Source organism: Reichenbachiella sp. (assembly GCF_965223055.1).
Taxonomy (GTDB): domain Bacteria; phylum Bacteroidota; class Bacteroidia; order Cytophagales; family Cyclobacteriaceae; genus Reichenbachiella.
In genome coordinates, this window is sequence record NZ_CBDCVM010000011.1 from 397,661 (window position 1) to 513,003 (window position 115,343).

Here is a 115,343-nt window from a genome sequence, read left to right on the forward strand (position 1 = left end):
TGTATTTCCTAATTCATATACTGCAAACTGTCCATCGATTACACTTTCTTTCAATACATCCTCTAAATGGGACTTATCCAACTGATAAAACTGGCTTGCAGGTAGCACAGGGCAATCGCCCAATGGAGAGGTAATACCTCCTTCAAAGTAAATTGGAATATCAAATTCGTTTTTTCCAAACCCTTGTAAGAACAAATAGATCAATACTGGAAAGATCAGGGTCAGAAAAAGTATGATGGATTTAGTTTTGTTCATTTATAGCAAAAAAAAAATGCCGTCTCTCAACGGCATTTTAATCTAGTTCTTTTCGAATTATCCGCCGTAGATAGCGGCAAAGATGGCATCTCCTTGAATCAATAAAGCAGCAATTAGCCAAACCACAAAGGCCAATGGTGCAATTATGCTCCACTTCAATCCTTTGGTTTCATGACCCAAGTGCATAAACTCAGACATAATATAATATGCCTTAACAATTGTCATCACGATAAAGATCACAGTTTTGATAGGGCTTGCAGGCAGGTTGAATGCTACCACAAATTCTGCCGCTGTTATCAAAAACAGGTACAAAGTCACCATCCAAATGTGCTTGATCTTCGCTTTATCTGCTGGAATTACTTCCATTCCTTTATTTTCTATTTCCATTGTATGAAATGTTTTAAAATCTTATATCAAGTAGAAGAAGGTGAATACGAATACCCAAACTAAATCTACAAAGTGCCAGTACAATCCTACTTTCTCTACCATTTCGTAGTGTCCTCTTTTTTCCAATTTACCTACTACTGTTTGGTAGAAGATAATGAAGTTGATCACTACTCCACTGAATACGTGAAATCCGTGGAATCCAGTGATGAAGAAGAATAAAGCTGCAAAATTTGGAGGTCCATATTGGTTCATCGAAAGGTTAGCTCCATAGAAGATTGATCCATCTAGTAGCTTTCCACCTTCGTCAGTACCAACAATGAAATGCGTCCATTCCCAAGCCTGACAGCCCAAGAAAGTCAAACCACCAACAATGGTCCAAAGCATCCATTTTTCTACTGCCTGTCTATCATTTCTTTGTCCAGCTTCTACTGCCAATACCATGGTCACAGAACTCATAATGAGTATGAATGTCATGATACCTACAAATACTAAAGGCAAATGAATACCATGTAGCAATGGCATACCATTGAATACCATATCAGGTACTGGCCAATATTCTTGTGAAAAAGCAAAGTTTTCGATAGCTCCTTCGTATGCCGGATGACTATATCTAATCAATCCATACGCCACCAAAAGAGAGGAAAACGTAAATGCATCTGAAAGAAGGAAAAACCACATCATCAGTTTTCCATAACTGGCTTTCATCGGCTCAACACCGCCCCGCCATAATTTCTCGTTATTTTCTTCTACTACAACTGCTGAACCAGCCATGATCTGAAATTTTAATTTTAATGATTAAGTGTCAAAAATAAGTATAAATACAACCAAAGTCCACCCAAAAAATGCCAATATGTGGCACACATTTCGAGCTGATCTAAACTTTTGGAATGTACTTTATACTTGAAAGCGGCCACAGCCACTACTGCAATAAATATCAATGCACTAATGAGGTGAAAGCCGTGTACTCCCGTGAGTACATACAAGAAAGATCCTGCAGGATTACCTACAAAATACACGCCTTGTTCCACCAGGGCTTGCCAGCCCAAATATTGTCCAACTAAGAATCCTATGCCTGTTGCTGCAGTGAGCAACAACATCACTCTCATTTTTGCAATTTCATCCTTTTTAGCAAAGTAATAAGCCAATTGCATCACTACGCTGCTAATCACAATGATGATACTAGTCATATCAAATACCATCGGCAAATCGAAATCTAACCAGACTCCATCCGATTGCTTCACCACATACGCACTGGTCAATGCGGCGAACAGCATCACCACCGATACCATAAACAACCAAAGTGCAAACTTTTTAGGATGCATTTTGAACTGGGTACCTTTATCTTTTTTAAGCATCATTGCTGCGTTCATATCAAATTTTATCTAACATATATGCAATCTGTACGATGGGCAAGTACAGAAATGAACCAAACATAATTTTTAAAGCGGCTCGATCAGAATTGTCTCTCATCAAACTAAAAGTCTGTGCTAGAAATCCACAACCACAAATGGTGACAACCACAGCCGAATTCAATCCTGTCACACCAAAATAAGTAGGCAACAAACCAAGCGGCAGCAAGAATAAAGTGTAGATCATAATATTGATTGCCGTATTCAAATCCTTGCGTCCGTTGTTGGGTAATAATTTAAATCCAGCTTTTTTATAATCTTCATCTCCTACCCAGGCAATCGCCCAGAAGTGTGGAAACTGCCAGATGAACTGAATACCAAAAATAATGAGTGCTTCAAACGAGATAACCCCGGTAGCCGCTACCCATCCCAACAATGGAGGCAATGCACCAGGAATGGCACCTATGAATACTGCAATTGGCCCAACCCTTTTCATCGGCGTATACACAAAACTGTAAAGTAGCAATGAAACGAATGACAATACTACAGTTAAAAGATTAGTAGACAGAAACAAGATGTACAATCCTGCTATGGCTACCAAAACACTGAAAATTCCTGCCTCTTGTTTTGATATTTTTCCTGTAGGTAAGGGCCTGTTCTGAGTACGCTTCATCAACGCATCATATTCAATTTCTATAATTTGATTGATCGTCACGGACGCTCCAGACACGAGCATACCTCCTAGTGAAAGCAGCAATAAATTGCCCCAATTCAATTGCCCATTGGATGCGAGTATGTATCCAAAACCTGAAGAAAAAGCCACCAAAAATGAAAGCCTTGGCTTCAGTAATTCTATATAGGCACCAACTTTGGCTCCTGTACTCAAAGTTCTTGCGATATGATTCTCTCCCTTACCCATTTGTCAACTCCACAGTTGTAGATTCCTTTTCCTTTATTATCAAATACAAGAAGTATTGTATGCCAAATATCATTAATGCTAATAGCAGATGAATTGGCTGTAATACATACGGCAGAGCAAAATTAGCTAAAATAGCCCCAGTAAAGATCTCTGCCACTACAAGTATCAACAGACCCCAAACTAAATATTTAGAGGTTTTAAAGTCCTTTATGCTTTTGGATAATCTATAAATCAAATACGCATGAAGTACTAATAGTAGCAACGAATATGAACGATGCATATAGAATATGATCCCCAAATTCTCTATCCAACTAAATCGCTGATCTTCACCCAATGTAATCGCTAATGAATCAATCGCTTCACGAACTTGAGTTCCCATTAAAATCTGAGCAAAAAATAGCATCATGCAAACGACCAGTAATCTTCTCACTTTATAAGGTTTATAGGACATTAATCCTTCGAGTCTATCCTTCGTAGTAATCACTCTCACTTTTAAAAGCAATGCAATCAAACCAATGGCCAAAATCATATGAAAAGTAATCATACCCGGCAGCAGGTTAGTCGATACTACCAATGAGCCAATCCATCCTTGAAAAATCACCAATAGCAAAGCCGCCACCGAAAGGAAGAATACTCTCTTTTTAGTATGTAGGTAACTATAAGACAATACTGTACAAATGATAATTAAAATTCCTACTGCCACGCCAACCAAACGATTTACATACTCCGTCCAGGTTCTGGCAAAATTGAAGCCGTGAGTTTCCTCTACGTTCTTTCCTTTTTGGATATCTCTGGCCAATCCAGGGAAACCCAAACCTGCTACTAGCCCAGCCAACCTGTCATTTTTTTGCATTCGCTTCTCAGCGTATCGCTCTTTATAATCCTCTGGCAATTCACTTTCCGATGTTGGAGGAATATAAGAACCAAAGCACTTTGGCCAGTCTGGACATCCCATACCTGACCCTGTACTACGAACAATGCCGCCTACTAATATTAAAAAGTAAACGGCAATGATCGTTAGGGTATTAAATTTTATAAATAAACCTGATTTAGGCTCTTTAGTCATTTCTATTTCCTCAATCTACTTTCTCCTCTTTTGCTTCTTCAGCTTCATGAGGCAGGTTAGATTCAGGTGTTTGAGACAACGGCACAGTTTGAGGAATAAAATCTCCTTCAGCTCCTGGCTTACTGTAATCGTATGGCCATCTGTATACTGCTGGGATTTTACCAGGCCAGTTTCCATGTCCAGGTTCTCTCGGTGTAGTCCATTCCAAAGTATTTGAACCCCATGGATTCAACGGCGCCTTCTTGCCTCTCCACATAGAATAGAAGAAGTTGAAAACAAAGATGAATTGTGCACCGAAAGTGATTATAGCTGCTACGGTCACAAACATGTTCAAGTCACCGAATGAGCTAAATGCGTCGAAGTTGGTAAATGAATAATATCTTCTAGGAAAACCAGCAATACCGATGTAGTGCATTGGGAAGAATACCATGTATACTCCAACAAACGTCAACCAGAAGTGAACGTATCCTAATTTTTCATCCAACATTCTGCCGAACATCTTAGGATACCAATGGTAGATACCTGCCACCATTCCGAAGAATGCCGAGCTACCCATTACCAAGTGGAAGTGTGCCACTACGAAATAAGTATCATGCAAGAATATATCTAGTGCTGAGTTTCCTAGGAAAATACCAGTCACACCACCCGAGATAAACAAGGATACCAAACCAATAGAGAACATCATCGCAGTAGTGAATCGAATATTACCCTTCCACAACGTAGTGATATAGTTAAATGCTTTAATTGCTGATGGCACTGCAATGACCAAAGTCAAAATCATAAAGATTGAACCTAAGAAAGGACTCATACCTGTTACGAACATGTGGTGTGCCCATACTACGAAAGACAACACGCCAATTCCCATCATTGAACCAATCATCGCTTTGTATCCAAAAATTGGTTTACGTGAGTTGGTTGAAATAATTTCTGAAGTAATTCCTAAAGCAGGGAGGATAATAATATACACCTCAGGGTGACCCAGGAACCAGAACAAATGCTGGAACAAGACAGGGCTACCTCCTGTGTTAGGCAATGCCTCTCCTCCGATATAAATATCAGACAAGTAGAAACTTGTACCGAATGATCTATCAAATACTAATAATAAAGCAGCTGCTACCAAAACCGGGAAAGACAAAAGTCCCAAAATAGCAGTCAAGAAGAACGCCCATATTGTCAATGGTAGTCTAGTGAAAGACATACCTTCTGTTCTCAAGTTGATGATGGTCGTGATATAATTGATACCACCTAGCAAAGTAGATGCGATAAAAAACACCATAGAAACCAACCATAGCGTCATTCCCAATCCTGATCCTGAAATCGCTTGAGGCAATGCACTCAAAGGAGGATAGATAGTCCATCCACCACCAGCAGGTCCCGTCTCAATAAACAAAGAGATGAACATGATTACACTAGACAAGAAGAAGAACCAGTAAGACAACATGTTCATAAAACCTGATGCCATATCTCGTGCTCCAATCTGCAGTGGAATCAAGAAATTACTAAACGTTCCACTCAAACCTGCAGTCAAAACAAAGAATACCATGATGGTACCGTGCATGGTCACCAGGGCGAGATAAAATTCTGTATCCAACTGTCCAGACTCAGTAATCCAGTTACCAAGCAATGGTCTCAACCACTCTAATTCAATGCCTGGAAATCCCAATTGCAATCTAAAAATGATAGATAGTCCACCACCAATGATCGCCCAAAAGATACCTGTGATTAGGAACTGCTTTCCAATCACTTTGTGGTCTTGTGAGAAAATATAATTTGTTACAAAATTGCCATGATGCTCGTGATCGTGATCATCGTGACCTGCATGTTGTTCGTCTATTTGTACTTCAGTAACTGCCATGATTTCTTATAATTATAATGAAGTATTTACTTCCTCACCACTTACTTTTTCTTCTACAGCCACTTGTACCGGGCTGGTTGCTTCTATATTAGCTAGATAATCAGGGTTTTTAGACAACCATGACTTCTGCTCTGCTTTCCACTTTTCGTAGTCTTCCTTTTCGTCTACAACTACAATCGCTCTCATTGAGAAGTGAGCCTTTCCACAAATCTTGTTACAAACTAATTCGTATTGAAAATCAGGATTACCGGTCTCAGCAGCCATATCAGCAGTAGATTTTGTTGGTATAAACCAAAACTGTGTTGGTAATCCAGGTACAGCATTCATCTGCAATCTGAAATGAGGCATATATACCGAATGAATCACATCTCTAGCTCTGATTTTTAATAGGACAGGCTCTCCTTTTGGAATGTGAATTTCTCTTGGCAAGAAATCGTCCTTTGCATTAGGGTTGGAAAAGTCAACGCCCAACCTATTATCAGAATCAATTAATTTATAGTCAGATGGTCCCAATTTTCCGTCGGGTCCAGGATATCTCGATGCCCAGGCATACTGATAACCAAAGATCTCTATGACCTCAGCATTAGCTGGAGCTTTACTTGTGATATCCTGCCATGCAAACAAACCAGACAATACCAAACCAGTCAAAACAACTGCTGGAATAAATGTCCAGATCATTTCTAAGGTATTGTTGTGAGAATAGAAGTGAGCCTTTTGATCGGCTTTATATCTATATCTCCATGCGAAGTAGAAAAGTACCGCATTGGTTATAATAAATACAGCTGTTGTAATTGCCGTAGTGATCCAGAATAACTTAAAAGTTACTTCACCATGTTCAGAGGCTACAGGCACAGTATATCGATCGAACTCTGTGTAAGAATATCCAAAGAACCACGCAGTTCCTAGAATCATAAAGACCATAAATAAAGCACCATTCACTTTATTGCTGGTACCCATTGGATCGCCTTCTTTTCCTCTTACGACTTGTACCAGGGTATGTGCTCTGAAGATAGTGACCAAGATGGCTACTATCAATACCACGGCTAACAAGATTACAATATTCATCATGTCTTTAAATGTCTATTTTGTAATTAATTTCTTAAATATGATGATGCAATGTTTCTTCCATCATTGGGTGATTCTTAGCCACTAGCGGATGCTTAGCTAAAGAATGCAATACCGTGTAAACGAAAGCCGATGCATATACCATGATCAATCCTACTTCTAGCAATCCAAATCCACCGTTTTCTTTCAACGTACCTGGAGTTACCATCAAATAGAAATCTATCCAGTGTCCAAATAAAATGATTGGAGGAACAACCTTCAAGAATCTTGTATGTCTCTTTGCCTCTCTTGGTAATAACAACAAAAATGGCAAGAAGAAGTTCAAGATCAGATTCAAGAAGAAGTAAACCGAATACTGGTCGCTCTTCCATCGTTCAACAAAGTAGATCGTTTCCTCAGGAATATTCGCATAGTAAATCAATAAGAACTGAGAGAACCAGATGTAAGTCCAGAAAATACTAAAACCCCAGATGAATTTACCTATATCGTGTAAATGGTTAGCATTTACAATTTTCAAGTAGCCTTTGTCCTTCAACAAAACAGCGATGAAAGCAATCAAAGCCAAACCTGATACCCACCAGCTCGCGAATACATACCAACCGAACATAGTAGAGAACCAGTGTGGATCAATTGACATCACCCAATCCCAAGCTGCGATACTTGAAGAGTATCCGAAGAATACCAAGAAGATCGCTGAAAGAGTTACGTTCTTTTTCCAATGGTTGACTCCACCATCGATATCTTCAGCTAACATTTGCTTTCTGATCAATCTGAATAGGATATACCATACAGCAAAAAAGCCTACCATTCTAGCCATATAAAAGCCAAAATTCAAGTACCCTTTTTTACCATCTAAAATGGAATCGTATCTTTCGTCCGCCTTGTCATATAGGTATTCGTGTGTCCAGTGAAACAAGTCGTGATTTGCCACCAAAAACACAATGATCATCAAGATCGCTCCAATTGGCAACCAACTAGCCATGGCCATAGGAATTCTTTTCAATCCTACAGACCATCCGGCCTGTGCTACATACTGAATAGCAATAAAGAATATACCTATTGCTGAAAGCCCTGTAAAGAATAAATTGTTGATCCAAAGGTTGGCATATAGACGTTTGGTCCAGTGGAAGCCGTGATGTCCTGCGTCTGCAGCTGCTTCAGCTCCATGAGCATCGTGTCCACCCATGTTCATCATCACTACGCCGATAGCAGCCAATACCAAACCTGACACTAAAGTGATCAAGATGTTTCTTTTGGCTCCTGCTGAGAATATAAATTTTTCGTCGCTCATAATAAGATCTCCTTAAGAATTATTGGTTTTGAAGGGTTTGAACAAATCGAACTATTTTCCATCGGTCAATCACGCTCACCTGTGAAGCATGCGCTCCCATTCTTCCCTTACCAGCGGTAATTACGTGGAAGATGTGGCCTTCTGGCTTGTCTTTTACTGCTCTTGAATTGTAAGGAGTCACTCCTTTGAACACTTGTCCTACGAGTCCATCACCCAATCCAGTTTCACCATGACAGTGCAAACAGTATCTTCCGAATAGGACTTTACCTTCTTTGACAATTGCTGCTGTAGAATCCAATGGATTTTTCAACGTTCTTGCAGCTAGCTCTAAAGAATCTTTAGGAATTCTGTAAGGCAGAGCTTCTCCTCTTCTCACTGTGTTAGGCACAGCCTCCCTCATGTTCATTTCATTCGGGTTGTTAGGATTCGAAGTATAGAATTCTGCGTCGCCGCCTTCTTGAGAAGTCAACCATCGACCAGCTTCTTTATCTTTTATTTGAGAAAGTCCTTCGTAAGGTACTGAGTGATACATCTGTGGTGCATACTCTACACCTGTATCATTGCCTCTGGAAGCGCAAGATGCTACAACAAATCCTGCTGCAACTATGACGATCCCGTTGATGTATTTATTAAAATTCATTTTAATATTTTTTCCTAATTAGAATCCTAAGATTTTAGTCGAACTGCTTGTTATTCACTTCCTGAGCACCTGCATCACTCAAAGCTTTTTTGATGTCCGCTTCGCTCATTTTGTTTTTATCTATATCAACAGCCACAATGTGCTTGTCGTCTGTAATTCTTAAGTCGAATATTCTTGGCTTTGCCCATGGCTTTAGATCACTCACTACAAAGAAAGTACCCACCATACCAAATGCGCCAAGCAATACTGTCAATTCGAATGTTACCGGAATGAATGTTGGAAAAGGCAAGAAATCTTTACCTCCTACGATCATTGGCCAATCCACGGTCATCATACCGATCTGCATGGTCAAAGCCAAGGTAGTTCCTAACAAACCGAACAAGAAAGCTGCGATAGATAGTCTAGATCCCTTATATCCTAATACATCATCAATACCATGTACTGGAAATGGAGAGAATACTTCGTGAATCTTCACACCGCCCTGACGAACCTGAGCAATTGCTTTAAGCAATACATCCTCGTCGTCGAATACGCCTAATACAAAGTTTTTATTACCGTCGCTCATCTTATTTCTTTTTTTCTCCGGTTGCTTTAATAATACTTTTCACTTCGGCCATGTTAATCACTGGGAAGAATTTCGCAAAAGCGAAGAAACAAGTGAAGAACAATCCGAATGTAAAGATGTAAACCCCTATATCAACCCAAGTAGGGTAGAACATCGCCCAAGAAGAAGGCAAGAAGTCTCTGTGTAAGGAAGTTACAATAATTACAAATCGCTCGAACCACATACCGATGTTTACAATAATTGAAATCACGAATGTAGCAGCGATACTAGTTCTAATCTTTTTAAACCAGAATAACTGCGGAGAAATTACATTACAAGTCATCATCGAAGCGTACGCCCACCAGTATGGCCCTAGCGCTCTGTTGAAGAATGCGTATTGCTCACCTTCAACTCCTGAATACCATGCAATGAAAAGCTCTGTGATATATGCCACACCTACGATAGAACCTGTCACCATAATAATGATGTTCATCAGTGAGATGTGCTCAATAGTGATATAGTCTTGAAGTTTGTAAACGTGTCTCGTTACAATCATTAAGGTTAATACCATCGCAAATCCAGAGAAGATCGCTCCAGCCACAAAGTATGGAGGGAAGATCGTGGTATGCCATCCTGGAATTACAGAGGTAGCAAAGTCAAAAGATACAATGGTGTGTACTGAAAGTACCAGTGGAGTTGCCAATCCGGCAAGTACCAAAGCTACAGTCTCATAACGAGACCAAGTTTTAGCCGCTCCATCCCATCCAAGAGAGAGTGCGCCATATATTTTTTTGCTGATGCCAGTCGCTCTGTCTCTAATGGTAGCAAAATCAGGAACCAAACCGATGTACCAGAAAACAAGAGAAACTGAGAAGTAAGTCGAGATCGCAAATACATCCCATAGCAGTGGTGAGTTGAAGTTTACCCAAAGTGAGCCGTAAGTGTTCGGAAGTGGTAAAGCCCAAATTGCTCCGATCCATGGACGACCCATGTGAAGAAGTGGGAACTGCAATGCACAGATAACCGCAAAAATGGTCATCGCCTCTGCAGCTCGGTTGATTGACATTCTCCATCGCTGTCTGAATAGCAATAAGATGGCCGAGATCAATGTACCTGCGTGACCTATACCTACCCACCATACGAAGTTGGTAATATCCCAAGCCCAACCTACGGTTTTGTTTAGACCCCACATACCAATGCCTTCCCAAACTAGAGTGAAGACACAGTAGGCGCCATAGCCTAAGAGTACCAAAGAGATGGCCATGGCCAACATCCAAGACTTGGCTGGTTTCTCCTCTACTCTTTTACAAATGTCCTCAGTGACGTCGTGTACCGTTTTGCCTCCTGTGACGAGAGGTTTACGAACTACTGCTTCTGCGTGCATATTGATTTTAATTTATAAATTAAGCGTTAGCTTCTTTTTCTTCTTTATTTCTAATCTTAGTGAAGTACCACACATTAGGCTTCACCGAAAGCTCTTCCAACACATGGTAAGCTCTTTCTTCTTTTACTTCTGGTCCGTTTTCTCCATTCTCCAATTTCAACATTTGTGAAATTCTAGACTTTGGATCTTTCAAGTCACCGAATACGATCGCCTCCGATGGACAAGCTGAAGCACAAGCCGAAGTAATCTCACCATCTACTGGTCTTCTTCCTTCTTTCTTAGCTTCCAATTTGCCATACTGAATTCTCTGAACACAGAATGAACATTTTTCCATAACTCCTCTAGATCGAACAGTTACGTCTGGGTTCAATACCATTTTACCCAAGTCGTTGTTCATAGAAGTGTTTTCAGGGAACTGATCATTGTCGTGATACTTGAACCAGTTGAATCTTCTTACTTTATATGGACAGTTGTTTGCACAATATCTAGTACCTATACATCTGTTGTAAGCCATTTGGTTCAACCCTTCCGTAGAGTGGTTGGTAGCAGCTACAGGACAAACCGTCTCACATGGTGCGTTGTTACACTGCTGACACATCATTGGTTGGAAAGTAACTTCTGGATTATCCGCTGAAGGAATTTCCATCTCTCTCAAATCACCTTCTGGTGCGTCACTGCTATAATATCTATCAATTCTCAACCAAGTCATTTCTCTTCGGTTGAGCACTTCTTCTTTTCCTACTACAGGTACGTTGTTTTCTGCCTGACAAGAAACGGTACATGCGCCACATCCGGTACATGAGTTCAAGTCGATGGTCATACCCCAGTGGTGGTTTGGATACTCATGTCCAGACCAAAGAGATACGTTACCTGGTTTCGTTTTTCCAGAGTAAGTAGTGATCATAGGGAAATCTCTACCTGCACTTGGATCTTTTTGATATTTTGAAAGAATAGACTCTTGAATCACATTTTCTCTACCCATATAAGTATGGTGAGTTTGTGTCTGAGCTACCTTGTACTCTTCTCCACTTAGCGAAACAGAAACTCCAGAAGTTACTGATTTGCTTTGAGCTCCAGTTTTGTAGTCCATCAATGGGTAAGCGTTAACTCCTACTCCGTTGGCTACTTTACCAGCGCTAGTTCTTCCGTATCCTACTGCCAATCCTACAGTACCGTTCGCTTGTCCAGGCTGAACCATAGCAGGAACTTTTACTGTTTGGTTTCCTACTGTCAACGTCACCAACTGCGTAGTCATGTCTCCTAATTTCAACCCTAGCTCTTCAGCCATTTTAGGGGAAATGGTCAAGTAATTGTCCCAAACAGCTTTAGTAATCGGATCAGGCATTTCTTGCAACCAAGGGTTGTTGGCTTGAGAACCGTTGCCAATGGCTGACTTTTCGTACATTACTAGTTCTACACCAGATGCTGTTGATTTCAATCCAGAAGCAGCTGCCGCTACATCACCGGCGAAAGAAACCTCTTCAGCTTCAACCGAAGATTCGAGTATACCGGCTTGAACTGTTTTGTCCCAATAGGTTTGTTTGTCGCCTGTTGCATTTGCTGTCCATCTTGCTTTCACAAAATCAAAGTAAGATTCGCTACTACCAGACCATACCAAGAATGATTGTCCGGCTTGGCGCGTATTGAACAGGTTAGAAATGGTAGGCTGTGACAAACTCAATTTGCCAGTTACTGGCTCAAAATCATTCCAAGACTCCAAAAAGTGATTATCTGGAGCGATGGCGCTAGTCAAGCTTGCAGTCTCGTCTTTTCTATCTGAAGTAGAAAGTGAGAATTTAGCTTTTTTCAAACCTGCGGCGATCTGTGCGCCCATGGCGTGATCATAAACAGGGTTGCTATTAAAAAACAAAACTCCATCAATGTTACCTGCATTCAGGTCTTTGATGAAGTTTACCATTGCTTTGTCGTCTCCTTTTCTGGTGTTGACTGCAGATGCTAAGTCGATTGTGGTTCCGTAACATCCTAATAAGTTGTTGATCGCATTGACTAGCACTTGCACGTTTTCGTCATTTGATCCGGATACAACCACTGATTTCGCCTTGCTAGACCAAAGGTCATTTGCTGCTTTAGTCAATACTGCTGTATCGCCCACTTTAGGAGCATTTACAGTAGGAGCGCCAGCTTTAGCTGCTAGCATATTGTATAAGTTAGCCACGTAAGCACCTTGCTGAGAAGGCTTGATCGCATTTCTATAGTCTGCGTTAGAACCAGTCAATGAAAGATTTGACTCAAAAGAGTACAATCTCGACATGGTTTTCTTTTTATCATTCAATCTTCTCGTTTGAGCGAATTGCTTGCTGTGAAGCGTTCCATTTAACCAGTTACCTAAGAAGTCAGCATCGAATGAAACGATGGTGTCTGCTTTGCTGAAGTCGTAAGAAGGTATGGCTCTCTTACCGAAAGACTTTTCGTTCGCTGCCAAAGCACCACTGAAAGATACCTGATCGTATTCGATCAACTCAAGGCCAGTATATTTTGCTTTCAAAGCATCGATAGTGGCCAAGGTAGATGGACTAAAAACAGAAGCACTTACCAAGGCGATTCTATTGGCAGCAGCCAATTGCTTCGCAACTTCAGCATCCAAATCATCCCATGAAACAGATTGACCACCTAGTTCAGGTCCTTGCAACCTTTCTTTGTCATAAAGAGAAAGCACAGAAGCCTGCGCCTGAGAAGAAGTACCACCACCACTTACAGTAGACAATTTGTTGCCATCGATTTTGATCGGACGACCTTCTCTAGTCTTTACTACTACAGAACAGTATTCGTTACCATTCACATAAGACGAAGCATAATAATTTGGAACACCAGGGTCAACATCCACTGGTTTGTTCAAATAAGGAATTGCTTTTCTGACAGGCGTTTCACAAGCGGCCAATGAAGCTGCTGCTACACCAAATCCCATCAATTTCAAGAAATCCCTTCTGCTGGCACCTGTTCCTTCTTCGTTCTCACCGCTGATCGGCAAGTACTCTGGAAACTCTTTGTCAGCATGCTTTTCGAATTCAGGGTTTTTGGTCAATTCCTCTAACCCTTTCCAATATTGCTTTTTGGTCTCTTTCATGTGTTAATTGACTTTCTTAGTCGTTTGAAGTGATTTCCACCTCAATAAAAGTGTCTTAATATTCTTTATATAATTAATAGTGACATTTAGAACACTCAAGTCCTCCAATATCTTCTACTTTCATTGGCTCTTTGCTATGCTCATTGTGCATCTCGACCAACTTATTATAATAATCGTTTCCTTTGGTATTCACGTCTGTCTCTCTGTGACAGTTGATACACCAGCCCATGGTCAATGGTGCATACTGTGAAACTTTGTCCATTTCTTCTATAGGACCGTGACAAGTTTGGCATTCTACGCCACCCACTTGCACGTGTTGCGAGTGATTGAAGTATGCCAAATCCGGCAAGTTGTGAATTCTTACCCACTCGATAGGCTCGTTGTTCTCAATCGCCGCATAGATCTTCTGAATCTCTGGTGATTCTGTCTTGATCGATGAGTGACAGTTCATACAAATGTTTGGAGAAGGAATGTTAGCATTCTTACTCTTTCTTACACCAGTATGACAGTAGTTACAATCGATTTTGTAATCTCCAGCGTGAATCTTGTGAGAAAATGCAATTGGTTGATCTGGCTGGTAGCCTTGCTGTACGCCAATTGTGAAGATTCCGTCAATAGCAGCCTTCATAATGATTGCTGTAAAGATAAAGGCAGTCAAACCGAGGAAGGCATTGCTTTTCACTAAAGCACCTATGTCGAAAGTTTGCTCAGCGATTTCTCTATCCTCTTCAGAGAGGCTATCTTTCTGAGACAAGTATTTTTTCAACATGGTGATGATCATACCTAGAACTGCAAGAATGAGTACAAGTACAACCAACAACACAATCATTACCGTATTTACAAATTGAGATGGTTCTTGCGAAACAGCTTCTCCACCTCCACTTGTTGTGGTTTCCTCAGCAGCAACAACAATTTCTTTAGCCGATTCTGCTTTTAGATATCCAACGATAGCAGCAATTTCCGCATCTTCGAAGTCGAAGGCGGTCATTTCCGTTTTATTGTATTCGTTGTAAAGGTTTACTGCATATTCGTCTCCACTCTGAATTACCTTCTGAGAGTTTTTAACAAATGCTTTGATCCAATCTAAGTTTCTTCTTTTATGTATATCTCTCAGTGCAGGCCCGATTACCTTATCATTCACTGCGTGACAAACCGTACAATTAGCCTTAAATAATTTTTCTCCAGCTGAAATGGTCGCCTCGTCTGTAGGGATGGCATCATCCTGAGCTACAGCGGTATTTTGAGTGAACAAAACTGAAAAAATCAAGGAGAGGAATAGAACGGTTTTAGTGCTTAAAAATCCCGCTCTGGAGTGTAAACTATATTTTTTTGACATCAGTTTTAGCTTTCCTTTTTTTAAAGTGGTGCAAATGTAACATCGGGTTGCTGTATTTCAAAAACATAATAATAGCATCTACGTAGTACATAGCCACTACCCCTCCCACCTTCTATTCATTGAACTGATTATCAAAAAGTTACATTTCTATACTCAGTCATTTTTGACGCTATTTAGAATAAATTTAAATAAGGGTTTCTAGTAGGTTTAAATTCACTTCGACATTTATTTATATAGTAACTATTCTCATTGAACAACGCTATCAAGCTCAAAGAAATACTAGAATTTTTTGATACATAATTTTCTTATGTATATTTGCCTTATGTATTCAAAAGAACTGCTCAAAGGCACCCTAAAGACAATTATACTCAAACTTCTATCCTCAAACGATAGAATGTATGGCTATGAAATCACTCAAAAAGTAAAAATTTTAACCCATGAGAAAATTCAATTGACAGAAGGCGCGCTTTATCCTACGCTGCACAAATTAGAAGCAGATGGTATGGTGACCACAGAAATTGAAAACATCAATGGTAGAAAAAGAAAGTACTACAAAGTCACTTCTGCTGGCAGCCTGGAAGCAACTCAACGATCAAATGAATTTACTGAGTTTGTCCAAACCATGCTATTGTTATTAAATCCTCAGTTGACAAAATAAGTTTTGAAATGAAAATCATGAAATCACTTACACGAACACAATACCTGTATATCACTAATGACCTTAAAGCAAAAGGGTTGTCCAAAGGGTTTAGGACAGAACTCCTAGACCATGTGTGCTGCCTGGTGGAAATTCAGTTAGCCGAAGGTGAAACCTTTGCCAGTGCCTACAAGGAGGTTCTTCACTCGTTTGGTCATGAGGGGTTCGAAGAACTCAAGCAGACTTCACCTGTCGTAAAAAAACAAAGGCGTAATACCATCAGCCAAATTCTCGCTTCGGGAATTGCAGCATCGGTTTTTATGTTGGTATTTGGTGCAGACGCTCAAGAGCCTCCGACCATTTCCCCATTAGATCACTACAAACGAATTACTTCCAATTTTGGAGAGCGATACAATCCTCTGAAGAAGAAACAGGATTTTCATAGGGGAATTGATTTTGCTGCTGAGGTCGGGACTCCTGTACAATCGACAGCAGCTGGCACGGTAATTTCAGTAACAAACAGCCTTGGAGGATATGGTAAGAAAATTGAAATAGAACATAGTGAAGGCTTTATCACGAAGTATGCGCACTTATCGGAAATCAAAGTAAAAGAAGGTGATCTCGTAATTCTCGGTCAAGAAATTGGACTCTCCGGGAATACAGGAGCCTCTACAGCGCCACACCTTCACTATGAGGTTGTAAAAGATGGCAAATATGTCGATCCATTAAATTACTTCACCGCACAGGATCAACACATGCCTAACAAGGTTTTATTCAAAGACACCCAGAACTAACTCATGCTTAACCATTCCAAAGTTTTGAATTTTGGAATGGTTACTATTGAATGCTACAACGCATCCTCATCCATCTTGATTTTCATCAAAACAGAAAAGGCTTCGTTGATGTTTTTTTGTTCAACAACTATAGAAAACTCATTTGACGTAGAGATCACTTCTATGACGGTGATACCATACCAGGCAATCATTTTGAAAATGTAGTAGTATAAACCATAGGCTCGTATATTCGACGCCTTCAGCATGACAGTAGCAGAACTTAGCTGATTGTTTCCTGTCACATAAGTTTCTTTATCAAATATCCTTTTCACACGATCCACAATATTCTCACTTACGATAAGTGTTCGTTCATACATGCCCTGGGTGAAGGAACAATAAGTATCCGGTAAGCTTTGTACCTCATGCAAGAGTCGCGTCTGATTTTCCGTCAACGTAGGTGAATTGGCATAGGTAAAAGTGGACAAACCAGACCTTACGAAAATATCTCCAATATGATCTCTGAAATTTTTAGGATTCAAATTCAGCGCATTGGCCCCCATCGTAGAGCGCCGTTTGAGTGCCATTAAAATAGAAGCCTCGGTGGCATCCTTCATGAGCACCTTGGACACATAAGGCTGCAACAGTCGTGCTAACGACGAATAATTAATCAAATTGGCCATCATGGCCTCCTCGATAAATGGCATCTTTCTAATCCCCTCTTCTACGATATCTGATATTTTCTTCATGTCGTTAAATATTTAACAAAGTGCAAATATTATGAATAATTCTAACATTTATTTCACACCCCTTGCCTTAAAAAATATTTTTGGATTCTGAATTTAAAATTGAAACCTAAGATGTCGGTAAGAACACCATTTTATTACTACGATTTGACGCTGTTGGAAAACACGCTATATGCTATGCAAGCAGCAATCAACAATCCCAATTTTAAAGTACACTATGCGATTAAAGCCAACGCCGAAGATCGTATCCTTCAAACCATCAAAAAACAGGGGCTTGGAGCAGATTGTGTAAGTGGTAATGAAATTAAAAAAGCGCTCGAGATTGGTTTCGAACCAAACGATATTGTCCTAGCGGGAATTGGCAAATCTGATGAAGAATTGGAATTAGCCATTTCACAAGGCATTCATAGTATCAACTGTGAATCGATAGAAGAACTCGAAGTGATCAATGAGATCGCAGCAAAACATGGTGCCGTGGCCAACATAGCTTTTAGGATCAATCCTAATGTAGACGCACAAACTCATCATAAAATAACTACGGGACTGAATGAAAACAAATTCGGTATTCCTATTACGGAGTTGGATGCAGCGGTAGATGAAATATTAACACACAAAAACCTCGCGCTGAAGGGCATCCATTTTCATATTGGCTCACAGATTTTGAATCTTAACCCCTTTGCCAACCTATGTCAACAGGCCAATCTTGTAATTGCAAACCTGAAGGCTCGAGGTATTGTTTTAGAACATATTAATGTAGGAGGAGGACTAGGTATAAACTATACCGACCCGGAATCTCAATTGGTTCCAAATTTTGTGGAATACTTCAGAGTATTTGAAAAATTCTTAAATCTAGACGAAGGCCAAACCGTTCATTTCGAATTAGGAAGATCAATTGTTGGCCAGTGTGGCTCTTTGATCTCCAAAGTATTGTATGTAAAAAAGGGGGTGAATTCAAATTTTGCTATTCTTGATGCTGGCATGACTGATTTGATGAGGCCGGCACTTTATAATGCTTTTCATAAAATTGAAAACCTATCAGCAGCAGGTGAAATAGAACCTTATCATGTAGTTGGCCCGATCTGCGAAAGCTCCGATACCTTTGGCAAAACAGAATTACCAAAAACTTCTCGTGGTGATTACTTGAAAATAAGATCAGCAGGAGCCTATGGTCAAGTTTTAAGTTCTAATTACAATTTAAGAGATCGAGCAGCAGCTGTATATTCAGATGAGATCACACTTGAAGAATACATTTCTAATAACGAAACAATTGAGGAGTTACAAGCGATTTAAATTTTTAAGTCGCAATATATTTAGTTAATAATAAGGGCTGAGGCAGGTATATACCTGCCTTTTTTCGTTACTTCAATTTTCGGCATATCCTTATAATTTCGTGATATTCACACCTTTAAGTCGGTAAAAAAGTTGTACATTTAGAATTCACACCTAACTATCCAAAATCGCCCGACTCGGTCGGTCATTCATTTTTTAAATATTATACAAACTAAAGTTGATTGACAAGTGAGAAAAACATTAGCTAAGCATATTTCTGGAGCTAGTCTGTTTCTTATTGTACTGTTAATTGCTATTGGCATATTCAGCATGATGCGGATATACAATAGCCACAACTCTATCGATGAAGTAGCTCGCATAGATGTCCCTCTTATCGAAGCTATGACCAATATAGAAACGCATCAACTCGAACAGTCCATCAACTTTGAACGAGCCGTCCGTTTTGCTGAAGAAATTGGCATATACGAAAACGCTCAAGAAAACTTCGATAAGGCGGACAGTATCTTCAGATACCTGGCTGTCTTAGTCGACGAAGAACTAAAGGAAGCTGAAGAACAGGTCAAAATTGGAATCGCCGAAGCCATTTCCGACAACCAGCGAATCATCATGAAAGACCTACTCAATGCACTCAAGCGTATGGAAAAGGAACACTTGAGTTATGAGCGAGATGCATTGGCAGTAATCGACTTATTTAAGGACGGGAAAATTGCAGAAGCGATTGACCGTGTGGCTGATGTTGAAGCCGAAGAGGAAAAATTCAATAAACAGGTAACAATCCTTCTTTTTGAAGTTGAAGGATACACGGCGACCGCAGTCAATGCCATTGAGTTAGATGAAAGAAATACACTGAGGCTTATCGTACTATTTACTTGCTTTTTTGTAATGATTGCTATTATCATTTCCTTTATTTCAAGCAATAAAACAACCATTCCGATAGATCAACTTACCGAGGGAGTAAAGCGTCTAGGTAAAGGAGAAACATCCGTTCAAGTAGCAGCCCCACCGTCCGGACTCACATCTGAACTGGCTACTACTTTTAATGAAATGGTAGTGAAACTGCATGACGCCCAAGAAGAAATAGATCAACACATACATTTTTCATACAGTACAGCCCACGACCTTAAAGCTCCAATTATCAACTTGATAGGGTTGTTAGATCGATTGAATAGAGAAGCCAACGACCATGACGAAATACTTGAACTTGCCAAGACTTCGGCTAAGCAAATTCAAACTGTAGTAAATGCATTGAACGAAGTGCATCAACTGAGAGAAAACCTTGACACTAAATCAGAGTTGATCAACTTTGAAGACATTTTGGCTGAAGTTGAACAAAGTATTTCGATTCAACTGGAAACTTCGAAAGTGATTATCACCAGATGGTTTGCCAAGTGCCCTGCTGTTAAATATCCTGCTTCACAATTGAAAAGCATATTTCTCAATTTGATTACCAATGCCATCAAATACAGCAGTCCAAACCGGTTATTGGAGATCGAAATTGAGTCCTACAAAGAAAACGACCATACTGTTCTAGAAGTACGCGACAATGGACTTGGATTCGACTCAAATGTTAATGGCCTAGAGATTCTAGAACCATTTAAGCAGTTGGACACTTCAAAAGAAGGCAGTGGATTAGGACTCTATTTAATTAAGACTATTATTGACCATCATCACGGACACATCGAGGTAAAGAGCAAACCTGAAAAAGGTACTATTTTTACGATTTACCTAAACTAAGATCAATTTTTCTACTTGAATAGAAAATTCAAAGTCATTTCCCATGATTATGACTGGTATGTCATTTAATTGTATTCTTTTTGCCAAAAATGCAAACTCACCCACTTTGTGATCAAGCTTAAACAGGTTTATAAAACTTACAATAATCAAGTAGCTGCGCTCTCCGATATTTCTGCAGAAATAGAATCAGGAAAGGTTACTTATTTCCTCGGCGAAAGCGGATCTGGGAAGAGCACTTTACTCAAAATAATTGCAGGATTAGAAGATGCAGATGGAGGAAGCGTAAAAGTAGACGGCAAAGAAATTACCGGACCTTCGCAAAATTTGGTGCCTGGCTCTGATGAACTCGCCTATGTACCTCAGGACTTCAAACTGCAGCAGTTTTGGACTGTAAGAGATAACATTGGTAAAAAAATTTCACACTATCCAACTGAGGATAAAGAAGCTCGAATTGAAGAGTTATTAATTCTTTGCCAACTTGAGACCTATGCAGACAGATACCCGAGAGAACTTTCTGGAGGACAACAGCAACGCATAGCCATGGCCGCTGCAGTAGCTGATGAACCTGCTGTGGTTTTACTAGACGAGCCATTCAGTAATTTAGACTTGCCAATGAAAACAGAGGTGAGAAAAGAAGTGATTGATATGCTTCGTAGCTTAGATATTACTGTTTTATTGGTCAGTCACGATCCAGCAGAAGCATTGGCAGTAGCAGATCATATATTGATTCTCAATCAGGGTAAACTAGAGCAGTTTGGTGATCCTGTGCATATCTATCATAAACCAAAGTCACATTATGCCGCTAAATTTCTTGGTCCTATTAATGAAATGAAAGTTGGTAAGAAAAAAGTACTGATACGACCAGAATGCATCAATATTCACCCTAAAGGAGAATATATAGGCACAGTCAAAGAGTGTATTTTTATGGGCATGCACTATCATATTTATTTAGAATTGGCTGATCAAACCAATAACGTGTTAGCCTACGCCCTTTCACCAATTAGTGATCACTCCAAGATCCGTTTTGACTTAAGTCAAGAGTAATCCACATTATACAAATACTAATTTTAAACATCGATTAGACGTTGTAATAGGAAAAATCCATTTGAACTACGACCAATATTTTGTAAATTATACTGCTCATTTGGCTATGGACTGGTTGATTCAAGATTTTTAATTGAATACCTACGTCCAAAATGGACGAGGATTACCAAATCCCACCACTATGAAAGTCCTAGTTAAACATCTTTCATTGCGCCTTCTTTTCTTTTATATTTTAATATTTTTTACTCTACCTGTTTTTGCCGACACCTATACTGTCACTAACAATAGTGACAGTGGTCCAGGGTCTTTGAGACAAGCCATTTTGGATGCCAATGCAAACCCCGGGGCTGACTTTATCATCTTTGATGCAGCATACACTATTACTTTAGATGCTTTGTCCCTCACTATCACTGAGGGCAACGGAGATCAAACCACTATCGATGGCGATGTAAATGGAGACGATGTGCCAGACATCACCATCACGACAAGTGCCAACATAAGCGGGCTCGTTATCGAAGCGGCTAACTGTGACATAAGATCGTTGCACATGCGCGGTTTTAATAACGCCAGTAGAGCTGCGATTTTGGTAGATGGCTCAGCAGCGATTGGTAATACAATCACAGGCTGTCGTCTAGGAGTAACCCCATCAGGCAATGTCACAGACAGTCCAAATCATTCCGCAATCATGGTCGACAATGGTGCCAGTGGCACTAATATTGGAGATGGGACCATTGTTGGTAGCAATGTAATTGGCGGTAACTCGTTTGGCATTCGGATTCGCACAAACTCTCCATCAACTGAGATCTCCGGCAACTATATTGGTATTGGACTCGATGGAACTTCAGATGTTGGCAATAGTATAGGAATTGACATATTCAATAGTAGTTCTACCTCCATAGGCAAAGCAAATCAAGACCCTAATGTAATATCCTACAACAACAGCCAAGGCATACGACTGCAAGGCAGCGCCAGTACTACTATTGTAAATAACTACATCGGCACAGATAAGACTGGTTTGTTAGATAGAGGCAATGGTATTGGCTTAGAAGTACACGCGAATAGTGATGGAACCGTCATTGGAGGAGATGCAATGGAAAGAAATATTATTACTGGAAGTACTGGCAGAGGAATAGATATCGATGATTCAAATAATGTCAAAGTAATGGGCAACTACATTGGACTTGGCTCAGATGGCTCTACAATCATTCCCAATGGAACGTCAGGTCCGGCAGGTATTGACATTCAAGGTACCTCTACAAACACAGAAATTGGCGACCCCACTGGTACTAATCCACCCAATGTCATTTCGGGTAATGGCAGTGAAGGCATCCAAGTAGGTGCAAGCACCTCCACTATTGTGGGCAACTATATTGGTACAGATGCTGCAGGGTTAATAAATAAGGGTAATAGCGGGCCCGGCATATTGCTTCTTTCGGGAGGTTCTGGTACCATCGGTGGTACATCATCCGGTTTAGGAAATGTAATCGGTGGAAATAATATCGGTATCTCCATATCTGCAGATGATGGTTATAACATTTTAGGAAATTATATCGGTACTGATAATTCCGGAAATCTGGCACTAGCCAATACTCTCTATGGCATCTACATCACTGGCACCGGTTCCATAAGTACGGGAAATCTAGTTGGAAATGGCACTACAAATGGAGCAAATGTAATATCCGGAAATGGCTCTCATGGGGTCTACGTTCATCGCGGTTCTGGTGAAATATATGCCCATCAAATCAATGGTAACTTTATTGGGTTAGGGTATGATGGCTCTACTTCTCTAGGAAATGGAGGCTCAGGAGTTTATCTAGGTGGTGGAGCAAGAAGCAATGTTATCAGCAACAACACCATTGCAAACAATACATTGGATGGTGTTACTTTAGACAGAAGTACAGCTAGTTTTAATCGAGACAATACCGTGTCTCAAAACAGCACCTATAATAATGGCGGTAAAGCGATCTCACTTTTAAACGGTGCAAACAGCAATATCAACACACCCACAATCACATGGACGACTAACGGTGAAATCCGCGGGGAAAATGCTGCCGCTGGCTCAACTATCGAAATATTTGCCGATATGGTAGACGAAAGTCAACAACTTTTGGCAAGTATCACCGCTTCGGTTAGTGGCGGTTTTGTCCATCGCATACACGTGCCCGAAGTCACAGATGGATTAGTCAATATTTCGCTCAATCAAACTTGGTCCAATGGAAGCACTTCAGAGTTTGTCACTGCTCCATTGGTTGCAGACGCTTTCATCACCACTTGGATTACGGATGATGGTGAAATCACGATTCCTGCAAATCTAGGAACTCACGACTATGATGTGTATTGGGAGAATGCGGCTGATGCTATGGAAAATGGCACTCTTCTAAATCAATCAGGGGACGCCACAATAACCGGCCTCTCCAATGGTGCCACTTACCGCGTAGAAATCACCGGGCTATTCCCAAGCATTTATTTTAACAATACAGGTGACAAAGATAAAATAAGAACTATAGATCAATGGGGAGATATTGAGTGGGAATGGATGTTTGGTGCTTTTCATGGTTGTACCAATTTGACTGCTGATGCAACCGACGAACCTGTATTATGGAATACCAACACCATGGCCAATATGTTCAATGGAGCTACTTCCTTCAATTCAGATATCAATGGATGGGATGTATCTAGCATCGACAATATGATTCAAGTTTTTGCAGGAGCTACTTCCTTCAATCAACCACTAAATAGTTGGGATGTAGGTAGTGTTGGATCATTTACTGGAATGTTCAATGGAGCCACAGCCTTCGACCAATCCTTAGCTGATTGGGACATTGGCAATGCGACAAGTATGACATTTATGCTGGATAATTCTAATCTTTCTGTGGACAATTATGACGCTACGCTCATTGGCTGGCTAGACGACGATGGTGGTGATCAATACGTACCCACTGATCTCACTTTGGGTGCAATAGGATTAGCTTATTGTGCTGCAAGTGCGGAACGAACAGAACTCCAGAATCCTGCTACAAATAATTGGAGCATTTCGGGAGATGTACAACAATGTGCGAAACTCTCCTATTCCTCGGGCATTGATCTTACCAACTATGTCAGTTATGACGGTTCCCCTTTTGGGATCAGTACCTATGAAACCACCCCTAGGGGCATTACATTCAGCAACGATGGTTCCAAAATGTATGTCGTTGGTACTTCAGGAGATGAAGTCAATCAATTTGCATTAGCTACTCCTTTTGAGGCCACATCCGGAGTCACCGCTGATGGAATTTTTGGCAGCCTCTCCAACCCCAATAGTATTGTTTTTAATAGTGATGGTACCAAGATGTACACGATCAACAATGTAGGCACCATCTATCAATATAGTTTGAGTAACGCCTTCGATATCAATACCACACCCACACCTGATGGCAATGTCGATATTTCCTCAGACGGAGCGGCTACCAGAGGCCTTTGGTTTAATCACGATGGGTCTTTACTGTATGTGGTCAACGAAACGGATGATGAGGTCAACCAATACACAGTCTCTACTCCATTTGACCTCACTTCCGGCATTTCTTCTGCTACTTCTTTTGATGTATCAGGAGAAACGAGCGAACCCCAGGATATTACCTTCAATCAAGATGGTAGCAAGATGTTCATCATCGGCACAGAAAATGACGCCATCCATCAATATTCCCTCAGCGTACCATTCGACCTCGCCACCACACCTACACATGAAGGCAGTTTGGACGTAGGCCCTCAACAGTCAAATCCAACCGGTCTTCATTTCAATCCACAAGGAAGCAAATTATTCATCATTGGGAGTTTGTTAGATCGCGTAAGTCAATTCACCCTTGGGGATGCCATTCGCGAAGTAGATGCAAATGACGGATCAGTAGCAGGTTCAATAATCGTGACCATCGAAGGCGACACTTTCACCCCTACCGGAGGCACATTGACTTACAGTACTGACTATACAATAAGTAATGATTTTCTTGGGCTTACGCCCAATATGATTATATCAGATGACGGCTTATTTGCCTCATTTACCCTTTCAGGCAATGCTTCTAGCCATGACGACATGGATGTCATTACTGATTTAGAATTCACATTTAATAATTCTGCCTTTACAGGAAATGATGCCTCGAGTATCGGTGAATCCACAGCGGCCAATAGTGGTTTCGGGGTTACACTTTATCAAAATGAATATGTGGTAACAAATACAGACAACGATGGAAATGGTTCCCTTCGTCAAGCCATCCTGGATGCTCAGGATACATGGCATCCAACTACCATTTCATTCAACCTTCCTGGTGACGGTTCAGGGACGAGCTGGACAATCACACCTAGCACTGAACTAGATGATATAGGGAATAATAATGGCATTCCAGTAACAATTGATGGAACCACCCAAACTGGCTGGAATAGAGTAGCAGATCGCATGATCGTCATTCAAGATGCGGGAGATCTGGATTATGGTCTTTATATCGATGGCAATGAAGGGCACGAAATTTATGGCCTAAAAATACAGGGATTCGATATTGGTATAACTTCCTCCCATTTGGAGTATGTGACCATCGGAAACTCAGGCAAATCCAACGTGATCAGTGGCAATGGAGCTGGTATCTATTCTGAATACCCAAACAACAACACCATCTCTTACAATTATATCGGTACCGATGTGACAGGGTCAAGTGCAGTTCCCAATACCATAGGCTTAGATTTTGGCTACAACTATTCTGAGTCATACGACAATTATTTCACAAACAATGTGATTTCAGGAAATACAGAAATTGGGCTGGCTATTGGCTACTCAGACAATTTTGTGCAAAACAATATTATCGGTTTGAGTGAAGATGAAAGCACAGCGATTCCCAATAATATCGGGGTATGGGTAGGATCTAGTGGCATCATTGAAGACAATGTGATTGCAGGAAATACAGATACGGGTATCTGGATGCAAACCACCAGGAATGGCAATGAAATTCACATCAGAAGAAACTACATAGGACGAAACACCGCAGGCACGGCCAAACCCAATGGCAATGGTATCTTGAGTGAACATGATGATGGCGACCCTCCGTCTTTTGGAGATGCGCCTATTATTGGTGGCGCGCTGAGTGAAGCGAACTATATCGCACACAATACGGGCCCAGCCATTCAACTAAACGGCAAAGCCTACATGGAAATTAAAATCACCAATAACAGTATCTATGAAAATGGATCTGGAATCGAACTCCTCGATGGGGCAGATGGTGGTGTAGCGCCTCCCGTCATTACTGCGGTCAGTGCATCTACTATTTCAGGTACCATCACTGATGATACTTCCGGCAAAATTCATATATATGAGGTCGACCCTGTATCTGGCAACCAAGGAAAAATATTAGTAGATAGTGCTGATGTCAATGATTTTACCTGGACCGTGGCCAGTCCCCCCTCTTATGATCTAGGTAAAATTTACACCGCCACAGCCACGACAGATAGCTATGGCACAACAGAATTTTATCAAGGGCCAACGTTGCTGAACGCTACACAAGTGACGAGCAGTCAATTTATTGCCAACTGGGTACCGGTAGTTGGTGCTACCGACATAAGGATAGACGTAGATGACAACGAAGATTTTTCCAGCCCGATGATCACTGGGCAGAGTATTGCCACTGGCGGAACCGCCTCAGTTTCTACTAGTCTCACGGAGGGTGTTATATATTACTACAGGCTCCAAGCCAATTTGGGAGGCTCGTACACGCCAATATCAAAGCCTTCCAGCTTCATGATAGAACTTGGCAATGCGCTGGATTTTGATGGAACTGTTGATTATGTAAACTTAGGAAACCCTGATTTTTCGGGCCAGTCCGCGCTATCAGTGGAGGCCTGGATCAATCCATCGTACGTTCCAGAAGGACCCGGAAATGAAACCATAACAATCATAGGCAAGGGTGCAACTGGAGGAGTCGGTACTACCACTTTCGCATTGGTGCTAGAAGGCAGTGATGCGCTGGGTCAGCTGTTTGCATTGGTAGATAACGGTAGCCAACTGGAAGTAGCACGATTCGAAGATGGTGATGGATTTGATATCAGCTCTGGCGAATGGCGGCATGTGGCATTTACATGGTCGGCCAACAATCCCATAAGACTCTATGTAGATGGAGTGGAAAGAGCGACAAGTAATAGCCTTTCTGGCACACTCCATACGGTAAGCGACAATTTGCTTCTCGGCAACAGTGCTGATGTCAATGAAATTGAATTTGAGGGGAGAATGGATGAGGTAAGAATTTGGAACGATGTCCGCTCTCCTAGCGAAATATTGGACAACAGATACGAAACCCTCATTGGTGGTGAAGATAATTTGAGGGCATATTACCGATTCGATCAGGGTGCTCCAGAAGGGGACAATACCTCACCCATGATAAACCTGCTTCCGGATAGAAGTCAAAATCAAAATAACGGAACACTACTAGGTTTTGCCTTATCAGGCAATGGTTCTAATTGGGTAAGTGCTGATAATAGTCCATTTCCAGCGGCGCCTTCCAATTTGCATGTAGTAGATGTTTCTCCCACCCAGATCGATCTTTTCTGGGATGATAATTCTACCAACGAAACAGATTTTCGCATTGAAGTAGCTGATGGGTCAGATTACGATTTTGAGGGAGATAATTTAATCATAACCACCGGAGCCAATGCTTCGCCTACAGCCAGTTATTCCATCACCTCAGGGTTATCCCCAGAAAGCAACTATCTATTCAAGGTGCGTGCAACCAATTCGGAGGGCCAATCAGAACAGTCAGAATTCAAAGCGGGAACGACTATAACTTACCCAGGCAACGCACTGAATTTTGAAGGTAGTGGCGAATATGTGGATTTGGGCAATCCAGATTTTACATCCTTAAACGCTCTGACTGTGGAGGCTTGGGTAAAACCCAGTCATATTGCAACATATGATGAAGGCGAAGAAACAGTAACTCTAATTGGAAAAGGATCAACAGGTGCAGCGGGAACTACAACGTTCGCATTGGTAATGGAAGGTGAATCTGTCGACAACGAAGAATTATTTGCTTTGGTAGACAATGGAAGCTCTCTAGCAGTGGCTCGGTTCGACAATAGCAATGGCTTTGATTTTGAAGAAGATGAATGGAGGCATATAGCTTTCACCTGGTCTGATGGCAATTCGGTGAGACTTTATGTAGATGGAGTAGAGGTAGCCACATCCTCCACACTGTCAGGACCTTTAAATGGTGTTTCTGAAAACCTATTACTCGGAACGAGCACGGATGTAAATGAAATTGGATACGCAGGAAGTATCGATGAAGTGCGAATCTGGACTGTAGAAAAAACACCTGGCGAAATTCAATCCAACATGTCCAGTCCGCTGGTGGGTACCGAATCCGACCTCATGGCCTATTACCGGTTTGATCAAGGTGATGCCAACGAAGACAACACCACTCCTATGATTGATCTACTGCCTGATAGAAGTACCAATAGAAACAATGGCTCACTCGCTAATTTTGGGCTGACAGGGAACAGCTCCAATTGGGTCACTTCTAGCATTGGGTTCGACCCATATACCGTGGTCAACACTAATGACGATGGTGTGGGCTCACTGCGCTGGGCCATCGAAAATGCCAATGCCAGCACCTCTAAAGAAACCATTACTTTCAATATAGCAGAAAGCACTCCTTGGATTATTACTCTAGAGTCAGTCTTGCCCACAATCGACAACCCGAATGATGTGGGAATGGAAATTGACGGCACCTCACAACCAGGATGGACTTTTGGTGATCCAAATGCGATGACCATATTAGACGGGGCTACAAATGCCATCAACGGAAATGGACTAACCATAGAAGAGCCAGATGTGGAGATCTACGGCCTGGTCATTGATGGCTTCTTCAGAGGAATCAGATACAATGATGGGTCACATCATTTGATCATTGGGGCCGCTGGCGCTGGTAACATTATCAAGGGCTGTACGGGTGCTGGAATTATCAGTGCGGGAGATGCTGACAATATGATCATTCAGGGTAATTACATTGGTCTCAGTATTGATGGCTCCTCCACTGACCCCAACCTTGGCACTGGGATTTATGCCAATGGAAATAATGCGCTGATAGGTGGTAACGCACAGGTAGGCGAAGGAAACGTAATATCTGGAAATGGAAATGGTGGCCATGAATATGGTATATCTGTGGAGGCTAACGACAATGTCCAAGTTTATGGTAACCTAATTGGCACGGATAAGGACGGAAATTATGATCTCGGAAACTTCCGCGGCATACGAGTAAGAACAGGAGCAACAAATACCAAAATTGGGGGACAGGGCACCGGGCAGAGCAATGTGATCGCCGGAACCAGTAGTGCGTTTAGTGTTTACCTTGAATATGGTACTGGAACAATTGTAGATAGCAATATCATTGGGCTAAACTCAGCTGGTACAATCGCCATTCCAAATCAAGGCAATGGAATAGACATTACCTCCAATACTGGATCTGGCACTGTGGTTCAGAACAACATCATTGCCAACAGTTCAGATGCAGGGATATTTTTCAATGGATTGGCCGCACAACCCGCTGGTGTTACCATAGGCATTAACTCATATTATTGCAATGGATCAAAAGCTATTGAATTTGATAACCCTCCAACCGTAGATGCACCGATCATCTCCTCTGTGTCAGCTGAAGGTGTGAACGGCACAACGACCGCATTCAATGGGTCGACTGTTCATGTTTATCAAATAAATAGTGCCTGCGCCGACAACCAAGGAGCCGTATATGTAGGAGAATCCGCAGTTTTCGAAGGAATCTGGAACTATAACATGCCAGTAGACCCTGCGCAAATCTATGTAGCAACTGTTACAGATGTAAACAATGGTATTTCTGAATTCTCAGCTTCTGCCACTGCCTCTCTTGTAAATGGTGTCATCGAATCGAACTACGATGCCTTGGTTTCACTCTACAACGCCACCAACGGAGAAAACTGGATAACCAATACCAACTGGCTATCCGCCAATGATGTAAGTGATTGGTACGGTGTAACTGTGGTAGGTACCACCGTGACTGCCATCGACTTATGCGAAAATGAATTAACTGGCTTCATACCTGACGATATTATAGATCTGGGGAGTTTAATGAGTCTACTACTCACTGGAAACCAATTGACTGCCATTCCTGATCTTTCATCTATGCCCAGCTTGAGTATCTTAGATGTTGCCGAGAATCAAATGGACTTTGAAGACATTCTACCCAATGTGGGCATTTCAACTTATAAGTACGCTCCACAAGGTGAACTGGTGGGGCTAACTGATGTTATCCTCGCACAATGTGAAGATCTCGACATCTCATTTATTGCGAATGGAACAGGCAATAGTTTTCAATGGATAAAAGATGATCTAGAGATTAGTGGAGAAACCTCTGAAAACCTTCTTATTCTGGATTTACAACTCACAAATGCCGGTATATATACACTACAAATCACCAACAGCCAAGCACCAGACCTAACGCTAGCATCTGTTCCATTCACATTAATAGTGAACGCTTTTGTACCAACAATTTCAGAAGTGGCTACTGTATTTGATGTCACAGAATTGGCCGCTAGTGAAGGAGACAGCTATCAATGGTATGAAGATGGAAGTGCGATCAATGGAGAAATCACTTCTTCTCTTTTCCTGACTCATGAATATTCCACAAGCCCTGCCTATACCGTAGAAGTAACTTTGAATGAATGCACAGGTGTTTCAGCACCTTACTTCAGAGCAATTCTTTCCAAGCCTACTCAAGAAAGCAAAAAGTTTGAAGTGTATCCAAATCCTACTACTGGTCAACTTATTATTAAACTAAATGAATCAATTTCCTTACCCAGAGAGCTTAGGTTTTTTAACATTACAGGAGTGGAAGTACTAAGAATAGACGGATTTAAAAATCAATCCATAGATCTATCACATCTCAATAAGGGCGTCTATTTTATTCAATCGAATGTAGAGAAAGAAGTTATTAGAATAGTGAAACAGTAAAAGACTAAATTGATCTAACTACTCAATGACCACAGGAAAATCCTGGCCACGAGAATAAGTGACAGGATACTGAGGTTTGCCCTTATATTGAGTAGAATACTCCGGTACCTGAGAATCGATATATGCCTTTAATTCATAGATCGTAACCTTTCCATCCTTAGGTGCCCCGTCGGCTTTGCCACTCAAGGCTTCTAGCAACACATAGGTAAATAGTCCGTGCCCAAGCTCTGCAAACTCTGTGGCAAATTGCTCACTTCCAGATGCGGCTAGTACATGCACACCCGAACTACGGGACAACTGCGCCATGGCTTTTTCCTCACTGGCACCACGAACGGCCAACAATTCAGTAGATCCGCCCGACTGACACGCATCCAAAACTACTAGTTGTTTTAAGGCGCTTATGTTAGCAAATTTTTGCTGCAAGGTAGCTGCATTGACCGCTTCATTCGTTAATAAATCGAAATCATAGAGTCTAATGTTTTCTGTCGGTATAAAATAGAAGTTGCCTTCTACCATACTTCCATGTCCTGCGTAATAGAAAAAGAAAACATCCTGTGGTCGTGCATTAGCAGCAATTTCATCTAGCTTGGCCAACATATTATCTTTGGTCGCTTCTTCATTGAAAAGGGAATACACCTGAGTTTTGTTAAACAACTTTTTCCCTTTAGTTTTTACCAGTTTTAAGAACGCTTCCGCATCCTCTAAAGCATAATTAAGATCTAGCTGGGGGTTTTTGTATTTGTTGATCCCAATCGCCATCACATGGCAAGTGATATCTTCATGGATGCCATCTGCAAAAATTTCGCGCTGTGCTAGTTCGGACTCTATTCGCTCTTCACTAAATGCTGAAATAGATATGATGTTTTTGCCTGGCACCAACTGTACGGGGTAATGGTGGAAAATAGACTTCCCCGGCTTAGGCTTCGCCCTAGCCATACGATCATGCCCCGGCAGTCGTTTGCCATTATGTAGAAGTTTCACCTCGTCCAAACCTCCCCCTTCATCAGTGATTTTTACCATCACATCTATTTCGTTTTTTGTTAGGTGCTCACCAGAACTAGGAGAGATAATTTCCACACTTGGAGGCGGAGATTTCTTGAGTTTAGACTTAATGTTGATATTTTCATTGAGCAAGCCTCCAGCTTTCATCGACTCCCCCAAAATTCCTGGCTGATAAAAATCCTCAAAGAATTGATCCAATGAATAACTTTTCATTCCCCTCACAAAAAATATATTCTCTTTGGCCTTTTCTGTAGCATCAAAATATCCATTTCGATTGGCCACCAGCCAATCTCCATGAGTCAGAAGTATGTGCGAAATGATCTCTTCCCCAGTCTGCACATCCCAAATTCTCGTGGTCCCATCCAAGCTATGCGTAATCAGGTGTTTGTTGTTGTGAATAAAATCCACTGAGGTTATGGCGTCTGTATGTCCTTCGAAAGTTCTAATCACATCACCTGTCTCCGTATTCCAAAGTCTGGCTAAACGATCCGAACCCGCAGTTATGATTTGTTGTCCCTTGTCATGAAAAGCAGTGGCAAAAATCTGCCCTTCATGACCCACGAATTTTTGTGTACTAAGCCCTGATGCTATATCCCAGAGTTTTGCTTTGCCATCCCAGCTGGTGGTAAGCATCTGATTGTTTTTAATTCGAATGTCAGATACAATTTCTGTATGACCAATAAAAGTTCTAGCTGGTTCTCCACTATCTATCTCAATCAATTTCAGTTCTTTCCCTAAACTCCCAACTGCCAGATAAAGATCATTGAGTGCAAACGATAAGGCGTATGGGGAATTCTGATCCATTTGATACACATTTAGCTCTGACCCGCTTTCAATATCCCAGAGTCTGGCAGTAGCATCCCAGCTACCAGATACCAGATACCAAATATTTACCATTTTCACTTAAGGCTAATTCGAAAATCAGTTCACGATGGCCAACAAAAGTCTTAACCAATTGACCGGTAGCCACTTCCCACATTTTGATAGTTTTGTCACCACTTCCTGTGAAAAGATACATGCCGTCTTGAGAGAATTCAAAGCAAATTATTCCATTGTCGTGCCCATCAAATGCGCGTACCACCCGGCCCTTATTCAAATCCCAAAGCTGAGCGGATTTACCCACAGATTTAACCACATAGTTTTCATCGGCAGACACTCTGATTCCTTCCTTGAAACTGACATATCGGCTAATATTATATTGCCAGTAAGATTCAGGATCTAGTCCCAACCCATTGTCAACAGCTTCATTTAGAAAACCTTTCAACTCTTTGACAAGTTTTCCGCTTTGAACATTCCAAACTCTGGTCACCTTATCATTGGTCGCAGTAGTTACAAATCGTCCATCAGGACTCAGTGTAGCAGCATTGATCTCAGTATCTTCAAGTAGAATTTTTCTTATCAGTTTGCCTGAGGCATTCCAGAGTTTCACGGTATCCTCATCCGATACAAAAACTGTATTTCCCTTCATTCCCACTGCATTATATTCTTCACCATCCTTACTTAACTCCTTGATGATTTTACCCGATTTCCAATCCCATAGCGTAACTGGACCTCGTCGGCTTGCGGATATAAGTTTAGATCCTTTTTCATCTAATTGGATGAAACTTGGGCACCCTCCACAGGAGCTTGGGCTTATGTTTCGCAAGGTATCTTGAGGAACAGCTGAATCAAGATTGTAAATAATTATCTTGCCATCATCATTTCCTGTGATTAGCCTTTTATCATCTTTTGTGAATGTCACTTGAACCCCTACACCAATTCCAGTAGCAGGGTTTCCTTTATATTCACCTAGTTTTTCTCCGCTCTTGACATCCCAAACATAAGCTAAACGATCCCAGCCACCTGAGGCCAATTGGGTGCCATCAGAATTAAAATGCAAAGACGAGACTCGTCTGCTATGGCCTTCAATTTTTTGCTGAATCTGTCCGGTAGCAACTTCCCATATCATGATACTATTATCAGAGGAGCCACTAGCTATCCATCTGCCACTTGGGTCGAATGCTACTATATTGACAGGGTTTAAGTGACCCAGAAAAGTTCTGATTTCTCTACTTGTGGACACCTCCCAAAGCTTTATACTATTGTCCCGGCTGCCTGTAGCAATAAATTTTCCATCAGGGCTATAAGCCACCGTACGAACTGCAGCTCTATGGCCTCGTTGGATCACTGTTTCGAGCGGGTATTCTTGAGCAAAACCACAGTTGGCAGAAACAAGAAGAGCTAAAATGATGAACGAATTTTTCAAGGAAAATTTTATTAAAGTCGAAATTGTATGCGTAAGTATTCGCAAATGATAATTGTTTAAAATTGGCTAAAATTAGTTCTATCCCATTAGAAATTGGCTAAATACAAATTGAAATAGATAAAAAAAGCAATAACTTAAAAAGTTGATTTTTTCGAGTTCACTCGTCGAAAAATTTTGTCTATATGAAAATCTAATCTGTATTTTGCGCCGAAATGAGTGAAGAGAAGAAGTATAGAGCAATATATATCGACGACGATAAGATATTGCTCACCGTGATGACGGCGTATGCCCAGCATACCAAGCATATTGATTTGATAGGATGCTATTTGAACCCTATAGAAGGCATTCAGGCCATAGATGAACTGAAACCAGAGGTTCTTTTTTTGGATGTGCAAATGAAAGAGGCAGATGCTTTTGCCACGATAGCTGCCTTAGAGCACAATCCTATTATTATTATCGTATCCTCCCATTGGGAAACTGAAGATGACCTTATCGCAGCCGGTGCTTCCTGCTTTCTATCCAAACCTCTGAAAGGACCCGATCAGATAGATGCTGCGGTGGAAAAAGCACTCGCTTTTAATTCCTCAAACAATAGAAGTACAAAAAAGGCTATAAAACTGGATTCGAATCAAGAAGTGTTGCCTGAACTTTACAGAGAAAAAGCAACAGAGGAGCATTTTGAACAAACCGAATCTTGGGCAGACTTTATCGTTAAGTTCGACAATAAATTTCCTAGCTTTTTCGAAAACCTTAAGGGGGATTTCGAGAATCTGACCCCTACTCAACTTCGTATTTGTGCCTATGCCAAAATTGGCATCAAGCTAAAGAATATGTCGACCAATATGGATCAATCTCTGGACTCTGTTGAATCAAACATTGCCGATATCAAAACAAAACTTCATATCGAACCTGAAGACGACCTCAGAGATTTTTTAAGCATTTATAACTAAAAAGACCCGCGTCTCAAGACAACTTAGTACTAGTTCGTCTAACAATCCATTCTGCTACTGCGAGATTTGGCACCCAACACAACCAGGAAACAAGTAGGTAGGCAGAGATAAAATCCATCCCTCCGAATGCTTGTAAGCCTGGCAACCACAACCTAAGTGTAACTGCTGCCCAGCACAGTGCGTAACTTCTGATCATCCAGTTTTGATGAGCATCAATTTTTCCATTTTTGATAGTGAAATATGCCATTAGGGTAGAAAACAGCCATAAAACAGCCATTGTTCCAAAACCAAACCCCGCAATTATGCCTCCAGTGGCATAAAAAGACAAGTAAAACCCTGCACTTCCACTGAACAAAACGGCAAGCACATAGATCTTTCCAAGTAAACGATGAATAGAAATATTCCTTTTCCTCAATTTAGCACTAAACTGGGTCCAGCCTGTGAGGATACTTATCGCCCCAAAAAAAATATGCTGATAAAAAGACCAATTCCAAATTGTGCTTTTCAAAACAACCTCAGGCTTCCCTCCTAAAAAACCCTGACTCATATCTACCAATACGTATAAAACGGGGTATGTACCAATAGCAATAGAAAAGAATCCAAATACTATCCATCCAATTTTCTTCATCTTATCATTTTTATCTACTAGTGATCGAAATTCAATCTAACGATTTATGTTACGCTCATTTGTCTACGAGAGTATTGATTTATTACAAAAAAAAACACATTCAGCTTGGGTGACATCTTCAATTTGCTTGTCACATTATAAATGTAGGTGGCTGTTTTTACATATGCTCTATTAATATTTCAATTAAAAATTACGAGAGTACAATTAGCCGATCCAAAATCTAAACCAATGCATGCTCAAATGAGCTCAATGTTTTATGTTTTTTGATCTCCAAAAAGTGGCCACAATATTTAAAATTAAATATGAATACATAGCCAATAGATATATCTTTGCGCATTATTTTTTAGTGGTGTGCAGCAACCATAACTGATTGAATGATCGAAGTAATAAAAGTTCAGGAAAAAAAGGATCTTAAAAAGTTTATTGATTTCCCCCACGAGCTATATGCTCGTGATGGAAATTATGTACCTGAGCTATACCTTGCTCAAAAAGACCTTTTGAACAAAAAGAGTCACCCCTTCTTTGATCATTCAGAGGCAGATTTTTTTCTAGCTTATAAAAACGATACAATTGTTGGACGTATCGCTGCGATTAAAAACAATAACTACCTTGAATTTACGGGCATTCAATCTGGCAAATTTGGCTTCTTCGATGTAATCGATGATTACGAAGTAGCAGAAGCTCTGTTGAATGTCGTGGCAGATTGGCAAAAAGAAAGAGGATTACAACATCTTACTGGTCCTGAAAATTACTCCACAAACGAAACGTGTGGGACGCTAATCGAAGGATTTGACACACCTCCAACAGTTATGATGCCATACAACAAGCCTTATTACAAGGAATTTTTGGAGCAATATGGCTTTGAAAAAGACATGGATTTATTGTCCTATAAAATAAAAACTGAAGATGTTCCTGACAAACTGATCCGTATGTCAGACAAGATTCTAGAACGCCTGAATAATAAAGGAATCACCATCCGAAAAATCAACCTAAAAAAGTTTTCAGAAGAAATCGATAAGATTATCGAAGTTTACAATTCAGCTTGGGAAAAAAATTGGGGTTTTGTCCCAATGACTGATGCAGAATTTAAGCATGCTGCCAAAGACATGAAGCAGATTGTAGATCCAGATTTCGTATTGATAGCAGAGCATGAAGGAAAACCCATTGGGTTTACATTGAGTATTCCTGACATGAATATGCCATTAAAAAGACTAAAAAGAGGAAGACTACTTCCATTTGGCATATTCAAACTATTATATCATAAAAAAGATATCGATAGAGTACGTATTGTCACCTTGGGATTAGTCGAAGGATATAGAAAGTTGGGTATAGATGCCTACTTCTATATGAAAGCATTCGAAGAAGCCAAGAAAAAAGGTATGTCATTTGGAGAAGCTTCATGGATATTAGAAAATAATGAAATGATGAACAAAGCCATTGAGAACATCAATGGTAAAGTTTACAAGAAACACAGGTTGTTTAAAAAGGCGATCTAACGAAATAAAACAAGGACTAATTGAATTCTAAAGAATATAAATTGGTAATTTGCTTGTTTGAGGAATATAATTCCACAAACATCAGCTATAAAGACGGTATAAAGCACCAATGTATTCTTTACAAAACCGATAATTGATGAGTATTTTACAACAACGTTTGGCGAGGTACACAGTAGCTAAGGAAGCAAGAGCGGCAGGGTTATATCCTTATTTTAGGGAAATAGGCTCAAATCAGGACACTGAAGTCATAATCAATGGCAAAAGGGTCATGATGTTTGGCTCTAACAGCTACCTCGGACTTACCAATCACCCCAAAGTGAAAGAGGCAGCCAAACTAGCCGTAGATAAATACGGAACTGGTTGTGCAGGATCTAGATTCCTCAATGGAACCTTGGATTTACATGTGCAGCTTGAAAACAATTTAGCAGAATACTTTAAAAAAGATGCTGCGCTTGTTTTTAGCACCGGTTTTCAATCAAACCTTGGAACGATATCTTGCCTTACTGGACGAAATGATTACATCTTGATAGATGAATTAGATCATGCTTCCATTATTGATGGAACTAGATTATCATTTTCTAAAGTGCTCAAATTCAAGCACAATGACATGGAGTCTTTAGAGAAGCAACTGAGTAGACTTCCGGATGATGCAGTCAAAATGATTGTTGTGGATGGAATATTCAGCATGGAAGGTGATATTGTAAAATTGCCTCAAATTGTGGAATTGTCTAAAAAATACGGCGGCACAATCATTGTGGACGATGCGCACTCTGTTGGCGTAATCGGAAAGCAAGGCTCCGGAACTGCTTCTCATTTCGGGTTAGAAGATGATGTTGACTTCATTGTAGGTACTTTTAGTAAGTCGCTGGCTTCTCTGGGTGGATTCGTGGCAGCTGATCATACTTCCATTGAATATATGAAGCACCATTCACGGGCTTTAATGTTTAGTGCCAGTATTCCTCCTGCTTCTGCTGCAAGTGCTTTAGCTGCACTAGAAATTATTAAAAGTGAGCCAGAAAGAATCGAGAAACTTTGGGACAACACGAATTATACAATTAAGTGTTTGAAAGAAAACGAATTTGATATCGGCGAGGCTGAGTCTCCAATTGTACCGATATACGTTCGAGATAACACTAAGACTTTCCAGGTTACTCAAATGTTATTCAATGAAGGCGTTTTTGTGAACCCTGTAATCTCACCAGCAGTTCCAAGCAATTCTTCTTTGTTGAGATTTTCGTTGATGGCCACGCATTCGCATGAGCAAATCGATATTGCCATTGATAAATTTATCAAAGCGAGAAAAATGATAGGATTTGGTGAACCAGAAGAAATGCTGGCAGAGCCGTCATTAATCTCCAAAGAAGCCTAAAATATAAAAGCCTGAAATTTCAGGCTTTATTTTTACCTCAAACTGTACGATAGACTCCCCCACTTATCACCAAATGAATATACTAATCACAGGCGCGACTGGATTTATTGGTAAGTTCTTGGTGGACTATGCCCTATCGGATAATTTGAATGTCTTCGCCGCAGTAAGAAAATCGAGCAACCGGTCCAGTTTGGCCGACAGAAACATTGGCTTTGTTGAACTCGACTTAACCTCAGAAGAGAACTTATTATTGTCTCTGAATGAATTTATAGATTCCCATGGTTCAATCGACTATGTAATTCACAATGCAGGAATCACAAAGACAACAGACAATTCAGCATATGAATTAGTCAATTGCACTTATACCATCAACTTAATCAAAGCACTGGAAGGCACAGGGCAGTCAATTAAGAAATTTACACTAATTAGCAGCTTGGCAGCCTCGTCTCCCGGAATGGATGATCAAATGATTAGAATTGATCAAGAAGGTGATCCAGTTTCTGCTTATGGATGGAGCAAAAGAAAAGCAGAAGAGTATATAGAGCAAAATTGTTCTTTACCTTATGTAATTTTGCGCCCACCTCCGGTTTTTGGACCAGGGGATAAAGATATGTTTCCGGTTTTTGATTTAGTAAATAAAAACCTTGAGTTATATGTGGGGGGGAATCTACAATTATTGTCCTTTATATATGTAAAAGACTTGGCTCGTGGAATAATCGCTGCGACCACTTCTGATATTAAAAACAGGAAATATTTTTTATCAGATAATGAACAATATGATAATGAAAAGTTCAATTTGCTGATAAAGAAATATTTGAAAAAGAAAACTTTAAAAATAAAGCTTCCACTATTCGTGGTTTACATAGTGGCATTTTTCTCTGAGATCTATACCAGAATCACTGGAAACCTGTCACAATTAAATATTGAAAAAATAAAGGAACTCAAATGCTCGAACTGGATGTGCGATTCCAGAGACTTCTACAAGGATTTGGCCATTGAGCCAAAGTACACCCTTTACGAAGGCATTCAGGAAACCATCGACTGGTACAAGAAAGAGCATTGGATAAAATAGCGTTAAAATAGAATATAGATGTCAGACAAAATTACAATTCAGGAGCCTAAAGGAAAGCTAGGCATTCTAACTCCAGGGATGGGTGCAGTATCTACAACCTTCATGGCTGGGGTACTCAGTATCAGAAAAGGTTTATCTGATCCAATCGGATCTTTGACTCAAATGGGAACGATTAGATTGGGTAAAAGAACAGAAAACAGAAATCCTTTGATTAAAGATTTCATTCCCTTGGCTCCATTAGAAAATGTAGCTCTTGGTGGATGGGATGTTTTCGAAGACAATGCTTATGAAGCAGCAATGCATGCTCAAGTACTTGACAAAGACTTGCTCAACGATTTGAAAGATGAATTGGAGCAAATCAAGCCAATGAAAGCTGTATTCGACAAGAACTACGTAAAAAGATTGGAAGGTTCTCACATCAAAACCGGGTATGCCAATAAAATGGATTTGGCCGAAGCGCTCATGGCAGACATGGAGAACTTCAAGAAGGAAAACGGTTGTGATAGATTAGTCATGGTATGGTGTGGATCTACTGAGATCTATATCGAAGAAGGCGAAGTTCATTCTACTATTGAGAAATTAGAAGAAGGAATGAGAAACAACCACCCAGACATTGCGCCAAGTATGATTTATGCATATGCTGCTGCGAAAATGGGCGTTCCTTATGCGAACGGTGCTCCAAACCTCTCTTGTGATGTAGATGCCATCGTTGACCTGGCTAAAGAAACTGGCGCTCCTATTGCTGGTAAAGATTTTAAAACTGGACAGACTTTGATGAAGACCATCTTAGCACCTGGTTTGAAAGCAAGATCCTTGGGTATCGACGGCTGGTTCTCAACTAACATTTTAGGAAACAGAGATGGAGAGGTACTAGACGATCCGGACAACTTCAAAACAAAAGAAGTATCAAAATTAGGTGTTTTGGAAGAAGTTCTTGAGCCAGAATTACACCCTAAGTTGTATGGAGATCTTTACCACAAAGTAAGGATCAACTATTACCCACCAAGAGGTGACGACAAAGAAGGTTGGGACAATATTGACATCAAAGGATGGTTAGGCTACAAGATGCAAATCAAAGTGGATTTCTTGTGTAAGGATTCAATTTTGGCTGCTCCATTGGTACTAGATTTAGCTTTGTTCCTTGATTTGGCCTCTAGAGCTGGTATGAAAGGTGGTATCCAGGAATGGTTGTCCTTCTACTTGAAGTCTCCACAAGCAGCTAAAGGTTTGAAACCACAGCATGATATCTTTGTACAGTTGATGAAGCTGAAAAACACTTTGAGATACTTGGCTGGTGAAGATTTGATCACAAACCTTGGATTAGATTACTACGATTGATAATTCATCAATTTTAAAAATAGCACTGTCCCTACTATTGCAAAATGGTAGGGATTTTTTATTTCAAATACTCGCTTTTAAAGTCGTTTACCTTAGGGAAGGTACCGACAATAACTAGTACCACGCCTTGTTCCATCAGTACTTTCGATGATGGGTTAAAAACAAACTTACCATTCTTGTCATTGAGCCCTACTACCGTCACATCCGTACGATTTCTAATATCCATAGATTCAATAGTCTGTCCCCGAAATTCGGATTTCAAATCTTCGTATTTAATTTCTTCTAATGTAAGCCCATCCTCTTGATGTCCTGACAATTGATCCAAATACTCAATGACAAATGGTTTAGTAATATGCTGTGCCATGTGTAAGCCGCCTATGGCATCTGGCATGATTACATGCTGAGCTCCCGCCTGCTTTAGTTTCTTAATTGAATTTTCCTCCGATGCACGTGAAATAATTTTCACGTCTGGGTTCAAATCTTTTACTGTTAATGTCAGAAATACATTTTCTGCATCGCTGGGTAAAGTCGTGATCAATGCTTTGGCTTTTTTTATTCCTGCCTCTTCGAGCACTTCTTCCTGAGTAGGATCACCTAGAATAAATTTATATTTTTTGTGATTCTGAATTAAGTCGATCAACTGCTCGTCTCGGTCTACCACAACAAAATCCACTTTCTGGCTTCTCAACTCTTCGCAAGCCCGGTTGCCATTCCGGCCAAATCCACAAACAATGATATGATCCTTCATCTTTTTAACTTCTTTTCCAAAAACATATTTTCTGTACAATCGATTTAGTTCTCCTTCAAAGAGGTAGGTAGAAAAAACTGAAACCACGTATGCAAATATCATTAAGTTGAAAATGATATAAATACTGGTAAATAATCTTCCATTTTCAGAAAGAGGGTAAACCTCATTAAAACCGACTGTAGAAAATGTAATAACGGCCATATAAAAGGATTCTATCCAATTGAAGCCTTCAATTAAAACAAACCCGATTGTGCCGGTACACAATGAACCTATCAGTAGAAATGCACTGATGAATAATTTTCTAAAATCTCTATAGTTTTCAAAGAATACCATTCAATTAACGAGCAGGATTCGGCTCTTTAGTTTTTTCAACTACTTTCAGGGGGCGTTTGGGTATAGGCTTATCTCGAAATCTCAACTTATAAATCACATAATAATTGAAACCAAACTGGCCTCCTTTATCTGCCTTTCCATAGCCTGGGATTTCATAAGGAAAAAGCGCTCCGTTTCCGGAAAGAGATTTTGAAAACTTAAACCTCATCGTATATCCCAAGTATAACGGCCCTAAAATTTTTACATTAATTCCCAGGTTAGCCTCAAACCAACGAGCCGTTAGGTTATCATTTGAATAATTCAAAGTTCTAGCTCCCCAACCTTGATCTGCTAATTCATAAGTAATCTGATCGTTAAAACTACTCCTTGCATACATGAGTCCGAAAAAAATACTACTGCGATGTTTATTATAGGGCATCATATTGATATGAGGGCCAACACGAAAAAAAGTACCTTTCGAATGATAGTCAAACCCCTCTCCTCTAGGATTAATTTTGTCGTATCCAAAATCACCCGCTAAATAAAATTGATCGAAATCAATTTTCGTATGAAACTCCAACTTAGTTTCATCCGAAAAAATAGTTTTTCCTAAACCAACCACATCGGTTGCAAAAATGACTTCTGAAGGCACAAAATCTCTTTTACTCTTCTGAGCAATCAAGTTTCCACTATTCAATAAAATGATAAGGCTAGTTATATATTTTAATATTTTCATCTATAGCATTATCTATAATTGAAGAAACTAAATCATAAGTAAAAGACGACCCAACTACCTCCAGCTGTTCATAATAAAAAGAAGGCCCACACTCTTCAGATAACCATTCCATTTGAGTATGATATCTCAAAGTCAATGTATCGACTGATGTGCTTGCAACAAATACGTAGGTTATTTCATCTCTAGTCGCATCCAAGTTAAGGCTATAGCTCGACAAAGAATCTGAAGAATTATAAAACACACTATCTGTTGCTCTTTCGGTAACGCCAATGAATTTCTTGAAAAGTGCAGTTGAATCTTCAATACTATAAAAATTTATGGTGACCTTATTACTAGCCTTACCTAAATCACAATCAGGTTCTTCGCTACAGGCACATATCATCAACGCTCCTATGATTAGAATGACAATTTCACGCATATTTATTGTTCGCAATTCGTTTGAAACATTGCTGTCTTATTGGCCGCTAAGATACTGATATATATTGAATCCTTGAGGAGTTAAGACAACCAAGCGATTGTTGGCAAAGGCAAGTCTAGCACCAGCAACACCTTTAATAGGAAGTTGAAGATTTTCCCCATCATAAAGATGAATTAAATGAAGCTCTTCATTTGATTTATAATATAAATAGTCATTATAAAACCCTGCATTTTCTGGTGCCTTGTCCATCATTTTATACAGGTAGTTTCCAATATTATCGAATACATGGATGCCTGAAGACTTATCAATGACATACATTCTATTTTGGTGAGAATGAAAAGATAAAATATCGGCCAGATTTTGATTTAATACCTGAGCTAATGACTTCTGTTCTAATAGTCGATTCTCTCGATAGTCAACTAACTTCAAGGCGAAATCAGAAATATCAAGCACCCATAAACTTTGCTGATTACTGGGTGCTACATCTTCTACATACCCCAATTTAAAATCTGACAACCTGTACCTAATTGGATTTGACAAATATCTGTTTAATACAACAATTTCTTGTAAGTCCTTATAAAACAAAGACACTTTAAATTGGCTCGAAGCTGTAATTTCATGAATACTTGCCACCTGCGTGGGTGCATATTCTACCATAAATTTTCCATCCGGAGAGAACTTAGATACTTCGCCTTGTAGATTACTCACATAGATATTGCCTGACTGATCGAGCGTTAATTGGTCAACTTTACCAAACCTTACTTGTTTAGACAATAGCCATTCCTGACTCATGGTTATAAACGGTAGCAGAAGAATAACACATGTCACCACAGCTCTAATCATCCCTCAAATGTTTTCAACTGAAATTCAATGCCATCATAAACTCCATAACTACTTCCTATTACCCATTCGCCCAAATTGACATAAGTAGCATTATTTTTCAACTTATGGACTCCTTGTAGGTGCCGGTGGCCATATACATAAAAGTCATGATGATTTATGCCTTCAATTTTATTGCTATGGACAATCAGCCTTTCTTTCTCTCCATGAAACTTCAATGGCTGATCCAACTGAGCTATGCGACTTCCTTTAGACCAGTATTTGGCTAGTCCCATTCCAATATCTGGGTGCAGCCATCTAAATAACCATTGACAAATCGGATTTTTGAAGATCTTCTTGAAAAATTTAAACTTTCTATCTCCCGGCCCGAGACCGTCGCCATGCGCGATATAGAATGTGTGTGAGCCAATTTGGCAAGACTGAGGTTCATGAAAAACCTCTACCCCAATTTCTTCGATGAGATAGTTTTCCAACCACAAATCATGATTTCCAGAAAACACTTTGATTTCAATTCCTTGATCTGCCAACTCAGCAAGTTTTCCCAAAAGTCTTACGAACCCTTTGGGGATGACATGTTTGTACTCAAACCAAAAGTCGAATACATCACCTACTAGGAATATAATTTGGGCATCTTTAGACGCTTCATCCAGCCACTGAATAATTAGTTTTTCTCTCAGCAGAGATTGCTGATGACTTGGGATACCTAGATGAAAGTCACTGGCAAAGTAGACTTTCTTTTTTTTATCCAATTCAGATTGATGTGTGTTCATCTGAAAAAAAATTGGGGCTATGAATCATAGCCCCAATTTATTGTTTTATTTAGAATCTTCAGTTGTTTCTTCAAGATTCTCGGGAGCAGAAGAAAGGTCTTTCTCCTCACTCTCTACTTCTGTTTTTATTTCTGACTTGAGCTCTTCAATCGCCTTTTCATTTTTTACTTCCTCTTCTCCTTTGGGGCCCAATGCACCATTCGTAAAGGCAGCATAATTGGTGTCTTTTTCAAAGGGTCGCTTTCCAATCAGTTCTTCCAGATCAGACTGAAAGATGATTTCCTTTTCAAGAAGCTCTGAAGCAATTTTCTCTAACTCCTCACGCTTATCGTTGAGAAGTTTCTTAGTTCTAGTATAAGCATCATCCACGATCTTCTTCACCTCTTTATCAATAAGCTCTGCAGTAGCATCCGAATAAGGTTTATTGAAGTTGTACTCCGATTGTTTGCTGTCATAGAATGAGATATTGCCAATCGCGTCATTCATACCGTATACAGTCACAATGCTATACGCCATTTTGGTAATCCTCTCCAAGTCGCTCAATGCACCTGTCGAAACTTTACCAAAGACAATTTCTTCAGCAGCTCTACCTCCTAGCGCCATGCACATTTCGTCCATGAGCTGTTCGGTTTGATGTAAGTGCTGCTCTCTGGGTAAGTACTGTGCATACCCTAAAGCGGCATACCCTCTAGGCACAATACTCACTTTCACCAAAGGATCTGCATGCTCCAAAAACCATCCGGCAACAGCATGACCTGCTTCGTGGTAAGCCACGATTTTCTTTTCCTCTGGAGAAATGATTTTACTCTTTTTCTCCAAACCTCCAATCACTCTGTCAATAGCGTCTTGGAAATCCTTGAGATCAACAGCTTTCTTATCTTTTCTTGCTGCGATCAACGCCGCCTCATTACAAACGTTGGCGATTTCAGCACCAGCAAATCCAGGAGTCTGAGCTGCCAATTTTCTTGAATCTACATCTTTATCAGATTTGATTGGTCCAAGGTGTACTTTGAATATGGCATCTCTACCTACAATATCTGGTTTATCGATACTGATTTGCCTATCAAATCTACCCGGTCTCAACAATGCTGAATCCAGTACATCAGGTCTGTTGGTAGCCGCTAGAATGATTACTCCTGAATCGGTAGAAAATCCATCCATTTCAACGAGTAACGAGTTCAATGTATTCTCTCTTTCGTCATTCGAGCCAGGCATCTGCCCTTTTCCTCTTGATCGCCCAATCGCATCAATCTCGTCGATGAACACAATACATGGCGCTTTTTCCTTGGCTTGTTTAAATAAATCTCTTACTCGTGCCGCTCCTACTCCTACAAACATCTCCACAAAGTCAGAACCTGACAGCGTGAAAAATGGCACCGCTGCTTCACCAGCAACCGCTTTGGCCAATAAGGTTTTACCCGTACCAGGAGGGCCTACTAGAAGTGCTCCCTTTGGAATCTTACCCCCTAGCTTGGTGAACTTGGATGGGTTTTTCAAAAAGTCAACAATCTCTTTTACTTCTTCTTTAGCTTCATCCAATCCAGCTACATTGTCAAAGGTGATCTTCACTTTATTTTCTGCATCAAACAAAGCTGCTCTTGATTTTCCAATATTGAAAATCTGACCGCCTGGACCACCGCCGCCAGTCATTCTTCTCATCAATAGCCAAAAGCCTAGAATGATGATAATAAAGAACCCAGAGTTCAAAAAGATATGGGTATAGTCGGATCTATCGTCTACTAAATATTCGTAGTCGTTGCCAGATTTCAACTGCGCATCCAACTCTTTCTTTTTACTCGCAAAAATGTCAATACTCTCAATTTTGAAAAAGTACTGTGGTCCGGTGTTCTGAACACCAAATCTGTTTTGCTGCTCAAGCTGGATTTTGTATTTGCTATTTTGCAGAGCTTCTTCTTTAAGAGTAACTTCTACAATTTTTTGATTCCCTATAAGTACTACCTGCTTCACGTCGTTGCTGAGCACCATTTGCTCAAATCTCTTGAAAGAGATTTCGACTGCAGAATTATTATTTGAAAAGTACGATATGCCAAATATGAAGGCCATAAGACCTAAGATGACCCAAATTTGATAATTGGGTTTGTTGGGCTGATTGGTACTATTCTTTCTCGGTTTATCCGCCATTATTAATTAGTTATAAAATTGTCTTTAACGCCTTGTTGTTGATTTAGTTTTATTCTTCGATAGAAGTGATAGTTGCGTCTCCCCAAAGCTTTTCAAGAGAGTAAAATTCTCTACGGTCATTTCTAAAGATGTGAACTACTACATTCGCATAATCCATCAATATCCACTCTTTGTTTTCTTTCCCTTCTTTTCTCCATGGATTGTCTGAAGTGAGCTTGTAGACCTCTTCCTCTACAGAGTCGGAAATGGCATCAATTTGTGTATCTGAATTACCAGAGCAAATTACAAAAAAATCAGCGACAGCATTACCAATTTCTCTCAAATCAATTAACACAATGTCAGAAGCCTTCTTTTCCTTCATCCCATGTATCACTGCATCACTCAAGATTTTAGAATTTTGAGCTTCCTTTATTTCTGTCATGCTTTGTCTCTAAATTTACCACAAAATTAACCAATTTAAATTGCATAAATTCTTTGCCAAAACTCAATTCCTAGGAAAAAAGGTTCTTTTTCTGTCACAATGTCATTCGACCAATGACATGGCTGCTGATCTGTTGAAAGAAAAACCGCAAATTGAAGGAACCACTATCATCACGAAAAACCAAACGCAGGGTAGAGGGCAAAGGGGAAACATTTGGGAAAGCGAGCCTGGGAAGAATGTAACTTTTTCTGTAATTCTAAAGCCAACGACCATCCCTACGCAAATTCAATTTCAACTACATCTCATTACAACCCTGGCCATTTATCAAACGCTTTTTCCCATTTTAGGAAAGGAACTAAAAATAAAATGGCCCAATGATATTTATTATAGAGATAGAAAACTTGGTGGTATTCTTATTGAAAACGCCCTAAAAGGTTCACATATTGAGAATTCAATTGTTGGAATAGGCATTAACGTTAATCAGAGTCATTTTTCTAATGTTCATGCTACATCATTATCGGACATCACAGATACGAGCCACGAAGTGAATGATCTCATAGAACTGATTCTTATTGAATTGGAAAAAAAATATCTGGAGCTCAAAGGTGGAAAACTCAAAATGCTAGAAGCCCAATACCTGAGAAGATTATATCAATTTGAAGTAATGAGTATGTACGAAGCAGATGGTCATATCTTTCAAGGAAAAATTATTGGCATTAACCCCAATGGACTATTACAAATTCAGGAAAATGAAAAGCTTCATGAATTTGCCTTCAAAGAGGTAGTCTATAGATGAACTAATAGCTAAGTTTTTGCGTCATGATATAAACACTTAACTTTGCAGTCGCAAATTGAAAAAATATAAAGAAATGATAGATACAGCATCAAAATTTAAGGTAAAGGATATTAGCCTGGCCGATTGGGGCCGAAAAGAAATAAAACTCGCGGAGGCAGAAATGCCGGGTTTGATGTCATTGAGAGAAGAGTATGGACAAAGTAAGCCATTGGCCGGAGCCAGAATAGCAGGATGTCTTCACATGACTATCCAAACAGCGGTTTTGATTGAAACATTAGTAGAGCTAGGTGCTGAAGTTACCTGGTCTTCTTGTAACATTTTCTCTACTCAAGATCATGCTGCCGCTGCCATCGCAGCTGCAGGCATTCCAGTATTTGCCTGGAAAGGTTTGAGTGACGAAGATTTTGATTGGTGTATCGAGCAGACATTGACTGCATTTGAAGGGGACAAGCCTTTGAACATGATTTTGGATGATGGAGGTGACTTGACAAACATGGTCTTTGACAAATTCCCAGAATTGGTCAAAGACATCAAAGGATTGTCTGAAGAAACGACAACTGGTGTTCACAGATTGCAAGAAAGAGAAGCAAATGGTACACTAGTAATGCCGGCGATCAACGTAAACGACTCAGTAACTAAGTCCAAATTCGACAACAAGTACGGCTGTAAAGAATCATTGGTAGATGCAATCAGAAGAGCTACTGACGTGATGATGGCAGGTAAAGTTGCTGTTGTCGCTGGATACGGGGATGTTGGTAAAGGATCCGCAGCTTCACTAAGAGGTGCAGGAGCAAGAGTTATCGTTACAGAAATCGATCCTATCTGTGCTTTGCAAGCTGCTATGGATGGTTTTGCTGTGAAGAAAATGGATGATGCTGTAGCAGAAGGAGACATCATAGTAACCACTACTGGAAACAAGGATATCATTGTAGGTCGTCATTTTGAAAAAATGAAAGACAAAGCAATTGTTTGTAACATCGGTCACTTCGACAATGAAATCGACGTAGCTTGGTTGAATAGTAACGCAAAGAAAAATGAAATCAAGCCTCAAGTTGACCTTTACGAGTTGAATGGAAAAGAAATTATTCTACTAGCAGAAGGTCGTTTGGTAAACTTAGGTTGTGCTACTGGACACCCTTCATTCGTGATGTCCAACTCATTCACTAACCAAACTTTGGCACAGCTAGAGCTTTGGAACAATTCTGATGCTTACGAAAATAAGGTATATATGCTACCTAAGCATTTGGACGAAAAAGTAGCTAGACTACACTTGTCTAAAATTGGCGTAGAACTCGATGTTTTGAGCCAGGACCAAGCAGAGTACATTGGAGTAACACCAGAAGGGCCATATAAGCCAGAGTACTACAGATACTAATTTCTGCTGAAAAGCAAATCCGAAAGGCCACTTATCTACGTACATACTTAGATAATGTGGCCTTTTTTAATAGGCAAAATGAGTGAAGCCATTGATAGAATTTATTAACTCATTAAAACCGTTTAGATTTAAGAGCGTAGAATTGTGTGTTCATACATATATTTGAACATCAATCAAAACTAATGGAAGAGTCACCGACCAAGAACAACTATTCCAACCAGGCAAAGGATAAAATCTTCAACGAAGAATTTATGCCGCACATCCGTGCTATGTACAACTTTGCCCACCGGCTCACCTATGACGAGGACGACGCCAAAGATCTTGTGCAGGATACCTTTATGAAATCATACCGCTTCATAAATTCATTTCATCAGGGAACTAATGCCAAAGCATGGCTGTTCAGAATCATGAAAAACAGTTTCATCAACGACTTTCGAAAGAAAAGTAAGCAGCCTGCGAAGGTGGATTACCAGGAGGTCGAAGGATATTACAATTCTGAGGGTACGCAAAAATCAGTGACCACAGACTTGAGAGTAGACACAGTCAAAAATTTAATTGGTGACGAAATAACGAATGCGCTCGCTGCTTTGGATGTAGACTTCAGAACTGTGATCATACTTTGCGATCTTGAAGGTTTCACCTATGAGGAAATGGCCAAAATATTGGACATCCCTATAGGTACAGTAAGATCAAGACTTCATCGAGCAAGGAACTTGTTGAAAGAAAAATTGCAGGTCTATGCGCAAAGCATGGGATATTAATAATTAGATTTGCGGCAATTGTGAGCTTAAAAAAATTGATACATGAGATGAAATTCCGAACAGGAATGGCCAAATGCACTGAGTATGTAGACTTGGTTCAATTGGTTTTAGACGGGGAAGCCAGTCGCTCTCAAGAAGTTTACCTCAAAAGACATCTTAAAATGTGTTTAAAATGTCTAGAGCATTATAAATTGGATCAAGAGATAAAGAAGCTCGTACAGTTAAAAATAGCCAGCAAAGAAGTACCAGAAGGGCTGGCTGATACGATAAGAACCAAAATCGCAAAATCTGCTTGATACATGCATAAAGGCAAAGCCATTATATTTTCCGCACCTTCAGGTTCAGGGAAAACAACTATAGTTAAAAACATTCTTTCTAAATTTCCTAATATCGAATTCTCCATATCAGCATCGACAAGAGATAGAAGAGGGCGAACTGAAACCAATGGTAAAGACTATCATTTTTTAACTCCAGACAAATTCAAAGAAAAAATAGACAATAATGAATTTGTAGAGTGGGAAGAAGTCTACGAAGGTAATTTTTACGGTACGCTTAAATCTGAAATCGATAGAATTTGGGAAAAGGGCCACCATGTCATTTTTGATGTAGATGTAAAAGGAGGAATAAGTCTAAAGGAATACTTTGGTGACGATGCACTTTCGATTTTCGTAAAAGTCTTGGATGAATCTGTGCTAGCTGAACGACTCAAAGATAGAGGTACCGAAGACGAAGCCAGCCTTTCCAGAAGGTTGTATAAAGCCAAATTTGAAATGTCATTTGAGAATAAGTTCGATGTAACTTTGGTAAATGACAAATTGGAGGACTCATTTGAGAATGCTGAGAAAATGATCAGTGACTTTTTGAATTAACAAGAGGCTTATGAGAGTCGGCTTATTTTTTGGTTCATTCAACCCAGTCCATATTGGACATATGATTATTGCTCAGACCATGATAGAAAGTGAGCATATTGATGAACTATGGTTTGTAGTAAGCCCACAGAACCCTTTCAAGAAGAATAAAAATCTTCTTCATGAATTTGATAGGCTGGACATGGTAGATGTCGCTATATCAGAAAATCCAAAATTTCGTACTTCGGACATTGAGTTTAACTTACCAAAACCAAACTATACAGCACACACTTTGGCTGTTCTTAGTGAAAAACACCCTGAAAAGCAGTTTTCGCTAATCATTGGTGGCGATAATTTGGCATCCTTTCATAAGTGGAAAAACCATAAAGCTATCCTAGACCATCACGAATTGCTCATTTATCCTCGGCCAGATAGTAAACAACCAGAAATTGAAATAACAGATCGTATGCATTTCGTGGACTCCCCGCTTTTGCATATATCCGCTACATTTATCCGCTCCAAAATAAAAAATGGGCACTCGATCAAATATCTAGTGCCCACTGAAGTCGAAGAATATATTGTTAGAAAAAAATTCTATCAATAATTAAATCGTCATAATATCTTTTTCTTTGGCAACCACAAGCTCATCAATTTTCGCTACGTGACTGTCTGTCAATTTTTGCACATCTCCTTCTGCTCCTTTCACAGCATCCTCTGAGGCACCTTCTTTGATCAATGCTTTCAATGAATCATTAGTATCCTTTCTGACATTTCTGATACTGATTTTTCCATTTTCTGCTTCAGCTTTCACCTGTTTCATCAGATTCAATCTTCTCTCCTCAGTCAGTGGAGGAATATTAATCCTAATCTGCTCCCCATCATTTTGAGGGTTAAGTCCAAGGTCACTATTGATGATAGCCTTTTCTACATCAGCAATAATACTTTTCTCAAAAGGCTTAACAGACAATGTCCGTGCATCTGGTGTACTCACCACTGCTACCTGATTGATTGGAGTCATGGCTCCATAGTACTCTACCATTAAACCATCTAACATATTGGGCATAGCCTTTCCGGCTCTGATTTTCCCTAGTTCATGATTACAGTGGCTAACAGATTTATCCATCAATTCTTTGGCTTCAGCCAAAAACATTTCAATTTCTTCCATGACTATATTCTATTATTTGAGTGATTGTTCCAAAGATAATAATTTCAGTAACTTCTCCTTATGAGATCAATGTACCGACCTCATTTCCGTCAATAATTGCTTTCAAATTTCCTTTTTTATTCATGTCAAACACAATGATCGGCAAGTTGTTTTCTTGACAAAGAGTAAACGCCGTCATATCCATGACGTTCAATCCTTTTTCATAAACATCTTGAAAACTGATACTTGGAAATTTTGTCGCGGACGAATCTTTCTCAGGATCTGCAGTATAAACTCCATCCACTCTGGTACCTTTGAGAACCACATCTGCTTCCATTTCAATAGCTCTCAAACTGGCTGTCGAATCTGTGGTAAAATAGGGGTTGCCAATTCCAGCACCAAAAATTACAATCCTCCCTTTTTCCAGATGTCGAACCGCCCGTCTTTTAATAAAAGGCTCACATACTTCTTCGATTTTGATCCCAGACATGAGTCGAGTATAAAGACCAGATTTTTCTAAAGCCGACTGTAGTGCCATCGCATTGATCACTGTGGCCAGCATACCCATATAATCACCTTGCACCCTATCAATACCAGATTCTTCTGCCTGTACGCCTCTAAAAATATTGCCACCACCAATGACGATTGCGATCTCGACACCGAGGTCTTTTACCTCTTTAATTTCTTTCACATATTGCTCAAGTCTCGTAGCATCTATCCCATATTGCTTATCTCCCATTAAGGCTTCGCCACTTAACTTCAACAATATTCTTTTATACTTCATCGGTGATTTGTGATTATCATATTGAACAAAAATTTCACAAAGATAGGAGGGAATTCGACACTTGGTATTTATAAGGAAAGTAAAATTTTACCTTTTTCTACGCTCTCCCCTTTTTCAGCATGAAGTCCAGTCACCACGCCATCTGCAGGGCATTTAATTACATTTTCCATTTTCATTGCCTCAAGTATCAAGAGATGATCCCCTTTTTTTACTTCTTGACCCTCAGAAACCAATACATCGAGTATGAGGCCCGGCATAGGCGCTTTCACATCTTTTGCTCCGGCTTGACCCGCTGATTCCATCCCTAGTTTTGCCAATAGCAAATCCAAGTTGTCTTTAACACTGACAGTATAAGGTGTATTGTTTACTTTGACTTGAACAGTTTTTTCAGCTTTATCAACTGAAATAACTTTTGTTTGATAGGATCTATTATTTACTAAAAAATGAAGGTCCTTGTTTCCAGACGCTGCTAGATCAAAATTAAATGATTCACCATTTAACAAGATTTCTTCCTGTTGCTGATCTATTTCGTATGTATTTTCTCCTATTTGGGCTTTTTTCATTATCGTGCTGTTTGAGCCAAAAATAACTGCCTTGACTCAAACGACAATAACTAAGCTGAATTTTATCCTAACTGAATCGGTCGGCTCATACTCTCATCCAAAGAAATGAATGTTTCCGTACGGTCGATACCATCTACTTTTTGGATTTTGTCATGCAACACTTCTCTTAAGTGGTTAGTGTCTCTGCAGTGAATTTTTATGAAAATATTGTAATTACCAGTGGTATAGTGAATTTTCACTATTTCAGGAATTTCCCTTAGCTTGTCTACCACAGTATCATATAGAGAACTTTTCTGCAGATAAATTCCTAAAAAACAAGTCACATCGAAACCCAGCTTGGAATAGTCTAACTGTAAGGTAGTGCCCTTTACAACACCCAATTCTTCCATTTTTTTCATACGAACATGCACTGTACCGCCAGAAACATAAACTTTCTTGGCAATTTCAGTATATGGTGTCTTTGCATCCAGCATGAGGTGGGAAAGAATCTTCAAATCCACATCATCAATTTCATAATTTTTTGGCATGATTCAATACTGATTTTATTAATTATTCAACAATATTAATAATATATTAAATGATATGTAAATATTTTGCCATTTTTATACGATATTTTTAATATATCAACGTATTTCTTAATTTTACATTATCAAAACAAACGAAAAGACGTTCTTTTGTTTAATACTGTAGGGTGATGAAACAGGCAGCCATGCCCTCCTATCTCGGGGGTGGAGATTTTGGATAAATCGCTCCTTGCGACTAACTACTCCGTGGAGGTTCGAATCCTTCTCCTACAGCTATCATTTTTGGGTTAATGTTGTTTAATGAAAGAGTCTGGTTTTTCCAGACTTTTTTCATTTATAGCCTTTTCATCCTCAAAAAGGCTGATTGCCCTTGCCGTTATCGTGAACGATGAATAATTCGCAATTTCAGCAGCAAAATTCAAGTCTGTTTTACGAAATTAATAAATAGATTATTGAAAAAGTAAAAATATTCCATTTATTCAGTCTATTTGATGAAATATTTTCAACATTCAGGTCGATTTACTACCTTTGAATTATCAAAACAAACGAAAAGACGTTCTTTTGTTTAATACTGTAGGGTGATGAAACAGGCAGCCATGCCCTCCTCTCTCGGGGGTGGGGATCTGGGACAAATCTCAACTTGAGACTAACCTCTCCGTGAAGGTTCGAATCCTTCTCCTACAGCTATCATTTTTGGGTTAATGTTGTTTAATGAAAGAGTCTGGTTTACCAGACTTTTTTCATTTCTACACTTCTGAAATTAAAAGTAGCCTTCTCTTTTTGATAATTCCACCGTCATTAAGCATCTTTAGAAGATTTTTAAGTTTTAGCTCTGAAATCAGAGCTAAAAACAACATCATTAGCATTAACAAAACAAAATGGCGACACATACTTGGTTTCAACACTATCCTAAAGGAGTTCCACATACTATCAACCCAGATGAATATAAATCGCTCCCAGATCTATTTCAAACCGGATTTAGTAAATATCAGGACTTACCAGCAATGGAAAATATGGGAAAGTGCTTTTCCTATGGAGAATTAAATGAAAAAGTTGACCAGTTTGCAAGCTATCTGCAAAACCACACGAGTTTAGAAAAAGGAGATCGCATTGCTTTACAAATGCCCAACCTCTTACAATACCCCATTGCGATGTTTGCTGCTCTGAAATGCGGTCTGGTTGTGGTAAATACCAATCCGCTGTACACTCCAGATGAGATGAAACATCAATTCAATGACTCTGGTGCCAAAGCCATCGTGATACTTGAAAATTTTGCTTGCAATCTCGAAGAAATTCTCTCTGAGACTTCGATCGAAACGGTAATAACCACGGAGATTGGTGATTTATTAGGCGGACTAAAAAAGACGATCACAAATTTTGTTGTGAAAAGAATAAAGAAAATGGTACCTCCGTTTTCTTTACCCAATGCAATCAAATTCAACGATGCACTGAAACAAGGTCAAGCCAGCTCATTTCAGCACGTAGAAGTTTCCGGAGATGATCTCGCATTTCTGCAGTATACGGGAGGAACCACAGGCGTATCCAAAGGGGCTATGCTGTCTCACCGAAATTTAGTTGCCAACCTTGAACAGGTCTGTTCTTGGATGAGTATTCTACTCGAAGAAGGCAAAGAAACAGTGATCACCGCACTACCGCTATACCATGTTTTTGCATTGACATGCAACTGTCTGGTCATGTTCAAACTAGGAGCAAAGAACGTATTAATTACAAATCCTCGAGACATGCCAGGCTTTGTGAAAGAATTGAGCAAACATCAATTCTCAGTTATCACAGGGGTAAACACATTATTTAATGGATTACTCAATCAGTCGAAGTTTTCAGAATTAGATTTCTCAAAACTCAAAGTTGCATTCGGAGGAGGAATGGCTGTGCAAAAAGTAGTAGCCGAAAAATGGCTCAAAACAACCAACTCGCCATTAGCAGAGGGTTATGGGCTCACCGAAACATCTCCCGTTTTAACTACCAACCCGTTGGATGGCACAGACCGCGTGGGCACTATTGGACTTCCTATACCAAGTACAGACATCAAAATGCTAGATGATGATGGTAATGAAGTACCACAAGGAGAACCTGGAGAGTTAAGTGCGAAGGGGCCTCAAGTAATGCAAGGATATTGGCAACGGCCTGAAGACACTGATCAAGTGATGCAAGGTGAATGGTTTAAAACCGGAGACATTGCAACTATAGATGGTGATGGATTCATCCGTATTGTGGACAGAAAAAAAGAAATGATTCTTGTTTCTGGCTTTAATGTCTACCCTAATGAGATAGAAGATGCGATAGCCAGGCATGAGAAAGTTCTGGAAGTAGGTGCTATAGGAGTTCCTGACAAAAAATCTACTGAAGCTGTAAAGGTTTTTATCGTCAAAAAAGACGCTTCACTTACTGTAGAAGAAGTCCAAACGCACGCTCACGAAATTTTGACGGGGTACAAATGTCCCAAACATGTAGAGTTCACATCTGAACTTCCAAAATCCAACGTTGGCAAAATATTGAGAAGGATACTAAAAGAACAAGATGCTAAGGTCAACTCATATGAATAATATGGACTGCTTAAGAATTCATTCTTTGTTCTATTTTTACATCTTTAAACTCATCTCAAAATTTAATCTCAACTTTATGAAGCCATTAGTACTTTCTATTTTATTGACACTTCCTTCCGTTTTGTTGGCACAATCGGATACTACTTACTGGAATAAAGGTGGAAAATTCGGTGTCAATTTTTCTCAAGCGACACTCACGAACTGGGCGGCAGGTGGAGGAAACACAGTTGCTGGGTCCGTATATTTTAGCTATATAGCTGATTATAATAAAGATGATATTCTTTGGCAAAACACAGCTGATATGGGATTAGGATGGATAAAAGAATCTAGATCTGCACAGCAAAAAGCTGATGACCGACTAGTCCTTACTTCGAGTCTCGGGAAAAAATTGCATAGGAATAATGACAAATGGTTTTATAATGTCACAGTGGATTTTAGGACTCAATTTTTAGAAGGTTATGACTTGGAAAAAGACCCAGATCAAACCAAACCTATTTCCAAATTTATGGCACCAGGCTATCTCATGACTTCTTTTGGTATCGATTGGCGTCCTGTTGAAAGTTTCAATTTAACCGTCAGCCCAATAACCGGAAAATTTACGTTTGTACAAGACGATTCACTTTCCGCTGCCGGGGCATTTGGAGTAGACCCTGGAAAAAAGTTTCGCGCCGAATTTGGAGCCAGTTTAAAGGCTAGCTTTAACAAAGAAATATTCACCAATGTTCTCTTCACTTCCAATCTTATATTATTCAGTGATTATGTTGAAAACCCTGACAAAATAGATGTGAACTGGGAAAACATACTTAACCTAAAAGTCAATAGTTGGCTTTCGGCCAACATTTATAATCAAATCATTTATGATTATGATATCAAGTTTTATGAGGTCGACGCCAATGGAAATGATATTCCTTCTACAGGAACTGATAAATGGCAATTCAAAAATATAATTAGCCTTGGCCTTGCTGTACAGTTTGGGGGCACCAGAGGATAAGGCAAAATAATTAGGACAAAAAAGGGATTTGACATGTGGTCAAATCCCTTTTTTGTTAAAATGCTTGTCCTTCAGCATATGTCTTATAAGAAACATCTGCTGGTGACTGAATTACAAATAATTTGGCACTTGTTGAAAATTCAATATTCAACTCCCCTTCGTTTTTTATTACTAAAAAGTCATTGGGGGTAACATCACCGTTCGACGACTTCCCTTCACCACTTATTATATAAACAGTGTAAATGGATTTTTTATCCAATTCCATTTTCCACTTTCCAGATATATCAGATACTTCCTTGATTGTTACTCCTTCTGTATCGATTTCCATAGGCGATCCTTCGCCTACAATTATTTTCACATTACCATTTTCTGATTTCACAATGGGAAAGTCTGACCCTTTGATGTCTGAGTATGACGCTTCTTTATTTAGAGATTTCGACAAATCTGGGTCAAACCAAATTTGAAAAAACTCACCACCTGGAAGTACTTTTTCAGCATGTGATATTCCATTTCCAGCTCTAATTACTTGCGCATCACCTGCATCGAGGTCTAACCACCTGTCATACTTCGTATCGTAATGTGAAATTTTTCCATCAATTACGTATGACATGATTTCGAAACCCTGATGAGGATGAGTATCTATGAGACCTCCTGTCTCAGACCAAGCGTGCGCCCAATAAAAAAGATTGGACATAGAATTAGCCCCTCCGGGTTCGTGAGGGAAACCTATGGGCTTATTCTCTCTAATTCTACCAAAATCAAATGCTCCTTGAGCTTGATGATGTTTACTTATAATCTCTACACTCATGACATGTACAACGAAATTTTTTATATGTTGTTACATATATTGTAATTACAAATTACTTGCGGTATGGCAGGTTTGCGTAGGAGAACATTTCACAGTCCAGACTCAACTAAGATTTCATTCTTCTTAATTCACTCCATATCGTGTATTAGGTAATTTAACCTCCTTTAGGATATATTTGTTTGAGCGCGTATTAGTTGAAGTCTAAGTGTATGAAAATAGACCTGAATGAGATTTGGGAATTTATGGAGTTGGCTCCTCAGCCAAAAACTGCCAAAGAAGGTGAGCAATGGATCTATGAGCTCGTGGCTGGAGACATAACTATTCCTAAATTAAAATCAGAGGACATTCTAAATCTAAAAAAAGAAGAGAATTATGACACCGAGCTACTTCCTTCGATTTTCACATTTCGTGAAATACTATGGCAGCCGAATGTTTATACTCAACCCGCCCTGTGCATCCCTCAATTAAATATTCTTAAAGTATTCTGTGAAGAGTACGTAACCGAAATGAAAAAGGAACAGAATGGGAACATATGGCCCTATTTTGATCTACTTAATGGTTTGGCACAATTCTGCAAAGAGGCACTGGACCGTATGCAAACAGAAAACGATGCGGGAGAAATTCGGATAGCATCCATTCTTGGCGAACTTCGAAAAAAAGCGTTTCCAATTATCAAATTCTTCATTTTTCATCCTATGAACAGAAAGGATTACCAAATAGATGCATTAAATAGGCTCAACTATACAGTGAAGATCATGCTGACACAATACAACAATAAATATTACGATCTGAGAGACCCATTCTGGAATATAAGCGTAGGTAACCCGCAAAATTTCTCAAATGAGTTGGCGGCAAAAAACCAAGATGCGAAGGATTCCAGTAAATCAGATTCAGATAGTAGTGATTTACAACCGAAAAAGACTAACCCATCCTTCCCGAAAAATAAGGTTATTGCACCGATCACTGTAGACACTATAGATAGTGAGCTGGAGGAACTGTAACCCTCCTAATTAATAACTAAATAATCTATTTAGTCCTGTTCTTCTCATTAATTAGGCGTAATTTTGCGCTTTAATTTTTAGAAGGATGACAGAAATCAGAAACGTTGCTATTATAGCTCACGTTGACCACGGCAAAACTACCTTGGTCGACAAGATCATTTACGCTGCACAAGCAAATGATTCAAAAAGGGAACAAGACAATAACGAATTGATCTTGGATTCAAATGATCTTGAAAGGGAACGTGGAATCACGATTCTTTCAAAGAATGTATCTGTAAGCTATAAGGGTACTAAAATCAACATCATCGATACTCCAGGTCACGCCGATTTCGGCGGTGAAGTAGAAAGAGTACTGAGTATGGCTGATGGCGTGATTCTATTGGTAGATGCGTTTGAAGGTGCTATGCCTCAAACTAGATTCGTCCTTGGAAAAGCACTTTCACTAGGTTTGACACCTATTGTAGTTGTCAATAAGGTTGATAAAGAAAACTGTCGTCCTGACGAAGTACATGAAGAAGTATTCGATTTGATGTTCAACCTTGAGGCAACAGAAGAGCAATTAGATTTTCAAACGCTTTATGGGTCTTCTAAAAATGGCTGGATGAGCCACGACTGGAAAAATGAAACTGGTACGATAGAACCATTGCTTGATACAATCCTTGAGGCCATCCCTGCACCTGAGAAAAAAGAAGGTGTGTTAAGAATGAAAATAACCTCTTTGGACTTTTCATCATTTACAGGAAGAATAGCCATTGGAAGAATTCATCAAGGCTCTATTGCTGTAGGCGAGAGTCTAGGGCTAACCAAGAAAGATGGAACTGTAAAAAGAGTTCGAATCAAGGAATTGCACGTATTTGAAGGTCTTGGAAAAAGAAGTGTAGACAAAGTAGAATGCGGTGACATTTGTGCTGTAACTGGAATAGATGATTTTGAAATTGGTGACACAATTACTGATTTTGAAAATCCAGAACCACTCGAAAGAGTAGGTGTGGATGAGCCTACCATGAATATGCTCTTCACTATCAACAACTCTCCATTCTTCGGTAAAGAAGGGAAATTTGTGACTTCACGTCACTTGAGAGATCGGTTGATGAAAGAAACTGAAAAGAACTTAGCACTCCGTGTTGAAGAAACTGATACGGAAGACAAATTCTTAGTTTATGGCCGAGGTGTTCTTCACTTGTCTGTTTTGATCGAAACCATGAGAAGAGAAGGTTATGAACTACAAGTAGGTCAGCCTCAAGTAATTTATAAGGAAGTGGATGGAGTAAGATGTGAACCAGTAGAACACTTGGTTATTGATGTACCAGAAGAAACTTCAGGAAAAGCCATCGAATTAGTAACCAAGAGAAAAGGCGAACTAACCATCATGGAACCTAAAGGCGACGTACAACATTTGGAATTCAACATCCCAGCCAGAGGTTTAATTGGTTTAAGGAATCAAGTGCTGACGGCTACGGCAGGAGAAGCTGTGATGACTCACCGATTCAATGGATATGAACCATATAAAGGCGACATACCAGGTAGACTAAATGGATCTTTGGTTTCTATGGAAACAGGACCTGGTACTGCCTACTCAATCGACAAACTACAGGACAGAGGGATATTTTTCGTAGATCCAGGAGAAGAGTTGTATGTAGGTCAGGTCATTGGTGAACACTCTAGAGCCAATGATTTAGCTATTAACATCCAGAAAGGAAAGAAACTTACTAACATGAGAACTTCTGGAACGGACAACAATGCCAAAATTATTCCAGCGAAAAAATTCTCTCTAGAAGAGGCACTAGAATATATTGGCAAAGATGAATACGCTGAAATCACTCCAGTATCACTAAGAATGAGAAAAATTGATTTCAAGGCTTAAGCTTCGATAATAAGAAAATGAAAAGGCAACTCTAATGAGTTGCCTTTTTTGTTTGCAAATCCTTATTGCTGTTTAGTGGTTAATTGTCACTCGAATCATTACTTTAGTTAGATAAATCATTTGATTTAAAAAATAATTTAAACTTATCCCGTTGCATATAACAAAAAAAATTGCGCTCGCTAATCTGATACTCTTCACAATCTTGCTACAGCAATGCGCTCCTACATTCACCTCTTGGCAAAGTCCATCGTTTAAAGAGCATGAATTCAAAAAAATAGTGATTATTGGAATGTTCCAACGCCTCAATACCAGATCTGCTTTTGAAGAAGAGATTGTCAAGGAATTGGAGCGACAAGGCCATGTTGCGGTTCATGGTATGTCCGTCATGCCACCTAGCTATCAGCCCGCATCTGAAAAAGATTTGGAAAGAATTCTGCTGAAAGAAAATTTTGACTTGGTGTTGATGGCAAGTGTAGTTGATCGCGAGCGAGAAACTACCTATCATCAGGGTACTTCCTACTATGGGGGATATGGTATGTACAACTATTACAATTATAACTATGGCTATGGCATGTATTATGGAGGATATGGCACAGGATGGTCAGATCCTGGTTATTATTCTACCAGCATTGTAGATTTAGTGGAAACAAAGGCCTTTGATATTTCAGGAAAATCCAAACCGGAGGAAGCTACCATATGGATAGGCCAATCCAAAATCACAGAATCATCCAATATGAGCAAATCTGCTCGGATATATGCCAAACAACTGGTAAACGATCTCAAAAAAAGAAATATAATTAACTAGAAAAACCTATGAAGAATATAAAAATCCTATTTGTCGCAATTATTGTACTCCTAACGAGTGACCTTCTTGCGCAAAACAGACTAGCCAACATTATTGAAAAAGGCACCTTAAGAGTTGGATTGACAGGCACTCAACCTCCCTTCTCGATGAAGAACAAAAGTGGCCAGCTCATTGGTTTTGACGTTGACTTGGCTAATCTAATAGCCACTTCAATGGAGTTAGAGTTAGAATTTGTTGAAATGACTTTTGCAGAGCTTCTTCCCAATCTGAAAGAAGGGAAAATAGATTTAGTCATATCTGGTATGACAATAACCCCTAGAAGAAATGCAGAAGTGGCTTTTGTTGGACCCTATTTGATATCAGGTAAGTCCATATTAACCAACGAAAAAACCTTAGCCAATGCCACTAACCCACAAGATATAAGTGCAGATCTTCGCGTAGTAACGTTAGATGGTTCTACCAGTGAAAAATTTGTTGAAACTTATATGCAACATGTAAAGGTTGAACTAGTTCAAAATTACGAAAGTGGTATACAAAAAATCATCAAGGATGAATCCGATGTAATGGTAGCAGACTATCCCACTTGTGCATACGCGATGCTAAGATACCCGGACAAAGGTATGGTCATGCTCGATAGGCCACTAACCATTGAACCTATTGGTATCGCATTGCCTCATGACGACTCATTATTCGTGAACATGATGGACAACTACATTGAATCACTCGATGCCACAGGCGTTCTGGCTATAATGGAAGAGAAATGGTTTGAAAACCCTTACTGGTTGCTAGAATTGAAATAGATCAAAACGATACAAAATCAAAAGCAACTCGGCAATGAGTTGCTTTTTTTATGCCTGTCTGAGCACATGCATTCTCAAATCAAATGCATCCAAGGACTCCAAAATCTCTTTGATAAAATTGGGGTTGTTCAGGTAAAAATTGAGAAAGTTGTCATGACGCTCCTGCAAACCACCACCGGGAAACAACTTACTTTTCAAAACTCCAATCTGATTCAATGCAGTTTCATGCTTTTGTTCTTCAGACTTCTTTAATCTCTTGGCAATATTATCTAGCCCTTTTGCTGCTTTGGCATGTTCGGCCGCAATAAAACCTTTCAAAGAAGCGTCGATTTTTTCAGCCTTTATTATGAGCTTATCATACACTACTTTCAAATCATCTACCTCCCCATTGAGATTCATCTCATTTTGGCCATACTTGGCCAAATAGGCTGCCCTCAGGTCCTCCACGTCTCTAAAAGAATCATTGGATGTCAAGTCAAATTTCTCCAACTTCTTCATTGAAGCTGAATTGATATATAAAGCAAAATTTCTGGGTAACAGAATAGGAAAAGTAGTCTCGTATTGTTCAAAAACCTTCGGCAATTGCAGCCAATAGATCATTTCTGCGGGGCCACCCACATAGGCCAAATTAGGTAAGATAACTTCCTGATATAGGGGTCGCATGACCACATTGGGGCTAAATCGCTCCGGATGATTTTCTAACTCAGAAAGAATTTCAGTTTCGGAAAACTTCAAAGAGGTGTTATTCACCTGATAACTATCCCCTTCTTTTATGATTCGCTCTCGACTTTCTTCTTGAAGGTAGAAAAAATTGATTTCACGTGAATATATCTGAGGGGAATAGCCAGCCTCTTCTAGTTCACTATTGGTCGCTTCCACCAGTTCATTAGATCGACTGTTTAACAATTCATCTTTTATAATCGGTGCAAACATCTTCTTTAAACCCGGATGATCCGCATCCACTACAACCACTCCTTCATCAGAGAATAATTCATTAACATAATACCGAACAGCATCTGCCAAGTTTTTATGTTCTAAATAAGCTTTTTCAAATAATGGTGTTTTCTCAGGTAATGATTCCAGTAGTTCTTTTAATCCATCATTTTTGAATCGCCCCACGGCGCCGGTCTGATCAGTTTTCCATTCATACTTTTTACCAAAAAGATTAAAAAACGAAATCTCATCAAAATCATGATCCTCTGATGCCATCCAGTAAACTGGCACAAAATTGTAAGAAGGGTATTTTTCTTTTAGAGTTTTACAAGCATTGACGACTGTGGCAATCTTGTAAATGAAATAAAGTGGGCCTGTAAAAATATTGAGCTGATGCCCAGTGGTAATAGTGAAAGTGTTTGATACTTTTAAATTTTTCAGGTTGGAGCTAACGGCGGAAGATTTATTTATTTTTCCATATTGTTGGTCCAATACACTACAAAGCACTTGTCTGTTTTCATCAGCATATTTTTTTTTGCTGATTTGCTCTTCAAAACAGTCCACCTCAGGTCGCAAACCATGAAATTTTTTTAATGCTTCTTTGTTGTCTAAGTAGTCTAAAAAGAAGTTTGAGAAGGATTGGGTATCGCGTAGATCAATTTTTTCTACCTGCATGCTTTGTCAGTGTTTTTCTAAATATAAAAAAGATGCATGGGTTTACGCACAGACTTTAAATAAGATGCTGAATTGGTTTAAAACCGTTCAATTATTCAACGACTGGTTCACCATACAGGTCGAACGGCTCTGCTGATGTAATTTTTATATGAGCAAAATCACCCACTCTCAAGTAATGATCTTTAGCGCTGATCAGCACTTCGTTGTCCACTTCAGGTGAATCAAACTCCGTTCTTCCAACGAAATACTCACCATCCTTTCGATCGATCAATGTCTTGAAGGTCTTACCCACCTTACCTTCATTGATTTCCAGGGAAATGCCTTCTTGCAACTCCATCAATGCATCTACACGTTCGTTTTTCACCTCTTCGGGTACGTCATCATTCATGGTGCCGGCATGTGTGTCTTCTTCATGCGAATAAGCAAAAACTCCCAGCCGATCAAATCTACTCTCTTCCACAAAATCCATTAGCTCTTGGAAATCTTCTTCGGTTTCACCAGGGTGTCCTACGATCATGGTCGTTCGTATCGCAATTCCTGGTATTTGTTCACGAATTTTTTGGAGGAGTTTGGTTGTCTTCTCTCTATCCGTTCCTCTGCTCATCAATTTCAGCACTTTAGAAGAGCCATGTTGTAATGGAATATCCAAGTAACTACAGATATTATCCTTTTTAGCCATCACTTCTAAAATGTCTTCAGGAAAACCAGTGGGGAATGCGTAGTGCAAACGGATCCAATCTAACCCTTCAACTTCTGATAGCTTTTCCAACAACTCGGCTAGATTCCTTTTTTTATACAAATCCAAACCATAGTAAGTGGAGTCCTGAGCAATCAATAATATCTCTTTAACACCATTTTTCACCAGATTCTTAGCCTCCGTCACCAATTCTTCAATGGGTCTAGAAACATGCTTTCCTCTCATCAATGGTATGGCGCAAAAAGAACATGGTCGATCACATCCTTCAGCGATTTTCAAGTAAGCATAATGATTGTCTGTGGTGATTTGTCTTTCACCAATTAACTCATGTTTATAATCAGCCTTAAACTTCGCCAAGATAGATTTGAGGTCAGTTGTACCGAAATACTCATCTACATCTGGAATTTCCTTAGCCAAATCGTCTTTGTATCTATGAGACAGGCATCCGGTCACATATAATTTCTCTATATGGCCTTCTTCTTTAGCATCAACAAACTTGAGAATGGTGTCTATGGATTCTTGTTTGGCGTTTTCAATAAAACCACAGGTATTCACAATTACTGTTGTCGCATCGTTCTCCTTAGACTCGTGCACGGCATCTATGTTGTTTCCTTTCAATTGAGTGAGAATCACTTCAGAATCCACCAGATTTTTAGCACACCCTAGGGTCACCACATTTACCTTCTCCTTTTTTCTACCTTTAGTCTTCAATGCCTTTGGATTTTATTGATTGCTGCCTTCTGGCAGGCGAATGCAAAATTAGGTGAAGCAAGGCAGAAACCCTAACAGGTTTTCAAACCCTGCTTGGGTTGATTTAAACAAAAATACCGCCTCTTTCGAGACGGTTTGGAGTAAGAGTTTTGAGTTTTAACCTTTATAATAACCCTCTATAAACGTCGAGGATTTTCTTTCTAAATATGATGCTATACTTAGCATTCACTAATTCTATTTCAGCTCTATTTTTATTATTCAAACTTTCTAAGTAAGTGTAAAAATCAGTGTTTCCATGTTCATACCTAGTTTTTACAAATTCAAATGACTGATTCAAGGCCACCAAATTGTCTTCTGCCGCCTCATATGTTTCTTGAGCATTAATCAAATCCAAATAGACCCTCTGTACTGTATTAGTTACATCCAACTCCGCTTGATCGAGTTGAAGATCAGCATTTTCTTTGTTTAACTTAGATATCTGCGTATTTGTCTTGTTTCTATAATTATTAAAAATCGGAACAGTCATCCTCAACTCAAGTCCCTTATTTGTTAGATTTTCGTACTGTTCTCCTATAGGTATCACCTGATCGTTATTATCTTTTAGAAGTGAAGAATATTGCGTCGAATAGTCTCCGATCAAACTAACCGTTGGAATCATAGACGTTTGCGTTCTTTTAAAGTTGAAATGAGCTGCTTCAGCATTGGCCATAGCACTTTTTAACGATGGAGAATATGCACGACTCTCTTCCAATACCTCTATGTATTTTTCTTTCTCCATGACGCCTTCATCTTCCTGAAATTGATATGGAGCAACCTCGTAGTTTCTTGTGACCTCGATCTGCAATATCTGTAACAAGGTCAAGTGATCCGTCAACAATTGATTTTGTAGATTTACAAGTCGTAAATTTTCATTAGCCAATTGTGATTGGAAATTGTACACCTGCTCCAAATTTCCTACACCAACAGAATGTCTCTTCTTTTCTCTTTCTAACTGTTGTGACAACAATTCAATTCGATCTTCAGATATTTTGATATTCTCTTTATCCAAAACCACAGCTAAATAAGAACCTAATACGGACGCCTGTACAGTCTGCTCCTGTGCCTTAATCAAATTGACATTTGACTCCAAAGTTTTTGATGTGGCCTTTTTATTATAGAAATTATTCATTCCATTAAAAAGCACCAAGTTGGCCGAAACACTTAGAAAACTACTCTCATTAGAACCTGTAGCAAATTGCCCAATATTACTATTAAAGCTTGTTCCGTTGTTTAAACTGAAATTACCAAAACCATTGACATTTGGCAAAAAATTCATGATCGACTGAAAGTCATTCGCTTTGGCAATATGGGCATTGTTTCTTGATTGCTTAAGCTGAATATTATTTTTCATCGCTATCGAAATACAATCATCCAGTGTCAATATTTCTTTCTCGGTTGATTTGTCGACTGCCGTAGAGTCCTGGTTTTGTCCAATCGACTCCAAACCAGTAGACACTATTACAATCAATAGAACTATCCTTTTCACTATTCCTATCTTCATTTCATTTCAAGTTTTCAAGTCTTTGAGTATTCCTTGGGGTGAGTTGAGTTTGAGTTTTGTCCCTGGGATTTGGCTGTAGTTAGCCAGCCGGTGTCCTTTTCACAAGAACACCGACTACCTAATTGAGCAGTTGTAATTGGTAATAATATTATACTAATGCCTTGTCTTTGGCATTCACATTTTCAGATACAATTTGACCATCGAATAAGTGAATGACTCTATCAGCATATTCAGCATCTACAGGTGAGTGAGTTACCATCACGACAGTAGTACCTTGTTCATTCAAATCGCTCAACAGTGTCATTACTTCCTGACCATTAGCAGAATCCAAGTTACCCGTAGGCTCATCGGCAAGTATCAACTTTGGTTGAGCCACTACAGCTCTGGAGATGGCCACTCTTTGTTGCTGTCCACCCGATAGCTGCTGAGGGAAGTGGTTTCTTCTGTGCATGATTTTCATATGCTCCATTACTTCCTCTACTCTTTTCTTACGCTCAGAAGCAGAGTATTTCAAGTAGATCAAAGGCAATTCAATATTTTCGAATACTGTGAGTTCGTCGATAAGATTAAAGCTTTGGAATACAAATCCAATATTCGCTTTTCTAAGATCTGCTCTTTGTCTTTCGCTATAATCAGAAATTTCTTCATCTCTGAAATAAAATTCTCCTTCAGAAGGATTATCCAAGAGTCCAACAATGTTTAGCAAGGTAGATTTACCGCAACCTGATGGTCCCATGATAGCAACGAACTCTCCTTCATTTACATTGAGGTTTACTCCTGCAAGCGCAGTAGTTTCGATCTCATCAGTGTAATAGAATTTTTTTAATCCGTCCGTTTTGAGTAGCGTATTCGCGTTTTCCATTTGAATATTGTTTAGTATGTTTTAGTTCTTTTTAATTGATTATTTAAATACAAGTCGGTCTTTATCTTCGTAACCGTCGTAAGAAGAGACAACAACTTTTTCGCCAGGTTGCAATCCTTCGATTACTTCGTAGAACCTTGGGTTCTGACGGCCCAATCTGATATTTCTTCTGGTGGCATACGAACCCGATTCGTCCACTACAAAAATCCAGTTACCTCCAGTGGTCTGATAAAAGCTTCCTCTAGGAATTTGTACAGCTTCAATGTTCTCACTCAATTGAAGTTTGATTTGCAATGTTTGACCTCTTCTAATGTCCTCAGGCAATGCATTTTCAAACTTTAAATCGACAGAAAACAAACCGTTAATTACCTCAGGGTATATTTTATATATTTTGAGTTGATGTGTTTGTCCTGCGAAATCAAAAGTACCTTCGAGTCCTTCATAGATCCTGGCAATGTAATGTTCATCGATCGTTGCCCGCACTTTGAATGCGTCCAAATCGTCAATTTGACCTATGTTTTGACCAGGCATAATCGATTCACCTATTTCTACGTTTACTGATGATAAACTCCCAGAGATTGGTGCTTTGATATACAAGTTATCCAAATTGCCTTTGATCATCTCAAGGTTCCTTCTGGTACGTTCAAGCGTTTGAGTGGTTTGTCTAATCTGTGCTTCTGTAGCCTTTTGGTCAAATGCCTGAGATTCGACTTCAATTTGCCTGTTAGTTACCAGTCGATCGTAAGCTCTTTTCAAATTCAAGTATTCTTGCTCAGAAATAACCTTATCATCTCTAAGTTTTGCTCCTCTTTCGTATGCATCTTTTGCTGCATCTATGTCGAAGTCCAATGCAGTCAATCTTCTTTTCAGCTCAAATTTGTTTCGCTGTAAGTTCAACTTGGTATTAGCTAACTCATTTACTAGTCTGTAAGTCTGGGTTTCTTCTCTTACAAAGTTCTGAACCAAGTTGTTGTTTGCGAGTTTCAAAATGGTATCGCCTTTAGTTACCATTTCCCCTCCTTCTAGATATTTCCTTTCTACGTTTCCGCCTTCGATAGCATCCAATCTAATGGTCTTTATGGGCATCACATTTCCATCCACAGGAATAAATTCTCTGAATTGTCCCTTCACCACATCTGAAACATTGATTTTCTCTGCCGAAACATTGAGTTTAGACCCCTTATCTGCAAAGATGAAGTTGTATAGTACAAAAGATACAAACAGCGCTCCGAAGGATATGGATGATATCTTCCCTACTGTCCACTTTTTCTTTTTAATCTTCTTATCCATTAGTTCATTATAATTTCAAGTTCGATCAAGGTATGCCAAGAAGAGTGCCACAATATTACTCAGCTGTTTATCAGATAGTTATGATTTTCGCACTGTCGTGCAATTGACCAAACTTGTTCAGGTATGAAACAATAGGTGTTCGTTTATGACCACTTTTTTAATTGAATTGTATTGGAAAAGAATTAAATGAGAGGAAAAGCTACCTTTCAAAAAAAAGGCATAAAAAAAGGGTTCAAGACTCCTCCTGAACCCCAAGGTCAAAAACTCAAAATAAAAAGGACTAATCAAATCTTAATCCACAACAACAACACGAATATAAATACTCTATTGTTCAAATAAAAATACTCTGTTAAGTAATTCCTTATTTTACCGTTATACACGAATAAATAGTCTTCATTCTATCAAATCACTCATTTTCATGTCAGTTTATTCAGAATCCACTAACCTTAGTTAGTAAAATCCGTGTATCCCTCGGAATAGGTATTTTGACGCTTAATAATCCTAAAGGCCAACAAATTTTAATATAGATTTGTCTCCAATGAACTTTACTTATCCGATCTTTTTGTGGGGACTTTCCGCGCTTGCCATTCCGATTATTGTTCACCTATTCAATTTTAGAAAAGCCAAAAAGGTAAGTTTTTCGAATGTTCGCTTTTTAGAAAGCATTAAAAAGAAAAGTTCTTCCAATCTCAAGTTGAGACATTTGCTCATTCTATTTTGCAGGCTTCTTTTTGTTTTTTTCCTTGTTCTTGCATTTTCACAGCCTTTTATTCCGGGATCGGAAAACGGACTTGACAGTCGAAGGGCACAAATCTTCTTGGATAACTCGAACAGCTTATCTAATCTGACTGAAAATGACATCAGCGGTTTCAATGAACTAATAGGTGTTGCACAAGAAGTGGTAAACCTTTACCCTCAAGAAACCCAGTTTAACCTTTTTACTAATGATTTTTTACCAGGCAGCAGCATTAGTCAATCCAAAATAAAAACAATTGAACGCTTAACGGAAATAGAATATTCAGATTTGGCAAGGACCGGCAGTGAGGTTTTCACCAAATTACAATCTGGCCATTCAGTAGAGTCAAAAGACATATTTATTCTTACTGACTTTCAACATACCACATTAGGTGATTTTAAAACTGTTCAAGATTCAATCAATCAATATCACCTGATTACAGTAGCCAACTCCGAGCAAAGAAATATTTATGTTGATACCGTTATTCTAGTCAATCCTTTTTTAGTTCCCAATCAAAAGAACAGTCTGCAAGTGAAGCTCAAAAACCAGGGGCCACTGGTCAATGATTTGCAAGTCAAATTTTTCATCAATGATCAACAAAGTGCTACTACGAGTATCGATATTGAGGCTAATGCAAGTCATACCGTGACATTTGAACTTTCAGGCAGACTAAACAAAATCAACAGATGCCTGATCAGCTTCGAAGACTTCCCGGTTACGTTCGACAACGATTACTACTTCACTCTTAATCAAGCTGCTCACATAAATATTGTTGAGGTGTCTAATCAAATAAATAGCCCTATAAGCAAAGTTTATGAGAATAATGACCTGTTCAACTTTGTAAGCTACCAATCAGAGAACATTTCTTACCCAACCTTAGAACGTGCAGACCTTGTAATAATCAACGGCCTTCAAACTTTAAAAAACGGTTTGAACGCACAGTTGGAGAAACATCTTAGTGAAGGAAAAACTGTTGTTTTTATTCCAGATGGCAAAGCTCCATCTTATCAATTGGCAAATACAAAAATTTCCAAAGACTCTACTTCTTCCAAAGTACTCCTATCTGTACCAGATCTGAAGAACCCATTCTTTGAAAACATTTTTGAGTCTATAAGTAATGACACGCAGATGCCAGAGGTGTCTTCAAATTACAAATGGAGAACGAATGACATCCAACTACTAAATACCAAAACCGGGCAACCATTCCTTAGCCACCTTTTTCAAAAAGGGAAACTTTACCTATTTGCTGGACCGCTAACGACTTCTTTTTCAATTTTTCATCAGCATGCTTTATTCGTTCCTGTAATGCATAGGATAGCTGAACTAAGTGGTACAAATACACAAGCACTTGCTTTTAGTGTAGACCATACGAATATCACACTCACTGTTGACAGTATTCCAAATGGTCAATTGTACAAATTGAAAAATGAGGTATCTGAACTCATACCATCTCAAAGGTTGAGTGCGAATGAACTGATCTTAGATATGCCAAAATATTTATTGACGCCTGGTTTTTATGACCTTACACTAGGAGAGCACTTATTTACTACCATTGCTTTTAATCATTCGAAAAAAGAATCAAATTTAACTACTCTACCCATCGAAGAGATCGAAGCCAGATTATCTGACATCAAGCATTTAAACCTCTATCAACCTAAAGATGCGGCTTCATTTTCTAAAATCATGAAAGAAAAATATCACCAACGAGAATTATGGAAATATGCTTTAATTTTGTCCTTGATATTTCTTTTTGCTGAAAGTGTGCTACTAAGATTTTTATAATGAATATACTCCTCAGAGAAGCCAAAATCCTCGACCCTCACTCTCCTCATCATAATAAAGTAGTCAACATTCATATCAAAGATGGAAAAATTGTTACCATCGATAAAAAAGAACACCGCGCAGACACTGTAATAGAAGCGAAAGGCATGCTGCTTACTCCTGGCTGGCTTGACATGAATGTTAATTTCAACGATCCGGGGAATGAGCACAAAGAAGATTTGGCCAGTGGCGCAGCCACTGCCGCTCAAGGCGGTTTTACTGGAGTAGTCACACTCCCCAACACAGAACCAGTGGTGCAAACCAAAGGACATGTTGAGTATATCTTATCCAAGTCTAAACCTTATTTGACGGATATCTACCCAACTGCTGCGGTCACGTTAGATACAAAAGGCGAAGACCTCACGGAAATGCTCGACCTTCATGCCGCAGGCGCCATAGCATTCACAGATGGTGAAAAGCCCATTTGGCACACCGACATGATGCTGAAATCGTTGATCTACTTACAAAAAATTGATGGCCTATTAATTAGCCAACCTGAAGATCAACTGCTCACTAGGTTTGGTACTATGAATGAAGGCACCGTGAGCACAGTATTGGGACTCAAAGGCATGCCCACTTTGGCCGAACACTTAATCATCAAAAGAGATCTCGACCTGCTCGAATATGCCGGAGGAAAAATTCACTTCTCCAATATCTCTTCCAAGGAAAGCGTCAAGCTGATAGAGAAGGCTAAAAAGAAAGGCTTTCAAGTCACTTGTGATGTTAGCATTCATCACCTGATCCATACGGATGAGGATTTGATGAACTATGATTCCAATTATAAAATCAACCCTCCACTTCGAACAGAAAAAGACAGGAAGGCACTCATCAAGGGCCTTCAGGAAGGCGTGATAGATGTGATTGTAACTGCGCACACGCCACAGGATGAGGAAAACAAAAAATTAGAGTTTGATCTTGCGGGATTCGGAATATCTGGATTACAAACGATGCTTCCATCTTTATTATCCTTAGGGAAAGAATTAGATCCAGCAGTCTGGATAGAGAAAGTAACTTCGAGTCCAAGATCTATCCTCAAACTTGATACAGCGAGCATTGACGAAAAACAAGTGGCCAACCTCACGCTTTTTGATCCAAAAGCCAAGTGGGTGCTGAATGATGAAACCAACCCATCTCGATCAAGAAACACGCCTTTCTACAATCAAGAATTGACAGGAAAAGTCATCGCCGTCATCAACGGAAATCAATTTCAAACTTTCGAATAATCTACATGAAACCATTATTTAAAGTCCCGTTAAAATTTGGACTTATAGGCGCTGGTATCAATATAACCATGTTTTTTGTACTTCAATGGACCGGATCCAATCCACTGATGGAAATGCGGGTATTCGACTTTTTCATTATTCCTGTATTCATCTTTTTTGGCATCAAAGAGTTTCGTGATACTTTCAACCAGGGGTTGATGGAGTTTTGGCAAGGGATGACTGTAGGCTTCTTTATATACGGCTGTATTGCTGTTCTATATTCAGTTTTTTTGTGGGTTGCCTTACAGTTTGCGGACCCTGATATGCTGGAATCTTACATAACTGAAAGTTTGAATGTAATAAAAGAAAACAAAGACCTACTAACGGAAGAAATGGGAGCTGAAAGCTATCAATCTTCGTATGATGAAGTGAGTAAAACTACTTCATCGGACTTAGCCACTGACAGCTTCGTTAAAAAAGCAGGCATTGGTTTTTTACTAACTAGTGTTTTGTCGACTGTATTAAAAAAGCAACCAAAAAAATAATTAGACTTAGCTGATTTTTAGATCGGCTTTATTTTATTTAACCTTAAACTATTACCAAATGGAATCTAACGCAACCACAGAAGCCATCAAAGGTGGGCTCATTGTAGGACTAATAAGTATCATTTTATCCATGATCATATATGCCATAGATGCTAGCATCATGGTAGATTTGAAATTCACATTGTTTTCTTTTGCCCTTTCTATATTCTTATATTCATACATAGGTAAAAAGTACAGAGAAGATCACCTCGAAGGTTTTATCTCTTTTGGAGATGCTTTCAAGTTTCTTTTCATCGCTGGTCTTATAGGAGCTATTCTCAATGGCGCATTTTCCATTCTACTCTTCAATGTTATTGATCCTGAATTACCAGAAATACTGACCGATCAAGTATTGAAAAATACAGAATCTTTGATGGAAACTTTGGGAGTACCAGCCGAAGAAATGGATGAGGCGCTTGAAAAAACAGAGAAAGACATGGCAGATCAATTTTCTGTAGGTGGTATTCTGAGAGGCAGTTGGGCCTGGGCATTGGGAGCTGCTATAATTGGATTAATTTGCGGAGCAATCGTTAAAAAGAAAAGACCCGAATTTGAATAATGGCTGAATCGCTGGATATATCTGTAGTTATACCCCTCCTCAACGAGGAAGAATCATTACCAGAACTTCACGCCTGGATAGGCAGAGTAATGGAAGAAAAAGGATTTCAATACGAAATCCTTTTTGTAGATGACGGAAGTACGGATAAATCCTGGGATATTATCAGTGATCTAGCTGATAAAGATGCGCACGTCAAAGGCATCAAATTCAACAGAAACTATGGCAAATCTGCTGCCCTTAATACCGGGTTTAAAAATGTGAGTGGACAGGTAGTCATCACCATGGATGCTGACTTACAAGATAGTCCTGATGAAATTCCGGGACTGTATGAACAGATTACCAAAGATGGATATGACCTGGTGTCGGGTTGGAAAAAGAAACGCTATGATCCGATCATGAAGACCATCCCTTCGAAGTTCTTCAACTTCGTAGCTAGGAAGTTCTCCGGCATCAAACTACACGATTTCAATTGTGGGTTGAAAGCCTACCGACGAGACGTGGTCAAATCGATTGATGTCTATGGTGAAATGCACCGTTATATCCCATTCCTAGCCAAAGGGCAAGGCTTTGCCAAAATCGGCGAACGTGTAGTACAACATCAGGCACGTAAGTATGGAGAAACCAAGTTTGGTCTGGAGCGATTCATCTTTGGTTTTTTAGATTTACTTTCGATCTCTTTCGTATCCAAATTCAAAAAACGCCCGATGCACTTTTTTGGATCCTTTGGTACATTGTCCTTTTTCTTTGGAACCTTGATTACTTTTTGGATCATAGGCCGAAAAATCTACGAAATTCAGATGGGTTACCCTGCTCGTGACGTGGTGGATCAGCCACTATTCTTCTTGGCACTTGTTGCAGTGATCATTGGCGTCCAATTGTTCTTAGCTGGTTTCATCGGCGAAATGATGACACAATCTTCTACCAGAAAGAATGATTATTTGATTAGTGAAAAGGTTGGGTTAAAGGGGTAATCAACTCAATTGTAAGTTTTCAGACGAACAAATTCATTATCTTTATTACTAAATTTATACCCGATGGATCTACAGGCAGAAAAGTACGCTTTGATTGAAGAACTTATGAAAGTTGAAGATATCAAAATTGTAAAGGACATCAAATCTATTCTTCAGAACAGAAAAACTGTATTAGGATATGATCCTGATGGGAAAGCTGTCACTAGTTCCAAACTAAGGTCAGACGTATTAGCTGCTAAACAACGAATTAATTCTGGGCAATTCACTACACAAGAAGACTTGGAAAGCGAAGCTGAGAACTGGTAATGACTGAGCAGATAAAGGAATACATCGTCATTTGGGATGATGATGCCAAAATGCAACTTAGAAAAGCCTATGACCATATAAAATATCAGTCAGCATCTAATGCTAAAAAAGTAAGAAATGGCATTTTGAAAACAGCACGAAGTCTCAAAAATATGCCAGAGCGTTATGAGCTTTACCCACCAATGAAAAGAATTCCTGGCAATTTTCGATTTAGAGAGACCCATTCACACCTCTTGATTTATGATGTCACGGATTCTGAGGTCCACATTGTTAAGTTGATTCACAAATTGGAAAACTACAATTAGAGAAGAAAAGAAACATTCAATCCTTCCTGCACAAATGAATAACCTCATCCTTCGGCAAGGCAAATCGAGCTTGGTCTTCTTTAGAAAGTGAATTTACAAAATCATCCTCTACCACGCTAAATCCAGCCTTTCTCAACCGATCAGGATAGTCCTTTCCGTACAGCCTTACGTGGTCATCTTGTCCAAATAGTCTATCCCGTTCTTTTGGGTCAGTAACGGTATCATCCTCAAAAGTTACCTCAGGAACGGGATGAAAGATTGGAATTTGGATGATAGCCCAACCACCTGGTTTCAGCACTCTGTGGATTTCCTTCATAGATTGGATATCGTCAGCTACGTGTTCCATTACATGATTGCAAAAGGCTACATCGAATCGATTGTCTTCGAATGGCATCTCGTGAATATCCATTTTCACCTTAGCCAAAGGTGATTCCAGATCCGCCGTGATGTACTGATCTCCATGAATTTCTTCAAAACGCTTGATAAAGCAAATTTCCGGCGCTATATGCAGGACCTCTTGTCCTGGCTCAAAGAAACTCGTTTTTTGCTTGAGGTACAGCCACATCAATCTATGTCGCTCTAAAGCCAAACAATTTGGACATAGCGCATTGGCTCTAGCCACCCTGCCGTAGGGTACGAATTTTGAAAAATGACTATCACAAACAGGGCACTGTACTTTATTACCTCTATAAAATAGAGCCACAACTTTAAGCGCTACATGACTGAAAAGTTGTAAATATTTTCGCGGAATATGGCGAACAACAAAACTGATGATTTTCTTCAAAGCATTCTGGATTAAGCCGCAAATATAACGTTAGCCCTGAAGATGGGAAGGAATCATTTAATTTTCTATCAACTCCTCCAATTCGTGATTAACCATATCATAGTCAAACTTGAAGGTATATTTTGTGGACTCCATTTTATCGAGAATCTCTCTCACATGGGCAATCACCTTCTCTTCTTTTTGCTTGAGGTGTTCGTCTTTCACAAATTTCAACGAAGCAATCATTTCTGCAAAAGTCGCATTCATAAACTGCATGGCTTTGAATTTTTCTCCTTTGTCCAGGTTATTTTCCGAAATCGTCATGCAAGCATACGCTATCGAATTTAATGCGTTAAAAAATGCCCGATTCAAATCATCTTCCTGAAGGTCGTCGATTCGCATCTCCTTTTCGACTAGCTCCAAATCCTCCACTGCTCTTTCCAAATGAGCAATTGATGAACTATCAGTATACTGTTCTATTACTCGCATTTTCATCATCGCATCATCCAGTTCCTGAATGGCGCGATTATAATTACCATTAACAATAAGATGACGTGCGTCTGAGAGGTTCTTCACCGGCTCCATAGCCAGATCAATAGTTAATTCATTGTGCGCCAGATTAACCAAATGCAAAGTAGTTATTGACACGACAATAAGTAGGATACTGGAGACGGCAGTTGTTTTCTTTTCCGAAGACATATAAATTGATAGTAACAGTTTCAGCCAGTAAACTACGAAATAATACTGAAATTGCTTTCTGTTCTTTTCGATTTCAAGCCTTTCATTTTCAGTGTATTGAAATAGTCCATTAAAATGTAAAATATAGCCAACCAGGGTCAACATCGATTCCCTCAGCTACTATATTTTTTATTGTTGACTGATCTCTTATATTTGCGCTGGTTTAAATGAGAGGGCTTTATGCCCTTTTTTGATTTTTAAATTTGAGTTTAAAAAATTCTAGGAAAAGATATGAGTAATTTGATTTACGTGCCAATCGTATTGGCCTGTCTGGGACTTGTTTTCATGCTGATTAAAATGGCATGGGTAAAGAAACAAAGTGCCGGAAATGAGAAGATGCAAGAAATCTCAAAAAACATTAAAGAAGGTGCATTAGCCTTCTTGAGTGCTGAGTACAGACTGTTAGCCATCTTTGTAGTTGCAGCTTCAGCCGCACTTTTTGGTATTTCAACTATGGTAGAAACCACCAGTTGGATGATCGTCCCTGCATTCGTTGTTGGTGCCATATTCTCTGCTGCGGCAGGAAACATCGGTATGCGTATCGCTACAGAAGCCAACGCAAGAACTACAGAAGCTGCCAGAACCAGTTTACCAAACGCATTGAAAGTTTCTTTCGGTGGTGGTACCGTGATGGGGTTAGGTGTTGCAGGATTGGCCGTTTTGGGTCTTAGCTTGTTCTTCTTGATCTTCATCAACATGTTTATGGGCAATGGCTCTTTCTACAATGACATGACCATGGTATTGGAAGCCCTAGCTGGTTTCTCTTTAGGTGCTGAGTCCATTGCGCTTTTCGCCAGAGTTGGTGGTGGTATCTACACCAAAGCTGCCGATGTAGGCGCTGACTTGGTAGGTAAAGTTGAAGCTGGTATCCCAGAGGATGATCCAAGAAACCCTGCTACTATAGCTGACAACGTAGGTGATAATGTAGGTGACGTAGCCGGTATGGGTGCTGACCTTTTCGGTTCTTATGTAGCTACTGTATTGGCCTCTATGGTATTGGGTAACTATATCATCAAAGACATGGCTGACGCTGGTGTCGTACTTGACACATTCGGTGGTATGGGCCCTATCTTGTTACCTGTAATGATCGCTGGCGTTGGTATTGTAGCTTCTATCATTGGTACTTTCTTGATCAGCATCAAAGACAATTCTGCTAAAGAAGACCAGGTACAAAAAGCATTGAACACGGGTAACATTGTTTCTATTCTATTGACTGCAGTAGCTGGATGGTTCTTGATCGACTACATGCTACCTGAAACTATTGTAGGCATGAAGTTCTTCGGAGAAGGCGCTATGGATATTCCTAGTCGTCATGTATTCTATGCTACTTTGGTAGGTCTAGGCGTGGGATACTTAATCTCCATGTTTACTGAATACTACACTGCGTTGGGCAAAAAGCCAGTTTTAGATATTGTAACTAATTCATCTACTGGGGCTGCTACCAACATCATTGCTGGTTTGGCTACAGGTATGATTTCTACCTTCTCTTCTGTGATCCTTTTCGCTATTGCGATTTGGGGATCATACGAATTGGCTGGGTTTTACGGTGTGGCTATCGCTGCTTCTGCCATGATGGCAACTACTGCTATGCAATTGGCAATCGATGCTTTCGGACCTATTGCGGACAACGCAGGTGGTGTAGCTGAAATGAGTGAGCTTCCTGAAGAAGTAAGAGAGAGAACAGACATTCTAGATTCAGTAGGTAATACTACTGCTGCAGTAGGAAAAGGATTTGCGATTGCTTCTGCGGCATTGACTGCATTGGCACTTTTCGCTGCTTACGTTACTTTCACTGGAATCGATGGTATCAACATTTTCAAAGCAGACGTATTGGCTGCGTTGTTCATTGGAGGTATGATTCCAGTAGTATTCTCTGCTTTAGCTATGAAATCTGTAGGTAAAGCTGCCATGGAAATGGTTATGGAAGTAAGACGTCAATTCAAAGAAATTCCTGGCATCTTGGAAGGAACAGGTAAGCCTGATTACGCTAGATGTGTAGAAATCTCTACGCAAGCCGCATTGAAAGAAATGATGCTTCCTGGTGCCTTGACTATCATCACGCCAATCATCATTGGATTTGCTATGGGACCTGAAGCACTAGGTGCGTACATGGCAGGTGTAGCTGTATCTGGAGTAATGTGGGCGATCTTCCAAAACAACGCCGGTGGTGCATGGGACAACGCTAAGAAGTCGTTCGAAGCAGGTGTTGAGATCAACGGTGAGATGACTTACAAAGGATCTGAAGCACACAAAGCGGCAGTAACTGGTGATACTGTTGGTGATCCATTCAAAGATACTTCCGGGCCATCTATGAACATTTTGATCAAATTGACTTGTTTAGTAGGTTTGGTGATCGCTCCAATCTTGGGTGAAGTATACGGCACAGGCGGACACGGCTCAGAAGTGAAAATGGAAATGATGGGCTGTAAACATGAAGGTGGATGTACCGCTGCTTGTCACACCAAAATGGACAAAAAAGAATGTAAAGCAGGTTGTACCAAAGCATGTTGCACTAGCAAAGGTGAGGCAAAGGCTTGCAAACCTGGTTGCACAAAAGCATGTTGTGCTGCTAAAGGAGAACAAAAAGAAATGAGTACTACTCAAGTTGAAGAAACTACTGAAGTAGAAACGGAAGCTAATGCAACGGAGCAATAAACTTCATAAATTGAAATTATAGAAAAGCGAGGGATGTGAATCTCTCGCTTTTTTTGTGTCTAAGATTGTATTCATTATACTTGAAGCACCATCCAAACTATACCTATGAAGACTTGCATTCAATGCGGCGCAATAACCGAAGGGAAATTTTGTTCAGAATGTGGGCAAAAACAAGGGGTTGCCAGGCTCACCATCAAAACTTTTTTCAGCGACTTCTTCAGTCGCATTTATGGGCTTGACGGGGCTTTTCCCAGAACAGTTATTGGCTTATTCAAAAATCCTGGAACAGTTGCACGCGAATACATCCAAGGGATTAGAGGCAAATACGTAGGGCCAGTTGGCTATTATTTTTTGATGTTTGCCATTTTATTATTGCTGATTAAAATATCAGGATTTTCTGTCTCAGATTACTTTCCAAAAACAGAAGACCTATCAAATTCTATCATCGACAAAACCAAATCTCCACAATCACAAGAGGCCAAAGTCATGGCCAAAATGGTTCAAGAGAAAATTCATGACAACTTGCAGTACATTGCCGTATTGATGGTTCCTTTTGTTGGTTTTTGGTCAAGGTTATGGTTCAGAAAATCAGGGTTTAACGTACTTGAAAGTATTGTTCTCGCTTTCTTTTCCCATGGTCAGGCTCAAATATTTAACATTGTAGGTTTTTTGGTATTTGCTGTAAGCGGTTATAAAAATTCTATAATCATCAGTCTTGTAGCTACGGTATATCAAATGATTGCTATTAGCTTATTTTTTACTCATAGAATAAGCATTAGATCTATCTTCAAAAGTTTTTTCGCCTATTTGCTGGCTTATGCCTCGTTTTTACTATTTACTACTTTATCTATTACCCTCTTGTTGATACTCAAGAGAAGTTTGAACTAATATTTTAAATAGTAGTTTGTCAAAAGCTTCTCAAAAGACCTCGAGTGATTTTGACCTTCTCGTATGTTTAGCTCTTCTGATTCACACCGCTGTTCAGTCTTGGTGATTTTGGATATCACCCGAAAAACAGGTCCTTTTGGTTGATTTCTGATGACCAATGCTTCAGAATAGAACAGGTCCAATTTTTCTACTTCCTCTTTGAACTGCTTACTCTCTAATTCCGGATAAAGGATGTAAGCCATTCCCTGTTCAGAAAGTATTGATTTTAATATTCCTGCGAGTCTTTCTTTGTTGAAATCCGAAGTGTCGTGCTTGGCCAAATTATTCTGACTTGTATCCGACTTTAAACTATTTTTGAAAAAAGGTGGGTTTGCAATAATCAAATCATATCTATACTTAGTTGATTGTGCCCAATCAAAAACATTCTGTTGAACAACATGAATCCTGTCCTTCCAATTAGAATTCAAAACATTTTGTTTGGATTGCTCTGCAGCAGCTTCATCCAATTCTATGGCATCGATTGGAGCTTCTATACGTTGTGCCAGCATCAAAGATAAAAGGCCAGTCCCAGTTCCTATGTCAAGAATTCTACTTGGACTAGAATCAGGAACCCAAGCACCAAAAATGCAAGCATCAGTACTTACTTTCATGGCACATCGATCCTGATGTACAGTGAATTGTTTGAATTGAAAATAGGAGTTAGCCACTATTTAAAACTTTTGAATAAAGAAGCAAATGTAACCGCCATGCTCCACACATGACGGTTAATGAACTTGAAACTACAGATCAAATTTCACTGCTAAAGTGAAATATCTGGGCTGAACGAAATATGCATAGGTACCCACTAAATTGTCTGCGAAACTATCTCGCCGAATCGCTTCTGTGTCTAGTAGATTGGTCCCTTCAATGGTTAACTGCCATGGGCTTTTTTCTTTTTGAAGAATCAAAGAGGCATTGAGGAATTTATAAGTGGATTGGCTGGTTCCATCAGATGCACGATAGTTGTTGTATTCATAATCAGACAACAAACTCAACCAAGGTCTAATCGCTATTTCTATCTCGAAAAATGGTTTGTCATTAATGAAATCATTCTCGGTAGCCGAACTAGTGTATTGATTAAAAGTCCTTTCATATCCCAATTCAATAGTAAAAATATCGGCTAGCCTCGTCTCTGCTGATCCAGTGTATTGCTGTGTAAATGATTTATTCAGATTTGGGGATTGATTGATCTCATTAGAGGTAGTCAAATAGTAAAGATTGGCGCCAGCATTAATTTTCCATTTCTTAAAAGTTTTTTCAAAGTCTCCGTAAAAACTTATGAGCTCATTGGCATCATGCACATTGATTGGAGAACTTAATCGCTCCAACCCTTGATAAATCACTGATTCACCAAAATTCTGACTGATTTTTTGATAGTTTAATCCTCCGAAAATACTGAAGTGACTAAACAAACTGTAATTCGTATAATTCAAATTATAGTTGTGAATTGTACTATTTTCCAGCAATTGATTTCCCAAATACAAGTTATTGTAATTCTGAACAAACAATCCTTGTGCGACTTTTTGAACATCCATGAATCGTGCTTCCAAATTGTATCTAAATCGTAAAGTTTGAGAACTGGTAATGTCATAACTCACTGTAAATTCTGGAAGCCAAATCACTTTATCAATGACTAGATTTTGATCTCTCTGACCATCTTTGGTTTTATATCTATGCGCATAAACACCAGGGTTAATAATCACCTTGTCAATTTTAGATCTCCAATTTACGCCTGCATATACATCAAGGAATTTATAGTCGAAATCATTGTTAAAAGTAGGGTCATTCAATGCTGTATTGTCTTTTTGTGTGATCGAAGAGACCATTTGTTGTTTTATATGACTATTGCCAAATCTAAAATCCAGATGGTTGGTCCTGTTTAATATATAGTACCAGTTGGCCACAAACTCATACTTTTGAGTATTGATATTTTTGTATTGGAAAAAGTTATACCGGTCCGCGCTATCCAATGGCAGTACGCCTGAAAATAATGGAAGATCAGAATCAAATGATAGGAACGGATTTTGTTTAGCATATTCAAAGCTGGCTTCTACCGAGAATATGTTTTTGTCATTCAGTGCATGATAAAAGTCAAATCTCTGAATAATGTCATATGGTTTTTGGTCAGCTGCCGTTCCTACTTTATTTAATACACTTAGGTTATCCGAGACTCGCTGTTCGTCATCATTCAATACACTTCCTTTAGCGAAAATTTCATACTCTATTTGAGTATCAACATTAGGTGTATACTGAGCTTTGAATTTAGCTAATCCAGAAAGGTTCTCTTGAATTTCATCTGTGGCCAGAGACTCCTTATTGTTGTCAGTATCTGAATTAACATAAGTCCTTTCGGAAAGCGAAAGTAAATTCGTATGGGCTGCAGAGCCAATGGCAAAACCTGAAAGGTTCCACTTATTATTGGAAGCAATATTGAAATTGATAGCACCTAGTTTTGTGTCAATGGACACTGCCCGATTACTTTGCATATTCATAAAGCCCATGTTTTCTTCCGTAGTTGAAAAATTAGAGCCAGATTGAGACATCATGTTCCTCATACCTCCCATGAATCTAAAATAGTCCCTTGGTGTAAAAGCTTGCCTCCCGATATTGTTAGCGTCAACGATAAAATTGATAGTGGCTTTCGGCGTATACCTAAAGAGATTAGCATGCGCTAAATATCTACTATCCAGTCCAGTTCCTGCTTCCACATCTCCAAAAGTCATATTCTTTTTATCCTCGGTCAATTGAATATTAATAGCCAATCGATCTTCATTATTTCCCAAAGTACCCATAGGGGAAATATCGGAGAAATTTCGAAGCACCTGAACACGGTCAACTGCGTTGGCTGGGATGTTCTGCACCGCTAACTTAGTGTCGCCTTCAAAAAATTCTTTGCCTTCCACCAATACCTTTTCTACTGATTTGCCTTGAATTTTGATTTGTCCGTTTTCATCAACATCAAAACCAGGGATGCCTTCCAATACGTCTTCAAGTTTGCGTTCATTACCTTTTTTAAAAGCATCTGCTTTGTAAGAAATTGTATCTCCTGATATCATGACTGGAAATTCTTCTTCTATTGTGATAGTATCCAATCGTTTGGTACTAGACTTTAAGGTTATCACATATGGGTTCGAATCATTTGATTTTGCTATTATGGTATCTTGACTGGTTTGATAACCAATGAAGGTTGATCGTAATACATAGGTTACCCCTTCTATTAACTTCAAATAAAACCTGCCATCCGCATCTGTAACCCCGTAAGAAGTGAGTTTATCAGTTTCAGCATGATAAGCCACTACATTGGAAAGCTCCATGAGGTTGCCTGTGGAATCCTGGACTACACCTGTAAATGTGATTGAGTTTTGTGCTAAGGTGGAAAAGCTCCACCCCAGCAGCATGACCATTAGTAATCTATTCATATCTACGAGATTACCCTCCTACTCTGATCACTCTTCTTTCTTCTCCATTGCCATTGTATTGCTGCATCATTTCTTGCAGTTTTTCTTCTTGCAATACATTAAACTCATCTCTTGTAATCGACTTTCCACCTTTGGGCTTTTCTACCACCACTGCTTCTTGAGGGTTGAGGGTAACCTTACTGCATATAATAGTGGCATTACCATTATTGACCTCTAGAATGAGCCCTGGCAATCCCCAAAAATCGTCTGGTCCTTGATTGATTGGTATGTCCATTGTAAACCAAGCGATTACATCTATTTGAGAAACAACTTCTTCAGATTCTCCAGTTTCAGAATCTACTTGCATCATTCTTGACTCAGTAGAGTACTTAGCTTGTTGGCATTCATATTTTCCGATCTGTTTTTTCTCTCCAGTAATCTCCCAACCTAATGGCTCCAACTCATCATCGATTAAAAATGATTTGCCGAACAAATCAGCCGTCTGTAAATATTTCTTATTCTTGGTGTCTTTATATGTAAGTGATGAACCGCCTGCTACCTTTACCATTACCCCGGACTCCTGAGCAACTGCTTTTTTATCCAATGATTCGATTTGTTTGTAGCTAGATTCAGCTCCATTGAATTTGAGTTCGTACTCTCTTTGCAAGGCACGTCTCAACTGCATCTGCATGGAAGCCTGTTGCCCATGACTTAGCGTACTGTCTCCTTCGAAGTTTACTGTAGCCGCTGTTTTGTAAGTAGCTATTCCTGATTGTGCCAATCCTTGAAATGTCAAGGTGCACAACATAATTGAAAGTTTAATAATTGTGTTCATTTGTTTTTGATTTGATTATGCTTCAAAACAAATAGGACCGAACGTAGAAATATGTTATCGAGTGTTAACGAGTGTTAACCGACCAAAAAAGCACTTCAATACTCCTATCTTTGAATGATGAATAACAGAAAATTTCAAATCTTGTCATGGATTATTGTGATCACCATCGCAATGACAGTAGTGGTTCAAGGCTATTGGAATTGGCGTAATTACGAAGAAAACAAGCGGTTTCTCATTTCTGAAATCCAGGTGGCTTTAGACAATTCTGTAGAGCAATACTATGCTCAGTTGGCTAAAATACATTTCGTTCAAATGAATGATGATCAATTAATAGAGCCTCAGATCAATCGAATTTTGACAGAAACAAATGTAACTGACAGTATTATTTCCCAGTCCCATCAAATTAACGGAACCGAAAAGGAGTTTCAAAAATTTGAATGGAATACGGATTCTGTTGTTACTGAAACTCACTCGAGCATGGTGATCGTGGGAAAACTGAGTAGTGCCGACACGGTCGAGGGTACTCAAAAAAGATTTGTGAAACTTGCTTCCAGACTAGCCATGTCTCTCGAGGCCGACAGTTTAGATTATAATACCTTAGATAGTCTATTGACCATTGAATTAGTCAGAAAAGGGATCAATGATGAATTTGAAATTATTAGAGGCTTACCACCTGTACATAGCAGCAAAAAATTGGCTGTCCAGGCCAATTCCACCTATCTGGCTGCTGGCAATGAGCTATTCCTGAGTATAACTCCAAGTTTTGGTGTTATACTCAAAAAAGGGATCATTGGTGTCCTAATTTCAGTGATCACTGCATTAGTAATCATTGGTGTATTGATCTATTTATATCGTTTTATCCAACATCAGAAAAGTTTGGATCTCATGAAAAACGACCTGATCAGCAATATTACCCACGAGTTTAAAACACCCATCGCTACGGTGAGTACTGCATTAGAGGCTATAGAAAAATTCAATACTGAAAAAGACCTGGCAAAAACAGCGAAATATCTTAATATATCGAATGAACAATTAACCAAGCTCAATGGCATGGTAGAAAAGTTACTAGATACCGCCACGCTGGAAGAAAGTGAGTTACAATTGAACCCACTACGCACAGAATTAACCAATCTAATACAAACGATAACAGATCATTATAAGAGCACTTGTAGGAAATCTATTTCGTTCAAAGGTGACAATGATATATGGGCTCAAGTAGATGTGTTTCATTTTGAAAATGTTATTTCCAATTTGATTGACAACGCATTAAAATATGGAGGAGATCAAATAAATATTGCCTTGAAAAAGGACGAGGGTCAAATTGAGATCTCAGTATCAGACAATGGAACAGGAATAAACAAAAAAGAGCAAATTAAAATTTTCGATAAATTCTATCGCATCTCATCTGGAAATGTACACGACGTCAAAGGCTATGGTATAGGACTGTATTACGCTCGAACCATCGTAGAAAAACATGGCGGTAAGCTCACTGTTTTATCAACCAATGATAAAACTATATTTAAAATCAATATTCCGGCATGAGCAAATCAATGAAAATATTGCTCGCTGAAGACGAATCTTCTTTGGGGTTGATCGTAAAAGAAAGTCTTGAATCTCGAGGTTTCATAGTAGAGTGGTGCCAAAATGGTGAGGACGCACTTACGAAGTATAAAGTATTTAAACCTGATATTATGGTATTGGATGTAATGATGCCAAAAAAAGATGGATTCTCCATAACCAAAGAAATCAGGAAACTGGACCGAAGGACACCTATTATATTTCTAACGGCCAAGTCGCAAACCAAAGATGTAGTTGAAGGTTTTGAGTTAGGAGGCAATGATTATCTCAAAAAGCCCTTCAGCATAGAAGAGCTGATCGTGAGAGTACAAGAGTTGATGCTTAGAAGAGAAAGAAAGTCGGCAGAAGAGCAAATCGAAATTGGTGCTTATCTATTCAACTACCCCAAACAAAAACTACAATTCAAAACTGAAGAACAAATGCTGACTCACAGAGAGGCAGAGGTACTAATGAGTCTGGCGATCTCACCAAATGAAGTAGTAGATCGATCTACCATGCTCAGTGAAATTTGGGGCAATGACGATTTTTTCAATGCGCGCAGCATGGATGTATTCATTACCAAACTGAGAAAAAAATTAGCCAAGGATTCTAGTATTGAAATCCTCAATGTACGGGGTTATGGATATAAGTTAGTTTGCTAGTGCAAAATTTTTGATAAGGCATGTGGGGGCAAATTAGAAGTAAGGTGTCCTGTTTTTGAAACCGAATATTTTAAAACTCATGCTTAAATTAACTTTCATTGGAGCGACTATATGGTTTGCCTCCTTACAAATCGCATTCAGTCAAGAACGAGTCACGACCGAGCTTAAACCTACACAAGTAAGGGCACTCTTCCTTTGTCCAGGGATTTCCATAGAACAAAGGCTAAGTGACAAACACTCTTTTAATCTGATAGCAGGTATTCAACCTGGTATTTCTACATATACTCTAGAACCAGATGGAACGAAATACGATTTTTATATAGCTCCATTTGTAAGCGGTGAGATTAGAAATTATTATGATCGCAAAAAAGTCAATAAAGATCTTGCACCAAATTCTGGCAATTATGTCGCTTTAGCAGCAGGCTATTATATGGATAGAATCATCAACGATTCTGGAAGAGATTATTACGAGGAGAGTTATGAAAACTCATATTTCATCGGACCTGTCTGGGGATTTCAAAGAAATTATATGAATGGATTTCACTTGAATATAAGCGTAGGTTTGGGATATCAACAAGGTGATCAGATTGAAGGCTCAATAGGTATGATTACTAGCGGGGGGGTTGGGTTTTATTTCTAGTATATGTCTCGTCCTGAAATAGCGTTACACAAAAAACGACGTCATGAACGAACTCACAGAGAACAAGTATGTTAAAAGAACACAGAAGGACTACAGCTACGCTTTTAAATTGTCAGTTGTGTCAGAAGTTGAAAGCGGAGAGTTAGGTATAAAAGCCGCCGCTCGCAAGTATGGTATTCAGTCACACTCTACAGTTACCAATTGGCTTCGGAAATACGGTAACTTTGATTGGGTCAATAAATCAACACTTCGGATGCCAAAATCTAAAGACCAAAAACTATACGAACTCGAACAGAAAGTACGGCTGTTGGAAAAACAGAAAAAAGAGCTTGAACAGCAGGTTGAAAACGCAGATAAGAAAGCTATTTTCTTTGATATGATGATCGACATAGCCGAAGAAGAATTCAAACTCCCTATCAGAAAAAAAGTCTTTACCCCAACAGTTGATCGATTCAAGGTTGAACAAAAAGAAGGGGTAACCCAGATCTGTAGACTGTTGGGGATGAATAGGCAAATCTATTACCGCTCTATCAGAAGGAGTAAACAAAAGCAAGAAATAGCCACCAAGGTAGTAATCATGGTTGAAAAGGTGCGTATGAAAATGCCTCGTATCGGTACCAGAAAGTTGTATCATTTACTTTATGACCAACTTCAGCCGCTGGGAGTTGGAAGAGACAGGCTATTTGCTATTATGAAAGCAAATCACCTCCAAATAGCACCTAAGAGACAATATCATATTACTACTGACTCACATCATCGATTTAGAAAACATAAAAACCTTATTGATGGGCTTTCCATACAAAGGCCTGAGCAAGTATGGGTATCGGATATCACCTACATTGGAACACGGAAAAACCCGATGTATTTATCGCTGGTCACGGATGCTTATTCAAAGCGGATCATGGGCTATGATGTATCGAAAAGCCTAGATGCTTCAGGTGCAATATCAGCCCTTAATATGGCTATTGCCAATCGTATATATCCTGAGCGAATGTTGATCCATCACTCAGACAGAGGGTTGCAGTATTGTTGCGATGCTTATCAGCAGTTGCTTGATGAGGCAGCAATTACTTGTAGTATGACAGAAACCTATGATCCGTATCAAAATGCTATAGCCGAAAGGGTGAATGGGATATTGAAACATGAATTTATCTTAGGGATCACCACATCAGATGTAACACTAATGGACAAACTCATTGAGCAGAGTATTTATATTTACAATCATGATCGGCCTCATTGGAGCTGTTGGATGAATACACCAGCCCTTATGCACCAGCAAGATAAGGTCAAGATCAGAAACTATAGAAACAAAAATAGCATCGAGTTGAAACCCGATGCTATCTAATATTTTATCCTAAAATCTGTAACGCTTATTTAGGACTAGTCAATATAAATTGAATAGAAGTAAGGATCATGTCACTGGCCTCCACACACATTAATTTCAATTGATTGCCTTTTTCAACGATCAAACTTTCGCCTGACTCAAAATTTTTATTTTCAATTTTAGCCTTACCTGAATATAGATATATCATGGTGAAGTCATCTTGTAAATTGAAAGTCAACATTTCTTCAGCATTTCCTTTGATGTGTTTTACTTTTCCTGAAGCACCCGGTCGACACATCAAATTAAAGTTGATGGCTTGACCTTCACTGGATGTATGCCAACCTCCTTCGAAAGAGTCCTGATCGAAGGGTGATAGCTGCTTGGTATGACATCCTTGATGTGTCAGAGTATGCTTTCCCTTTAATAACATTAAAGTCCTTTGAACGCCAGGCAATGGAGTGAAATCGCTGGTTTCAGCCTCTACCGTAGCCAAACTGATCCGAAATAAGAAATCTCTTTTTTGAAAGACAGAAGTTGACGGATAGATAAACAATTCCTGACTGGTACCTTTCGCCCACCTAATTATTTTTGATGGGTCTGGTTTTAAGATTTGAATCTTCATGACTTATGGAAGTGATCCAAGGACAAAAATCGCTCTTTGCTCATTTCATACCTTCTCACCTCTTGCGGAAAGCAAATGATACTCGGAGTGGTTTCGTAAATCTCTACAAACTCAAAACCGACTTGCTCCAACAATCGCACAGGAGCAGGGTTGCCGGCATAGGGTTCACAACGTAAAGTTTCTAACTGAAAATTCTCAAAGTACTTTGGGATGGATTGTTTGACCAACTCCAGTCCATTGCCAAACCTTCGATTTTCCTGATCCCAAATGTGCAGATGCATGAATGCTTCTTTTCCAAAGGAAATGTTGTTGATATTGGAATGACCGATCGCCTTTCCGTCCACCTCCCAAATCACATAGTACAGCTGTTTTTTTTCGAAGGGTTTATCTAGCTCCTGTTGTATCGCTGTTATCCATTCTTCACGTGGAGGCAACTTGCTCTGGTCTGCTCCCATGCCATTGAGATAGGCTGCATCCGCATTCGAAAAGTAGTCTACTACTTGTTCGGCATCTGCAGGGGTCATTTCGTGGGTGGCGGTTTTCATTCTCAAATGTTTTGCAATTCGATACTTTTCAACAGTTTTGATTCAATTTGAAGTATTTGTGGCGGAAATTTTTTAGACAAAAAAATTAGAAGCTTTGGTAAACTATTTTTCTTTTCAAGCACCTTCAAGCTTCGGACTTCAATATGTCCGTTGATAGTTTGCACTTTCATTACAATTCTATTAGATACTAATAGCGAAAAAGCCATCACAGCAATAATCATCACTAAGCCGACGCAAGCTAGCATACCTCCGTACCCACGAATGGTTCGTGAATTTAATTTATCAATCTCTGCATAAGAAATTTCATCAAATGCCCAGTAAATTCCATAAAAAGCAACAAACCCCAATACTAGCCACAGCATTGACGTCCGAATTGGATTAACCGTTAATATTCCTTTGCAGATTTGAATTTTTGAAATCTCTTGAAAGGCAATTTTTTTAAAACCAGAATTACCACCCTGCAAATGCAGCTCATTTTGTGTAAATCCAAAATTATCCCCTTCAAATAGATAATTCATAAGATTTAAAACTCATTAATCCCATTTTCAAAGGCCTGATCAGCAGGTAAGTTGGAGCCCATGGCCGCTTCTACGGCCAGTTCGTCGCAACGTTCGTTTTCGGGGATGCCGGCATGGCCTTTCACCCATTTGAAAGTGACTTTATTGCGCTTGTAAGGTGGAATAAAGCGCTCCCAGAGGTCTTTATTTTTCTTTTGTTTGAATCCCTTTTTCACCCAGCCCCAGAGCCAGCCTTTTTCTACGGCGTCAACCACATATTTTGAATCAGAGTATACCAACACTTCTGCATTTATGACTTTCAGTGCTTCCAGACCTTTGATCACAGCTAACAGCTCCATGCGGTTGTTGGTGGTTTTTCGAAAGCCTTCAGACAACTCTTTCCTGTGGCCTTTGGCCAATAGTACCGTACCGTATCCTCCAGGACCAGGGTTGCCTCTGGATGAGCCGTCTGTATAGATGATGATGCTAGGTTGAGTCATGTGTGAGAATATAGTAAATAATGAATAGTGAATAATTAAAAGTTAATCATTATTCACTGTTCTCTGTTCATTTATTAAATGGCTATGCCATTTTTAAAAAGTTTGATGGAAATCGCTAATAATATAATCCCAAATACCTTTCTGATTACGTTGAATCCTGCATGTCCTATTTTCTTTTCCAGCCAGCTGGAAGATTTGAGGACAACATAGATCAACAACAAATTGATCAAAATACCAATCAGAATATTGGTGAGATCAAACTCCGCTCTGAGCGAAATCAAGGAAGTCATCGTACCTGGGCCGGCAATCAGCGGAAAGGCAATTGGCACAATGGATGACGAACTGGCCTCTTCTTCGTCAGACTTGAACAGTTCGATGCCCAGGACCATTTCCATACCTATCAAAAACATGATCAATGCCCCTGCGATGGCAAACGAACCTACATCAATGCCTAGTAAACCTAATATTCTGTCTCCTAGAAAAAGAAAAATAACCATGATCACGCCGGCCACAAAAGTTGCTCTAAAGCTGTGGATTACTCCGGCTTTTTTACGCAGGTTGATAATAATGGGGATACTTCCCAGAATATCAATCACCGAGAATAGAATCAATGACACAGACAATATTTGGGTAAAATCGAGTTGCATGAATTAGTTGTTTAAAATGTATTGAATGCCTTCTTTATAACCATCGAGACCTAGGCCGATAAAGTGTGCAACACATACCGGCGTCAAATAACTGTGATGTCGAAATTTCTCTCTTTCCATCACGTTCGAAATATGGACTTCTACTACGGGTGTTGTGACGCCTTTCACCGCATCAGCTAAGGCGACAGAGGTATGAGTATATCCACCTGCATTTAGGATGATGCCATCATAATCAAAACCAACTTCATGGATTTTATCGATCATTACCCCTTCGTGGTTGGTCTGTAAGTATTCCAACTCTACATCAGTGAATTTCACCTTGAGGTGTTCGAAGTAATCTTCAAATGTTTCGTGTCCATAAATTTCTGGTTCACGTCTGCCTAGCAGATTCAGATTGGGGCCGTTGAGAATGAGTATTTTCATTTTATATAAGTCCGAAGTTGGAAGTCCGAAGTTAGAAGTTTTTTTCTGCTTCTGACTTCTAACTTCCGACTTCCATTGTACTAAAACTAAGATTTTTTATCAAGAACCCGTTACATTCGCCCATGTCCTGGAAATTCTACATCGGCCAATTCAAATCTTACTTGCAGCTAGAACGCTCCCTGGCTCCCAACTCCGTGGAAGCTTATGTACAGGACATCGTGAAGTTAGAGCAGTTTCTGGCTTTGAAAGAAAAGGACAACGGCCCTTTGAAAGTCACAGACACGGACATCAGAGATTTATTAGAATATATTCACGAACTGGGTATGTCTGCTTATTCTCAGGCGAGAATAGTTTCCGGTATCAAATCATTTTTCAAATACCTGGTCTTCGAAGGCGATCTGGACAAAGACCCGTCTGAACTCATCGAAGCCCCCAAACTAGGACGTAAACTTCCTGATACACTGAATGTGCAGGAAATAGATGCTTTATTCGAGGCGATAGATCTGAGTACGCCTGAAGGGCCAAGAAACAAGGCGATGCTGGAAACACTTTATAGCTCAGGGCTTCGGGTGTCAGAGTTGGTCAACTTACAACTCAATTGTGTTCTAGAGGATATTGGATTTCTACGCGTGATAGGCAAGGGAAACAAAGAGCGTTTGGTACCCATTGGCCGAGAGGCGCTTAAGCATATCAAAATTTATGTGGAACAAATCCGATGTCATCTGGATATCAAAAAAGGACATGAGCATTTTGTGTTTCTCAATCGCAGAGGAGCCCAGCTCACTAGAGTGATGATTTTCACTATAATCAAAAACTTGGCTCTCAAAATAGGATTAAATAAGAAAATTAGTCCGCACACTTTCCGCCACTCTTTTGCCACCCATCTCATCGAAGGTGGTGCTGATTTGAGGGCCGTTCAAGAAATGCTTGGGCATGAGTCTATCACTACAACCGAAATATACACACATTTAGATCGCGATTATTTGCAACAAATCGTAAGAGACTATCATCCTAGGAGCTAAACTAAATCTTAGTTTGACTTGAAGTAATAGCTGATAAAAAATTAGTTTTGCTTTCCAATTATTTCAAACATGTATAAGATTCTCATCCGCCCGTTACTATTCCTGTTCCAACCAGAAAATGCACATCATTTGACTTTCTTCTTGATGAAGTTGATCAATGCATTACCGCTCGGTAGAACGCTGTTTTCTTTAGCTCACGGCCAAAAAAACAAAGGACAAAGCACCTCACTGTTTGGTCTTAATTTTCCCAACAAAGTAGGATTGGCAGCTGGACTAGACAAAAATGCAGAATCCATAGATATGTTTGCCGCGATGGGGTTTGGGTTCGTAGAAATAGGTACGGTAACTCCCAAACCACAACCCGGCAATCCTAAGCCCAGATTGTTTAGACTCAAGAAAGATCAAGCCTTGATCAACCGAATGGGATTTAACAATGATGGAGTTGCGGTAGTCAAAGAAAGACTGAAGAAAAGAAAATCAAACATCCTGGTAGGAGGCAACATTGGGAAGAACAAAGTCACCCCCAATGAAGAAGCTGTCAACGACTACATCATTTGTTTCAATGAGTTGTTTGATGTAGTGGATTACTTCGTTGTAAATGTGAGCTCTCCTAACACACCTGGCCTTCGCGAACTTCAAGAAAAAGAACCGTTATCCAACATCCTGAATACATTGATGGGTGAAAACAAAAAAAGGCCGGCCACCAAGCCTATTCTACTAAAAATAGCACCGGATTTAACTGAAGAGCAATTAGTGGATATCATTGAAATCGTAAACGAAACCAAAATCGATGGTGTGATCGCTACCAACACTACCATAGACCGATCTGGCCTAAATACAAATGATTCAATCGTCGAAGCTATTGGAGCTGGCGGGTTGAGTGGTAAACCAGTCCAGTCCAGATCGACAGAAGTAATCCGTTTTCTACATGAAAAATCTAACGGCTCTTTCCCAATAATCGGTGTGGGAGGAATAAACTCTGGTGCATCAGCGTTAGAAAAAGTGGAATCGGGTGCCAGTCTGGTTCAAGTCTATAGCGGATTCATATATGAAGGTCCAAAATTGATTTCTGACATCACCAAAGCCCTTGCTTAAGCGCTAACTAAATGATCGATACATGGGTTAATATTTGTGCCCAATTTGATTAATTTACATTCCAAATACTCATCAATGGCCAAAAACACTTTTAGGAACAAAACGAAGGAAAAAAGACAGTTTAAGTTACCCTCCATATCTATCGGATTTTTAAAGGACCGTCGCTTTCAATTGTCATTAGGGTTTCTCACCTTGGTTTTCAGTTTGTTCTTGCTCACTGCATTCATTTCTTATTTGTTTACTGGGAAAGCAGATCAGAGTTTGATGGGAAATATTGCAGATACAGGCCTCAAAGCATCGGGACTTGAAGCAGAAAATTGGTTGGGTTTATTTGGGGCATATACTGCGCACTATTTCATTTATCAGTTTTTCGGAATTGCTTCATTCTTAATTCCACCTTTTTTGTTCTTGGTCGGATATAAAATTGTATTCGATAGAGAGATTTTACCCATTTCAAAATCCTTTTGGTTTACCATTTTCTTCTTAATGTGGATCAGTATTTTCATTGGGTACTTTATGATCAATTCTGAGCAAATCAACATCTGGGGATTTCTTGGTGGTGGCACCGGATTTGAATTGGCTATCCTAATGGACAGTCTCATGGGTTGGGGTACGCTACTATTTTTATTATTTGCCTTAGCTGTATTTACGGTTTATTTCTTCAATATCACGCAAATGGTAGGTTTAACTACAGCTCCACCTTTAGAAAGCCGATTAGAAGAGGAAGAAAAAGAAGACTTTGTACAAGAAGACGAATCTGAAACTATTGCAGCTGTAGTGTCGGCAATAAAGGAAGAAGTTGAAAAAGAAGAGGCCGAAGCCGAATCAGGACAAGAAGAAGGCGAATCTGAGGAATGGAAGGTAGAAGTAAAAAAACCAGCTGCCAAAAAGAAAGAAAAGCCTGCTTTGGATTTGGTAGTTGAAGAACCTGAACCGATTCAGGCCCCTGTAGTAGAGAATAAACCTACGGCACCGATAGAAAAAGGGAAAGAAGATGATTTAGCACTAGAAGTAGAGAAGCCGGAGGCCAAGGAGAAAATTACGGATAAATTAGAGAATTATGATCCAACCTTAGATCTAGCGAAATACGTCTATCCTACTCCAGATTTATTGATTGACTATCCAGATAAAAATGTTCAGGTATCCAAAGAAGAATTAGAGCAAAACAAGGACAATATTGTAGCTACGCTTATCAATTTTAAAATCGGGATTTCAAGTATCAAAGCAACTATAGGGCCTACTGTAACCCTTTATGAAATTGTGCCTGAGGCCGGGGTCAAAATCTCTAAGATTAAAAACCTGGAAGATGATATCGCCCTAAGTCTGGCAGCATTAGGCATTCGTATCATTGCCCCTATTCCCGGCAAAGGAACGATCGGTATTGAAGTACCAAACAAAAACCGTGAAATGGTGGATGTCAAATCTATTTTGACAACAGACAAATTCATGAAAAGCAGTGCCGAGCTACCCGTGGTACTTGGAAAAACTATTTCCAACGAAGTTTATGTGACCGACTTGGCCAAGATGCCTCACTTGCTTATGGCCGGTGCTACAGGACAAGGTAAATCGGTTGGGTTGAATATTCTTTTGACTTCATTGATCTACAAAAAGCACCCTTCACAGTTGAAGTTTGTATTGGTAGATCCGAAGAAGGTGGAATTGACTCTTTTTAATAAAATTGAAAAGCACTTTCTAGCTATGCTTCCAGGCACTGAGGAAGCCATTATCACAGATACAAAAAAGGTGATTTATACGCTGAATTCACTGTGTATTGAAATGGATAATCGCTACGATCTACTCAAAGACGCAGCTTGTAGAAACCTAAAAGAATACAACAAGAAATTCGTTGAGCGTAAACTCAATCCAAACAAGGGCCACAAATTCTTACCATACATTGTATTAGTCATCGATGAGTTGGCCGATTTGATGATGACGGCAGGTAAAGAGGTAGAAACTCCCATTGCAAGACTGGCTCAATTAGCGAGAGCGATTGGCATTCACTTGGTTGTGGCTACTCAACGTCCTTCAGTCAATGTAATTACTGGTGTGATCAAGGCCAACTTTCCCGCACGATTGTCTTTTAGAGTTACTTCAAAGATTGATTCCAGAACTATTTTGGACGCTGGTGGCGCGGAGCAGCTCGTGGGTATGGGAGATATGTTGTTATCACTAGGCTCCGACATTATACGTTTGCAATGCGGATTTGTAGATACACCAGAAGTAGATCGTATCTGTGAATTTGTAGGCGATCAACAAGGCTATGACTCCGCCTATATGCTTCCTGAATTTGTAGGTGATGAAGGAGAAAGCGCAATAGGTGAAGTAGATCTTAAAGATCGTGATGTCTTATTTGAAGATGCAGCCAGACTGATCGTGATGCATCAGCAAGGCAGTACATCACTGGTGCAAAGAAAACTAAAACTAGGGTATAACCGAGCCGGTCGATTAATCGATCAACTTGAAGCTGCGGGCATTGTCGGTGCATTTGAAGGCAGCAAGGCTCGTGAGGTACTCATCCCGGATGAACATTCGCTTGAACAGCTACTCAATGAACTCAACGGGCTCTAATCAAATTAATTAACTTTTTATATTTGGCATGAAATGTGCAATTTGTGCATCATTTCAACCGAAATTAAAACAATACGCATTATGAAGTCAATCCAATTCCTAATTATACTCAGCATAGCTGCCCTTACGCAAGTAGTAGCTCAAAAAGATCCAGCAGCCAAGCAGGTATTAGATGCAATGAGTGAAAAATATCAAAAAATTCCAGCTTTCAGAGCAGAGTTTTCTTATACCATGGAAGACGAAGGAGATGATATTGATGAAGGATTCAAAGGTAAGATCTTAGTAAGAGGAGAAAAGTACAAATTGATTATGGATGAGCAAGAAGTTACTTTCGATGGAACTGATATTTATACATATCTCAAAGAAGAAAATGAAATGACCATTTCAAGTTTTGATCCTGAGGAAGAAGAAATATCCTTGTCAAATATTTTTGATATCTACAAAACCGGATACAAATACGTTTATACAGAATCTAAGAATAATGGTGCTACCGATGTCGTTGACCTAGTACCCGAAGATCGTGAAAAAGAATACTTCAAAATCAGAATGGAAATCGGAGCTAGTGACAAATCACTTCAGAGTTTTAAAGTGTTTGATAAGTCGGGTAGTCGATATCTATATAAAGTTTTAAGCTTTAAAGAAGATGCTTCCATAACGGATAAAACCTTTGTTTTCGACAAAGCAAAGTACAAAGAAGCAGAAGTAATTGACTTTAGATAATTCCGTAGTAAATAATATTTCAGGCTCTGATTAGGGACACCATCCCAGTCAGAGCCTTTTTTTATGACTATAATTGCACGCTATGTGTCTCATTCTCTTTGCTTGGAAAAAACACCCCAGTTATGACCTAATCGTTACTGCGAATAGAGATGAGTTTTACAATCGACCGACTCAAGCGGCTAGCCTTTGGCCTGAGCAACCAACACTACTTGCCGGAAAAGACCTTACCGCAGGTGGTACCTGGATGGGTGTAACGAAAACTGGAAAGTTTGCAGCACTAACCAATTATCGTGACATCGCCAACATCAACGATCATGCGCCATCTCGTGGAGATCTAACAAAAGATTATCTCATTCAGAACCATAAACCCAAAACCTATCTAGAAAAATTAAAATCTGAACAAATTCCCTACAACGGGTTTAACCTCTTGATTGGAGACCAAAATTCGCTTTGGTATTATAACAACATCAATTACGAAATAAAGCCTCTTGAACCTGGTATTTATGGACTAAGCAATGCGCTACTAGATGATCCCTGGCCTAAAGTAGAAGCAGGAAAGCAGAAGCTTGGTGAATTGATACAAAATGACGCACTGACAGCTGATAGCCTTTTGAAGATCATACAGGACAAAACCATCGCTCTGGACATAAAACTTCCCAACACAGGAGTGCCTTTAGAATGGGAGCGTGCCCTATCGGCCATGTTTATAACTATGGAAAACTATGGCACTCGGTGCTCAACAACTCTTCTAAAAAAAGGTACAAGCACCAACTTTGCTGAAAAAACTTACCCTCATCTTGGACAAAAAGAAGATCAGGTAGAATTTATCTTTTAAATCCCCTCTATTCTATGTTCAATATACCTAGCAATACGGATTGAACTCAGCTTCATATCATTCTAATTTTATTTCCTAAACAAACTGAAAACTGGAATTATTATGAAGCACTACAGTCTAAAATATGGAATTTTAGTTGCCTGCATTCTCTGCATTATGGGAAATGCACAAGCGCAAGACGCGCTTTGGCAACTCGATTTTGAGAAAGAAATCGTCTGGAACAAAGTTACGGATTCAGGCATCTTATTAGTCGGAACCAGTGACATGGGACTGCACGGTATCGACTCAAGAGACGGCAACAAACTTTGGAGTAACAACATTATGAAAGGGGCCAAAGCAGTGAAAGGCGCTGATGGCAAAAAACAAGACCCTTCTGCCCTATTTGAACAATTTATTTATGTGATTGAAGATGAAGAGTACCCAGAGATGGGTGATTTCATTGAAATCAAATATACCGATAACGCTGCGTTTAAAAATTATGCGATTGTCAATATACAAACCGGTGAAGAGGTAATGAGCCCAAGAAAAGCTGAAATGCCAATTACTAAATGGTTTGGAAAAGAAATGCCGACATTCAACTACAATGGAACCGGATACATCCCGGAATTAAGAATGGTCGTTATCTCCGCTACTTGGCAGGATTATATGCAAAAAGGTGCGCCCTGGATGCAAATGACTAAAATGGTAGAATTACCAAGTGCCAAAGTAATTTGGGAAAGCGATGCAGTTTCCAGCGAAAATTTTCCATTCGTTGTGGGCTCTGACATCATCATGCCGGGAAAAACCAAAATCGCCCGCATGGATGCAAAAACAGGTAAAATCAAATGGGATTATAATACTTCTCTTAAAAATCAAACCTTTGAAAAATTTGACTTAAGCCTTGATCTCTCTACCGGATACTTTTTTGAAAAAAAGAAAAACAGTGGCACCCTCTCTGCAGTTGACATGGAGTCTGGAAACAAATTCTGGGAACAAGAATTGAAGTTGAAAAATGTACCCTCACTAACTGCAATGAGTTATGGTGTAGTAACCAAGGACGATACGAATCTCCGACTATATGATCTGAAATCCGGAACAGAGAAGTGGAAAGTGAAAAAAGTAGATGGTACGGTAATCGACCTCGGCGACCATGGTATAGCCATCACGCAAAAAGCAAAAAGGTTATTACTACTTGACCCAAACACAGGAGAAGCCAAGTGGGATGAAAAAATCTCTGGAATTAACATCGATCGTATCGTTGGAAATGGCATCATGTATACAGACGCTAAAGGAAGATTAGGTGTGATTCAATATGACGGGGAAAAAATCTGGAGTAAAAAAGGAATGCTTGATGTACCAAGCTTGAGATATCAAGTAGAGCTTGGCAGAGAATTAATGTACATCGATGGTGATTTATATGAAGTCGATCTCTTTTCTGGAGACTACAGTGTCTTGGTTGGAAAATTGGATAAGCAATTCGAAGGAGATGAAGTGCCTTCAAGCATAGAGTTAGTTGATGGTGGCTATTTGGTCAGCTCTAGTCAAAACCTTTTCATGTTTGAAACAGATGGTTCAATTCGCTGGAAAAAATACTGGGAAGCACCTGGCATGAGCATGGCAGCCAAAATAGCCCTGAGAGTTGGGCAAGCAGCCATGATCGCTATGGCAGCGAGTTCAGCAGCTGCTTCGTCACAGCATCGCACAGCTTATGGTGGAGAAACTTACTATTCTAAAATGTATGCTCAACAGGCAGAAGATTTAGCCAAAGGAGCTAGCATGCTGGGAGATGAAGCCAAGAAATTATTTACCGCATCCAAATCCAAAGGAGATATAAAAATGATCCTATCTCGGGTAGGCGCAGGTGGCCAAGCAAAAAGTTCTGGCCTGGTAAAAGTGGATAAGGCCACCGGAGAAGAATTAGGTACGCTTCAATTGGGTGATAAAGAACCAATTTATGACTTTGACCCGATTTCTGGTCAGGTATTCTTCAAGGCTGACAAAAAACAAATCATCAGCTACGCTTTATAAAATCAATCCATAGTTGTGACTGTCTCGATTCAATCGGGGCAGTCATTCTCATTTTAAAACAGACTCACTATGTTACGCTCTTATCTCCTATTGAGCTCCTTCTTGCTGTGCCTTTTAGCGAATGCTCAACAACGCCAGTTGATCGTAAGGCAAGGTCATACAGCGGCTATAAACAGCTTAAAATATGCTCCTGACGGAAGCGCAGTTTATTCAGCCAGTGATGACAAATCCATTAAAATGTGGGATGTCAAGACTGGAGTGGATGTCAACACATTCAATGCGCATACCGCACCCGTCAGATGTATGGAGCTTTCTGAAAATGGAGAATTGCTAGTCTCAGGAGACCTTGAAGGTAAAGTCTTAGTCTGGAATGCCAAAACAGGTGAAGTAAAGCTTACCATCAACGCCCATGAAGGCAGCGTTAATACCGTGAAGTTCACTAAAGATCAGCAATACATGGTTTCTGGTGGAGATGACAAAATGCTCAAAGTATGGAATCTACAAGGCGATACTTTAAAAACAATCAAAGGGTTCAAAGCCTCCATTCAGAGCATTGGTATCTCACCTGATGGTACCAGGATCATTTCCGGAGGTTACAAAAATAATGGCGTTGAACTCCTCTTAGTAGATTTAGAAAAGGGCAAAATTATCGATGATGCTTTGAACCATGTAGCCGGTGCTGGAGCAGCGCAGGTTTATGCCAAAGCTATCATGACACCTGTTGCCCTAGCTATGAATATTGGAAAAGGAAATGTAGGTGTGGGTAAGGGCATGACCACTTTCTACATCATGAATTATAGCAACATAGAATTCACCAACGATGGCAGCAAAATATTGATCTCACAGAATACTTTCTTACCACTCACAGCTGCCAAAGGTGAAGAAGAAAGTGAAGGCACATCCAGTATATCAATCATAGAGCTTACGGAAAACCAAAACCAATTCAAAGAAGTTCGTCGACCCATCAGATGGCAATCCAGTCACCCTAGAGCAGTGGCTGTATTCAATCAAGACCAAACAAAAGTCATTGTCAACGAAAAATATAGCATGAAGGTATATGATATTGAGAATGCAGATTTTCCTGAACCAGGAAAGAAAGAAGCCACTCAATATGTCCCACCTGTAGTAAAAGAAATTAAAGGGACAGGACTTGGTCTAAACGCCTTGGGATTATCTCCCGATTATAGAACTGTAGTTTCCGCTGATAATGACAGAAGAATCAAATTATGGGATTACCATTCCGGACGTAAAATCAGAGACCTGGAGGGTTTTGTACAACCCGCATTGGCTGTAGATGTGATGCCTGATGGCAAACACATCATGGTAGGGTCTTTAGACAGAAATTTGACCCTGTGGGATATCAGCACTGGCCAACTGGTACGAACATTTGACAGATCTTCTGATGTCTGCAGTATAGATATATCGGAAGATGGAAAAACGTTCCTTACTGCTGCAGTAAATACTGAATTCTTCAAAATGTGGAGTTTCAGAACAGGTCGACAGCTCAGGTCCTTTTTAGAAACAAAAAAACAAACGGTATGGGTAAAATATAATCCTGATGATGATGATCAAATTTATGCAGCTACTGCAGATGGACAAGCTAAAATTTGGTCCATTAGCGAATCGAAAGCCAAAAAGAAAATAAAAGGAGATTATCGATTATTCGAAGACAAGTACAAATCGAATGGTTTTAAAGTCAGCTGGGAAGACTATACACTCACTGTCAAGAAATCAAATGCCGAATACATCACTGACACTCAAAGCGGAAGGTTAACAGATGCAGTTTTCAGTAAAGACAATAAGTATTTAATTACCACTAATGAAAACGGAGAGATCGCTCTATATGATTTAGCTACTAAAAAAAGAGCCATAAGTATGGCCTTAATAGGCAACAATGACTTCATCACCTATACGCCTGATTTGTACTATACTTCTTCCAAAGGTGCTGCGAAAGCCATCGCCTTTAAAGCAGAAAATAAAGTGCTCCCTTTTGAGCAACTGGAATTGAAATACAACAGACCAGACATTGTGGCCAGCAGAATTGGTTATGCGCCCAAAAAATTAATAGCTTCCTACAAGGCTGCCTACGACCGAAGATTAAAAAGACTTGGATATACAGAAGCTGATTTGGGCAATACATTTGATTTACCAGAAGTGGGGATTGATTTCGCATCCATTCCACTAGAAACAGATCAGAAAACACTAAAAATAAATGTGTCTGCAACAGATAAAAACTACCCGATCAAACAGCTACAGGTTTTTGCCAATGATGTACCGATTTTCGGGTCGAAAGGCATTGCCGTACAAGGAAAAATGAATGTTGAGAAAGAACTTTCCTTTCCTCTGAGCAATGGAATCAATGAAATAAAAGTAACCGCGACCAATACTAAGGGTCAAGAATCCATTCCAGAAAAATTCGAAATCCAATATACCGCCGAGTGGGACAAACCAGACCTGTACGTGATCGGTATTGGAGTTTCCAACTATCAGCAATCTGATTACAATCTGGCTTTTGCTGCTAAAGATGCACAAGACATGATTCAAACTTTATCAGGATCTAGTGCGTACGAAAAGGTACATTCTAAACTACTGACAAATGCGGATGCCACCGATGCCAATATCCTGACCATCCGATCCTTTATTTCACAAGCTAAAGTAGATGATGTAGTAGCCATTTTCATAGCTGGTCATGGGGTACTAGACAAAAACTATAACTACTACTTTGCAACCAACAACATGGATTTCTCTAATCCAGCCAATGGCGGTCTGTCCTACGCACAAATTGAGTCACTGATCGATGGGATTGATTGCAGAAACAAAATTCTCCTGATGGATACTTGCCACTCAGGTGAATTGGATGATGAGGATGTACAAACAGTAACGGCTTCCGCTAAAAAGAGTGGTGCCGTTTCTTTTCGCTCGACTGGTAACATAGTGAAACTCAAAGAAAACAGTTTTGGATTGCAAAATACGTTGGAACTGTCCAAGTCGCTTTTTAGTGACATGAAAAAGGGTACAGGTGCTACGGTTATTTCAGCCGCTGGTGGTACCGAATTTGCCGCTGAAGGTATGAATTCAGAAAACGGATTATTCACTGCCAGTTTCATTGAAGGAATTACTACTCGTCGAGCTGATCGCGATCGTAACCGCAGCTATTCGATATCTGAAATGAGGGCTTGGGTCGGTGAGCAGGTCACTAGAAAAAGTAAAGGCAACCAAATCCCCACTTCACGTGAGGAGAACGTGAAAAATGATTTTAGAATTTATTAGACTGAACATCATGAGAATATTAATCATTATACTGGCACTGGGATTGCAAACCGTACAAGCTCAGAATTATACAGTGATACATGTAATCGGAAAAATCTACGACAGCAATAGCAAAACGTATTTGAAATCCGGATCTAAATTGAATGAAGGATCAAAACTGAAATTTGAAACGCCAAATGCTCGTGCTGCAGCTCTTAGCTCATCTAGAGGACGGTACGTCATTCAAAAACAAAGTAACCAAGAAAGCAGCAATGACCTGGCTTACACTCTCTCGGCTGTTCTTTCACCGGCTAGAGGCAAAATGAGTACGCGCGCTGGAGGCATCAACAACCAAATGGATTTTGTAAAAAAGTTTGGAGAGAATTCGATTGCAATTGTTGGAGGCAAGTATGAAACTGCCGTTTCACCAACCTCCTACCCATCGGATGATTCCAGGTTTTTTTATGCCAGCTACACTTTCAATGAAGAGACCATCAACAAAAAATTAGATGTTACAGATGGAAACTTAGTGTTTAACACGAGCACGTTCTATGCGGTAGATGGCTTAGCCATAGATCCAAAACAAACGTCGAACACAAAACTCTTTTACTACGATAGTAACAAGGAAGAATCCACTGAAATTACTGCGCTAAACTTCACAGTAGTAAGCGACACTGAATTTGAATCCATAAGCAACTCATTGGCAGGGTTAAGTCAAGAAGAGCAAAAACAAAGCATGCAAGAAATTATCAGCTCACTCTACGGATCATGTGATCCATCGAGCATTGAGGCTGCGCTTCAAGCCTTGAATTAATGAAGAAAAATCGAATCTTTCTCTGGTTGGGGATCGTGGTCAATGCTTTGGCCATGATCCTTTTAACGTTCTATTTCATGAGCTTACCTTGGCTGGCTGGAGATGAAAAATTATTGATTTGGAGTACTTCCGCAATCAAATTTGCCAATCGAGAAATACCAAATTCTGAAGAGTTTGCACTGATCAATACCTCATATGACCTGCAACTTATTGACCGATTGGATGATTTTGGTTTTCCCGTAGGACAAAGAGTGATTACCGACCGCGAAAAACTGACCATTGTTTTAGACGCCATAGCGAAAGCAGAAAACCCTCCCAAGTATATTATTTGTGATATCCATTTTCTGGACTCCACTGCATACGATGTGGGATTGGATACTACGTTACAAAAATTTGACAACCTGATCATCTCCTATCACCTCAACGATTTTGGAGAAATTGAAACACCTATTTTTCGAGAAGTTAATCGGGGACTTTCTGACTATGTGATAGGCAGTGTATTTGATGGTGTATATAAGTATCAATTATTACATCATGACAGCCTAAAACTCACTCCATTGAAAGTATTCGAAGGTTTGAGTGGAGTTCAATCTCAGTCCTTTGGTCCTTTTGTGCAAATTGGAGATCGATGGACACCCAATAATTTCATTATGAATTATCGATTGCTTCAAAAGGATATTGAAAATATTGAAGCTGGCTTCAACCCGGTAAACATGGGCGAATTACTCTATCTAGCAGAACAGGATATTCAGAACTTTGTTGCTGGAAAAATAGTGGTGATAGGTGACTTCTTTGAAAATGACATGCACGAAACGCTATTCGAAATCACTGCAGGCCCACTGATACTGCTCAATGCCATACTCAATATCCAATCGGGAGACACCTACGTTAATTCTTGGTTTTTCCTACTCCTTTTCCTAAGCTATTGTTACTTCAGCTATATGGTATTTGTAGAAGGTGATTATATGGAAAGTCGGATCACCAAATACTTTGGTGCAGTCAAGTTGGCCAATTATTTAGCTGGATTTATGAGCTATCTGATTTTACTTACAATTCTTTCCTGCATCACATTTTTCATATTCAACATTCATCTGAATGTCTTTTTTCTGGCTATTACCTTTTACCTGATGGACAAATTAGTCGGATTTACATATGCCAAAATGAAGCCTTAGTTACTTTGATTCATAATTGATTCCGCTTGATCAAAAAGTTGAACGGCTTGCATATAAATCTCATTAGTCTGATTGTATATAGGGTAGAAACCATCGTTATTCCAAACCCCTCTAGCAATCTGGGCTTTCAAATACAGTTTGATTAGACTTTTAGAATGTATGAATTGTTTCTCATTATAAACCAGTCCGCTTTCTTCGGCTACTGCTACTAAGTCTTTCAACATTTTCTCGCTTACTTCAAAGTCTGCAAAAAATTTATCAAACCCACCACTTTCGAGTTCCGCTCTATTAGAATCTGAGTAAGTCAAAGAATACTCTCTAATCGCATTAGTTGTAAATAATTTATTCAGATAAGAAGAATTTCCAGCGGTATCCATTGGAATAAAGTAGTCTGGCATGATGCCCCCTCCACCATACACGGTTCGTCCTTTCACTGTTTGATACTTCAATGTATCATTCTGGTGAATACTGTCTGCATTGTACAATTCTCCAGAACTGTATCTATTGTAGATGTCACTATAATAATCGTCCTTACCTCCTTCATAAGAACGCTGAATAGACCTGCCACTTGGTGTATAATATCTTGAAATCGTCAAACGCAATTCGGATCCATCCGACAAGTCTATCGGCATCTGAACTAATCCTTTTCCAAAAGATCTCCTCCCAACAACTAGTCCTCTATCATTGTCTTGAATAGCACCAGAGACAATCTCTGAAGCAGATGCACTGCCTTCATCAATCAAAACAATAAGTGGACGATCTTCAAAAAGCCCTGTACTGCCGGCTCGGTGTTCTTGGTTATATCTGAATTCCTTTCCTTTTGTAAAAACAATCATCGGATCGCCAGGCAAAAATTCATCTGCCATTTGAATGGCCATACTCATATATCCTCCAGGATTTCCGGTCAGGTCCAAAATCAATTTTTGCAGACCTTGCTCATCCAATTTGTCCAATGCAGATTTGAATTCATCATAGGTAGTCGCAGTAAACCTATTGACTTTGATATATCCAATTTCTTTATCTATCATGTAAGATGCATCCACAGAAAATTGAGGGATTTTATCTCTGATGATATCAAAATCTAAAAGGTCTTCATTATTTTTTCTTAAGATAGACACCGTTACCTGTGTGCCTTTTGGCCCTCTCAACCGGTCTAATACGCCTCTAGTCTTGATGCCAATACCTGCCACATTTTCTTCGTCTACTTTTATGATCTTATCGCCAGTCAACAATCCTACACGTTCTGACGGGCCTCCACTCAAAGGGGCAACGACATAAATGGTGTCTCTGAAAATGTTGTATTCGATCCCTATACCATCAAAATTACCTTCTAATTGAGAGCGACTATATTCTTGTTCTTCTTTCGGAATATAGGCTGTGTGGGGATCCAATTCCTCCAACATGTCTGTGATGGCTTTTTCTACTAAATCCTCGGTAGCCACTTCATCCACATAGTTGTTATCTACATAGTTGAGAATTTCGCGAAATTTATGAAGTGATTTTGCCAAATCAGACCCACCATTCGTAGAGCTTGTCATATTCGCTCCTATAAATATCCCAGCAGCAATGGCAATCGATAAAAAAAGAGGAAGCCTGATTTGGGCTTTAGTATTTTGAATTTTCATAGACCTAGAAATATAGTAGTATTCCTTTTACGAGGAAAGTATCTATAAGATACCAAAAAAGGGGTCTTAATTCAATTGACAGTAGGAAACAAAAAAGACTGGCCTACCAAGTATCCCAGTCTTTTTCATGATTACTTACTTTTTCATTTGGTAGTACAAATGGGCAAATCGCCGCACCAACAAACAAAACTGCAATTATAATTATCATTGTCATATCGAACCAGATTTTAAATTGAAGGCCAAAGATAATCCGTTCTAATCATACCACAAATCAGATTAATATTATTGTGGAAATTAAATGTGCCCTTGTGACAACATCGCATCAGCCACCTTTACATAACCAGCAATGTTTGCTCCTTTTACATAATCCACATACTCATCGTCAATACGGCCGTATTTTTCACAATTCTCATGTATGGATTTCATAATATCCTTGAGTCTTTGATCCACTTCTTCGCTGGTCCAACTCAGTCTCATGCTATTCTGTGACATTTCCAAACCAGATGTTGCCACACCACCTGCGTTTGAGGCTTTGCCAGGACTAAAAAGAATTCTATGCTCTCTAATCAAAGCCAATGCGCCTTCCGTAGTTGGCATATTTGCTCCCTCAAATACCCCGATACACTTATTGTCAATCAAGGTTTGCATATCTTCTTCAGGCAATTCATTTTGTGTAGCGCATGGAAAGGCCAAATCGACTTTCGCATGCCAAGGAGTCACATCTTTATTGAACTGCGCACTTTTATATTTTTTGGCGTACTCGCTGATTCGTCCTCTTTTTTCATTTTTCAATTCTTTAATGAATGCCAATTTTTCTTCATCAATTCCTTCAGAGTCATAAATATAACCTTGAGAATCTGACACAGTCACTGGTCTCGCCCCAAGATGCAATAACTTCTCAATAGTATATTGAGCCACATTGCCACTCCCTGATACTGCACATAACTTCCCTTCGATCGAATGTCCATGCGCCTTTAACACCTCGTCGGCAAAATAAACAGTGCCATAACCTGTGGCCTCTGTTCTTATCAAGCTACCACCGTATTGAAGCCCTTTGCCAGTCAAAACACCAGCAAATTCGTTTCGCAATCTCTTATATTGTCCAAACATATACCCAACTTCTCTGCCGCCTACGCCTATATCGCCAGCTGGCACATCAGTAAATCCACCGATATGCTTAGAAAGCTCTGTCATGAAACTTTGACAAAATCGCATAACCTCTGCATCTGACTTTCCCTTAGGGTCAAAATCACTACCTCCTTTTCCTCCTCCTAGTGGCAACGTGGTCAAGCTATTCTTAAATACCTGCTCAAATGCCAAAAATTTGAGAATACTTAGATTCACTGTAGGATGAAACCTCAATCCCCCTTTATACGGGCCTATGGCTGAATTCATCTGCACTCGAAATCCTCGATTTATTTGATAATTACCATTGTCATCAACCCATGGGACACGGAATATTACAGCGCGCTCTGGCTCACACATTCTTTCCAGTACATTGGCTTCCTTATATTTAGGATGGGCTTCATTGAAGGGAATAATCACTTCAGCTACTTCACGAACTGCTTGAATAAATTCAATTTCACCGGGGTTTCTAGCCTCAATACTTTTCATAAAAGTATCAACAGCCTGTGACATGTTCTTTGACATGGAATTACATTTTTGGGTTATAAATCTGAGTCAATATTAGGTAATTCTCGCGCATAATCCTGTCTTCAACTTTGATATTTTCTACGTCATTTAATTAATATGAATGTGCCTCATAGCTATTAGCCATCTAATTCATGATTATTTAATACAATGATAATTGAAGTAGCTAGACGTTGTCTAACTGAATTCGTTGTTTTGATTAAGCACCAAAACACAGAAAAATATGAACACAACTCCCACTACACCAGATTTAATTGATGCTTTAAGAACGCTGAAAAAAGAAGATCAAATGGATCTAATCAACTACATCAATAGTAGATACTTGAATCCTTCAAAGGTTTCGGAAGGCTATCGAAAGAATGCCATAAATCAAATAAAAAAAGCATTGGATTATTAGTGTTTTTGATAAAAGACAGGAGCAAATTAGCCGAAGTACGTATCTCACCTAAATTTCTTTTTAGGTAAATGGCGTATTTATTTCATGAAATATTGGTCCTAATTTTGAAGTAGCTATTAAGAATTCAATCAGTTCACTAAATACAACAGAAAATGGATCAACTAGCAACAGTCTTGGAAATCATGCAAAATGTGAGATCACTAGACACAGACCAAAAAAATAATGTGATGCAATATGTCAAAGACATGTCATCAATGAATAATCAAACTGAGGAAAATTATAGAAAGAAAGCAATCAGCGAAATCCGCTCTGCTTTGAAACAACAGGCTTCTTTCTAATCTTCTGAAAGTACGATAATTTCATCCTGAGCGGTCAACTCTATCATGTCTGACTTCTTAGGGTTTACTACTACACCATAGGCTTCATTAGGATCTTTGCTCTTGGCAAGTACTCTATACCCTAGTGCCACTTCATTTTTACGTGCTGCTGATTCTAGTATAGTGTAGAAATTCACTGGCTCACCCGTCGCCACATATTCTGTAGCCGGCTTGATATAAATCTCCGATCCATCCGCATCGAAGAGATCTTCAAATACACGCATCAAAAATTTGTTTTCTGATACCTGTGTCATCAGCAAACTCAGTAGCTTATCACTTACAATAAAGTCATCTGCACTTGTAATATCCGCTAACAATCGGTTTTTCATATCGATCATTTCACTCACAAGATTCAAATGCTTCTCTGTTCTTTCAGCTATACTTCTAATATGCAATAATGTAATAAGGGTTTGAGCATCTGCTTCTTGAACAGGGAAATGCTGTTCGTAACAAAGCAATATAATGTAATCGTAGCTAGGTATTTCTAACTTCTCTAATGTCTCTCGATCAGTTGTTTCTGCGCGTTTGAATTCAACCGTAAGGTTCTTCAATGTCGGCTTCAATCGTTGGATTACTGTAACTGGATCTTCGAACTTAGACACAACCTTTACTGTAGAACCAAAAGGTGCATATTGATCTAGTTCACGTATAATATTCTTCGCTCTGTCATTCCAACCTATGATTAGAATTTGCTCTTCAGTAGTTTCTTCTTCTGGTCGCTCTAATAATCTGTCGCTTTCAATTTCATAATCGGTCAAACCAGAAGGCACCAAAGTATCATCATCTTCAGTAATTCCTATCACTTGATCTCCTTCATTGAAGACGGTGTCCATAGGAGGATTGATTGCTACAGTACCATCAGCAAACTGTAACCCCATAATCGCTGAATCTTCGTAAGCAAAGATGATTTCACGGAAAGTCTTGCCAACCAGAGTAGGTTCTGGCATAAAGTATATCTCATCGCCATCGTAATCCATTAACTCTATGTACACGACACTCAAACCAGACTGTCTACTGGTCTGTACCATAATTCTAGAAATGAAATCATCAGATAAAATAAGTTCTACCTCATCCTGACCTACCATTTTAGCTACTTCATAGTTTTTACTATCTTGAATTTCCGCTGTAATATGGTAAGGTTCTTCTCTCCTTTTTGGGTTGGTTACAATCGCAACGATTGTTTTGATTATTTGTGAATCAGAGTTTTCATTGTCTTTATCTAAGACGATGATCGACTTAGAATTGAATGGGTTGGCAATGTAGATATCATCAATATCAATTGGGCTACCTGTTCGGCAGATCACTCGGGTATTGGCTGTGTCGCCTACTTTTAGTCGAATTTCATCTTCCATTTCGACTTTATCCTTTTCAGCCAGAATTACAATTACCCCTTCCTTGAGGTTTTCATTGGCTTCAATTAATTCCGATATGATTGTGAAGATTTTTGAGGACCAGCCTAAGATCAGAGTATGATCTTTTTCAATTACAAATGAACGCCCTTTTCTTAGATCCTCCAGTTTGGTCAAGATACCGTTGGATACCAAACCAATCAATGTAGAGAGCACAACTACACCAACTAATGTAACTGCTAATAAGTAGACCCTAAGCGCCCAGCCTCCGGTAGTGTTTCCTAAAGTTCCTGGATCCAACATGTGAATCATATTTTGCCAAAGTGATTCTGGGTAACCGATGCTTTCACCCACTTCTACTTCAAAGCCAGTCATTACCAAAATAACTGCAAGTATGACAACTAGAATAAGGGTCAAAATTCCCAATCCTCCAATTAGAGTCATGGTACCTTTCGACACATAATTATCAAATTGATATTTGAGTTTAGCAATTAGAGAGGAGCTATTATTCATTGATTCAGGTCGTAGCTAAAGTATATCTTATTCATTTGGAATAGCGGCCGAAAAATTGATCTATGTAAGATAAAATTTTTCAGCTTATTTGGGCAAAAATAATCCAATAATGGAAAAACAACTGTTTTCTATTGATTATATATTAGATGTTTAGATGCTAAATGATCGCCTCAGCTCGAATTGGCGAAATTATTGATTGATTCAAATGTTTTTATCTTCGTACAAGAATTTTGAAAATGTCAAAAACCCTATTCTTTTCCACAAAAGCGAGTCTATGGATGATCCGTGGTCTAAGCACTTTAATCTTTTGGACAATTTGCCTTAACTCATTGGCTCAAGACTATTCACTTGAGATCAATACTACCTCAATTATGGTCGACGGACAAAAATTCAGTGGTTATTCCACCGCATTTACTCAACCTTACAAGGACATAAAAAAAGAGTGGTGGAGATATGTAAATGCAAGAACCATCATTTTCAACAAAAAAACTCATCTAGTGCTGACCGTTCCTTCCAAAGGAAAAGAGACCAATGAGCCCCTTAAATTCATGTCTCAGCTCGCAGAGCCCAAACACAACAATCCATCGACCTTGAAGGTTGCGCTGATCAAAGAGGGTGTTCCAGAAGATCAACTATCCAAATTAGACCATCAAGTGAAATATCTATTAAAAGATTTTAAAGTTGATTATTTCACCACACTGGTTCAGGAAAAAATTGATACTCAGGAGTCCATAGTCAAGAAAATTAGTCAGGAAATGGACGAATACCTTTTGGACAACAGTAAACTTCAGCTGCGCATTGAAAAGAAACCAGAAGAGAAAAACGAAATAGCTCAAAAACTAAATGCCAACACAGAAGAAATCGAGAAACTGCAGGCTAAACTTTCGGTCAATCAGAAAAAGCTCGCTCAGTATAAAAAAGAATTGACCCTCATAAAGTAAAAAAGGCAGCCACCTGGCTGCCTTTTCTCTTGATTAATATATCCTTAAAATGTATGAGTATATTTCATTTCAAACAAACGACCCGGCTTAAATAAAGAGAATAGCTCCTCTTGATTACCAAATTTATAAACCTGTTGTTGGCTTTGGTTTAATAAGTTCTTAGCACTGAAGCTCACTTGAGATTTAGCTGCTTTCCCAAAAGTTTTTGATACTTTCAAGTTTAAGCTATGGAATGGCTTGGTGTAAACATCTGGGACATTGGATGTACCAATGAATGTAATTGTTTCTCCTTGTACATTGTATGAAAGGTTACCAGTCAACCCTAAAAGATGGTTGTCATAATTCAAGTATCCGTTGACTACAAATGGTGACTGACCACTCATATCACGATACTGCGCCACACCTTCTTCAGTTCCTTTGTAAGCCACTTCACTATCATATTCTGACTGACCCTCTTCGTTTACTACTACAGTCTTTCTATTTACCTTAGAAACTACCAATGATATATTACCCCCAACGGATACATTCTCAAGTGCAGAACTAATCATTCCTAAATTCTTTCTTACTTCGAATTCAGTACCATAAACAGAAGCTTCTCCTACATTTCTTGGTTTCAACTGTCCTGGACTGTTTGGAAAGAAAATCAAAGCGATGTGATTAGTGAAATCTTTGTAGAAGAATGAAACTGAGAACATTTCACTCGCTGTAAAAAAGTACTCCCATCTCAAATCATAATTCAAGATTTCTGCCTGTTTAATGTCTAAATTTCCTGAGAACCTTGTTCTAGTAATTGGATCCTCAATAAATGCTGATGACTTCTCTTTGAAGGATGGTCTTGCTAAAGTTTTGTTGAAAGATGCTCTTAGATTCATATCGTCTCTCAAAGCGTAGACTAAGCTTACAGAAGGCAGTAGATTCGTTTCGGCTAATGTTTTTACATTGTCCAATTCTTCACTCGTGTTGTCTTCATTCAAACGAACACCAGTATAGTGCATTTGTACATTTTCTACACGTACACCATAGATTGATTTCAACTTTGGCGTTACTTGCATTTCGTTCATCAAATAACCTGCGAAAATGTTTTGCCTTCCTTCATAGTTATTGTAATCGTTGCTATTATCCTGGATGTATAATCCTTTAGGGTTTGATGAAGAATAAAGATTTTCTTCGGACAAGATCCAGTTTGGATCGTTGTATTTTACATCAAATGTTTCCAGTGGCTCATAGGCATATTGATGTACATCAAACTCTCTATTTCTGAATGTCATCAAACCTCCAGACTTCAATTTATTATTGTCATTTAGATTGTATGTAAAGTCTACTTTGAAGCTTTCACTCACTTCGTCCAATTCTCTCCAGAATCTGTTGATTGCTCCACCGTTTTTGAATCCAAACCTTCCATCATCTTCATTGATTCTTGTGTCTCTATAATCAGGGTCACTAATTTTTGAAAACAACAAAGAGTTTGACCATTCGATTTTCAACTTATCGAAGTTGTGCTTACCATAAATGATGCTGTTGGTCAAAGATCGCTGAGTATAAGCCAATATATCGTTATGGATGTTTGTAGGGTTATTCAATGAA

98 protein-coding genes (2 of these 98 running past the window's edge) are annotated in these 115,343 nt (G+C 39.4%); 48 read left to right on the forward strand and 50 right to left on the reverse strand.

Annotation, left to right across the window (positions count from 1 at the left end):
* From ACOQO5_RS13100 to ACOQO5_RS13165, 14 genes are all read right to left on the reverse strand, one after another.
* Positions 1-255: the 5' portion of a hypothetical protein gene (locus ACOQO5_RS13100; RefSeq protein ID WP_420582140.1), read on the reverse strand. 330 nt of this gene lie to the left of the window's left edge; the window shows 255 of its 585 coding nt (coding positions 1-255); the start codon lies at positions 253-255; its stop codon lies off the left edge, out of view.
* A gap of 57 nt (positions 256-312) precedes the next feature.
* Positions 313-642 (reverse strand): cytochrome C oxidase subunit IV family protein, encoded by a 330-nt coding sequence (locus ACOQO5_RS13105; protein ID WP_420582141.1) that lies wholly within the window; start codon positions 640-642, stop codon positions 313-315.
* Positions 643-663: 21 nt separating this feature from the next.
* Positions 664-1,413, reverse strand: coding sequence for a cytochrome c oxidase subunit 3 (locus ACOQO5_RS13110; protein WP_420582142.1), 750 nt, complete (start codon positions 1,411-1,413; stop codon positions 664-666).
* Between the two features lie 17 nt (positions 1,414-1,430).
* Positions 1,431-2,012, reverse strand: coding sequence for a cytochrome c oxidase subunit 3 (locus ACOQO5_RS13115; protein WP_420582143.1), 582 nt, complete (start codon positions 2,010-2,012; stop codon positions 1,431-1,433).
* 1 nt (position 2,013) lies between these two features.
* Entirely contained in the window at positions 2,014-2,910 is an 897-nt protein-coding gene (gene cyoE, locus ACOQO5_RS13120; RefSeq protein ID WP_420582144.1) for a heme o synthase, read from the reverse strand.
* Positions 2,903-3,976 (reverse strand): COX15/CtaA family protein, encoded by a 1,074-nt coding sequence (locus tag ACOQO5_RS13125; RefSeq protein ID WP_420582145.1) that lies wholly within the window; start codon positions 3,974-3,976, stop codon positions 2,903-2,905. Before ACOQO5_RS13125 ends, cyoE begins: the two co-directional genes overlap by 8 nt.
* A 10-nt stretch (positions 3,977-3,986) precedes the next feature.
* Entirely contained in the window at positions 3,987-5,831 is a 1,845-nt protein-coding gene (locus tag ACOQO5_RS13130) for a cytochrome c oxidase subunit I (RefSeq protein WP_420582146.1), read from the reverse strand.
* 12 nt (positions 5,832-5,843) lie between these two features.
* The gene (locus ACOQO5_RS13135; RefSeq protein WP_420582147.1) at positions 5,844-6,899 is read right to left on the reverse strand and encodes a cytochrome c oxidase subunit II; all 1,056 of its coding nucleotides are present in this window, start codon (positions 6,897-6,899) and stop codon (positions 5,844-5,846) included.
* 31 nt (positions 6,900-6,930) lie between these two features.
* Entirely contained in the window at positions 6,931-8,187 is a 1,257-nt protein-coding gene (locus ACOQO5_RS13140) for a quinol:cytochrome C oxidoreductase (protein WP_420582148.1), read from the reverse strand.
* 19 nt (positions 8,188-8,206) lie between these two features.
* Complete coding sequence (locus ACOQO5_RS13145; RefSeq protein ID WP_420582149.1) at positions 8,207-8,827, reverse strand: c-type cytochrome; 621 nt, start codon at positions 8,825-8,827, stop codon at positions 8,207-8,209.
* A 34-nt stretch (positions 8,828-8,861) separates the two neighbouring features.
* The gene (locus ACOQO5_RS13150) at positions 8,862-9,392 is read right to left on the reverse strand and encodes a DUF3341 domain-containing protein (RefSeq protein WP_420582150.1); all 531 of its coding nucleotides are present in this window, start codon (positions 9,390-9,392) and stop codon (positions 8,862-8,864) included.
* A gap of 1 nt (position 9,393) precedes the next feature.
* Complete coding sequence (gene nrfD, locus ACOQO5_RS13155; protein ID WP_420582151.1) at positions 9,394-10,755, reverse strand: NrfD/PsrC family molybdoenzyme membrane anchor subunit; 1,362 nt, start codon at positions 10,753-10,755, stop codon at positions 9,394-9,396.
* 19 nt (positions 10,756-10,774) lie between these two features.
* Entirely contained in the window at positions 10,775-13,840 is a 3,066-nt protein-coding gene (locus ACOQO5_RS13160) for a TAT-variant-translocated molybdopterin oxidoreductase (protein ID WP_420582152.1), read from the reverse strand.
* A 73-nt stretch (positions 13,841-13,913) separates the two neighbouring features.
* A complete protein-coding gene (locus ACOQO5_RS13165) occupies positions 13,914-15,176 on the reverse strand; it encodes a c-type cytochrome (protein ID WP_420582153.1) in 1,263 nt (420 codons plus the stop codon).
* A gap of 322 nt (positions 15,177-15,498) precedes the next feature.
* Here ACOQO5_RS13165 and ACOQO5_RS13170 point away from each other — a divergent pair, with 322 nt between their 5' ends.
* Together ACOQO5_RS13170 and ACOQO5_RS13175 are read left to right on the forward strand one after the other, a co-directional pair.
* A complete protein-coding gene (locus ACOQO5_RS13170) occupies positions 15,499-15,834 on the forward strand; it encodes a PadR family transcriptional regulator (RefSeq protein WP_420582154.1) in 336 nt (111 codons plus the stop codon).
* Between the two features lie 17 nt (positions 15,835-15,851).
* Positions 15,852-16,607 (forward strand): M23 family metallopeptidase, encoded by a 756-nt coding sequence (locus ACOQO5_RS13175; protein WP_420582155.1) that lies wholly within the window; start codon positions 15,852-15,854, stop codon positions 16,605-16,607.
* A gap of 53 nt (positions 16,608-16,660) precedes the next feature.
* On the opposite strand, the gene ACOQO5_RS13180 is transcribed toward ACOQO5_RS13175, so the two are convergent.
* Positions 16,661-17,332 (reverse strand): hypothetical protein, encoded by a 672-nt coding sequence (locus ACOQO5_RS13180; RefSeq protein WP_420582156.1) that lies wholly within the window; start codon positions 17,330-17,332, stop codon positions 16,661-16,663.
* Between the two features lie 111 nt (positions 17,333-17,443).
* Between ACOQO5_RS13180 and lysA the strand changes: the two genes are divergently transcribed.
* The 4 genes from lysA (at position 17,444) to ACOQO5_RS13200 (ending at position 31,385) form a co-directional block, all read left to right on the forward strand.
* A complete protein-coding gene (lysA, locus tag ACOQO5_RS13185; protein ID WP_420582157.1) occupies positions 17,444-18,619 on the forward strand; it encodes a diaminopimelate decarboxylase in 1,176 nt (391 codons plus the stop codon).
* Between the two features lie 228 nt (positions 18,620-18,847).
* The gene (locus tag ACOQO5_RS13190; protein WP_420582158.1) at positions 18,848-20,353 is read left to right on the forward strand and encodes a sensor histidine kinase; all 1,506 of its coding nucleotides are present in this window, start codon (positions 18,848-18,850) and stop codon (positions 20,351-20,353) included.
* Positions 20,354-20,461: 108 nt separating this feature from the next.
* Complete coding sequence (locus ACOQO5_RS13195; RefSeq protein WP_420582159.1) at positions 20,462-21,397, forward strand: ABC transporter ATP-binding protein; 936 nt, start codon at positions 20,462-20,464, stop codon at positions 21,395-21,397.
* 181 nt (positions 21,398-21,578) lie between these two features.
* Complete coding sequence (locus ACOQO5_RS13200) at positions 21,579-31,385, forward strand: LamG-like jellyroll fold domain-containing protein (RefSeq protein ID WP_420582160.1); 9,807 nt, start codon at positions 21,579-21,581, stop codon at positions 31,383-31,385.
* Between the two features lie 18 nt (positions 31,386-31,403).
* Here the strand turns inward: ACOQO5_RS13200 and ACOQO5_RS13205 are convergent, their stop codons facing one another.
* Positions 31,404-33,284 (reverse strand): caspase family protein, encoded by a 1,881-nt coding sequence (locus ACOQO5_RS13205; RefSeq protein WP_420582161.1) that lies wholly within the window; start codon positions 33,282-33,284, stop codon positions 31,404-31,406.
* Positions 33,253-34,632, reverse strand: coding sequence for a WD40 repeat domain-containing protein (locus ACOQO5_RS13210; protein ID WP_420582162.1), 1,380 nt, complete (start codon positions 34,630-34,632; stop codon positions 33,253-33,255). The genes ACOQO5_RS13205 and ACOQO5_RS13210 overlap by 32 nt, the downstream gene beginning before the upstream one ends.
* Positions 34,633-34,844: 212 nt before the next feature.
* Here ACOQO5_RS13210 and ACOQO5_RS13215 point away from each other — a divergent pair, with 212 nt between their 5' ends.
* Positions 34,845-35,582 (forward strand): response regulator, encoded by a 738-nt coding sequence (locus tag ACOQO5_RS13215; RefSeq protein ID WP_420582163.1) that lies wholly within the window; start codon positions 34,845-34,847, stop codon positions 35,580-35,582.
* A 13-nt stretch (positions 35,583-35,595) separates the two neighbouring features.
* On the opposite strand, the gene ACOQO5_RS13220 is transcribed toward ACOQO5_RS13215, so the two are convergent.
* Positions 35,596-36,210, reverse strand: coding sequence for a DUF2306 domain-containing protein (locus ACOQO5_RS13220; RefSeq protein ID WP_420582164.1), 615 nt, complete (start codon positions 36,208-36,210; stop codon positions 35,596-35,598).
* Positions 36,211-36,584: 374 nt separating this feature from the next.
* On the opposite strand from ACOQO5_RS13220, the gene ACOQO5_RS13225 reads away from it, so the two are divergent.
* The 4 genes from ACOQO5_RS13225 to ACOQO5_RS13240 all read left to right on the forward strand — a co-directional run bounded on the left by ACOQO5_RS13225 (position 36,585) and on the right by ACOQO5_RS13240 (position 41,485).
* Positions 36,585-37,706: a hypothetical protein gene (locus tag ACOQO5_RS13225; RefSeq protein WP_420582165.1), complete on the forward strand. Its 1,122-nt coding sequence runs from the start codon at positions 36,585-36,587 to the stop codon at positions 37,704-37,706.
* Between the two features lie 136 nt (positions 37,707-37,842).
* Complete coding sequence (gene spt, locus ACOQO5_RS13230; protein WP_420582166.1) at positions 37,843-39,075, forward strand: serine palmitoyltransferase; 1,233 nt, start codon at positions 37,843-37,845, stop codon at positions 39,073-39,075.
* A gap of 73 nt (positions 39,076-39,148) precedes the next feature.
* Complete coding sequence (locus tag ACOQO5_RS13235; RefSeq protein WP_420582167.1) at positions 39,149-40,147, forward strand: NAD-dependent epimerase/dehydratase family protein; 999 nt, start codon at positions 39,149-39,151, stop codon at positions 40,145-40,147.
* Between the two features lie 18 nt (positions 40,148-40,165).
* Entirely contained in the window at positions 40,166-41,485 is a 1,320-nt protein-coding gene (locus ACOQO5_RS13240; RefSeq protein ID WP_420582168.1) for an inositol-3-phosphate synthase, read from the forward strand.
* A gap of 58 nt (positions 41,486-41,543) precedes the next feature.
* Here the strand turns inward: ACOQO5_RS13240 and ACOQO5_RS13245 are convergent, their stop codons facing one another.
* From ACOQO5_RS13245 to rsfS, 7 genes are read right to left on the reverse strand one after another with little or no spacing between them, the layout of a single operon-like run.
* Positions 41,544-42,566, reverse strand: coding sequence for a potassium channel family protein (locus ACOQO5_RS13245; protein WP_420582169.1), 1,023 nt, complete (start codon positions 42,564-42,566; stop codon positions 41,544-41,546).
* 4 nt (positions 42,567-42,570) lie between these two features.
* Positions 42,571-43,281, reverse strand: coding sequence for a DUF6048 family protein (locus ACOQO5_RS13250; RefSeq protein WP_420582170.1), 711 nt, complete (start codon positions 43,279-43,281; stop codon positions 42,571-42,573).
* Complete coding sequence (locus tag ACOQO5_RS13255) at positions 43,256-43,699, reverse strand: DUF6452 family protein (protein WP_420582171.1); 444 nt, start codon at positions 43,697-43,699, stop codon at positions 43,256-43,258. The genes ACOQO5_RS13250 and ACOQO5_RS13255 overlap by 26 nt, the downstream gene beginning before the upstream one ends.
* Positions 43,700-43,735: 36 nt before the next feature.
* Positions 43,736-44,491 carry a hypothetical protein gene (locus ACOQO5_RS13260; RefSeq protein ID WP_420582172.1) on the reverse strand — a complete coding sequence of 252 codons (756 nt, stop codon included), beginning with the start codon at positions 44,489-44,491 and terminating at the stop codon, positions 43,736-43,738.
* 47 nt (positions 44,492-44,538) lie between these two features.
* Positions 44,539-45,309 carry a UDP-2,3-diacylglucosamine diphosphatase gene (locus ACOQO5_RS13265; protein WP_420582173.1) on the reverse strand — a complete coding sequence of 257 codons (771 nt, stop codon included), beginning with the start codon at positions 45,307-45,309 and terminating at the stop codon, positions 44,539-44,541.
* Between the two features lie 45 nt (positions 45,310-45,354).
* Positions 45,355-47,451, reverse strand: coding sequence for an ATP-dependent zinc metalloprotease FtsH (gene ftsH, locus ACOQO5_RS13270; protein WP_420582174.1), 2,097 nt, complete (start codon positions 47,449-47,451; stop codon positions 45,355-45,357).
* Positions 47,452-47,500: 49 nt separating this feature from the next.
* Positions 47,501-47,872, reverse strand: a complete 372-nt coding sequence (gene rsfS, locus ACOQO5_RS13275; protein WP_420582175.1) for a ribosome silencing factor — start codon at positions 47,870-47,872, stop codon at positions 47,501-47,503.
* Positions 47,873-47,912: 40 nt separating this feature from the next.
* Here rsfS and ACOQO5_RS13280 point away from each other — a divergent pair, with 40 nt between their 5' ends.
* The 6 genes from ACOQO5_RS13280 to nadD all read left to right on the forward strand — a co-directional run bounded on the left by ACOQO5_RS13280 (position 47,913) and on the right by nadD (position 52,256).
* On the forward strand, positions 47,913-48,668 hold the full coding sequence (locus ACOQO5_RS13280; protein WP_420582176.1) for a biotin--[acetyl-CoA-carboxylase] ligase: 756 nt from the start codon (positions 47,913-47,915) through the stop codon (positions 48,666-48,668).
* Between the two features lie 73 nt (positions 48,669-48,741).
* A complete protein-coding gene (gene ahcY, locus ACOQO5_RS13285; RefSeq protein ID WP_420582177.1) occupies positions 48,742-50,043 on the forward strand; it encodes an adenosylhomocysteinase in 1,302 nt (433 codons plus the stop codon).
* Between the two features lie 182 nt (positions 50,044-50,225).
* Complete coding sequence (locus ACOQO5_RS13290) at positions 50,226-50,804, forward strand: sigma-70 family RNA polymerase sigma factor (protein ID WP_420582178.1); 579 nt, start codon at positions 50,226-50,228, stop codon at positions 50,802-50,804.
* 47 nt (positions 50,805-50,851) lie between these two features.
* Complete coding sequence (locus ACOQO5_RS13295; protein WP_420582179.1) at positions 50,852-51,100, forward strand: zf-HC2 domain-containing protein; 249 nt, start codon at positions 50,852-50,854, stop codon at positions 51,098-51,100.
* Between the two features lie 3 nt (positions 51,101-51,103).
* A complete protein-coding gene (gmk, locus tag ACOQO5_RS13300; RefSeq protein ID WP_420582180.1) occupies positions 51,104-51,673 on the forward strand; it encodes a guanylate kinase in 570 nt (189 codons plus the stop codon).
* Positions 51,674-51,683: 10 nt separating this feature from the next.
* Positions 51,684-52,256: a nicotinate (nicotinamide) nucleotide adenylyltransferase gene (nadD, locus tag ACOQO5_RS13305; RefSeq protein WP_420582181.1), complete on the forward strand. Its 573-nt coding sequence runs from the start codon at positions 51,684-51,686 to the stop codon at positions 52,254-52,256.
* On the opposite strand, the gene frr is transcribed toward nadD, so the two are convergent.
* The 4 genes from frr to ACOQO5_RS13325 form a co-directional block, all read right to left on the reverse strand.
* Positions 52,257-52,817 carry a ribosome recycling factor gene (gene frr, locus ACOQO5_RS13310; protein ID WP_420582182.1) on the reverse strand — a complete coding sequence of 187 codons (561 nt, stop codon included), beginning with the start codon at positions 52,815-52,817 and terminating at the stop codon, positions 52,257-52,259. It abuts the gene before it with no gap.
* Positions 52,818-52,875: 58 nt separating this feature from the next.
* A complete protein-coding gene (gene pyrH, locus ACOQO5_RS13315; RefSeq protein WP_420582183.1) occupies positions 52,876-53,580 on the reverse strand; it encodes a UMP kinase in 705 nt (234 codons plus the stop codon).
* Positions 53,581-53,648: 68 nt separating this feature from the next.
* Positions 53,649-54,143 (reverse strand): biotin/lipoyl-containing protein, encoded by a 495-nt coding sequence (locus ACOQO5_RS13320; protein WP_420582184.1) that lies wholly within the window; start codon positions 54,141-54,143, stop codon positions 53,649-53,651.
* 62 nt (positions 54,144-54,205) lie between these two features.
* Positions 54,206-54,670: an Lrp/AsnC ligand binding domain-containing protein gene (locus ACOQO5_RS13325; RefSeq protein WP_318173085.1), complete on the reverse strand. Its 465-nt coding sequence runs from the start codon at positions 54,668-54,670 to the stop codon at positions 54,206-54,208.
* Between the two features lie 875 nt (positions 54,671-55,545).
* On the opposite strand from ACOQO5_RS13325, the gene ACOQO5_RS13330 reads away from it, so the two are divergent.
* Entirely contained in the window at positions 55,546-57,231 is a 1,686-nt protein-coding gene (locus ACOQO5_RS13330; protein ID WP_420582185.1) for an AMP-binding protein, read from the forward strand.
* 76 nt (positions 57,232-57,307) lie between these two features.
* Positions 57,308-58,222, forward strand: coding sequence for a DUF3078 domain-containing protein (locus ACOQO5_RS13335; RefSeq protein WP_420582186.1), 915 nt, complete (start codon positions 57,308-57,310; stop codon positions 58,220-58,222).
* Positions 58,223-58,277: 55 nt separating this feature from the next.
* Here ACOQO5_RS13335 and ACOQO5_RS13340 read toward each other — a convergent pair whose 3' ends face one another.
* Positions 58,278-59,030 (reverse strand): pirin family protein, encoded by a 753-nt coding sequence (locus ACOQO5_RS13340; protein ID WP_420582187.1) that lies wholly within the window; start codon positions 59,028-59,030, stop codon positions 58,278-58,280.
* Between the two features lie 209 nt (positions 59,031-59,239).
* Here ACOQO5_RS13340 and ACOQO5_RS13345 point away from each other — a divergent pair, with 209 nt between their 5' ends.
* The 4 genes from ACOQO5_RS13345 to ACOQO5_RS13360 all read left to right on the forward strand — a co-directional run bounded on the left by ACOQO5_RS13345 (position 59,240) and on the right by ACOQO5_RS13360 (position 63,500).
* Entirely contained in the window at positions 59,240-60,031 is a 792-nt protein-coding gene (locus ACOQO5_RS13345; protein WP_420582188.1) for a hypothetical protein, read from the forward strand.
* Positions 60,032-60,116: 85 nt separating this feature from the next.
* Positions 60,117-61,895 (forward strand): translational GTPase TypA, encoded by a 1,779-nt coding sequence (gene typA, locus ACOQO5_RS13350; protein WP_420582189.1) that lies wholly within the window; start codon positions 60,117-60,119, stop codon positions 61,893-61,895.
* 151 nt (positions 61,896-62,046) lie between these two features.
* Positions 62,047-62,700 (forward strand): hypothetical protein, encoded by a 654-nt coding sequence (locus ACOQO5_RS13355; protein WP_420582190.1) that lies wholly within the window; start codon positions 62,047-62,049, stop codon positions 62,698-62,700.
* An 8-nt stretch (positions 62,701-62,708) separates the two neighbouring features.
* The gene (locus ACOQO5_RS13360) at positions 62,709-63,500 is read left to right on the forward strand and encodes a substrate-binding periplasmic protein (protein ID WP_420582191.1); all 792 of its coding nucleotides are present in this window, start codon (positions 62,709-62,711) and stop codon (positions 63,498-63,500) included.
* Between the two features lie 48 nt (positions 63,501-63,548).
* Here the strand turns inward: ACOQO5_RS13360 and bshC are convergent, their stop codons facing one another.
* From bshC to ACOQO5_RS13385, 5 genes are all read right to left on the reverse strand, one after another.
* A complete protein-coding gene (gene bshC / locus ACOQO5_RS13365; RefSeq protein ID WP_420582192.1) occupies positions 63,549-65,108 on the reverse strand; it encodes a bacillithiol biosynthesis cysteine-adding enzyme BshC in 1,560 nt (519 codons plus the stop codon).
* Positions 65,109-65,199: 91 nt separating this feature from the next.
* On the reverse strand, positions 65,200-66,516 hold the full coding sequence (rimO, locus tag ACOQO5_RS13370; RefSeq protein WP_420582193.1) for a 30S ribosomal protein S12 methylthiotransferase RimO: 1,317 nt from the start codon (positions 66,514-66,516) through the stop codon (positions 65,200-65,202).
* A 163-nt stretch (positions 66,517-66,679) separates the two neighbouring features.
* Positions 66,680-68,056: a TolC family protein gene (locus tag ACOQO5_RS13375; RefSeq protein ID WP_420582194.1), complete on the reverse strand. Its 1,377-nt coding sequence runs from the start codon at positions 68,054-68,056 to the stop codon at positions 66,680-66,682.
* A gap of 148 nt (positions 68,057-68,204) precedes the next feature.
* Positions 68,205-68,918 (reverse strand): ABC transporter ATP-binding protein, encoded by a 714-nt coding sequence (locus ACOQO5_RS13380; RefSeq protein ID WP_420582195.1) that lies wholly within the window; start codon positions 68,916-68,918, stop codon positions 68,205-68,207.
* 39 nt (positions 68,919-68,957) lie between these two features.
* Positions 68,958-70,208 (reverse strand): efflux RND transporter periplasmic adaptor subunit, encoded by a 1,251-nt coding sequence (locus ACOQO5_RS13385; protein ID WP_420582196.1) that lies wholly within the window; start codon positions 70,206-70,208, stop codon positions 68,958-68,960.
* Between the two features lie 538 nt (positions 70,209-70,746).
* Between ACOQO5_RS13385 and ACOQO5_RS13390 the strand changes: the two genes are divergently transcribed.
* From ACOQO5_RS13390 to ACOQO5_RS13420, 7 genes are all read left to right on the forward strand, one after another.
* Positions 70,747-72,726 carry a BatA domain-containing protein gene (locus ACOQO5_RS13390; protein ID WP_420582197.1) on the forward strand — a complete coding sequence of 660 codons (1,980 nt, stop codon included), beginning with the start codon at positions 70,747-70,749 and terminating at the stop codon, positions 72,724-72,726.
* Positions 72,726-73,988, forward strand: a complete 1,263-nt coding sequence (locus ACOQO5_RS13395) for a dihydroorotase (protein ID WP_420582198.1) — start codon at positions 72,726-72,728, stop codon at positions 73,986-73,988. Before ACOQO5_RS13390 ends, ACOQO5_RS13395 begins: the two co-directional genes overlap by 1 nt.
* A 5-nt stretch (positions 73,989-73,993) precedes the next feature.
* Positions 73,994-74,512 (forward strand): DUF4199 domain-containing protein, encoded by a 519-nt coding sequence (locus tag ACOQO5_RS13400; protein WP_420582199.1) that lies wholly within the window; start codon positions 73,994-73,996, stop codon positions 74,510-74,512.
* Between the two features lie 58 nt (positions 74,513-74,570).
* Positions 74,571-75,110, forward strand: a complete 540-nt coding sequence (locus ACOQO5_RS13405; protein WP_420582200.1) for a DUF4199 domain-containing protein — start codon at positions 74,571-74,573, stop codon at positions 75,108-75,110.
* Positions 75,110-76,081, forward strand: coding sequence for a glycosyltransferase family 2 protein (locus tag ACOQO5_RS13410; RefSeq protein WP_420582201.1), 972 nt, complete (start codon positions 75,110-75,112; stop codon positions 76,079-76,081). Before ACOQO5_RS13405 ends, ACOQO5_RS13410 begins: the two co-directional genes overlap by 1 nt.
* 63 nt (positions 76,082-76,144) lie before the next feature.
* Complete coding sequence (locus tag ACOQO5_RS13415) at positions 76,145-76,387, forward strand: hypothetical protein (RefSeq protein ID WP_420582202.1); 243 nt, start codon at positions 76,145-76,147, stop codon at positions 76,385-76,387.
* A complete protein-coding gene (locus ACOQO5_RS13420; RefSeq protein ID WP_420582203.1) occupies positions 76,387-76,692 on the forward strand; it encodes a type II toxin-antitoxin system RelE/ParE family toxin in 306 nt (101 codons plus the stop codon). Before ACOQO5_RS13415 ends, ACOQO5_RS13420 begins: the two co-directional genes overlap by 1 nt.
* Before the next feature lie 16 nt (positions 76,693-76,708).
* On the opposite strand, the gene ACOQO5_RS13425 is transcribed toward ACOQO5_RS13420, so the two are convergent.
* Both ACOQO5_RS13425 and ACOQO5_RS13430 read right to left on the reverse strand, forming a co-directional pair.
* Positions 76,709-77,476, reverse strand: a complete 768-nt coding sequence (locus tag ACOQO5_RS13425; protein WP_420582204.1) for a class I SAM-dependent methyltransferase — start codon at positions 77,474-77,476, stop codon at positions 76,709-76,711.
* A gap of 57 nt (positions 77,477-77,533) precedes the next feature.
* Positions 77,534-78,154, reverse strand: coding sequence for a hypothetical protein (locus ACOQO5_RS13430; protein WP_420582205.1), 621 nt, complete (start codon positions 78,152-78,154; stop codon positions 77,534-77,536).
* Between the two features lie 270 nt (positions 78,155-78,424).
* Between ACOQO5_RS13430 and ACOQO5_RS13435 the strand changes: the two genes are divergently transcribed.
* Both ACOQO5_RS13435 and ACOQO5_RS13440 read left to right on the forward strand, forming a co-directional pair.
* The gene (locus ACOQO5_RS13435; protein WP_420582206.1) at positions 78,425-80,848 is read left to right on the forward strand and encodes a sodium-translocating pyrophosphatase; all 2,424 of its coding nucleotides are present in this window, start codon (positions 78,425-78,427) and stop codon (positions 80,846-80,848) included.
* 105 nt (positions 80,849-80,953) lie between these two features.
* On the forward strand, positions 80,954-81,736 hold the full coding sequence (locus ACOQO5_RS13440) for a DUF3667 domain-containing protein (RefSeq protein ID WP_420582207.1): 783 nt from the start codon (positions 80,954-80,956) through the stop codon (positions 81,734-81,736).
* Here ACOQO5_RS13440 and ACOQO5_RS13445 read toward each other — a convergent pair.
* From ACOQO5_RS13445 to ACOQO5_RS13455, 3 genes are all read right to left on the reverse strand, one after another.
* On the reverse strand, positions 81,733-82,443 hold the full coding sequence (locus tag ACOQO5_RS13445; RefSeq protein WP_420582208.1) for a tRNA1(Val) (adenine(37)-N6)-methyltransferase: 711 nt from the start codon (positions 82,441-82,443) through the stop codon (positions 81,733-81,735). The genes ACOQO5_RS13440 and ACOQO5_RS13445 overlap by 4 nt on opposite strands.
* Positions 82,444-82,515: 72 nt before the next feature.
* Positions 82,516-85,194: a carboxypeptidase-like regulatory domain-containing protein gene (locus ACOQO5_RS13450; protein ID WP_420582209.1), complete on the reverse strand. Its 2,679-nt coding sequence runs from the start codon at positions 85,192-85,194 to the stop codon at positions 82,516-82,518.
* Positions 85,195-85,204: 10 nt separating this feature from the next.
* Positions 85,205-86,008: a GLPGLI family protein gene (locus ACOQO5_RS13455; RefSeq protein ID WP_420582210.1), complete on the reverse strand. Its 804-nt coding sequence runs from the start codon at positions 86,006-86,008 to the stop codon at positions 85,205-85,207.
* Positions 86,009-86,149: 141 nt separating this feature from the next.
* Here ACOQO5_RS13455 and ACOQO5_RS13460 point away from each other — a divergent pair, with 141 nt between their 5' ends.
* The 4 genes from ACOQO5_RS13460 to ACOQO5_RS13475 all read left to right on the forward strand — a co-directional run bounded on the left by ACOQO5_RS13460 (position 86,150) and on the right by ACOQO5_RS13475 (position 90,212).
* Positions 86,150-87,550, forward strand: a complete 1,401-nt coding sequence (locus ACOQO5_RS13460; protein WP_420582211.1) for a sensor histidine kinase — start codon at positions 86,150-86,152, stop codon at positions 87,548-87,550.
* A complete protein-coding gene (locus ACOQO5_RS13465) occupies positions 87,547-88,227 on the forward strand; it encodes a response regulator transcription factor (RefSeq protein ID WP_420582212.1) in 681 nt (226 codons plus the stop codon). Before ACOQO5_RS13460 ends, ACOQO5_RS13465 begins: the two co-directional genes overlap by 4 nt.
* Before the next feature lie 79 nt (positions 88,228-88,306).
* Complete coding sequence (locus tag ACOQO5_RS13470; RefSeq protein WP_420582213.1) at positions 88,307-88,867, forward strand: hypothetical protein; 561 nt, start codon at positions 88,307-88,309, stop codon at positions 88,865-88,867.
* A 43-nt stretch (positions 88,868-88,910) separates the two neighbouring features.
* Positions 88,911-90,212, forward strand: a complete 1,302-nt coding sequence (locus ACOQO5_RS13475; protein ID WP_420582214.1) for an IS3 family transposase — start codon at positions 88,911-88,913, stop codon at positions 90,210-90,212.
* Between the two features lie 25 nt (positions 90,213-90,237).
* Here the strand turns inward: ACOQO5_RS13475 and ACOQO5_RS13480 are convergent, their stop codons facing one another.
* The 6 genes from ACOQO5_RS13480 to aroQ all read right to left on the reverse strand — a co-directional run bounded on the left by ACOQO5_RS13480 (position 90,238) and on the right by aroQ (position 93,425).
* Positions 90,238-90,813 (reverse strand): HutD family protein, encoded by a 576-nt coding sequence (locus ACOQO5_RS13480; RefSeq protein WP_420582215.1) that lies wholly within the window; start codon positions 90,811-90,813, stop codon positions 90,238-90,240.
* Entirely contained in the window at positions 90,810-91,358 is a 549-nt protein-coding gene (locus ACOQO5_RS13485) for a GNAT family N-acetyltransferase (protein ID WP_420582216.1), read from the reverse strand. The genes ACOQO5_RS13480 and ACOQO5_RS13485 overlap by 4 nt, the downstream gene beginning before the upstream one ends.
* Positions 91,359-91,360: 2 nt before the next feature.
* Complete coding sequence (locus ACOQO5_RS13490; RefSeq protein ID WP_420582217.1) at positions 91,361-91,876, reverse strand: hypothetical protein; 516 nt, start codon at positions 91,874-91,876, stop codon at positions 91,361-91,363.
* Between the two features lie 5 nt (positions 91,877-91,881).
* On the reverse strand, positions 91,882-92,355 hold the full coding sequence (gene rnhA / locus ACOQO5_RS13495) for a ribonuclease HI (protein ID WP_420582218.1): 474 nt from the start codon (positions 92,353-92,355) through the stop codon (positions 91,882-91,884).
* A 74-nt stretch (positions 92,356-92,429) separates the two neighbouring features.
* Positions 92,430-93,002, reverse strand: coding sequence for a MarC family protein (locus ACOQO5_RS13500; protein WP_420582219.1), 573 nt, complete (start codon positions 93,000-93,002; stop codon positions 92,430-92,432).
* A gap of 3 nt (positions 93,003-93,005) precedes the next feature.
* On the reverse strand, positions 93,006-93,425 hold the full coding sequence (aroQ, locus tag ACOQO5_RS13505) for a type II 3-dehydroquinate dehydratase (protein ID WP_420582220.1): 420 nt from the start codon (positions 93,423-93,425) through the stop codon (positions 93,006-93,008).
* 122 nt (positions 93,426-93,547) lie between these two features.
* Between aroQ and xerD the strand changes: the two genes are divergently transcribed.
* The 9 genes from xerD (at position 93,548) to ACOQO5_RS13550 (ending at position 106,907) form a co-directional block, all read left to right on the forward strand.
* On the forward strand, positions 93,548-94,447 hold the full coding sequence (gene xerD, locus ACOQO5_RS13510) for a site-specific tyrosine recombinase XerD (protein ID WP_420582221.1): 900 nt from the start codon (positions 93,548-93,550) through the stop codon (positions 94,445-94,447).
* Positions 94,448-94,516: 69 nt separating this feature from the next.
* Positions 94,517-95,542: a quinone-dependent dihydroorotate dehydrogenase gene (locus ACOQO5_RS13515; RefSeq protein WP_420582222.1), complete on the forward strand. Its 1,026-nt coding sequence runs from the start codon at positions 94,517-94,519 to the stop codon at positions 95,540-95,542.
* A gap of 75 nt (positions 95,543-95,617) precedes the next feature.
* The gene (locus ACOQO5_RS13520; protein ID WP_420582223.1) at positions 95,618-98,110 is read left to right on the forward strand and encodes a DNA translocase FtsK 4TM domain-containing protein; all 2,493 of its coding nucleotides are present in this window, start codon (positions 95,618-95,620) and stop codon (positions 98,108-98,110) included.
* An 81-nt stretch (positions 98,111-98,191) separates the two neighbouring features.
* Positions 98,192-98,830 carry a LolA family protein gene (locus tag ACOQO5_RS13525; protein WP_420582224.1) on the forward strand — a complete coding sequence of 213 codons (639 nt, stop codon included), beginning with the start codon at positions 98,192-98,194 and terminating at the stop codon, positions 98,828-98,830.
* 82 nt (positions 98,831-98,912) lie between these two features.
* Positions 98,913-99,665 carry an NRDE family protein gene (locus ACOQO5_RS13530; protein WP_420582225.1) on the forward strand — a complete coding sequence of 251 codons (753 nt, stop codon included), beginning with the start codon at positions 98,913-98,915 and terminating at the stop codon, positions 99,663-99,665.
* Between the two features lie 102 nt (positions 99,666-99,767).
* Positions 99,768-101,672, forward strand: coding sequence for a PQQ-binding-like beta-propeller repeat protein (locus ACOQO5_RS13535; protein WP_420582226.1), 1,905 nt, complete (start codon positions 99,768-99,770; stop codon positions 101,670-101,672).
* Between the two features lie 69 nt (positions 101,673-101,741).
* Positions 101,742-104,942, forward strand: coding sequence for a caspase family protein (locus ACOQO5_RS13540; RefSeq protein ID WP_420582227.1), 3,201 nt, complete (start codon positions 101,742-101,744; stop codon positions 104,940-104,942).
* 10 nt (positions 104,943-104,952) lie between these two features.
* Positions 104,953-105,735, forward strand: a complete 783-nt coding sequence (locus tag ACOQO5_RS13545; RefSeq protein ID WP_420582228.1) for a hypothetical protein — start codon at positions 104,953-104,955, stop codon at positions 105,733-105,735.
* Positions 105,735-106,907, forward strand: a complete 1,173-nt coding sequence (locus ACOQO5_RS13550; RefSeq protein ID WP_420582229.1) for a hypothetical protein — start codon at positions 105,735-105,737, stop codon at positions 106,905-106,907. Before ACOQO5_RS13545 ends, ACOQO5_RS13550 begins: the two co-directional genes overlap by 1 nt.
* Here ACOQO5_RS13550 and ACOQO5_RS13555 read toward each other — a convergent pair.
* Together ACOQO5_RS13555 and gdhA are read right to left on the reverse strand one after the other, a co-directional pair.
* Positions 106,904-108,532, reverse strand: coding sequence for a S41 family peptidase (locus ACOQO5_RS13555; protein WP_420582230.1), 1,629 nt, complete (start codon positions 108,530-108,532; stop codon positions 106,904-106,906). The genes ACOQO5_RS13550 and ACOQO5_RS13555 overlap by 4 nt on opposite strands.
* A gap of 294 nt (positions 108,533-108,826) precedes the next feature.
* Entirely contained in the window at positions 108,827-110,182 is a 1,356-nt protein-coding gene (gdhA, locus tag ACOQO5_RS13560) for an NADP-specific glutamate dehydrogenase (protein WP_420582231.1), read from the reverse strand.
* A gap of 223 nt (positions 110,183-110,405) precedes the next feature.
* Between gdhA and ACOQO5_RS13565 the strand changes: the two genes are divergently transcribed.
* Positions 110,406-110,579, forward strand: a complete 174-nt coding sequence (locus ACOQO5_RS13565; RefSeq protein ID WP_420582232.1) for a hypothetical protein — start codon at positions 110,406-110,408, stop codon at positions 110,577-110,579.
* A gap of 152 nt (positions 110,580-110,731) precedes the next feature.
* Positions 110,732-110,917 (forward strand): hypothetical protein, encoded by a 186-nt coding sequence (locus ACOQO5_RS13570; RefSeq protein WP_420582233.1) that lies wholly within the window; start codon positions 110,732-110,734, stop codon positions 110,915-110,917.
* Here the strand turns inward: ACOQO5_RS13570 and ACOQO5_RS13575 are convergent.
* A complete protein-coding gene (locus ACOQO5_RS13575; protein WP_420582234.1) occupies positions 110,914-112,818 on the reverse strand; it encodes a CASTOR/POLLUX-related putative ion channel in 1,905 nt (634 codons plus the stop codon). The genes ACOQO5_RS13570 and ACOQO5_RS13575 overlap by 4 nt on opposite strands.
* A 236-nt stretch (positions 112,819-113,054) precedes the next feature.
* Here ACOQO5_RS13575 and ACOQO5_RS13580 point away from each other — a divergent pair, with 236 nt between their 5' ends.
* Entirely contained in the window at positions 113,055-113,759 is a 705-nt protein-coding gene (locus ACOQO5_RS13580) for a coiled-coil domain-containing protein (RefSeq protein WP_420582235.1), read from the forward strand.
* A gap of 44 nt (positions 113,760-113,803) precedes the next feature.
* Here the strand turns inward: ACOQO5_RS13580 and ACOQO5_RS13585 are convergent, their stop codons facing one another.
* Positions 113,804-115,343: the 3' portion of a TonB-dependent receptor domain-containing protein gene (locus tag ACOQO5_RS13585; protein ID WP_420582236.1), read on the reverse strand. The gene runs 1,271 nt beyond the window's last position; only the last 1,540 of its 2,811 coding nucleotides appear in the window; the start codon falls outside the window, past its right edge; it ends in the stop codon at positions 113,804-113,806.

Coding starts and splice junctions, on each gene's coding strand:
- ACOQO5_RS13105 (WP_420582141.1), bottom strand. CDS start 642: ATGGAAATAGAAAATAAAGGAATGGAAGTAATTCCAGCAGATAAAGCG.
- ACOQO5_RS13110 (WP_420582142.1), bottom strand. CDS start 1,413: ATGGCTGGTTCAGCAGTTGTAGTAGAAGAAAATAACGAGAAATTATGG.
- ACOQO5_RS13115 (WP_420582143.1), bottom strand. CDS start 2,012: ATGAACGCAGCAATGATGCTTAAAAAAGATAAAGGTACCCAGTTCAAA.
- cyoE (WP_420582144.1), bottom strand. CDS start 2,910: ATGGGTAAGGGAGAGAATCATATCGCAAGAACTTTGAGTACAGGAGCC.
- ACOQO5_RS13125 (WP_420582145.1), bottom strand. CDS start 3,976: ATGACTAAAGAGCCTAAATCAGGTTTATTTATAAAATTTAATACCCTA.
- ACOQO5_RS13130 (WP_420582146.1), bottom strand. CDS start 5,831: ATGGCAGTTACTGAAGTACAAATAGACGAACAACATGCAGGTCACGAT.
- ACOQO5_RS13135 (WP_420582147.1), bottom strand. CDS start 6,899: ATGATGAATATTGTAATCTTGTTAGCCGTGGTATTGATAGTAGCCATC.
- ACOQO5_RS13140 (WP_420582148.1), bottom strand. CDS start 8,187: ATGAGCGACGAAAAATTTATATTCTCAGCAGGAGCCAAAAGAAACATC.
- ACOQO5_RS13145 (WP_420582149.1), bottom strand. CDS start 8,827: ATGAATTTTAATAAATACATCAACGGGATCGTCATAGTTGCAGCAGGA.
- ACOQO5_RS13150 (WP_420582150.1), bottom strand. CDS start 9,392: ATGAGCGACGGTAATAAAAACTTTGTATTAGGCGTATTCGACGACGAG.
- nrfD (WP_420582151.1), bottom strand. CDS start 10,755: ATGCACGCAGAAGCAGTAGTTCGTAAACCTCTCGTCACAGGAGGCAAA.
- ACOQO5_RS13160 (WP_420582152.1), bottom strand. CDS start 13,840: ATGAAAGAGACCAAAAAGCAATATTGGAAAGGGTTAGAGGAATTGACC.
- ACOQO5_RS13165 (WP_420582153.1), bottom strand. CDS start 15,176: ATGTCAAAAAAATATAGTTTACACTCCAGAGCGGGATTTTTAAGCACT.
- ACOQO5_RS13170 (WP_420582154.1), top strand. CDS start 15,499: ATGTATTCAAAAGAACTGCTCAAAGGCACCCTAAAGACAATTATACTC.
- ACOQO5_RS13175 (WP_420582155.1), top strand. CDS start 15,852: ATGAAATCACTTACACGAACACAATACCTGTATATCACTAATGACCTT.
- ACOQO5_RS13180 (WP_420582156.1), bottom strand. CDS start 17,332: ATGAAGAAAATATCAGATATCGTAGAAGAGGGGATTAGAAAGATGCCA.
- lysA (WP_420582157.1), top strand. CDS start 17,444: ATGTCGGTAAGAACACCATTTTATTACTACGATTTGACGCTGTTGGAA.
- ACOQO5_RS13200 (WP_420582160.1), top strand. CDS start 21,579: ATGAAAGTCCTAGTTAAACATCTTTCATTGCGCCTTCTTTTCTTTTAT.
- ACOQO5_RS13205 (WP_420582161.1), bottom strand. CDS start 33,284: ATGGTAAATATTTGGTATCTGGTATCTGGTAGCTGGGATGCTACTGCC.
- ACOQO5_RS13215 (WP_420582163.1), top strand. CDS start 34,845: ATGAGTGAAGAGAAGAAGTATAGAGCAATATATATCGACGACGATAAG.
- ACOQO5_RS13220 (WP_420582164.1), bottom strand. CDS start 36,210: ATGAAGAAAATTGGATGGATAGTATTTGGATTCTTTTCTATTGCTATT.
- ACOQO5_RS13225 (WP_420582165.1), top strand. CDS start 36,585: ATGATCGAAGTAATAAAAGTTCAGGAAAAAAAGGATCTTAAAAAGTTT.
- spt (WP_420582166.1), top strand. CDS start 37,843: ATGAGTATTTTACAACAACGTTTGGCGAGGTACACAGTAGCTAAGGAA.
- ACOQO5_RS13235 (WP_420582167.1), top strand. CDS start 39,149: ATGAATATACTAATCACAGGCGCGACTGGATTTATTGGTAAGTTCTTG.
- ACOQO5_RS13240 (WP_420582168.1), top strand. CDS start 40,166: ATGTCAGACAAAATTACAATTCAGGAGCCTAAAGGAAAGCTAGGCATT.
- ACOQO5_RS13245 (WP_420582169.1), bottom strand. CDS start 42,566: ATGGTATTCTTTGAAAACTATAGAGATTTTAGAAAATTATTCATCAGT.
- ACOQO5_RS13250 (WP_420582170.1), bottom strand. CDS start 43,281: ATGAAAATATTAAAATATATAACTAGCCTTATCATTTTATTGAATAGT.
- ACOQO5_RS13255 (WP_420582171.1), bottom strand. CDS start 43,699: ATGCGTGAAATTGTCATTCTAATCATAGGAGCGTTGATGATATGTGCC.
- ACOQO5_RS13260 (WP_420582172.1), bottom strand. CDS start 44,491: ATGAGTCAGGAATGGCTATTGTCTAAACAAGTAAGGTTTGGTAAAGTT.
- ACOQO5_RS13265 (WP_420582173.1), bottom strand. CDS start 45,309: ATGAACACACATCAATCTGAATTGGATAAAAAAAAGAAAGTCTACTTT.
- ftsH (WP_420582174.1), bottom strand. CDS start 47,451: ATGGCGGATAAACCGAGAAAGAATAGTACCAATCAGCCCAACAAACCC.
- rsfS (WP_420582175.1), bottom strand. CDS start 47,872: ATGACAGAAATAAAGGAAGCTCAAAATTCTAAAATCTTGAGTGATGCA.
- ahcY (WP_420582177.1), top strand. CDS start 48,742: ATGATAGATACAGCATCAAAATTTAAGGTAAAGGATATTAGCCTGGCC.
- ACOQO5_RS13290 (WP_420582178.1), top strand. CDS start 50,226: ATGGAAGAGTCACCGACCAAGAACAACTATTCCAACCAGGCAAAGGAT.
- ACOQO5_RS13295 (WP_420582179.1), top strand. CDS start 50,852: ATGAAATTCCGAACAGGAATGGCCAAATGCACTGAGTATGTAGACTTG.
- gmk (WP_420582180.1), top strand. CDS start 51,104: ATGCATAAAGGCAAAGCCATTATATTTTCCGCACCTTCAGGTTCAGGG.
- nadD (WP_420582181.1), top strand. CDS start 51,684: ATGAGAGTCGGCTTATTTTTTGGTTCATTCAACCCAGTCCATATTGGA.
- frr (WP_420582182.1), bottom strand. CDS start 52,817: ATGGAAGAAATTGAAATGTTTTTGGCTGAAGCCAAAGAATTGATGGAT.
- pyrH (WP_420582183.1), bottom strand. CDS start 53,580: ATGAAGTATAAAAGAATATTGTTGAAGTTAAGTGGCGAAGCCTTAATG.
- ACOQO5_RS13320 (WP_420582184.1), bottom strand. CDS start 54,143: ATGAAAAAAGCCCAAATAGGAGAAAATACATACGAAATAGATCAGCAA.
- ACOQO5_RS13325 (WP_318173085.1), bottom strand. CDS start 54,670: ATGCCAAAAAATTATGAAATTGATGATGTGGATTTGAAGATTCTTTCC.
- ACOQO5_RS13330 (WP_420582185.1), top strand. CDS start 55,546: ATGGCGACACATACTTGGTTTCAACACTATCCTAAAGGAGTTCCACAT.
- ACOQO5_RS13335 (WP_420582186.1), top strand. CDS start 57,308: ATGAAGCCATTAGTACTTTCTATTTTATTGACACTTCCTTCCGTTTTG.
- ACOQO5_RS13340 (WP_420582187.1), bottom strand. CDS start 59,030: ATGAGTGTAGAGATTATAAGTAAACATCATCAAGCTCAAGGAGCATTT.
- ACOQO5_RS13345 (WP_420582188.1), top strand. CDS start 59,240: ATGAAAATAGACCTGAATGAGATTTGGGAATTTATGGAGTTGGCTCCT.
- typA (WP_420582189.1), top strand. CDS start 60,117: ATGACAGAAATCAGAAACGTTGCTATTATAGCTCACGTTGACCACGGC.
- ACOQO5_RS13360 (WP_420582191.1), top strand. CDS start 62,709: ATGAAGAATATAAAAATCCTATTTGTCGCAATTATTGTACTCCTAACG.
- bshC (WP_420582192.1), bottom strand. CDS start 65,108: ATGCAGGTAGAAAAAATTGATCTACGCGATACCCAATCCTTCTCAAAC.
- ACOQO5_RS13375 (WP_420582194.1), bottom strand. CDS start 68,056: ATGAAGATAGGAATAGTGAAAAGGATAGTTCTATTGATTGTAATAGTG.
- ACOQO5_RS13380 (WP_420582195.1), bottom strand. CDS start 68,918: ATGGAAAACGCGAATACGCTACTCAAAACGGACGGATTAAAAAAATTC.
- ACOQO5_RS13385 (WP_420582196.1), bottom strand. CDS start 70,208: ATGGATAAGAAGATTAAAAAGAAAAAGTGGACAGTAGGGAAGATATCA.
- ACOQO5_RS13390 (WP_420582197.1), top strand. CDS start 70,747: ATGAACTTTACTTATCCGATCTTTTTGTGGGGACTTTCCGCGCTTGCC.
- ACOQO5_RS13395 (WP_420582198.1), top strand. CDS start 72,726: ATGAATATACTCCTCAGAGAAGCCAAAATCCTCGACCCTCACTCTCCT.
- ACOQO5_RS13400 (WP_420582199.1), top strand. CDS start 73,994: ATGAAACCATTATTTAAAGTCCCGTTAAAATTTGGACTTATAGGCGCT.
- ACOQO5_RS13405 (WP_420582200.1), top strand. CDS start 74,571: ATGGAATCTAACGCAACCACAGAAGCCATCAAAGGTGGGCTCATTGTA.
- ACOQO5_RS13410 (WP_420582201.1), top strand. CDS start 75,110: ATGGCTGAATCGCTGGATATATCTGTAGTTATACCCCTCCTCAACGAG.
- ACOQO5_RS13415 (WP_420582202.1), top strand. CDS start 76,145: ATGGATCTACAGGCAGAAAAGTACGCTTTGATTGAAGAACTTATGAAA.
- ACOQO5_RS13420 (WP_420582203.1), top strand. CDS start 76,387: ATGACTGAGCAGATAAAGGAATACATCGTCATTTGGGATGATGATGCC.
- ACOQO5_RS13430 (WP_420582205.1), bottom strand. CDS start 78,154: ATGTCTTCGGAAAAGAAAACAACTGCCGTCTCCAGTATCCTACTTATT.
- ACOQO5_RS13435 (WP_420582206.1), top strand. CDS start 78,425: ATGAGTAATTTGATTTACGTGCCAATCGTATTGGCCTGTCTGGGACTT.
- ACOQO5_RS13440 (WP_420582207.1), top strand. CDS start 80,954: ATGAAGACTTGCATTCAATGCGGCGCAATAACCGAAGGGAAATTTTGT.
- ACOQO5_RS13450 (WP_420582209.1), bottom strand. CDS start 85,194: ATGAATAGATTACTAATGGTCATGCTGCTGGGGTGGAGCTTTTCCACC.
- ACOQO5_RS13455 (WP_420582210.1), bottom strand. CDS start 86,008: ATGAACACAATTATTAAACTTTCAATTATGTTGTGCACCTTGACATTT.
- ACOQO5_RS13465 (WP_420582212.1), top strand. CDS start 87,547: ATGAGCAAATCAATGAAAATATTGCTCGCTGAAGACGAATCTTCTTTG.
- ACOQO5_RS13470 (WP_420582213.1), top strand. CDS start 88,307: ATGCTTAAATTAACTTTCATTGGAGCGACTATATGGTTTGCCTCCTTA.
- ACOQO5_RS13475 (WP_420582214.1), top strand. CDS start 88,911: ATGAACGAACTCACAGAGAACAAGTATGTTAAAAGAACACAGAAGGAC.
- ACOQO5_RS13480 (WP_420582215.1), bottom strand. CDS start 90,813: ATGAAGATTCAAATCTTAAAACCAGACCCATCAAAAATAATTAGGTGG.
- ACOQO5_RS13485 (WP_420582216.1), bottom strand. CDS start 91,358: ATGAAAACCGCCACCCACGAAATGACCCCTGCAGATGCCGAACAAGTA.
- ACOQO5_RS13490 (WP_420582217.1), bottom strand. CDS start 91,876: ATGAATTATCTATTTGAAGGGGATAATTTTGGATTTACACAAAATGAG.
- rnhA (WP_420582218.1), bottom strand. CDS start 92,355: ATGACTCAACCTAGCATCATCATCTATACAGACGGCTCATCCAGAGGC.
- ACOQO5_RS13500 (WP_420582219.1), bottom strand. CDS start 93,002: ATGCAACTCGATTTTACCCAAATATTGTCTGTGTCATTGATTCTATTC.
- aroQ (WP_420582220.1), bottom strand. CDS start 93,425: ATGAAAATACTCATTCTCAACGGCCCCAATCTGAATCTGCTAGGCAGA.
- xerD (WP_420582221.1), top strand. CDS start 93,548: ATGTCCTGGAAATTCTACATCGGCCAATTCAAATCTTACTTGCAGCTA.
- ACOQO5_RS13515 (WP_420582222.1), top strand. CDS start 94,517: ATGTATAAGATTCTCATCCGCCCGTTACTATTCCTGTTCCAACCAGAA.
- ACOQO5_RS13520 (WP_420582223.1), top strand. CDS start 95,618: ATGGCCAAAAACACTTTTAGGAACAAAACGAAGGAAAAAAGACAGTTT.
- ACOQO5_RS13525 (WP_420582224.1), top strand. CDS start 98,192: ATGAAGTCAATCCAATTCCTAATTATACTCAGCATAGCTGCCCTTACG.
- ACOQO5_RS13530 (WP_420582225.1), top strand. CDS start 98,913: ATGTGTCTCATTCTCTTTGCTTGGAAAAAACACCCCAGTTATGACCTA.
- ACOQO5_RS13535 (WP_420582226.1), top strand. CDS start 99,768: ATGAAGCACTACAGTCTAAAATATGGAATTTTAGTTGCCTGCATTCTC.
- ACOQO5_RS13540 (WP_420582227.1), top strand. CDS start 101,742: ATGTTACGCTCTTATCTCCTATTGAGCTCCTTCTTGCTGTGCCTTTTA.
- ACOQO5_RS13545 (WP_420582228.1), top strand. CDS start 104,953: ATGAGAATATTAATCATTATACTGGCACTGGGATTGCAAACCGTACAA.
- ACOQO5_RS13550 (WP_420582229.1), top strand. CDS start 105,735: ATGAAGAAAAATCGAATCTTTCTCTGGTTGGGGATCGTGGTCAATGCT.
- ACOQO5_RS13555 (WP_420582230.1), bottom strand. CDS start 108,532: ATGAAAATTCAAAATACTAAAGCCCAAATCAGGCTTCCTCTTTTTTTA.
- gdhA (WP_420582231.1), bottom strand. CDS start 110,182: ATGTCAAAGAACATGTCACAGGCTGTTGATACTTTTATGAAAAGTATT.
- ACOQO5_RS13565 (WP_420582232.1), top strand. CDS start 110,406: ATGAACACAACTCCCACTACACCAGATTTAATTGATGCTTTAAGAACG.
- ACOQO5_RS13570 (WP_420582233.1), top strand. CDS start 110,732: ATGGATCAACTAGCAACAGTCTTGGAAATCATGCAAAATGTGAGATCA.
- ACOQO5_RS13575 (WP_420582234.1), bottom strand. CDS start 112,818: ATGAATAATAGCTCCTCTCTAATTGCTAAACTCAAATATCAATTTGAT.
- ACOQO5_RS13580 (WP_420582235.1), top strand. CDS start 113,055: ATGTCAAAAACCCTATTCTTTTCCACAAAAGCGAGTCTATGGATGATC.